Genomic DNA, 96,890 nt, shown 5'->3' with positions numbered 1-96,890 from the left:
CGGCGCGGTTGGGGCATCTGCTGGATGCGTTGCCCGATGGGTTGGACACGGTCGTGGGGGATCGTGGGTACCGGTTGTCGGGTGGGGAGAAGCAGCGTCTGGCGATCGCGCGGTTGTTGCTCAAGGCGCCTTCGGTGGTGGTGTTGGACGAGGCGACCGCGCATTTGGACGCCGAGTCCGAGGCCGCGGTGCAGGAGGCGTTGCGTACCGCGTTGCGGGGGCGGACCTCCCTGGTCATCGCCCACCGGTTGGCCACCGTCCGCGAGGCCGACCGCATCCTCGTCCTCGACGGGGGGAGCATCGTCGAGGAGGGCGACCACGGTGAACTCCTCGCCGCCGGAGGGGTCTACGCGGGGTTGTATCGCACACAGTTCGCGCCGCAGTCCGCCGCCCGGGAGGCCCCTCCCAACGGAGGGCCGGCCGGAGGCGTGGGCGGCACCTGATCGGGAAGTCTCCCGCAGACGGCCGACACACGTCCGTCACAGTGAAGATGAGAAGGAGAGCGGACCAGCCATGTCCATCAGCACACGTGAGATCCACCTGGTCGCCCGGCCCGAGGGCGCGCCCCGGCCCGAGGACTTCGCCCTGGTCGATCGGGAACTGCCGGAGGTCGGGACGGGAGAGATCCTGGTGCGCAACCTCGCGATATCGGTCGACCCCTACATGCGGGGCAAGATGACCGGCGTGCGCACCTACACCGACCCCTACGAGCTGAACTCCCCGATGGAGGGCGGGGCGATCGGCGTCGTCGAGGTCTCCGGGGACGAGTCCTTTCCCGAGGGGGCCGTCGTCGTGCACAACGCCGGCTGGCGCGAGCACGCGGTGCTGCCCGCCGGGCAGGTCCGCCCGGTCAACGTCAAGGGGGACATCCCGGCCACCGCCTACCTCGGGGTGCTCGGCATGCCCGGCCTGACCGCGTATGTGGGCCTGCTGGACAAGGCGTCGATGCGCCGGGGCGACACGGTGTTCGTCTCGGGCGCGGCCGGCGCGGTGGGCAGTGTCGTGGGGCAGCTCGCCAAGCTCAAGGGCGCCGCGAGGGTCATCGGCAGCGCCGGATCGGCCGAGAAGGTCGCCTACCTGATCGACGAGCTCGGCTTCGACGCGGCGTTCAACTACAAGGACGGCCCCGTCATGGAGCAGCTGACCGAGGCCGCGCCCGACGGCATCGACGTCTACTTCGACAACGTCGGCGGCGACCACCTGGAGGCGGCGATCGGGGCGGCCAACGACTTCGCGCGTTTCGCCCTGTGCGGGTGGATCTCCTCCTACAACGCGACCGAGCCGCAGCCGGGGCCGCGCAACATGGGCATGATCGTGGCCAAGCGGCTCAGCCTCAACGGGTTCATCGTCTCCGACAGCGCCGACCGCACCGGCGACTTCCAGCGCGAGATGGTCCCGGCCGTCGCCGACGGCCGGATCAGGTTCACCGAGACGGTCGTCGACGGCCTGGAGAACGCGCCGGAGGCGTTTATATCGATGCTCGGCGGCGGCAACATCGGCAAGATGGTGGTGCGGGTCGGCACATGAGCCGGCCCGGGCCGGGCGGCCCGTCGCCCGGCCCCTACCGTCCGCCGCGTGCGCCCAGCGTCCAACCGGAGTACCCATGCCCGATCCCACGGCTCCCGTCCCTGCGGAGCCCGTCGAACTCGTCGGCCCCAGGGCGACACTGCGCCCGTGGACGGCGGAGGACGGGCCGGAACTCAACCGGATCGTCACGCGGCCCGAGGTGGCCTGCTGGTGGGGCGAGGAGGATTTCGCCCTGCCCACCGAAGGGGGAGAGCAGCGCTACGCCATCGTGGTGGAGGGGCGGGTGCGCGGCATGATCCAGTTCTACGAGGAGCCGGAACCGGACTACCGCCACGCCGGGATCGACGTCTTCCTCGACCCTGACACGCGCGGCCTGGGGCTGGGGGTCGAGGTCATCGTGACGCTGGCCCGGTGGCTGTTCGACGAGCGCGGCCACCACCGGATCGTGATCGATCCGGCCCTGGACAACACCGCCGCGGTCCGCGCCTATGAGAAGGCCGGGTTCCGCCGGGTGGGGGTGATGCGCTCCTACTGGCGCGACCCCGAGGGGCACTGGCGGGACGGCTTGTTGATGGACATGCTCGCCGACGATCTGCCCGCTGCCGCGGCGGGACGGTCGGGAGGAGGGGCGGTCTGACCCGTGTCGGCCGCGATACGCCCGTATCGTCCGGTGTGCGGGTGACCGGTATCCTTCCCGGTCGGGGTGCGTGATCCAAGACGCATTCCCGATGCGGCCCGACCGGTCGCACCCGCCCCACGGCGACCGGGCCGCGCGCCCGGGAGCCCGCCCGTACTCCCAGAAGGAGATCGTTCCCTCGTGGACGCTGTCAGCGACGTCGTCGTCGCCCTCAACGACCGGTTCTGGGCCTACCTGCTCATTCCCCTGCTGGTGCTGCTCAGTCTGTACTTCACCATCCGGCTGGGAGCGGTCCAGCTCCGCCTGCTCCCGGAGATGATCCGGGTCCTCGGCAACAAGCCCGAGATCGCGCCCGATGGTAAGAAGGCCATCTCCTCCTTCCAGGCCTTCGCGGTGTCGGCCGCGGCGCGGGTGGGGACCGGCAACATCGTCGGTGTCGCCACCGCGATCGCGCTGGGCGGCCCTGGCGCGGTCTTCTGGATGTGGACGATGGCGCTCGTGGTGGGTGCCGCGAGCTTCGTCGAGTCCACCCTCGCCCAGCTCTACAAGGTCCGTGACCGCACCGGGTTCCGTGGCGGTCCCGCCTACTACATGCGTTACGGTCTCGGCCGCAACTGGATGGGCGTGCTGTTCGCCGTCGTCATCACGGTGACGTTCGGGATCGTGTTCAACTCGGTCCAGAGCAACAGCATCGCCGACGCGGTGTCCACGTCGCTGGCGGCGGTGGGCGCCCCCACCGGAACGCTGGTCTCGGCGCTCATCGGCCTGGCCCTGGCGGCACTGACCGCGGCGGTGATCTTCGGCGGTATCCGCCGTATCGCCCATGTCGCCCAGGCCCTGGTGCCGTTCATGGCCCTGCTCTACATCGGGCTGGGGCTGGTCGTGGTGGCCCTGAACGTCGAGAAGGTCCCCTCGGTGTTCGCCGACATCGTCACCGGGGCCTTCGGGCTGCGGGAGTTCGTGGGCGGCGGCGTGGGCACCGCGATCGTGCAGGGGATGCGCCGCGGCATGTTCTCCAACGAGGCGGGGCTGGGGTCGGCGCCCAACGCCGGGGCGACCGCGTCGGTCAGCCACCCGGTCAAGCAGGGCCTGGTCCAGACCCTCGGCGTCTACTTCGACACGCTCATCGTGTGCTCCACCACCGCCTTCATCGTGCTGCTCAGCGACCCGGTCTACGGGGAGAACCGCGGCCCCTCCATGACCCAGGAGGCCCTGGAGAGCAACCTCGGCGGCTGGGCGATCCACGCACTGACGATCATCCTGTTCCTGCTCGCCTTCACCTCGGTGCTCGGCAACTACTACTACGGCGAGTCCAACCTCGGCTTCCTGTCGGCGCGCCCCTCGACGCTGACGGCCTACCGCCTGCTGGTCGTGCTCACGGTCTTCCTCGGCGCGATCGGGTCGGTGCAGCTCGTGTGGAACCTCGCGGACGTCTCGATGGGGGTCATGGCGTTGATCAACCTCGCCGCCATCGCGCCGCTCGGCGGGGTCGCGGTCAAGCTGTTGAAGGACTACACCGCCCAGCGCAGGCAGGGGATCGACCCGGTGTTCACCCGGGACCGCCTCCCCGAGCTGGAGGGGGTCCAGTGCTGGGGCGGCGCCCAGGAGACGGAGGTCGCGGGCTCTTCCCGCTCCTGACCGCCGGGGCGGGCCGGGGGACCGGCCCGCCCCGTGGTCGGGCGGCCTGTCCGATCGAATCCCCCGTGGCCGCCCCGAAGAGGCGACACACCGGATATGATCCGCTTCGTGCCGGCCGCCCGTCGGGAACGGGATCGGGCCGGCGGCACGCGACGGCCGGCCCCGACCGCCGGCCCCGTGCGTCGATCGACACGGGCGCACCGGCGACAGCGGATATGAAAACTGTTCTCACCCGTCGGTTAGTATGCGTGCGTTCTCCCTGCAACCGACGACGATCAAGGACACGACCGTGCCGGACAGGTCTTCGGGCTCCGCCTTTCCGCCCCCGGCCCTGGGCGACTCCCTGGCGCGCGGCTGGGACGAACCCGACGAGGGGCTTCCGCCGTCCGACTGGGGACGGCCGCGCGGGCCACGGCGCACCGCGACCGTGTGGCTGTTCGCCCTGTTCATCATCGCCCTGGCCGCGGCCAACGCCTGGTTGACCGACAGGTTGACCAATGAGGCGTTCCTCGCCTGGGCGACGATCTTCACCGCGATCAGTCTTCAGGCGCTGCCCTTCCTGGTGTTCGGTGTCGCCTTGTCGGCGGCGCTCACCGCGTTCGTGCCGGTGTCGTTCTGGCGCCGGGCGATCCCCCGCAACTCCGCTCTGGCGGTGCCCGTCGCCGGCGCCGCGGGCGCGATCCTGCCGGGGTGTGAGTGCGCGTCGGTGCCGGTCGCCGGCGGGCTCATCAAACGCGGTGTCGCCCCGGCCGCGGCTCTCACCTTCCTGCTGGCGGCGCCGGCGATCAACCCGGTGGTGCTGGTCGCCACGGCGGTGGCCTTCCCCGGCAGCCCGGAGATGGTCGTGGCCCGCTTCCTGGCCGCGCTGGGCGCGGCCGTCGTGGTCGGCTGGATATGGGCGCGGTTCGGACGCACCGGCTGGCTGCGCATGCCCCGCGCCGACCACGACCCGGACGCCTCGAAGTGGCGCGTCTTCCGCGAGTCGATGCAGCACGACCTGATGCACGCCGGCGGTTTCCTGGTGGTCGGCGGGCTCGCCGCGGCCACGCTCAACGTCCTGGTCCCGCGCGAGTGGGTGATCGCCGTCGCCGACCTCCCGGTCGTCTCGGTGCTGGTGCTGGCGCTGCTGGCGATCCTGCTGTCGATCTGCTCGGAGGCCGACGCGTTCGTCGCGGCCAGCCTGACCGAGTTCTCCCCGACCGCGAAGCTGGCGTTCCTCGTCGTGGGGCCGATGGTCGACCTCAAGCTGATCGCCTTGCAGGCGGGAACGTTCGGCTGGGGCTTCGTGCGCCGCTTCGTCCCGCTGACCCTGGCCCTGACCCTGATCTTCACCTTCGTGGTGGGAGGAGTCCTGCTGTGAACCGCATCGCCCAGGGGCTGGTGCTGACCCTGCTCGGTGTCGCCGCGCTGAGCTGCACCCTCGCCAGCGACCTGTACCTCAACTACGTGCAGGGCGCCTTCCGGCCCTTCATCGTCGGGGCCGGCGTGGTCCTGGTCGTACTGGGGGTGACCGCGATCGTCATGGACCTGCGGCAGGCGCGCCGGGGTCCCGAGGCGGAGGAGGAGCACGCCCACGGCCATGACCACGGTCACGACCACGGGGGGCACGGCCCGCGCGTGGCGTGGCTGCTCCTGCTCCCCGTTGTCGCGGTCTTCGCGGTCGCCCCGCCGGCGCTGGGCGCCTACACCGCGGCCAACGCCGCCTCCAGCGCCCCCCGTGACGTCTCCGAGGTCTCCTACGACGAGTTGGAGGCCGAGCCGGGGCAGCCGGTGGAGATGGAGTTGCAGGAGTTCGTCATGCGCGCCTGGACCGACGAGGAGCGGGCGATGGCCGGGCGCGAGATCCGTCTCACCGGTTTCGTCGTCGCCAACCCGGAGGGGGAGGGCTGGTATCTGGCCCGGCTCCAGATGGCGTGCTGCGCGGCCGACGCGATCGTCAACCGGGTGCTCATCACCAACGAGCCGGCGCCCCCCGAGGACAGCTGGTGGACGGTCGAGGGGAGCTGGGTGGAGCCCGAGGGCGGCCTCCAGGAGATCCGCGACCACCGTTTCGAGGTGCACCAGATGACCGAGGTGGACAACCCGCCCGACCCCTACGAGTAGGCCGCGCGCGGAGCTTCCCTCACGGTTCTCGCGGTGGTTGCGGCGCGGTGTTCCGCGTACAGACCCCTTCTGTTGCCTCCCGGTGGAGGCGAAGGTCTAGGAGAACGGAGAGAGAGCGCGTAGTATCTCTCTGGGACGTATCAGGTATACGCGGAAGAGGCCCCGTGCGGTTGCGCGGGGCCTCTTCTGTTGTCCGGTTACAGTCGGCCGGTTTTCACGGCGTCGAGGAAGGCGGTCATCTCGGTGGCTGGGAATACCAGGTGGCCGAGGTCCGGGTTCTGGGAGTCGCGTACGGCGGCGGCTCCGGGCAGGTCGGCGACCTCGACGCAGTTCTGCCCCTTCCCGCTGCTGTAGCTGGACTTGCGGAACTTCATGGTGTGGGACTCAGACATCGGGCCTCCGGTTTGCTGGAGCTGGGTCGGACGGTCACGGATGAGCGTGGGGGAGTCGCCTGCGGGCAGTGCCTCGGCCTGTGTGTGGGTGGCCGCGAAGATGACAGTTGTCTGGTTACAGTCGGCCGGTTTTCACGGCGTCGAGGAAGGCGGTCATCTCGGTGGCTGGGAATACCAGGTGGCCGAGGTCCGGGTTCTGGGAGTCGCGTACGGCGGCGGCTCCGGGCAGGTCGGCGACCTCGACGCAGTTCTGCGTGCCACCGCCTGAGTATGAGGACTTGCGGAACCGAAGTTGAGGCGTCTCTGACATAGGGGCCTTCACTTACTGGAGATACGCCCGGGGGTAAGGCCCGGCGGGCGTGCGCTGGACCTCTTCCGCTCTGTGCTTACAGTCGGCCGGTTTTCACGGCGTCGAGGAACGCGGTCATCTCGGTGGCCGGGAATACCAGGTGGCCGGCGTGCGGGTTCTGGGAGTCGCGTACGGCGGCGGCTCCGGGCAGGTCGGCGACCTCGACGCAGTTCTGGCCGTGGGAGCTGCTGTAGCTGGACTTGCGGAACAGGCTGCTAGGGATCAAATAAGTATCCATGGTCCGTCCTATTCGATGAGCTCTCGGAGCCGGTCGATGATCTCCCCCGGACGCAGGGCTACCAGCCGGAGGTGGTCGGCGAGCTGGCGATAGTGTGCCACCTCGTCGGCTTCCTCTAGATCTAGCCCGCCGTGGTCCTGCTCCAGGAATAGCACCAGCGGATCCGCTGGGTCCAGGAAGCCCATGATCACGAAGCTCCCGGTCATCTGGACATCAGGAGTACCTGGATGGATGCCTGAGTCAAGGCGTTGAACGATGATGCCGTCGTCTTGGACGGCCGCTAGGGCATACGCCTGGATGTGAAGGAGGCCCGGCAGGTGTCTGCCGGGCCTCTCCTGCTGTTTGGCTTACAGCCGGTCGGTTTTCACGGCGTCGAGGAACGCGGTCATCTCGGTGGCTGGGAATACCAGGTGGCCGAGATCCGGGTTCTGGGAGTCGCGTACAGCGGCGGCGCCGGGCAGATCGGCGACTTCAACGCAGTTCTGCGTGCCGCCGCCTGAGTATGAGGACTTGCGGAACCGAAGTTGAGACGTCTCTGGCATCGGGGCCTTCACTTACTGGAGATCGGATAGGCGGTCATGGATGAGTGTGCGGGAGTCGCCTACAGGCAGTGCCTCAGCCTGTATGTGGGCGTAGAACTGCTGATACGTCCGGATCTCATCCGGGGTCTCCAGGTAGATCTCTTCCAGCATCGTCTCCAAATACACCACGGGCGAATCCGGGGCTGGGAAGTCGAGGATGACGAAGCTGCCGGTCATCGCTGCGTGCGGTCCTCTGGACACCGGGAGTACCTGGATCCCGATGTTACCCCGCTCGCTCATCTCCAAGAGGTACTTCAGCTGCCCTTTAAGGCGTGGGGTGATGTGGAGCAGCGCGGCCTCGCCGATCACGGCCCAGTAGGTCGGCGGGTCCGTGCGAGCCGAAAGGATGCTTTTGCGAATCATCCGTGCTTCAACGCCACGGTCAACTTCACGAGCGTCGGCCTCACGTCCACTGGCTGTGACGTTGGCCTGGATGATTGCCCTTGCATAGTCCTCGGTCTGGAGCAGGCCCGGAATCGCCATCATCTCGCAAGAGCGGATCGAGCTGGCCTCTGTCTCCAGGTCGACGAACGCCCCGGTGCCGAGAACGTCACGATAACCAACCCACCACCCAGTCTGGCTCGCTTCACGGGCAAGCCGCCGGTACGCCTCGCGCTCGCTGGGGTCGGTCACCCCGTAGACATCAAGGAGCGTCTGGATATCGACGTCACGTAGCCGCAGGATTTTCCGAGTTTCGATCCTGGTGACCTTGGTTTCGGACCATTTGCGTTCTGGGCTGCGCCGCTTGGCTTCGGCGGCTGCCTGCCGTGCGGTGAGGCCGGCCTGCTCCCGCAACATGAGGAGCTGGCGGGCGATCCGCCGTCGTCTGAGTGTGGGGCTGGCAACCAACTCTGCGAGGCTCCTCCGGACGTGAGGGTGAAGTTGGCCAGATCCTACGCTGAGTGACCAACAGTCGGCATTTTACGCATCCTTCGCCATGTTTCGCAGCTGACTCGCCAGATTGTTTCAAGCTCTTCAAAACGCATCTTGCGTTTTTGAGTGCGGTGAGTGACGATGGGACTACCTGATCGTCTCGCCGGGTTACTCGCCTGGCCGACCCATGGGGGTCTCGATGTGCATGCCTGAACCCCGTCCTCCCACCCCCGAGCCCTATGTCGAGTTCGCGGTGCTCGCCGAGACGCTTGCTCCTCTCGGTTGGGAGATGAGCCGTATCCCGGCGCCTCTCGGCGGCCACATCTACACCGTCCGCACCCCTGGCGGCCGGTACCTCACCTGCTGGAGCCTGCGGCACCTGCGCGACGCCATCGACCGCTGCGTGACCGAGCAGGAGAACCCGGAGATCGTCCGGCCCTACGCTCGGCGGGTGATCGCGTGAGCGCCGTTCCCCGGATCTCCGTCACCGTCAAGGTGAACGGTCGTCACCTCCCCATCGCGCAGACGCCCGCGGTGCAGTGGCCGGAGTTGTTGACCCCGATCGAGGTCGCCGACATATGCCGGGTGGCCCCCAGCACGGTCCATGGGTGGCTGCGGGCCGGCTGGCTCCAGGGGCGGCAGACGCTGGGCGGGCGGTGGCGGATTCCCGCCGACCAGATCCGCGCGCTGCTGGAAGGGGAGCGGTGATGAGGCGGCCCTGTCTTCCCGGTCACGCCGTCGCGCGCGATCTGTCCCGCCAGAGCGGCGTGCTGGTGTGGCACGGGGAAACCTCCGGTGGTTACCTCGCCCTGGCCGGCCATGAACTGCTCACCGCCGCCACCGCCGAGGAGATGCGGATGAAACTCGCCGCACGCGGCCTGCTCCACGCGCGGCAGGCGCCTTCGCCACGGCCGGTGGAACGCCGCCTCCCGTTGGGCACTTCCGCGGCCTACCCCACCGCGGTCACCGGGGCGAGCGGGGGCACCTGGGAGCGGGGCGGCATGTCCCGGTGGCTTCCCCGGGCCTAGTCCTGCCCCGCGCGAGCGGCCGGGGCTTCCCTGGTGGACGGCCTTCGGCCGGCCGCCCGCATCCGGCGCGGGGCGGGCGGCCCACAATCCTCCGCGCGCCGTCCGCACGGCACGGCGCGCGGAACCGGGGGATCGTGAGGGGGTTCCCCGGAGACCGGTCCGGGACGGTAGAGGGGCCGTCCCGGACCACCTCTCTCCCTGTTCCCCTGTCCGCCTCCCCGTCCGCCACGGACATCGGCCCCAGAACCCCTTGGGCGTCGGGAGGGACGTTGTTCTCTACGGCAGGCGGCCCGTGGCCCGTTACGGTGCTCACAAGACCCCACTGGAGATGGGAATGGTCAGGCGCGGATCAATGGCGCGCGGCGCCGCGCTCTATGGGCAGCGCGTCCCGCTGCGCGTGGACGACGAGAACGAGAACCACGCCCTCCTCTACTACGCCGCGTGCACCCGCTGCCGGGCGATGATGTCCACCGAGCCTGACATCCTCGCCGCCTGTTGGCGGTGTGGCCACCCGCAGCCCGCCGACCGGCGGCGACAGGCCACAGTGGAACGTCGCGTCCAATGGCGGCTCCTCGAAGAAGTCGAGACCGAGACCGCGCAGGGGCGGCCGGCACCAGAGTGGGCCTGCGTCTCCTGCGGGCGGTTCAACCCGCTGCCGGACGCCACCTGCGCGAACTGCAAGCGGACGAAGCGGCTCGCACACAGTGGGCCAGCGCAGCAGCGTTAGCCCCGCCTCGCCCGGCCAGCGACACAGAACACCCGGCCCCGCCCACGAGGTGAGCGGGGCCGGGTGTCCCGGTCGCAGACGCCCTCGCCTCTCTTGCCCGGGCGTCCCCGGTACCCCGGAGCGCTTCGCAAGAGCGGCGGGCGCCGGCGGCGGGGTCAACGCGACAGAGGCGGGCGGGAGCGGCGGGCGCCCAGATCGGCCGAGATCAGCGCCGCGGTCGCCGCCACGTCAGGCCCCAGCTCCCTGACCCGGGCCGCCGGCAGCATGCTGGCGAGCGAGGACACGCTGATCGCCGCCACCGGATCGTCGTTGTGGTCGAAGACGGGAGCCGCCACACAGCGCACCTCCGGCTCGTTCTCCCGGTCGTCGATGGCGTAACCGCGCTCCCGGATACGGCCCAGCTCCCGCCGGAAGACCTCCGGGTCGGTGATCGTCTTGGCCGTCACCGGCGCCAACCCGGCGGCGAGCACGTGCTCCACCAGGTCGGGAGGGCTGTGGGCGAGGATCGCCTTGCCCACCGCGGTGCGGTGGGCCGGCATGCGCACCCCGATCCGCGAGGCCATGCGAACCGTCGTGGTGTCCTCGACCTTGTCGGCGTAGACCACGTCGGTCCCCTCCAAGACCACCAGGTGACAGGTGTTCCCGGTGCGACGCATCAGCTCCCGAAGGTGCTTGGAGGCCGCCGAGCGCAGATCCAACTGGTCCAGGTAGGCCTGGCCCAGCGCGAGCGCCGCCGCCCCCAGCCGGAAGCGGCCGGTCTCGCGGTCCCGGGCGAGCAGCCGCGCCTCCAACAGCGGCGTCGCCAACCGCAGGACGGTGCTCTTGTTGACGCCGACACGCTCGGCCAGCTGGGTCAGCGTCAACCCGCCGCTACCGGCCGGCTGGGCCCGTACATCCTCCAGGATCGCCAGCGCGCGGCGCAGCGACACCGAGGCGTTGCGAGGATTGCGTCCGGCCGCGGGGGCCTCGCCGGCGCTCATCCCTTGACAGCTCCTCCCAGTCCGGAGATCAGGTGCCGTTGCACGATGACGAAGAAGATCAACACCGGGATCGTCATCAGCACCGACCCCGCCATGATGCCGCCCCAGTCGTTCTCGTCCGGTTTGAAGAAGGTCAGGATCGCGATGGGCAGGGTCTGGTTCTCCTGGGCGGAGATGATGAACGTCTTGGCGAACAGGAAATCATTCCACGTCGTGATGAACGAGAAGATGCTGCACGCCGCCACACCCGGCGCCACCAGCGGGAAGAGGATACGCCGCACAAAGGTGAAACTGCTCGCCCCGTCCAGCTTGGCGGCCTCCTCCACCGACTGGGGGACCGCGGCCACGAAACCGCGCAGCATCCAGATGGCGAACGGTATCGAGAACGCCATGTGCACGATGATCAGCGAACCCAGATGGTTGAGCCCCAGCGCCGGCACCGCGCCGCCGATGTTGCGCAGCAGGAAGAACAGGGGGATGGTCAGCGCCTCGATCGGCACCATCTGCGCGACCAGCACCATGACGAGCAGCGTCGAACGGGTGCGGAACCGGTAGCGGGTCAGCGCGACCGCCGCCAAGAACGCGCACAGCGTCGACAGCACCACCACCGCGCCGGCCACGAGCAGGCTGTTCACCAGGTAGCGGCCGAAACCGTCGACGAGGACGACCCGTTCGAAGGAGTCCAAGCTCGGCGACAGCGTGAACGGGGTCGCGTCGCCCGCCTCCAGTTCGGCGCGGGGCCGCAGGGCCGACAGCACCATCCAATACAGCGGGAAGGCCACCACCACGGCGACCAGCAGGGCGCAGACGTCGGCCAGCCACCGGCGCGGACGCCTGCGGCGAGGGGCCGCAGCGGGCCTGTCCGACGCCCCCGCGGGAGGCCGCGCAGCCGCGCCGGTGGCCGGGGCCACGGCGGGGCCGGACTCGTCGTGACGGACGCTCACAGCACCTCCCCATTACGGCGCAGGGCGCGCAGGTAGACCAGCGTGATGGCGAGCAGCAGCAGCGACGTGATGACACCGATCGCCGAGCCCAGCCCGTACTGGCTGGCGGCGAACGCCTGCTGGTAGCCGTAGACGTTGAGCACCATGTTCTGGCCCGAGATACCGCCGCCCCCGGTCATGATGTAGATCTGGGTGAAGATCTTGAAGTCCCAGATGATCGACTGGATCGTCACGATCGCCAACACCGGGCGCAGCATCGGCAGCATGATGCTGTGGGCGATGCGCAGGGTCGAGGCGCCGTCCAACCGGGCGGCCTCCACCACCTCCTCGGGGATCGAGGTGATACCGGCGTACAGGGTCACCATCACGAACGGGAACGAGCACCAGATCACCTCGGCGCCCACCAGCCCGAACGCCGACCACTTCTCATAGGTCCACGAGTGCCCGGCGAAGCCCTCCAGGCCGACGCCGACGAGCACCTGGTTGACCAGGCCCAGGGTCGGGTCGAACAGGAACAGCCACACCGCGCTGCCGGTCACCGCCGGAGTGGCCCAGGCGCCCAGCGCGGTCAGGAACAAGACGGTGCGCACCCACGGACGCAACCGGGTGGCCAACACCGCCAACGCCCCGCCCACGAGCAGGGTGCCGACCACGCAGGCCGCGGCGAACACCACGGTGTTGCCCAGCACCCCCCAGAAGCGGGGATCGCCCAGCAGCGTCGCGTAATTGTCGAAACCGATGAAGCGCAACGGCTGCGCGCCGCTGACCTGGGCCTGGCGGTAGTCGTACAGCGAGACGAGGACGAGCTGGTACAGGGGGTAGACCAGCAGCGCGGCCAAGACGACGAGCGCCGGCGAGAGGTAGAACCAGTGCTCGAAGCGGCCGCGGCGGCGGCCGGGCCGCGTCGCCGCGGCCGGCCGCCCCACAGCGGGAACCTGAGTCGCCATGCGTTACTGCCCGGAGAAAGCGTCGTTCATCCGGGTGGCGGCCTCCGCGGTGGCCTCCTCCACCGTGGCGTCACCACCGGCGATCTGCTGCATCATCGAGGGCAGCACCGTCTGGGCGTCGATGGTGGACCAGGCGCCGGTGACCGGAACGAACCTGGTCCCCGCCTCCAAGGTGGCGATGAACGGTTCCATCTCCGGAGAGGACTGCGCGACCTCGGCCTGCACGTCGGTGAAGGTGGGCAGGTTGCCCATCGCCTCGTACATCTTGAGCTGGTAGTCCTTGCCGCCGAGCAGCTTCATGAACTCCACCGCCAGGGTGCGGCGCTCGGTACCGGCGAGAACCCCGAGGTTGTTGCCGCCGGCGAAGGCGGGGGCGATGCTGCCGGGCTCGGTCCCCGGCAGCGGGATCACCGCGTAGTCGTCGGCGACCTCGCTCTCCTCGACCGCGTTGAGGTTGAAGTTGCCGCCGATCGTCATGGCCGCCCGGCCCGCGACGAAGTTCTGGACGCTGTCGTTGCCGCCCATCTCTGAGCAGGTCTGCGGCGGGCAGACGTCCTCGGAGAGCACCTCGGAGTACAGTTCCACGCCGGCCCGCGACTGCGCGGAGTCGATCGCGGCGGTGTGGGTGTCGCCCTCGACGGTGGCGATGTCGCCGCCGTGAGCCCACACGAAGGGCAGGAAACCGTAGGTGTAGGCGCCGCCGGAGGACAGGCCGAGCAGGTCGGGTTCCTTCTCGCGCAGCTCGCGCGCCGCCTCGACGACCTCCTCCAAGGTCTCGGGCACCTCGATGTCGTGCTCGGAGAACAGATCGGTCCGGTAGTACAGCGCGCGCATGCCCACGTACCACGGAACGCCGTAGGAGGCGCCGTCCACCTCGGTCGTGGCGGCCAGTTCGGGGGAGAAGTCGGCCGCCTCATCCCAGGCGGAGAGGTCCTCGGTGATGTCGGCGAACCCACCGGCCTCGACGTAGCCGGCCAGGTCGGTGTTGCCGAACTCGGCGACGTCGGGGGCGCTCGACGGGTCGTTGAACGCGGCGCGGAAGCGTTCGGCCCGGGTGTCCACCGGGATGTACTGCACGTCCACGGTGACGCCCTCGTGGGCGGCCTCGAACTCCTCGACCGCCTCGTCGACGACCTTCTCCTTGGGCTCCTGGTTGACCTCGGAGAACAACCACACGCGCAGGGTGCCGGTCATCTCGTCGGCGGTGGAGTCGTTGCCGGTGGACTGCGCGGGCGCACACGAGGCCAGCAGGGCGGTCGCGCACACCAGTCCGAGGGCACGGGGGATCCGCATCGGACCTCCTCGGGATGGGTGGAGTGGGGGAGGAGAGGCGCGGGCCCCGCCCGCGCCGTCTGTGACTCGGAAACGTATAGACCCGCCCTGATCTCCTTGAAGAGGAGGAGGGGAAAGTTGTGCAATGCACAAAAGGGGAACGCCTATGCACCCTCGGCGTCTCCTCACAGCCCGTGGAGCAGCGGTTTCCCTCCGAAACGGCGAGGCGCCGTCCCCGCACAGGGACGGCGCCTCGCCTCGGCTCAGAACCAGAACACGCCGTCGGTCTGGTCGGCGGCGACACACGGGTTGGGGAACTCCTCCTCGTAGTGGACCTTGACGTCCTCCCAGTGTCCGAACGCGCGGACGACCACGGGGTCGTACTGCATGGTGCAGACCAGGCCGGCGGCCGGCAGGGCCTCGAACACGCCGTCGACGGCCTCCAAGGAGGCGCACGCCTCCTCAGGGGAGGGATGGGTGCCCCCGGGCGGATCACACTTGAGGATCACGGTGCGCACACCGTCGTGGTGTTCGTGGCTGATGGACAGTTCCAACCAGCTGCTGGAGCCCGAGCCGGCGTGGGCGGGAGCCGGAACGGTCAGGCAGGCAGCCGCCGCGAGCGCGGTCGCGAGTAGGTGTCGCTGGCGCATGATGTCTCTTTCTCTCGTCGGCCCATGGATCGATCGGCCGATACGGAACGTCATTAAATCGTGACTTAGTGTCGCGGTGTGGGAGATTCGCGAGATTACCCACCGTGTCGATGCGCGCTCTCGGCGGAGTGGAGTGGTAATCGGGCATCGGGCTCGCGCGGAGCCATGGGGAGTGATCCGATTCACAGGCTCTGTCGAGGGGTGGGGGTGAAATGTCGGGGAACGCCGTTGAATTCGATTACTGTGCGTGACGGTCGCGGGCTGGGAGGCGGGGGAGGGGTGTGGTGATGGCGCGCGGGGGTGGACGTGCGCTTCTGTCTGTGTGTGATGGAACTGTTGCCCAGGGTGAAAGTGGTGAAGATGATCTCTTGGGTGTTTTGTCAACTAAAGCGAAGAATGCCGGAATTTTGTGGGTTGACACACCACACCCCGTCGTTCAAGACTTGCGGTCGGTTGCTTAGGTAAGCATTGCCTTAATTAGGTTTGCTTCACCTTGGTCGTATCCGCATGGGTAGACGTCCCATTGCGGTGCGTAACAGACGGCGAGGGGGAGACGTGGGCCTGGAGGGGATCGATGGGACGGTCGCCGTGGTCACCGGTGCGGGAGGCGGAATCGGGCGCGCCGTGGTCGCCGCCCTGGCCGCCGAAGGAGCACGGGTCGCCGCCGTCGACCGCGACCCCCACGGCCTGGCCGGCACCGTCGAGCAGACGCGCGCCTTCGGCGGCGACGTGGCCCCCCACACCGTCGACGTGCGCGACGAGGCCGCCGTGGAGGACCTGTTCGACGCGGTGGAAACCGACCTGGGACCCGTCGCCCACGCGGTCAACGTCGCCGGCATCCTGCGCACCGGCCCGGTCACCGACCTGTCCGGCGCCGACTGGGCCGACCTGTTCGCCGTCAACACCACCGGGGTCTTCCACGTCTGCCGCGCCGCGGCGCGGCGCATGATCGCCCGCGCGGCCGGGTCGATCATCACCGTCGCCTCGAACGCGGCCGGCATCCCGCGCGCGGACATGGCCGCCTACGGCGCCTCCAAGGCCGCCGCGGCGCTGTTCACCAAATCCCTCGGCCTGGAACTGGGCCCGCACGGCATCCGCTGCAACGTCGTCTCGCCCGGCTCCACCGACACCCCCATGCAGCGCGGCATGTGGCAGGGGCCGCACGACGCCGAGAAGGTCATCGCCGGCGACCCCGCCAAGTTCCGCGCGGGCATCCCCCTCGGCCGCATCGCGCACCCCGCCGACGTCGCCGCCGCCGTGCGCTTCCTGTCCTCCGCGCAGGCACGTCAGATCACCATGCACGACCTCTACGTGGACGGCGGCGCCACCCAGCGCGCCTGACCCGTCCGGTGCCCCCGGGAGCACCGAACCCCGATCCCGACTTCACCCACCGGCTTGGTGGACCGAATCCGCTCGTCAGAAAGGCCGACCGGTGCCCCTCCAGCGTGCCGCCTCCACCACGGTGACGGCCGGCGACCTCCTCAGCGCCTACCGTCCCGGCGCCGCCTTCCTCTCCTCCCCTTCGACGACCCTGCTCGGCCAGGGCGGACTCGCCGTCCTGGAACACGCGCAAGACGTCGCCGACGCGCTGGGCGACGTCATCACCGAGGACGGCCGACCGGCCGTCGCGATGGGGGCGATCCCCTTCGACCCGGGCTCCCCGGCCCGACTCGTCGTCCCGCGCGTGCTCCACCGCGCCGAAGGGACGCGCGCCCGGGAGGAGACCCGCCACCGCGCCCTGCCCGGAACCTGGGAGGTCAAGCCGGTCCCCGAACCCCGGGAGCACGCCGAAGCCGTGCGCCGCGCGCTGGACCTGCTCACCGCCCCCGACGGGCCGGACACCGCCCCCCGCAAGATCGTCCTGGCCCGTTCCCTGCGGCTGACCGGCGACCGCCCCGTCGATGTCGCGCGCGTGCTCGCCAACCTGGCCCGCCGCGACCCCGACGCCCACGTCTTCGCCGTCGACCTGCCACCCCGCGGCGGCGGCCGGCGCACCCTCGTCGGCGCCAGCCCGGAACTGCTGGTCGCCAAGCGCGGCACCCACGTGACCTCCAACCCGCTGGCGGGATCGGCCCCCCGCAGCGCCGACCCCACCAAGGACCAGCGCGCCGGCGTCGCCCTGCTGGCCTCGGAGAAGGACCGCTACGAGCACGCCGTCGTCGTCGAAGCGGTCGCCGCGGCCCTGGAACCGTACTGCCGCACCCTCGACGTCCCCGCCGAGCCCAGCCTCGTCCGCACCGCGACCATGTGGCACCTGTCCACCCGGGTCACCGGGGAACTGGACGACCCGCGCACCACGTCACTGGACCTCGTCCACGCCCTGCACCCCACACCTGCGGTGTGCGGGACGCCCACCCACATCGCCCGCGCCGCGATCGGCGACATCGAACCCTTCGACCGGGGCTTCTACACCGGGGTCGTCGGCCACATCGACGCCGCCGGCGACGGCGAATGGGCCGTCACGATCCGCTGCGCCGACGTGGAGGACACCACCCTCGACCTGTTCGCCGGCGGCGGCATCGTGCCCGGCTCCGACCCCGAGGCCGAACTCGCCGAAACCTCGGCGAAGCTGCGCACCCTCCTGCTCGCCCTGGGCGTCGACCGCCCGCTGTGACCCCTCCGGCCGCCGACCACCCTCCCCGACCCCGAAAGGCCCCACCGGACATGCTCGCCGGATGCACCCCCTGGCCCGCCGAGGCCGCGGCCCGCTACCGCGCCGCCGGCTACTGGACGGGTGAGAACTTCGACGCCTTCCTGCGCGACCGGACCCGCCGCTTCGCCACCCGGACCGCCGTCGTCGAAGGAGAACGGCGCTGGACCTACGCCGAACTCGACGAGCGTGTCTCGCGCCTGGCCGCCGGACTACTCCGGCTGGGGATCGCCCCCGGCGACCGCGTCGTCGTCCAGCTCCCCAACATCCCCGAGGTGCTGGAAGTCGCCTTCGCGCTGTTCCGGATCGGCGCGCTGCCCGTCTACGCGCTGCCCGCGCACCGCCACGGCGAGATCGGCCACCTGTGCGCCGCCACCGCCGCGGCAGCGCTGGTCATCCCCGACGTCCACGCCGGATTCGACCACCGCGCGATGGCCGCGCGGGTGCGCGCCCAAGGAGACGGGCCGGCCCACGTCCTCGTCGCGGGCGACAGCGGCGGCGAGGAGGGCTTCACCGCGCTGGCCGACCTGCGAGACGCCCCCCTCACCCACCCGGCCCCCGGGGCCGCCGCCGACCCGGACGACGTCGCCTTCTTCCAACTGTCGGGCGGCACCACCGGCCTGCCCAAGCTCATCCCGCGCACCCACGACGACTACCTGTACTCGGTCCGCGCCAGCGCCGAGATCTGCCGGCTTAGCCCCGAGACGGTCTACCTCGCCGCGCTGCCGATGACCCACAACTTCCCGATGAGCTCACCCGGGTTCCTCGGGGTGCTGCACGCCGGCGGCACGGTCGTGCTCGCCCCCGACCCCAGCCCCGACACCTGCCTGGCGCTGATCGAGACCGAACGTGTCACCATGACCGCGGTCGTGCCCCCGGTCGCGCTGCTGTGGCTGGACGCCGTGGACGGCGGCTCACAGGCCGGGCGCGACCTGACATCGCTGGAAGTGCTCCAGGTCGGCGGCGCCAAGTTCGGCGAACAGGCCGCCCGCCGCGTCCGCCCCACGCTGGGCTGCGCCCTGCAACAGGTCTTCGGCATGGCCGAAGGGCTGGTCAACTACACCCGCCTGGACGACGACGAGGAGACCGTCGTCACCACCCAGGGCCGCCCGATCAGCCCCGACGACGAGATCCGCGTCCTAGACGACGCAGACCGGCCGGTGGCCCCCGGCGAGCCGGGGCACCTGCTCACCCGCGGCCCCTACACGATCCGCGGCTACTACAACGCCCCCGAGCACAACGCGACCGCCTTCACCGCCGACGGCTTCTACCGCACCGGTGACGTGGTGCGCCTACTGCCCGGCGGACACCTGGTCGTCGAGGGCCGCGCCAAGGACCAGATCAACCGGGGCGGGGAGAAGATCGCCGCCGAAGAGGTCGAAAACCACATCCTCGCCCACCCCGACGTGCACGACGCCGCCGTGGTGGCGGTACCCGACGCCTTCCTCGGCGAGCGGACCTGCGCCTACGTCATCCCGCGCGGCACGCCCCCGGGGCGCTCCCAGCTCCTGCGCTTCCTCCGCGAACGCGGCCTGGCCGCCTACAAGATCCCCGACCGCGTCGAGTTCGTCGAACGCTTCCCGGCCACCGGCGTCGGCAAGACCAGCAGACGCGAACTGCGCCAGGCCATCACGGCCGAACTGCGCCGCACCGCCGCCCCCTGAACGCCCACGCCCCGACCACGGACGGAAAGGACGCCCATGACGTCCCGTTCCCTGCCCCGCATCGAGCCCTACGACCTGCCCGGTCCCGAGGAGCTGCCGCCCAACCGGGCGGCCTGGAGCCCCGACCCCGAGCGGGCCGCGCTGCTCGTCCACGACATGCAGGGGTACTTCCTGCGCCCCTTCGCGGCCGGAACCTCCCCGCTCGCCCCGGCGCTGGACAACATCGCCCTCCTGCGCGCGGCCTGCCACGCCGCCGGGGTGCCGGTGTTCTACACCGCCAAACCCGGCGACATGGACCCCGACGAACGGGGACTGGAACGCGACTTCTGGGGGGCGGGGATGCGGGCGATCCCCGAACACACCGAGATCACCGCGCGGGTCGCGCCCGCCGACGGCGACGTGCTGCTCACCAAGTGGCGCTACAGCGCCTTCGCCCGCACCGGCCTGGCCGACCTGCTGCGCGAACAGGGACGCGACCAGCTCCTCATCACCGGCGTCTACGCCCACATCGGCTGCCTGGTCACCGCCACCGACGCCTTCATGCGCGACATCCAGCCGTTCCTCGTCGCCGACGCCGTGGCCGACTTCTCCGCCGCCGACCACCGCTTCGCGCTGGACTACGCGGCGCAGTGCTGCGCCGCCGTCCTGCCCACCCAGGCCGTCACCACGGCCCTGTCATCGACCCCGGCCGCCACCGTCGCCTCCCACGCCTGAACCGCGACCACATCGAAGGGAACACCGTGACCTCCACGCCCTCGCCCCAGCAGGTCCACGACCTGGTGGGAATCGGGTTCGGCCCGTCCAACGTGGCGCTCGCCATCGCGCTGCACGAACGGCGCCCCTCCGCCTCCCAGTCCGCGCCGAGCGGGCTCTTCCTCGAACGCCAGGCCGACTTCGGCTGGCATCGCGGCATGCTCCTGGAGGACGCCACGATGCAGGTGTCCTTCCTCAAGGACCTCGTCACCACCCGCGATCCGGCCAGCGACTTCAGCTTCCTGTCCTACCTGCACCAGGTGGGACGCCTGCACGACTTCATCAACCACAAGACGCTGTTCCCGCTGCGCACCGAGTTCCACGACTACCTGGCCTGGTGCGCCGGGCGGGTCGCCGACCAGGTCGTCTACGGACACGAGGCGTTCGCCGTGGAGGCGGTGCGCGACGACAGTGGACGCATCACCCACCTCGACGTCCTCTCGCGCAACGCCGAGGGCAAGGTCCGGCGCGACCGCGCCCGCAACCTGGTGCTCGCCCCCGGACTCACGCCACGGCTGCCCGCCGGCCTGACGGACTCGGCGCGGATCTGGCACAGCGAGCACCTGCTGCACCGGCTCGCCGAACTGGGACCGCAGGCCGCCCCGCGCCGCTTCGTCGTGGTCGGCGCCGGCCAGAGCGCCGCCGAGGTCGCCGACCACCTCTACCGGGCCTTCCCCGAAGCCGCCGTCGACGCGGTCTTCGCCCGCTACGGCTACAGCCCCTCCGACGACAGCCCGTTCGCCAACCGGATCTTCGACCCCCAGGCCGTCGACGCCTTCTACGACGCGCCCCAGGAGATCAAGGACGAGATCATGGGCTACCACCGCAACACCAACTACTCGGTGGTCGACCCCGACCTCATCGACGCGCTGTACCGCCGGGTCTACCAGGACCGGGTCAACGGCACCGAACGGCTGCGGCTGCTCAACACCTCCCGGGTCGTCTCGGTGGAGGAGCGCCCCGACGGGGTCACCGTCACCGTCGAGCACCTGCCCAGCGGCAAGCAGACGCCGATCGAGGCCGACCACGTCGTCTTCGCCACCGGCTACCGCGCCGCCGACCCGCGCGACCTCCTCGGCGACCTGGCCCGGCACTGCCTCACCGACACCGCGGGCCGCCCGGTCGTCCAGCGCGACTACCGGCTCGCCACCACCGACGAGATGACCTGCGGCGTCTACCTGCAAGGCGGGACCGAGCACACCCACGGCATCTCCTCCTCGCTGCTGTCCAACGTCGCGGTGCGCGTGGGCGAGATCCTCGCCTCCATCACCGCCCGCGCCCCCCACGGCGAGCCGGTCCCGGCCGGCGGCGTCCCCGGCCCCCTCAAGGAGCACGTGTGACCGACAACCCCGCCACCCCCGCCCAGCGACCCGCCGGGCTGACCCCCCGACAACTGCGCGCCGACGTCGCGCGGGTCCTCGGCGAACCAGCCGAGACGATCGGGGACGACGACGACCTCCTCGACTTCGGCATGGACTCCATCCGGCTCATGAGCCTGGTGGAGACCTGGCGCCGCGCCGGCGCCCGGACCGACTTCGCCGAACTCGCCGAGGAACCCACCCTGGCGGCCTGGACCCGCCTCCTCGTCGACTGACCGACGACCCCGGCCACCGGCCCCTCCCTCCCCAGCCAGCCATCTCGTGAACCGGGAGCAACGCACGTCATGACGCACGCACCGACCGGCCTCCTGCCCCTCACCGGAGCGCAGGGCGGCGTCTGGTACGCCCAGCGGGTCGATCCGGACAACCCGATCTACAACGTCGGGCAGTACGCCGACCTGCCCGGCCGGATCGACACCGAGGCCTTCACCGGAGCGCTGCGCCATGTCACCGCCGAAACCGACGCGCTGCGCACCCGCATCGTCGAGGTGGACGGCACGCCCTACCAGCGGGTGGAAGAGGGGCCGGGCACACCCCCGGACCTGATCGACCTGAGCGGACAGGCCGACCCGCGCGCCACGGCCCTGGCCTGGATGCGCGCGGACATGGCCACCCCGGTCGACCCGACGGTCGGACCGCTGCACCGCTTCGCCCTGCTGCGCCTCGGTGAGGACCACCACCTGTGGTACCAGCGCTACCACCACATCGTCGCCGACGCCTACGCCATCACCACGCTGGCCCGCCGCGTCGCCGACGTCTACACCCGGCTGGCGCGGGGACAGCGGCCGGACGACAGGTTCGGCCGGCTGGCCGACGTGGTGGCCGAGGAGACCGCCTACGCGGACTCGCCGCGCCACAGCGCCGACCGGCAGTACTGGCGACACCTGCTCGCCGACCGGCCCGAACCGGTCCTGCTCGGCGACGCGCCCCCCGCCCCTCCGCGCGCCGCCACCCCGGCGCGCGGCGACCTGGACGCCGAGCTCACCCGGCGGCTGGCCGCGTTGGCGCAGCAGACGGGGGCGAGCTGGGCCGAGGCGCTGGTGGCGCTGTTCGCCGGCTACCTGCACCGGCGCACCGGCGCGCGCGAGGTCCTACTCGGCCTGCCGGCGATGGGCCGGCTCGGCTCGGCGGCGCTGCGCACCCCCTCGATGGTGGTCAACGTCTTGCCGCTGCGCCTGGCCGTCGGCCCCGGCGACACCCTCGCCGAGCTGGTGGCCCGCACCGTGGCCGCGATGCGCGGCCTGCGCGCCCACCAGCGCTACCGGGCCGAGGACATCCGCCGCGACCTCAACCTGGTGGGACGCGGCACGCTGCTGCACGGCCCGATGGTCAACATCAAGGCCTTCGACTACGACCTCGACTTCGCCGGGGTGCCCGCCACCACCCACACGCTGTCCGAGGGACCGGTCGACGACGTGTCCCTGTCGGTCAACGGCTCCCCCGACAAGAGGGAGGGGCTGCGCTTCACCCTCAACGGCAACGCCGCGCGCCACAGCCCCGACGAACTGGCGGAGCACCTCACCCGGTGGTGCCACCTGCTCGAACGCGCGCTCACCGCCCCGGCCCCCGCCCGCCACCGCGTCGCCGACCTCGACGTCCTCACCCCCCGGGAACAGAGCCGGATGGCGACGGTGTGCCGGGGGCCGCGCCGCGCGATCCCCGACCACGGCGTCGCCGAACTGGTCGCCGAGGTGGCGCGGCGCTCACCGGAGGCGGTCGCGGTGCGCGCGGGCGGGCGCGAGCTGACTTACGCCGGGCTGGAGGAGGCGGCCGGCCGGCTCGCCGCCCGGCTGCGCGCCCATGGCGCGGGGCCGGAGCGGGTGGTGGCGGTTGCGGTGCCGCGCGGGGTGGACCTGGTGGTGGCGTTGCTGGCGGTGCAGCGGTGCGGGGCGGTCTACCTGCCGGTGGACCCGGAGTTCCCCGCCGCCCGCATCGAACAGGTCCTCACCGACTCGGGGGCCGAGCTGCTGATCACCACCTCCGGGCTCGCCGCCGCCCTGCCCTCGGGCGCCCGCCGTGTCCTGGTCGGCCCGAGCGCCGACGACGAGCCGCAGCCGCAGCCGCTACCGGCGCAGCCGGTCGGTCCGGATTCGGCCGCCTACGTCCTCTACACCTCTGGTTCGACCGGGCGGCCCAAGGGCGTGGTGGTGTCCCACCGCGCGCTGGCCAACTTCCTGGCCGACATGGGGGAGCGGTTCCCACTGGCACCGGGCGACCGGTGGTTGGCGGTGACGACGGTCGGGTTCGACATCTCGGCGTTGGAGATCTACCTGCCGTTGCTGGCCGGGGCCACCGTGGTCCTGGCCGACCCCGACACGGTGCGCGATCCACGGGAACTGTCCCGGACGATCGCCGCCGAGCGCCCCTCCGTCATGCAGGCGACGCCGACGCTGTGGCGGGCGTTGGTCGAGGAGGACCCGGGGGCGGTGCGCGGACTGCGGGTGCTGGTGGGAGGCGAGGCATTGCCACCGGACCTGGCCGAGACGCTGGCCGGCGGTGCGGCGTCGGTGACCAACCTGTACGGGCCGACCGAGACCACCATCTGGTCCACCACGGCACCCGTCCTGGCCGACCTGCCGGTCACGATCGGCACCCCCATCGCCAACACCGACGTCCACGTGCTCGACGCGGCGCTGCGTCCGGTGCCCGAGGGCGTCGCGGGCGACCTGTACATCTCGGGCGCGGGGCTGGCGCGCGGCTACCTGGGGCGGGCGGACCTGACCGCCGAGCGGTTCGTCGCCGACCCCTACGGCCCGCCCGGAACCCGCATGTACCGCACCGGCGACCTCGCCCGGCGCCGCCGTGACGGCGCCCTCGACTTCCTGGGACGCAGCGACCACCAGGTCAAGATCCGGGGCTTTCGCATCGAGCTCGGCGAGGTCGAGGCCGCGCTGGCCGACCAACCCGGCGTGGGCCAGGCCGTCGTCGTCGCGCGCGAGGGCGGCCCCGGCGGCCCCCGCCTCGTCGGCTACCTCGTGCCCGCCCCGGGGAGCACCCCCGACACCGACGCGGTGCGCGCGGCGCTGGCCGACCGGCTGCCCGGCTACATGGTGCCCGCCGCGCTGGTGGTCTTGGAGGCGCTGCCGCTCACCGCCAACGGCAAGATCGACCGCGCCGCCCTGCCCGCCCCCGACCTCGCCGCCACGGCCGGGGCGACCGCGCCACGCGACGCGGCCGAGGAACAGATGTGCGAGCTGTTCGCCGACGTGCTCGGCCTGCCCCGGATCGGCGCGGACGACGACTTCTTCGCCTTCGGCGGCGACTCCCTCGCCGCCACCCGCCTCGCCGCGCGCGCGGGCGAACGGCTGGGCGCGCGCGTCGGCATCCGCGACGTGTTCGACGCGCCCACCCCCGCCGCGCTCGCCCGCCGCGCCGCCGCCCTCGCCACGGCCGGGAAGCCGACGCATCCCGCCCCCGCGCGCCCCCGCCCCGAACGCCTTCCGCTCTCCCACGCCCAGGAGCGGCTGTGGTTCCTGGAACGGCTCGCCGGCCCCTCGCCCACCTACACGGTCCCGGTCGCGCTGCGGCTGACCGGGGCGGTCGACGCCGACGCGCTGGCCACGGCGCTGGGCGACGTCGCCGTCCGCCACGAGCCATTGCGCACCGTCTACGCCGACGACGCCGAAGGCCCCCGCCAGCGCATCCTGCCCCCCGACGAACTGCCCCGCCTCCTGGAGACCGCCGACATCACACCGGCCGAACTGGCCGGGCGGGTCGCCGAGATCCTGCACCGCCCCTTCGACGTCACCACGGACGTGCCCGTCCGCGCCGCCCTGCTGCGGACCGCGCCCCAAGAACAGGTCCTCGTCCTGGCCTTCCACCACATCGCCACCGACGAGTGGTCGGAGGGGCCGTTCCTGCGCGACCTCGACGCCGCCTACACCGCCCGCCGCGCCGGACACGCCCCCGACTGGGCGCCGCTGCCGGTCCACTACGCCGACCACGCGCTGGCGCGGCGCGCGCACCTGGGCGACCCCGACGACCCCGACTCTCCGATGTCCGCCCGGCTCGCCTTCTGGGCGGCGGAGCTGCGGGGCCTGCCCGAGGAGGCCACCCTGCCCCTGGACCGACCCCGTCCGGCCCAGCCCAGCGGCCACGGCGCCACCATCCCGGTGCGCGTCGACGCCGCCCTGCTGGAGGAGATCCGCGGGCTCGCCGCCCGCAGCGGGGTCACCGTCTTCATGGTCGTGCAGGCCGCGGTCGCCGTCCTGCTGCACCGCATGGGCGCCGGCGACGACATCCCCATCGGCACGCCGGTGACCGAACGCGACGACGCCGCCACCCACGACCTCGTCGGCCTGTTCCTCAACCTGCTGGTGCTGCGCACCGACGTCTCCGGCGACCCGTCCTTCGCCGAGCTGCTGGAACGGGTCCGCGCCCGCGACGTCACCGCGTTCGCCCACGCCGACGCCCCGTTCCACCGGGTCGTCGAACACCTCAACCCGTCCCGCTCCCTCGGCCGGCACCCGCTGTTCCAGGTCATGCTCACCTACCAGCGCGACCCCGCCCACAGCCGACTCCTGGGAGCCCGGGCGCGTGTCGAACCGGTCGACATCGCCACGGCAAAGACCGACCTGGAGTTCGTGTTCGCCGAACGCCCGGGAACCCCGGGACTGGCCGCGAGCCTGCGCTACTCCACCGACCTGTTCGACGAGGCCACCGCGCTGACCGCGGCGCGGCGGCTGGAACGCCTCCTCGCCCAGGTCACCGCCGACCCGCGGCGGCGCGTCGGCGACCTGGACGTTCTCACCGCGGCCGAGCGCCGACGCCTGGAGAGCGCCCAAGGGCGCGCCTCCGCCCCGTTCGCACCCGTGCCCCACCGCGTCGCCGAGGTGGCGCGGCGCGCGCCGGAGGCGGTCGCGGTGCGCGCGGGCGGGCGCGAGCTGACCTACGCCGGGCTGACGGAGCGGGTGGAACGCCTGTCCCGCGCTCTGGCCGCGCGCGGCGCGGGGCCGGAGCGGGTGGTGGCGGTTGCGGTGCCGCGCGGGGTGGACCTGGTGGTGGCGTTGCTGGCGGTGCAGCGGTGCGGGGCGGTCTACCTGCCGGTGGACCCGGAGTTCCCCGCCGCCCGCATCGAACACGCGCTCACCAACGCCGGCGCCGTCCTCGCCGTGGCGACGGGCGAGACCGCCGAGATCCTGCCGGACGACGTTGCGCTGCTGCTCCTCGACGACCCGGCCGGCCTCCCCGACCACGACGGCTCCCCCCTCCCCGCCCAGCCGGTCGGTCCGGATTCGGCCGCCTACGTCCTCTACACCTCTGGTTCGACCGGGCGGCCCAAGGGCGTGGTGGTGCCGCACGGCGCCCTGGCGGCCTTCCTGGCCGACATGGGGGAGCGGTTCCCGTTGACGTCGGGCGACCGGTGGTTGGCGGTGACGACGGTCGGGTTCGACATCTCGGCGTTGGAGATCTACCTGCCGTTGCTGGCCGGGGCCACCGTGGTCCTGGCCGACCCCGACACGGTGCGCGACCCGCGCGCGCTCGCCGACCTGGCGCAGACCGAACAGGCGACGATCATGCAGGCGACGCCGACGCTGTGGCGGGCGTTGGCCGAGGAGGACCCGGGGGCGGTGCGCGGGCTGCGGGTGCTGGTGGGAGGCGAGGCGCTGCCGCCGGACCTGGCCGAGACGCTGGCCGGCGGTGCGGCGTCGGTGACCAACCTGTACGGGCCGACCGAGACCACCATCTGGTCCACCGCGGCACCCGTGCGCGCCGGAACCCCCGTCCGCATCGGCACCCCCATCGCGGGCACGGCCGTGCGCGTGCTCGACGCGGCGTTGCGCCCGGTGCCCGACGGCGTGGTCGGCGACCTGTACATCTCGGGCGCGGGGCTGGCCCGGGGATATGCCGGGCGTGCGGGCCTGACCGCCGAGCGGTTCGTCGCCGACCCCTACGGCCCGCCCGGAACCCGCATGTACCGCACCGGCGACCTCGCGCGCTGGAGCCCGCAGGGGACGCTGGACTTCCTCGGCCGCGTCGACCACCAGGTCAAGATCCGGGGCTTTCGCATCGAGCTCGGCGAGGTCGAGGCCGCGCTGGCCGACCAGCCCGGCGTGGGCCAGGCCGTCGTCGTCGCGCGCCCCGGAGCGGATGGCCGGCCCGCGCTGGTGGGCTACCTGGTGGCCCGGGACGCAGAGATCGACGTCGACGCGGTGCGCGCGGCGCTGGCCGACCGGCTGCCCGGCTACATGGTGCCCGCGGCACTGGTGGCTTTGGAGGCGCTGCCGCTCACCGCCAACGGCAAGATCGACCGCGCCGCCCTGCCCGCCCCCGCCACGCGGGGGGAGGCGCCCGCCGGCCCCGCGCCCGCCGGCCCCTTCGAGGCCGCGCTGCGCGACCTGTTCGCCGACGTGCTCGGCCTGCCCCGGGTCGGCGCGGACGACGACTTCTTCGCCCTGGGCGGCCACTCGCTGGCCGCCGCCCGCGTCGCCGGGCGCATCCGCGCCGACCTGGGGGTCGACGCCGGCGTGCGCGACCTGTTCGACGCGCCCACCCCGGCCGCGCTCGCCCACCGCCTGGCCGACGCGCGACGCGGCGGCGCCCGCCCCTCCCGTCGGCAACGCCCCGACCGCCTCCCGCTGTCACCCGAGCAGCGCCGCCTGTGGCTCATCGACCGGCTCGACGGCCCGGGGTCCGCCTACAACGTCCCCTGGGTGCTGCGGCTGCGCGGCGACCTCGACACCACCGCGCTGGCCGCGGCACTGGCCGACGTCGCCGAACGGCACGAAATCCTGCGCACCCGCTTCCCCGAGGTCGACGGCGAACCCGAGCAGCGCGTCGTCGAGCCCGGCGACACCGCCCTCCTGCGCGTCGACCCGGACGGGGCCGACCCCGCCCGGCTCATGGCCGCCGCCACCGAGCCGTTCGACCTGGCGGCGGGGCCGCCCATGCGCGCGGTCCTGTTCCCGGCAGGCCCCGCAGAACACGTCCTGCTGCTGGTGTTCCACCACATCGTGGTGGACGAGTGGTCGCAGGAACCGTTCCTGCGCGACCTCGACGCCGCCTACACCGCCCGCCGCGCCGGACACGCCCCCGACTGGGCGCCGCTCCCGCTCCACTACGCCGACTACGCGCTGTGGCGCCACGACCTGCTCGGCGACCCCGCCGACCCCGGCTCCACGGCGGCCCGGCTGCGCGCCCACTGGCGCTCCGCCCTGGCCGGCCTGCCCGACGAGGCGACCCTGCCCCCCGACCGGCCCCGGCCGGCCGTCCTCGGAACCCACGGCGACCTGGTCCGCTTCACCGTGCCCGCCCGGCTGCGCGCGGCGATGACCGAGTTGGCCACGCGCCTCGGCGCCACCCCGTTCATGGTGCTGCGCGCCGCCGTGGCGGCCCTGCTCCACCGGATGGGCGCCGGCGACGACATCCCCATTGGCACGCCGGTCACCACCCGCTCCGACGCCGCGCTCCACCACGCCGTCGGCTTCTTCCTCAACACCCTGGTGCTGCGCACCGACCTGTCCGGCGACCCGTCCTTCGCCGAACTGCTGGGGCGGGTGCGCGCGAGCGACCCGCGCGCCCACGACCACGCCGACCTGCCCTTCGACGAGGTCGTCGACCTCCACGCCCCGACGCGCTCACGCGGCCGCCACCCCCTCTTCCAGGTGATGGTCTCCCACCAGATCCGCCCCGACGGGGTCGGGTCCCTCCTGGGCACCCGCTCGACCACCGAGGACCTGGTGGTCCCCGGCGCCAAGTTCGACCTGGAGATCGCGTTCATCGAACGCCCCGGCGTGGACGGCCTGGACGGCGTGGTGCGCTACGCCACCGCGCTGTACGACCGGGTGACCATCGAGCGGTTCGCCCAGCGCCTGACCGGCCTGCTCGACGCCGCGGTCGCCGACCCCGCGCGCCCGATCGGCGCGCTCGACGTCCTCCTCCCCGCCGAGCGCGCCCTCCTCGCCGCGGAGAACACCACCCACCGCCCGCTGCCCGAGACCACGCTGACCGCCCTGCTCGCCCACGACACCGACCCCGACGCCACCGCCCTGATCCACGAGGACGCCGCGGGCACCCCGACGCGACTGTCGCGCGGCGGGTTCGAGGCGCGGGTGAACCGGCTGGCTCGGGCGCTGGCCGCACGCGGTGTGGGACCCGAGACGGTCGTCGCCGTGGCCATGGAACGCTCGGCGGAGCTGGTGGTGGCGGTGCACGCGGTGGTGCGCGCGGGCGCGGCCTACCTACCGGTGGACCCCGGCGACCCGGCCGAGCGGCTGGCCGCCGTCCTCGACGACGCCCGCCCGGCCCTGCTGCTGCTCGACGACGCCGGCGCCGCGAGCGTCCCGGAACGGGCCGGCGTCGAACGCCTCGTCGTGACCGACCCCCGGGTGCGCGACCGTCTCGCGCGCCTGCCCGCCACGCCTCCCGCCCCCGGAGAACTCCCCGAACCACGGCCCGACCATCCCGCCTACGTCATCTACACCTCCGGCTCCACCGGCCGGCCCAAGGGGGTGGTGGTCCCCCACTCGGCCATCGTCAACCGGTTGCTGTGGACCCAGGACCACTACCGCCTCACCCCCGCCGACCGGGTGGCGCACAAGACCCCGGCCACCTTCGACGTGTCGGTGTGGGAGCTGTTTTGGCCCTTCCTCGCCGGCGCGACCCTGGTCGTGGCCCCGGCCGGGGTCCACCGCGACCCGGCCCGGCTGGCCGCGCTGTTCCAGCGGCACGGCGTGACCACGGCGCACTTCGTGCCGTCGATGCTGGAGGTGTTCCTGGAGGAGCCGGCCGCCGCCGGATGCGTCGCGCTGCGCCGGGTCCTCGCCTCGGGCGAGGCCCTGCCCACGGCGACCGCCGCGCGTTTCGCGGCGGTGCTGCCGCAGGCGCGGCTGCACAACCTGTACGGGCCCACCGAGGCGGCGGTGGACGTCACCGCCTTCCCCGCCGACCAGGCCGGGCAGGGGCCGAGCGTGCCGATCGGCCATCCGGTGTGGAACACCCGCGCCCACGTGCTGGACGCGACGCTGCGCCCGGTGCCACCGGGCGTTCCAGGGGAGCTCTACCTCGCCGGCGTCCAGCTGGCGCGCGGCTACCTGGGGCGTGCGGACCTGACCGCCGAACGGTTCGTCGCCGACCCCTTCGGCCACCCCGGAGCCCGGCTGTACCGCACCGGTGACCTGGTGCGCCGCCGTGCCGACGGCGCGATCGAGTTCCTCGGCCGCACCGACTTCCAGGTCAAGATCCGCGGGGTGCGGATCGAGCCCGGCGAGGTCGAGGCGGCCCTGACCGCGCTGCCCGGCGTCGGCGCCGCGCTCGTCGTCGCCCGCGCCACGGCGTCAGGAGACCAGGCCCTCATCGGCTACGTCACACCGCGCGCCGGAGCCAGCCTGGACCCCGAGGAGCTGCGCGCCGCCCTGGCGGGCCGGCTGCCCGCCCACCTGGTGCCCGCCGCGGTCGTGGTGCTGGCCGCCTTCCCGCTGACCACCAGCGGCAAGATCGACCGCGCCGCCCTGCCCGCCCCGGCGTCGGGGACCGCGCCCGCCCGACGGCGCGCCCCCGCCGGACCGGTCGAGGCCGCGCTGTGCGAGCTGTTCGCCGACGTGCTCGGCCTGCCCCGCGTCGAGGTGGACGACGACTTCTTCGCGCTGGGCGGCAACTCCCTGGCCGCCGCGCGGACCATGAACCGGGTGCGCGCCCGGCTGGAGACCGACGCCGGAGTCGCCGCCCTGTTCGACGCCCCCACCCCCGCGGCGCTCGCCGCCCTCCTCGCCGCCCGCGCCACCCCCGACACCCCGGCCACGGGCGGACCGGTGCTGCGCCGCCGCGTCACCGGGGAACGCGGCCTGCCGCTGTCGGACGGCCAACGCCGCATGTGGGTCGCCGGGACACTCGACCCGGGAGCCGCCCACAACGTGGTCTGGGCGCTGCGCATCGACGGCGACCTCGACGCCACCGCGCTGGCCGCGGCACTGGCCGACGTCACCGACCGGCACGAGATCCTGCGCAGCGTCTTCCCCGACGAGGGAGGAGAACCCCGCCAGGACGTCCTGGCCGAAGGCACCCCGCTCGCGGTGGCCGACGCGGCGGGCGGCGACCCCGACGCCCTGCTCGCCGAGGCCGCGCGCCGCCCCTTCGACCTGCGCGCCCACCCCCCGTTCCGCCCCACACTGGTGCGCGTCGGGCGGCAGCGGCACGTCCTGCTGCTGGTGTTCCACCACATCGCGGTGGACGAGTGGTCGCAGGAACCGTTCCTGCGCGACCTCGACGCCGCCTACACCGCCCGCCGTGCCGGACACGCCCCCGACTGGACGCCCCTGCCGGTGCGCCCCGCCGACTACGCGCTGTGGCGCCGCGACCTGCTCGGCGACCCCACCGACCCCGACTCCACCCAGACGCGGCTGCGCGCCCACTGGCGCCGCGTCCTGGCCGGCCTGCCCGAGGAGACCGCGCTGCCGGCCGACCGGCCCCGCCCCGATAGGCGCGACGGCGTGGGCGCGGCGGTGGAGACCGAGGTGCCGCCGGCCCTGGCCGCCGCCCTCGCCGAGCTGGGCCGCGCCCACGGCGCGACACCGTTCATGGTGTTCCAGAGCGCGGTCGCGCTGCTGCTGCACAAGCTCGGAGCCGGCACCGACATCCCGCTGGGCACCGCCGTGACCGAACGCGCCGACGAGGCGCTGCACGACCTCGTCGGCTTCTTCCTCAACACGGTCGTCGTGCGCGCCGACCTCTCCGCCGACCCCGCCTTCACCGAACTGGTGGAGCGGATCCGCGCCACCGGCCTCGACGCGCTCGCCCACGCCGCCCTGCCCTTCGACCACGTGGTCGACGAACTCGCCCCCGAGCGCGCGCCCGGCCGCCACCCCCTCTTCCAGGTGATGGTCACCCACCAGATCCGCCCCGAGCGGCCCGAGCGGCTGTTCGGCCTGGACACCCGGATCGACGACGGGATGGGGGCGGCGGCGCGCTTCGACCTGGAATTCGAGTTCGTCCAGACCCCGGGCGAGGACGGGGCGCGCGTGGTGGTCCGCTACGCCACCGACCGGTTCGACCGCACCACCGCGCAGGGCATCGCCGAGCGCCTGCTCGGCCTGCTCCACCGGGTGGCCGAACGTCCCGGCCTGCGCCCCTCCGGCCTGGACCTGCTCACCGACCCCGAACGCGCCGCGATCGGGGCCGGCAACGCCACCGGCCACCCGGTCACCGCGCAGACCCTGCCCGACCTGCTGGACCGGTCGCCCGCCCCCGCCCACGCGGTCGCGTTGGAAACCGCCACCGAGCAGGTGACCCGCGCCGGATTCGAGGCGCGGGTGAACCGGTTGGCGCGGGCGCTGATCGCGCGCGGTGTGGGACCGGAGTCGGTCGTCGCCGTGGCCGTGGAACGCTCGACGGCGTTCCTGGTGGCGGTGCACGCGGTGGTGCGCGCGGGCGCGGCCTACCTGCCGGTGGACCCCGACGACCCGGCCGGACGCCTGGCCGCCGTCCTCGACGACGCCGGGCCCCTCCTCGTCATCGCCTCGACCGAGACGGTCTCCAGGCTCCCCGGGCAGGTCGAGACGCTGGTACCCGAGGCGGTCGCCACCGCGGCCGAACTCGCCGCCCACTCCGACGCCCCGCTGACCGACGCCGACCGCAGGGCTCCGCTGCGCGGCGACCACCCGGCCTACGTCATCTACACCTCCGGTTCCACCGGCCGGCCCAAGGGGGTGGTGGTTCCCCACTCGGCCATCGTCAACCGGTTGGAGTGGATGGCCGCCGCCTACCCGCTCGGCCCCGCCGACCGGGTGGCGCACAAGACCCCGGCCACCTTCGACGTGTCGGTGTGGGAGCTGTTCTGGCCGGTGGCCGCGGGCGTCCCGCTGGTCGTCGCCGACCCGGGCGTCCACCGCGACCCGGCCCGGCTGGCCGCGCTGTTCCAGCGGCACGGCGTGACCACGACACACTTCGTGCCGTCGATGCTGCGCGCCTTCCTGGAGGAGCCGGCCGCCGCCGGGTGCGCCACGCTGCGCCAGGTGTTCGCCTCGGGCGAGGCCCTGCCCACGGCGACCGCCGCGCGTTTCGCGGCGGTGCTGCCGCAGGCGCGGCTGCACAACCTGTACGGGCCTACCGAGGCGGCGGTGGACGTCACCGCGTTCCCGGCCGACCGGGTGACGCAGGGGCCGAGCGTGCCGATCGGCCATCCGGTGTGGAACACCCGCGCCCACGTGCTGGACGCGGCGCTGCGCCCGGTGCCACCGGGGGTGTCGGGAGAGCTCTACCTCGCCGGCGTCCAGCTGGCGCGCGGCTACCTGGGGCGTGCGGACCTGACCGCCGAACGGTTCGTCGCCGACCCCTTCGGCCACCCCGGAGCCCGGCTGTACCGCACCGGTGACCTGGTGCGCCGCCGTGCCGACGGCGCGATCGAGTTCCTCGGCCGCACCGACTTCCAGGTCAAGATCCGCGGGGTGCGGATCGAGCCCGGCGAGGTCGAGGCGGCCCTGACCGCGCTGCCCGGCGTCGGCGCCGCCGTGGTCACCGTCCAGACCACCCCGGCGGGCGGACGCCACCTCGTCGCCCACGTGGAACCCGAACCCGGTGCCACCCCCACGGGAGGGGACCTGGCGGCCGCCCTGGCCGACCGGCTGCCCGCCCACCTGGTGCCCGCCGCGGTCGTGGTGCTGGCCGCCCTCCCGCTGACCACCAGCGGCAAGATCGACCGCGCCGCCCTGCCGGCGGCCGACCTCGCCGCCGGGGCCGGCGGCGGACGCGACCCCCGCGGCGAGGTCGAGGCCGCGCTGTGCGAGCTGTTCGCCGACGTGCTCGGCGTGCCCCGGGTCGGGGTGGACGACGGGTTCTTCGCGCTCGGCGGCGACAGCATCCTCGCCATCCGGCTCGTCGCCCGCGCCCGCGAACGCGGACTCCAGATCGGCGCCGCCGAGGTGTTCGCCCACCAGACACCGGCCCGCCTGGCGCCACTGGCGCGCCAGGCCACGGCCGCCCCCCGCCCCGGCGACGACGACGGGACCGGAGAGGTGGCGCTCACCCCGATCATGCACTGGCTGCGCGAGCGCGGCGGCCCCATCGACCGCTTCAGCCAGGCCATGCTGCTGCGCACCCCGCCCGGCGCCGACACCGAGCGGATCACCGCCGCGCTCCAGGAGGTCTTGGACCGCCACGCCATGCTGCGCGCGCGGCTGGACAGCGACGCCGACGGAACCTGGAGGCTGACCGCGCCCCCCGAGGGGACGGTGCCCGCCGAACGCATCCTGCGCCGCGTCCCCGCCACCGGGCTCGACGACGCCGGGCTGCGCGCCCTGGTACGGGCCGAAGCCGCCGCCGCGCAGGCCGGGCTGGACCCGGCAGCCGGAGACATGGTGCGCGCGGCCTGGCTGGACCGGGGCAACGCGCCCGGACGGCTCCTCCTCGTCGTCCACCACCTCGCCGTGGACGGGGTGTCCTGGCACATCCTGCGCGCCGACCTGGCCCGCGCCTGGACCCGACCCGGCCGTCTGGCCACGCTGCCGCGCGGCACCTCCTTCGCCGCCTGGGCGCGGATGCTGCACGCCGCCGCGACCGACCCCGCACGCGCGAGCGAAGCCGCACTGTGGCACCAGATCACCGCGGACCCGGGGCCACGGCTGGCCCACCGCGAACCGGACCCCGCCCGCGACACGGCGGCCACCACGCGCCGCCACGTCACCGTCCTGCCCACCGAGACCACCACGCCGCTGCTCACCCGGGTCCCCGAGGCGTTCTCCGCCGGCGCCGACGACGCGCTCGTCACCGCGCTGGCCCTGGCCGTCGCCGCGGAACGCGCCCGACGCGGCCGGGGAGGCGCCGGCGCGCCGGTGACCCTGCACCTCGAAGGGCACGGCCGCGAACCCGCCGTGGTGGGCCGGGCCGACGTCGACCTGACGGAGACGGTCGGCTGGTTCACCAGCCTCTTCCCGATCCGCGCCGACCTCGCCGACATCGACGTGGCCGAGGCGCGCCGCGGCGGCCCCGCGGCCGGACGGGCGCTCAAACGGGTCAAGGAGCACCTGCGGTCGCTGCCCGCGCGCGGCGCCGGATACGGGCTGCTGCGCTACCTGACCCCCGCCGCCGACCGGCAGACCGCCGGCGGCGAACCGGAGATCCTGTTCAACTACCTCGGCCGCCTCAGCGTCCCCGACGGGGACGACGGCGCGGACTTCGCGGTCGCCCCCGAGACCACCGAGATCCCGCCCGGCGCCGACCCCGCCATGCCCGTCGCCCACCCGCTGGAGGTCACCGCGCTCACCCGCGACGGCGCCGCCGGCCCGGAACTGGTGGCCACCTGGGCCTGGCCCGAAGGACTGCTCGCCGAAGAGATGGTGCGCTCCCTCGCCGAGGGCTTCCTCGACCACCTGCGCGGCATCGCCGCGCACGCCCAAGACCCCCACGCCGGCGGGCACACCCCGTCCGACCTGTCCCTCGTGACGCTCGACCAGGACGAGATCGACGAATTCGAAGCGGAGTGGAGACTGTCGTGAACACCCCCACCGGCCTGGAGGACATCCTCCCGCTGACCCCCTTGCAGGAGGGGCTGCTCTTCGAGAGCGGACGCGACGACGACCCCGGCGTCTACACCGTCCAGGTCGCGCTGGACCTGCGCGGACCGCTCGACCCGGCCGCGCTGCGCGAGGCCGCCCGCGCCCTGCTGCGCCGCCACCCCCACCTGCGCTCGGCGTTTCGCCGCCGCCGCAACGGCCAGGCCGTCGCCCTCGTCCCACGCCGCGTCGACCTGGCCTGGCGTGACACCGACCTGAGCGGGGCCGACGAGGCGGGCCGCGCCGCCGCGCTGCGCCGACTGCGTGACGAGGAACGCGCCACTCCCTTCGACCCGGCCACCCCGCCCCTCATCCGGTTCGCGCTGGCCCGCACGGCGCCCGACCACCACGTCCTCGTCCTCACCCACCACCACATCCTGCTCGACGGCTGGTCGCTGCCGCCGCTGACGCGCGAACTCCTCGACATCGCCGCGGCCGGCGACGACACCGCCCTGCCCCGGCCCACCCCCTACCGCGCCCACCTCGCCTGGCTGGCCGGCCGCGACCGCGCCGCCGCCGAGGCGGCCTGGCGCGCCGCACTGGCCGACCTGGACGGCCCCACCCTGCTCGCCGGCGCCCACCGGCCCGGCCGGGACACGCCCGACACCGTCCTCGCCGACGTTCCCGAGGACGTCACCGCCGCGCTGGGCGCGCTCGCCCGCGACCACGGCGTCACCCTCAGCACGGTCGTGCAGGCGGCGTGGGCGGCGCTGCTGGGCACCCTGCTGGACCGCGACGACGTCGTCTTCGGCACCACCGTCTCGGGGCGCCCGCCCGAGATCCCCGACGTCGAGTCGATGATCGGCCTGTTCATCACCACCGTCCCGGTCAGGGCGCGGCTGCGCCCCGCCGAACCGGTGGCCGACCTGCTGGCGCGGATGCGCGACGAGCGCGCCGCGCTCATGGACCACGACCACCTCGGCCTGGCCGGAATCCAGCGCCTGGCCGGCCCCACCCCCCTGTTCGACACCCTGGTGGTCGTCGAGAACTACCCGCTGGAACGCGCGACGCCGCCCGAGCGCGGCGCGTGGGTGGCCGCGGTCGAGGGGGACGACTCCACCCACTACCCGCTGTCACTGGGAGTGGTGCCGGGACGGCGCCTGCGGCTGCGCATCGGCCACCGGCCCGACCTGCTGCCCCGGCGGCGCGCCGAGGAGATCGGCGCGTGGCTGGTGACCCTGCTCGGACGCATCGCCGCGGACCCCGGCGCCCCCCTGGGCCGGCTGTGCCTGCTCGACGACGCCCGCCTCCGCCGCGCCGTCACCCCCGACGCCACCGACACGGCCGGCCGGGCCGCCACCCGCCCGGCCACCTTCCCCGACCTGCTCGCCCGCCGCGTCGCCGCCGACCCCGAGGCCCCGATGCTGGTCGGCGCCGACGGGCAGGAGAGCGCCGCCCAGGCCGACGCGCGCGCCACCCGGCTCGCCCGGGAACTCATCGCCCACGGCGCCGGCCCCGAGACCGTGGTCGCCGTCGCCCTGCCCCGCTCACCCGACCTCGCCGTGGCACTGGCCGCCGTCCTCAAAGCCGGCGCGGCCTACCTGGCCATCGACCCCGGGCACCCCGACGAGCGCGTCGCCACCACGCTGGCCGACGCCCGCCCGGTCTGCGCGGTCACCGACACCGGCCTGCACCCCCGGCTCGCCGGCCTCCTCGACGCCTCCTGCCTGGTCCTGGACGACCCGGACACCGCCGCGCGGGTGGCGGCACACCCGGCCACGCCCCTCACCGACGCCGACCGCGCGGCCCCGCTGCGCCCCGACCACGCCGCCTACCTCGTCTACACCTCCGGCTCCACCGGCCGGCCCAAGGGGGTGGTGGTCACCCACGAAGGGGTGGCCAAGCTCGTCGCCACCGCCTCCGACCGGCTCGGCGTGGGGTCCGGCTCCCGCATCGCGCAGTTCGCCTCACCGGCCTTCGACGTGGCGTTCTGGGAGATCGTCATGGGGCTGCTGTGCGGCGCGGCGCTCGTGCCGGTGCCCGAGGAACGGCGGGTGGCCGGCGCCCCGCTCATCGACCACCTGCGCGCCCACGGCGTCACCCACGCGGCCCTGCCCCCGGCGCTGCTGTCGGCGTTGCCCCCCGACATCGAACTCCCCCCGGGGATGACCGTCCTGGCCGGGACCGAGGCGGTCTCCGCGACCCTGGTGCGCCGCTTCGCCGCCGGACGCCCCATGTTCAACTGCTACGGCCCCACCGAGGCCACCGTCAACGCCACCCTGCACGCCTGTGACCCCGACGCCGACGCCGAGCGCGTCCCCATCGGCCGCCCCGACCCCGGCGTGCGCGCCTACGTGCTGGGCCGCGGCCTGCGCCCGCTGCCCGACGGGGTCACCGGGGAGCTCTACCTGGCCGGCCCCGGGCTGGCCCGCGGCTACAGCGGCCCCACCGCCCTGACCGCCGAACGGTTCGTCGCCGACCCCTTCGGCCCGCCCGGATCGCGCATGTACCGCACCGGGGACCTGGTGCGCCGCCGGCCCGACGGCGAACTGGACTTCCTGGGACGCGCCGACCACCAGGTGAAGATCCGCGGGCTGCGCGTCGAGCCCGCCGAGGTCGAATCGGCGCTGGCCGCCTGCCCGGACGTCGCCGCGTGCGTGGTCCTCGCCCGCGCCGACGACACCGGAACCGTCTCGCTGGCCGCCTACGCGGTCCCGGTGGACGGCGCCACCCTCGGCCCGCGCGCGCTACGCGACCGGCTCGCCGCCACGCTCCCCCCGGCGATGGTGCCCGCCGCGATCGCGGCGCTGCCCGAGCTGCCCACCCTGCCCAACGGCAAGGTGGACCGCGCCGCGCTGCCCGACGCCGAGCCCCTGGCCGCGGGCGGCGGGCGCCCGCCCCGCGACCCCGTCGAGGAGCTGCTGTGCGAGCTGTTCGCCGAAGTGCTCGACGTGCCCGCCGTCGGCATCGACGACGACTTCTTCGCGCTGGGCGGACACTCGCTGCTGGTGACCCGGCTGGTCGCGCGGGTACGCGCCGCGCTCGGCAGGGACCTGCCGCTGCGCGCCGTCTTCGACGCGCCCACCGTCGCCCGCCTGGCCGAGCACCTGGAGGCCGGACGCGAACTGCCCGCCCTGCGTCCACGGCCCCGCCCCGAAGTGCTGCCGCTGTCCTTCGCCCAGCAGCGCATGTGGTTCCTGTACCGGATGGACGGCCCCACCCCCACCTACACCATCCCCTTCGCCGCGCGGCTGCGCGGCCCGCTCGACCCCGCCGCGCTGCGCGCGGCACTGGCCGACGTGGTCGCCCGCCACGAGACCCTGCGCACGGTGTTCCCCGAGGTCGACGGCGAACCCCGGCAGGTGATCCGCGCCCCCGAGGCGGCCCGCCCGGACCTGCCGGTCCACCCGGTCGACGAGGCTGACCTGGCGCAGCGCCTGGCCGAGGCGACCGCGACCGGCTTCCGGCTGGAGGAGGAGCCGCCGTTGCGGGCCCACCTGTTCCGGCTCGGCCCCGACGAGCACGTGCTGCTGCTCCTGCTCCACCACATCGCCGGCGACGGGCGTTCGGCCCGGCCGCTGCTGCGCGACATCGGCACCGCCTACACCGCCCGGCTCGCGGGTCGGGCACCGGCCTGGACGCCCCTGCCGGTCCACTACGCCGACTACGGGCTGTGGCAGCGCGACCTGCTCGGCGACGAGAACGACCCCGACAGCCTGGTCGGCGCCCAGGCGGCGTTCTGGCGCACGGCCCTGGCCGGGCTGCCCGCCGAACTGGCGCTGCCCACCGACCGTCCCCGCCCCGCGGTCGCCGGCGGACGCGGCGGAGGTGTGCGCGTCACCGTCCCCGCCGGGCTCGCCGCCCGGCTGCGCGGGCTCGCCCGCGACTGCGACGCCAGCGTGTTCATGGTGCTCCAGGCCGCCGTCGCCGCGCTGCTGACCCGCCTGGGCGCGGGCACCGACATCCCGCTGGGCACCCCCGTGGCCGGACGCGCCGACCCCGCGCTGGACGACCTGGTCGGGTTCTTCGTCAACACGCTGGTGCTGCGCACCGACACCTCCGCCGACCCCTCCTTCCGCGAGCTGGTGGCACGAGTGCGCGAGGCCGACCTGGCCGCCTTCGAACACCAGGACATCCCCTTCGAGCGCCTGGTCGAACTGCTCAACCCGGTGCGCTCCACCGCCCACCACCCCTTGTTCCAGGTGATGGTCGCCTATCAGCGCGCCGGCGACCTGGAGTTCCCGTTGGCCGGGATCGAGGTCCGGCGCGAACCGCAGCCCGGGGCCACCGCGAAATTCGACCTGGCCGTGGAATTCCTGGACGACCCCGGCGGCGGGATCGGCTGCGCCCTGGACTACAGCGCCGACCTGTTCGACCACGCCACCGTCGAGGGCGTCGCCGCGCGGCTGCTGCGCCTGCTGGAGGCCGCCGCCGACGACCCGGCCCGCCCCATCGGCCGCCTCGACCTGCTCACCGCCGCGGAACGGGCCGAGGCCGCCGCCGTGGCGACCGGGCCGGCACTTCCCGCCGCCGACGTCACCCTGGCCGACCTGTTCGAACGCCAGGCGCGCGCCACCCCCGACGCCACCGCCCTGGTCTGCGGCGCGACGCGGCTCACCTTCGCCCGGCTCAACGCGCGCGCCAACCGGCTGGCCCACGAGCTGATCGCGCTCGGGGCCGGCCCCGAGCGCGTCGTCGCGCTGCTGCTGCCCCGCGAGGCCGACACCGTCGCCACGCTGCTGGCGGTCCTCAAGACCGGCGCCGCCTACCTGCCGATCGACCCGCTCTACCCTGATGAGCGCGTCACCCACATGCTCACCGACGCCGCCCCCGTCCTCCTGGTCACCTCGCCCGGCCTGGCCGACCGGCCGGCCGCGACCGCCGCCGGCGTCCCCCGCCTGGTCCTGACACCCGATACCGCCGCCCACCGACCCGCCACCGACCCCACCGACGCCGACCGCGCGGCCCCGCTGCGCCCCGACCACGCCGCCTACGTCATCTACACCTCCGGCTCCACCGGGCGGCCCAAGGGGGTGGTCGTCACCCACCGCAGCGTCGTCAACCTCTTCCACAGCCACCGTGAGACCCTGCACCGGCCCACGGCCCGCCGGGCCGGCGGGCGGGCGCTGCGGGTGGGGCACTCCTGGTCGTTCGCCTTCGACGCCTCCTGGCAGCCGCAACTGTGGCTGCTGGACGGCCACGCCCTGCACGTCGTCTCCGAGGAGGAGATGCGCGACCCCGATCTGCTGGTCGCCCACATCCGCTCCGCGCGCATCGACTTCATCGAGGTGACGCCCTCCCACGCGCTCCAGCTCGTGCGCGCGGGACTGTTCGACGACGGCGCCCACCACCCGTTGACCCTCGGCGTCGGCGGGGAGGCCGTCCCGCCCGCGCTGTGGCAGCGGCTGCGCGAACTGCCCGCCACCCGCGGGGTCAACCTCTACGGCCCCACCGAGACGACCGTCGACGCGCTCGCCGCCTTCACCACCGACCACGAACGGCCCGTCGTCGGCCGTCCCACGGCCAACACCACCGCGCACGTCCTCCACGCGGGCCTGCGTCCGGTGCCGCCCGGCGTCGTCGGCGAGCTCTACCTCGGCGGCGCCGGCCTGGCCCGCGGCTACCTGGGGCGGCCGGACACCACCGCCGAGCGGTTCGTCGCCGACCCCTACGGCCCGCCCGGATCGCGCCTGTACCGCACCGGCGACCTGGTCCGCCGCACCCCTGACGGCGCCATCGACTACGTCGGACGCGCCGACGACCAGGTCAAGGTGCGCGGGTTCCGCATCGAACTCGGCGAGATCGCCGCGGCGCTGGGCGCCCACCCCGACGTCGGCCAGGTCGCCGTCGACACCTGGGAGGCCGCACCCGGCGACCGTCGCGTCGCCGCCTACGTCGTGCCCGCCGGCGACGGCGGCGTCGACCCGGCGCTGCTGCGCGCCCACCTCGCCCGGACGCTGCCACCCTCGATGATCCCCGCGGCCTTCGTCACCTTGGACGCCCTCCCGCTCACCGCGCACGGCAAGATCGACCGGGCCGCGCTGCCCGCGCCCGACACCGCCGCGCACGAGCCGGGCCGCCCGCCGCGCGACGCCGCCGAGGCGCTGCTGTGCGCCCTGTACGCCGAGGTCCTCGGCCTGCCCGCGGTCGGCGCCGACGACGACTTCTTCGACCTCGGCGGCCACTCCATGCTCCTGGTGCGGCTGCGGGCGCTGGTCGCCGAGCACACCGGCGCCCGCCCGCGCATCGCCGACCTGTTCGCCCACCCCACCCCGGCCGCGCTCGCCGCCCACATCGCCCGCGACGGCACGGCCGCCACCGCGGTGGGAGACGGCGCCCCGGCACCGCGCGGCGTGCGGGTCCTGCGCGCCGAGGGGGAGCGGGCGCCGTTGTTCTGCGTCCACCCCGCGAGCGGGTTCGCCTGGCCCTTCGTCGGCCTGCGCCGCCACACCGGCGCGGACCGTCCCCTCTACGGTGTCGAGTCCCCCGACCTGTCGGCCGCGCTGGCCTCCGGCGCGGAACCCGCCAGCCTGGAGGAGCTCGCCGAGGAGTACGTGGCGCGCGTGCGCGCCGTCCGCCCGCACGGCCCCTACCACCTGGTCGGCTGGTCCTTCGGCGGCGCGCTCGCCCACGCCATGGCCGTGCGCCTGCGCAAGCAGGGGGAGCGGGTCGGGCTGCTGGCCCTGCTCGACGCCTTCCCGCCGGGCCACGCCCACCCGCCCCGCGAGGACGGGGCGGACGCGACGCCCCCCGACTTCGGGGAGGCGGGCGCGGCCGTCGCCGGCGACCACGGTGACCCGCGCCTGCTCGCGGCCAACCACCGGCTGGCCGCACGGCTGCTGGCCGCCGGGGTGCCCGGACACCACCCCGGCGACGTCCTCGTCGTCGAGGCCGCGCCGCCCGGCGGGCCGCGCGGGGAGGCGGCGCGGGCCTGGGCGCCCTACGTCGGGGGCGCGGTCGAGCGCGTCGAGGTGCCCTTCGCCCACGACGACCTGCTCGCCCCCGCCGCGCTGGCCGCCGTGGGGCCGCTGCTCGCCGACCGCCTCGCCGCCGCCGAGCAGCGCGAGGAGGACGCCGGAACCGTCCCCGGCGTGTGACCGGTGCCGGCGGGGAGGACCGCCCCGCCGGCACCCCGACGACCACCCGCGCGGCGCGGGCGCCGACACCGCCCGCGCCACACCCGTCCAGGTCAGGAGGACCACGTTGCCCGAGACCCCGGGCGCCCCACAGCGGACGCGCCCCTCACCCCGCGAACTCACCGAGGGACTGGCGCCGGAGGTGGTGCGCGCCGGCCCGCCCCCCACCCCCCGCCTCGTCGGCGCGATCACCGTGCGACCGGTCCGCCCCGAGGGCGCCGACCTGGACCTGGTGCACGCCTGGATGAACCTGCCCCACGTCGCCGAGTTCTTCGGGCAGGCGTGGCCGCGCGAGCGGTGGGCCGACGAGCTCGCCGCGCAGGCCGGGGGCGACTACGCCCGCCCCCACCTGGTCGCCGTGGACGGCGCCGAGGTGGCCTACATCGAGCTGTACCGGGCCGCGCGCGACGTCATCGCCGAGCACTACCCGGCCGACCCCCACGACGTGGGCCTGCACATCGCCATCGGCGTGCCCGAGCGGATCGGGCGCGGGCTGGGGCCGCGCATCATGGCCGCGGTCGCCGGCGGGCTCTTCGCCGCCGACCCGCGCTGCCGCCGCGTGATGCTGGAACCCGACGCGGCCAACACCGCCGCCCGCCGGGCCGCGCGCCGGGCCGGCATGCACCTGCTCGGCGAGGTCGAACTCCCGCACAAACGCGCCGCCCTGTTCGTCCTCCCACGCACCACCGCCGACCTGCCGGGGTGAGCCGGCGTGCCCGGTCCCGGTTCCTCGAAGGAATCGACCTCGAAAGGGGACGGGACCGGGCCGGCAAGCACTCAACCCGGCATGTTCACGGAGCGGTAGCCGAACTGTTCGAGGCGCTTGCGCGCCGTCTCCCGCTCTCTCTCGTCGAACAGCGAGGCGAAACGCGGTTCGAGCACCAGCGCCTCCACGGTCAGGTCGAGTCGGCCACGCTCCCACAACGCGGCGAACCCGTCGGAGACCGCCGGCGCGTTGAGCAGCTTCCGTGCCGCCTCCAAAGGCCCGAGGTCGGCCAGCATGCTCAGGAAGTAGCCGGGCGTGTAACCGGCCTCCTCCCGCGAACGGTCGTAGATCCCGCGCATCGCCTGGCCGAACTCCTGGAGAGGGGCGTCATCGGCCGGCGGTCCGGCGGCGGGAAGCGGCGGAGCACCCGCCTCCTGGAGGGCTTCTCCCGAGGCGTCGGTGTTACGCCGATTGACGTACCCCAGGAGAGCGTCCACCGAGGTGAACACCTCGTAACCCAGCTCCTCCAGTCGTGGCAGGGCGACGGAGTCGGGGTCCAACTCCAGTACCACGGGGGCGCCCTGCCCCGGCTGGAGCCCTTGGGGCCAGTAGGCCTCCGCCACAGCGAGTTCCCGTCCGCTTACGGGATCGGAGATCTCGGCGTCGATGATCGGCTCGGCATAGCCCAGGCGCAGCAGTTCGTTGGTGAGATCCTGGATCTGGGCGGCACGAGGGTCGTCGGACTCGTCGGCCTCCACGCCGATTCGGGCCAGGGGCGTCTCCTCCTGCTCGGTGCCCGCGCGCAGGCCCTCCAAGAAGGACTGTGCGGCCTCGGCCAGCAACTCCCTACGTGCTTCCAGGAAATCGCGGTAACGCTCGATCCGCCACAGGGCGGGATCGGTGGGAATCCACTGGGAGGCGAGAGCCCCCGGGTGGGCCTCCTCCACCTCCGCCAGGTACTCCTCGGGCGGACGCTTGCCGATCGCCAGGTTGGTCTGTTGGGTCAGGAAACAGAAGTTGGCGATCGCGTTGACCTCGGCACTGCTGTACCGTCCCTGCAACCGGGCCTTCGGAAAGACGTGGTGCAGCTCCAGGGACGACAGCCTGCCCAGGGTCTCGGCTTTCAGCTCCAGGCCGGTACCGAAGTCGCGTGCTCCCCTGACCCGGGTGAGCAGGTAGAGCAACGGGTAGAAACGCGATCCCCGGTTCGCCCCTTCGAAGTCGTGGGGAAGAATCTCCAGACTGCCGCCCCGAGAGCGTTCCAGCAGGGAGATCAGCCCGTCGATCCCCTTCTCGGCGAGGACGTCGTAGTCCTGCTGCCATACGGTCTCGGTGGAACCGGTGAACCTACCGCGCAGGGAGGCGTGCACATACCAGTAGAGGACGCGGTCGCGGTGGGCACCGTCGGCGAACTCACCTCCGTTGAGCTCCAACAGCCGCGACACCACGGGAAGGGCGCCACGGCCCATGAGGACCCGGTCATGGTCCAGCCCCAGTCGTCCCGACACCGCGTTGAGGAAGGTGTCGATGTGGCGGATCGAGCGGCCCAACGCGGTCTCGAACTCGTCGGGAAGGACCTTGTCCAACGCCTCGAACTGCGAGCGGCCGGTGGCCACCGCGGTGGCGTTGCGCAGCAGCCAGTCGAGGCTGAACCGGTAACCGGCCTCCGCCCACTCGTCGAGGGCGGCGCGCATCGTTCCGCGTGCGTCGGGCCATTGCGCGCACAGTTTGGCGAGGGCCAGGTCACCCTTCGACAGCTTGGTGCCGCCCGAGTTGACCCGATTGAAGATGTCGACGACCTCGGAGGTCTCCTTGTCGGCTCCGGTGATCTTCTCCTGCCAGAACTCCCGTTCGAGTATCTGATGCAGCCGGTTCAGGCGCTCCAGGTAGACGGTCGCCTTGTCGATCTCCTCGCTGAAGCGCGGCAGGAAGGAGACCGGGCCGTTCTGGAAGAGCTCGGTGACGCTCACCCAGTAGGGATCGCCGGACATCTTGTTCGGCATGTAGAACTTGAAGCTCTCCTCCTCCACGTTGAAGTAGAGGCCGGTGAAGGACTTCTCGTCGCCGTCGAAGAAGGCCGGGGGCTTGCCGCGCACCACACCGTAGAGGGTCGTGATGCGCTGCTGGCCGTCCAGGAGCATCAGATGGGTCCCGTTACCGGCCACACCGCCGCGGGCGGAGAGGTCGGCCGCGCTCGTCTCCCACAGGAGGAGACCGCCGACCGGGTACCCCCGGTACAGCGAGCGCATCAACCCCCGAACCTGGTCCCGGTTCCACACGTAGCCTCGCTGGAACTCCGGGAGGAGGATCGTGCCCGAGTCGATCTGGTCGAGCAGGGTCGAGAGCTTCGTCATGACCAGCCTTTCACGGTGGGGGTGAGGTCAGGAGGCGGTGTCGGCGTCGAGGAGGAAGGGGCTCGGGGCGAGGCTCCAGGTCACGCCGAGCTGTTCACGGGCGCGGGTACAGGCCACGAACAGCAGGCAGCGTTCACGTTGCAGGTCCTGGAGGTGGGCCGTCTCATCCTCTTCCGCCGGGGTCACGGCGCCTGACGCGGGGATCTGTCCCTCACTGACCCCCAACGCCACCAGACAGCGGAACTCCAGCCCCTTCATGCGGTGCATGGTGCCGACGCAGACGGCGTCCTCCGAGGGCTGTCCCGTCGCCAGCGTGTGAACGGGCACCGAGGCCTCGGCCAGGGCCGTGACAGCCGCCTCGACCAGACGCCTGGAACGCGCGGCGACACCGATCTCCTCCGGCCGGATCCCGGAGTCCAGCCAGCTGCGAACCTTCTCAACGAGATGGCGCAGTTCTCCTTCGCGGGTGGAGAAGCCCTTCACCTCCGGGCGCAGACCGCGCACGTCGGACCGGCATCCGGCGATCGAGTCGAGACCGCCGTCCATGTCGTCGACGCGTTCACCGCGCAACAGGCCGAGGCTCCAGGCGAGGATCTCCGCCGTGGTCCGGTAGTTGATCTGCAGACGGGTCGAACGGCCGGTGATCCGGACGCCGACGTCGCGGAGGCTGACCCGGCTGCTGTAGATCCGCTGGTGGGTGTCGCCGGCGATGAACAGGTCGTCGGGCGCTTCAGGCACCGCGGCGCGCAACAGGCGCCACTTCTCGGGGCTGAGATCCTGGGCCTCGTCGACCACGATGTGGCGGTAGGGCCGGTCCTCGCGGGAGCGGAGGATGCGGGTGGCCTCGACACAGATCGTCTCGTGCGTCCACAATCCGCGTTCCCGCAGCTGTGTCTCGAACTCCCAGATGGCCTGCCAGACCTGCGCCTTCTGCCTCGGTCCCAGCCGGCGGCCTCGCCCGGTGCGCTTGGCGGTGAGGTATTCGTCCGCGGAACCCACCTCCTGGGCGAGGACCACCTGGCGCCACTCCTCGCCGAGGAAGACAGGGCTGAAGGACGCGCCGAGACTCTCGGTGACGGCGGTCCACAGTCTCCTCTCCTCCTCGCCGCTCAGAAGCGCAGGGGAGCCGTGTTCCTCTCGGAAGATCCGGTGGGCGATCCGGTCGACGTGGGCGACCTCGATCCGTTCGGCCGCCTCCGGCGAGTCGACCAGGAGGTTCATCCCGGCCTTGAGGGAATCGGCCAGCGTCGAGGTGAAGGTGGTGACCAGCACCGGACCTTCCCCCAGGTCCGCGAGGTGGCGTGCGCGGTGCAGGGCGACCACGGTCTTGCCGGTTCCGGGACCTCCGGTGACCCGGGCGGGTCCCTGGTGGCGCGCCTCGACCACGCTGCGCTGCACCGGGTGCAGGTAGACCCGCCACAGCGCGAAGGGGTGCGCGAAGACCGCCATGAGCTCCTCGGGGCCGTCGACCAGGACGACCCGCTCCCGGCTGCGCCGGACCGCGGCGTCGATGTCGTCGGGATCGATCGGTTCGCCCGTGATCACGTCGCTGAGCTCGGCCCAGACGTCGTCGACGCTCATGCCCGCGGCCAGGCCGTAGAGCACGTCCCACTGTGAGGGCGGCAGGAAGGACCTGGAGGCGTCGAGCTGGATCGGGTCGGTCAGCACCCGGGCGAACCCCAGGGTCTGACCGTCGATCCCCAACCGGCGCAGATCGCTGTCGCTGACATGGTCGAACAGACACTGTGCCTGCCGTTCCGCCATCTGGGCGAGCTGCGGCAGGGTGGTGTCGATCGCCACGGTGTCGCGGATCTCGATACGCCCGGTGGCGGAGTTGACCGAGGCCGTCCGACAACGCGCCCAGGCGTAGGCGTCGTCGTGGGGCAGCACTTTCAGCAGGGTGTAGGTGTCCCCTTCCTCCGGTGCCAGGACGACACCGCGCCAGAACCGGTCGATGCGGATGGTTCGGAAACGGTCGTCGCGGGCGTTCTTCACCTTCTCAAGGTGGACGCCGGCATGGTGGGCGTGTTCGAACTTCGCGAACACCTCGCCGACACGGTCCTGCACCGGTTTCTCGAGTTTCGCGAAGTCACGGAGAAAGTCCCGGTCGATCGCCAGCCGCGCCACTAGTCTTCTCCTCCGTCGTCGGCCCACTCTGTTCTGTGGAACCTGTCCTGTTCCTCCCGCTGCTCTCGCCGCGGGGCATCCGGCGAACGCGCGTCATCGGTCATGACGCCGAGGCTCCTTCCAGCAGTTCGCGCACGCCCACCGCTGTCGGGTGGTCCGGACCGTGCACCCGGACCAGATCGGACAGCAGCGCCTGCAGGGTCTTCGTGGCGAGCTCCCGACGTCCCGCGCCCAACTGGAGCAGTCCGATCTGACGACGCAGCTCCAGCGGTCGTGGATCATCGGGACCGTACACGCGTTCCTCATCGGCAAGCAGCCGCTCCAGGCTCTCCAACGCTCCCGAGGTGTCTCCCGTCAGGGCGTGGCAGGTGGCGCTCTGGAAGCGGTAGCGGAAGACGAGTTCACCGTCGGGGCCGTCGCGTTCGGCCAGATTCGCGACGAGGGACTCGTAGACGGGGGCGGCCCGACGGTAGTCGCCCCCCTCGAACAGGATGCTGGCCCACTCCCGCAGCAGTCCGACCACGTCGGAATCGGCCTCGCCGAATGTCCGGGTGGCCGCATCGACGGCCCTTTCGAGCACCTCGGCGGCCTGCCCGTAACGGGACTCCGCCACGAGCGCCGCGGCCTGGGCCCGGGCCTCCTCCAGGGCGGTGCGGTCGAGCGCCGCGTCCTCGTCGGAAGGAGAAGCGCTGGAGTCCGCTCTGGAGGGCTGCGCCGCTGACACGGGGGCGGAGGCGAGGTCGTCGAACACCCGGCCCACGACCGTGGCATACATTCGGACCGGGCTGGGCAGCGCGGGAGGGGTCAGCACGCCCGGGATCGGGCCGAGGCCGGTCGCGAACGGCAGGAGGCACTGGTAGACCTCGTGCGCGTCCTTCGGTCGGTCCTCCGGCCGTTTCTCCAACAGGGCCATGAGCAGCTCGTCGAGCTCCGGTGGGGTGTCGGGACGGGAGCGGCGTACCGAGGGAGGGTGTTCGGAGACCTGTTTGCTCATCGTGCTGAATGCGGTGGAACCACTGAAGAGATGGCGTCCGGTCAGCATCTGGTGCAGTGTGCACCCCAGCGAGTACAGGTCGCTCAACGGCGTGCTGGTCCCCGTCAGCACCTGCTCAGGGGCCATGTAGGCGGGGGTGCCGAGCACCTGTCCGCTCCGGGTGATCTGGGAGAGTTCCCTGGTCTCCAGGGCCACTGCCAGGCCGAAGTCCAGTACCTTCACGGTGCCGTCGGGTTCGAGCATCAGGTTGCCGGGTTTGAGGTCGCGATGGACCAGCGACGCCTGGTGGGCGATCCCCAGCACGGCGCAGACCTGGGCGGCGATGGCCGCACACCAGCCGACCGGCAGCCTGTCGTGTTCGGCGACCAGGTCCGCCACACTGATCCCGTGGACGCGCTGCATGATGAGGAACGGCCGTCCCTCGTGGGTGCCCACGTCGAACACCGAGGGGACCCCCGGGTGCTGGAGGCGGGCGGTGATCCGTGATTCACGGACGAAGCGCCGGACGAGCTCCTCATCGCGCACTCCATCGGGGAAGCGGATGATCTTGACGGCCACCTCACGGTCGAGCCGGACGTCGTGCCCCTCCCAGACCTCGCCCATACCGCCGCGCCCGATGGGGACCGGCTCCAATTCGTAGCGGTCGTTGAGCAGGATCCGTTCCTGGCGGCTGCTCCTGTTCTCAGGTGACATCGATCGGCTCCTCGGGGGATAGAACGCCGCCGCGCAACCCGGCCCGGCCGAGTCGGGAGAGCCGTTCGCCGAGTTCGGCGATGCGCCGTAGCCGTTCCTCGGCCTCGGCGAGATCGCGTAGGACGGCGCCGTAGGTTCGCTGGAGGTCCACCGACAGTATCGGTATCCGAATGTCACGAAGGTCGCTACGTCCAGATCCGTGCCGCTCTGGCTCCTCCTGTCGGAGAAGAGCCGCGAGGAAGACGGGATCGATCCGCCCGTCCACCGGACGCAGAAGTACCAGTCGCGGTCCCAGGAGGGGACCCGTCTCCTGGACGACCAGAGGAGGATTTCCGAGGCCGGAGTCCGGGACGACGACGTCGCCGGCGCGGGTCACGACCGTGCCGACGACCGTGTCGCTCCACCCGCTGGCGGATCGACCGTTCCGTACGTCGTTGACGGTCAGCACCCGATGACCACCGCCCTCGATCCGCATCGTCAACGGCGCCCGGTGCAGTTCCAGGGTCCCGGAGGAGACCAGGGCGGCGATGGTCGTCACCGGATGGGTGTGTCGAGGCGGCAGCGGCCTGAGACGGGGAAGCGTCGTCCGGACCACGGCCAAAGCGGAGTCCAGCTCCTTACGTGTCTCCTCGTAGCGTGTGACGGGGTCGGAAGGGGCCAGGTGAACGGACCGGTCGGCGGAGAGCAGATCGGTCTCCTCGTCCAGCAGGTCGATGATCGGGATGGCGGTGCCGTGCCCGCCGAGCTCGCGATGCTCCCCCTGCCCGAAGAGCGTCCAGGCGTTGACGATCTGTTCCGGTGTGGTCGCTCCACGGACGTCGAGCAGGTGCGTGGGCCGATCGTCCAGCCCGGGGGCGCACAACAGCCACACATGGACCCCCGCATCGGCGTGCGGAGGGGGTGGTTCGATGACGGCTCGCAGCGCGCCCGAGCGCAGCAGGTTGGCCCGGACCCGGCGGCCGGTGCGCCTGCGAGCGGCGGCGGCGGGCATCAGCATCACCACCCGCCCCCCGGGGCGGACCTTCGCCAGACAGTGCTGGACCCATGCCAATTCGGACTCCCCACGGGGCGGAAGACCGTAGCGCCACCGGGTGTCCTCCGCGAGTTCCTCGTGGCCCCAGTTGCGGTCCCGGAAGGGGGGATCGCACAGCACCACGTCCACCTCCTCGCCGGAGGCGGTGGGGAAACCGTCGTGGCGCATCGCGTCACCGACGGCGAGTCGGGCCCGACCGCCTTCCAGGAGCAGACGGGTGAGAGCGATATAGCCGACCGAGGCGTCGCGCTCCTGGGCGAGGAACGAACGGACGCCCCGTCGAGCCACGGCCAACAGCAGCGCTCCGGTCCCACACGCCGGATCGAGCACCGTGGACCCCGGATCGGCGCCCGCCAGCGCGGCCATCAGATCGGCGAGGTCTTCGGGGACCGCGGCCGTCCGTCGGCCGTAGGCCTCGTCGTAACGGGCGCACAACCGCCGGTACATCTCGTCCCCGCCCGGCGCGGTGACCTCGGCCAGCAGATCGCGCCAACGCGGGTCGGCCTCGGGCAACCTCACGGCCTCTTCCTGAAGACCGGCGAGCAGCAACCCGGCATGGGCGAGGAAATCGGCCATGCGCACACCGTCCACGGCGGCCTGGGCGCGCTGCCACAGCCGGTCGGAGGGACCGGCCGCGAACGGTTTGTCCCTGCGGGCACACCAGGACTCCACCTCGTCGAAGGAGAAAAGGGGATTGGCCGTCGTGCCCGCCACAGGTTGCGGGAAGTCGGGATAGCGCCGTCGCCAGTTGCTCACGGCCGGGCGACGCACACCGGCCAGCCGCGCGATGTCGGCCGCGCTGACCACCGCGGAAGGAGGCGGGTTCACCGATCACCCTCCCGCAGCGGTTCGAGCACGCCTCTGGCCTTCAGCTCCGCGATGTGCTCGGCCGTCCGCTGCGGGGCCGTTCCCCCACGTAGCAGCAGGCCCGCCTCGATGTTGGCCGCCACCCCCGACTGGGTGAGGTTGGCACTGGAGACCAGCAGAACCCGCCGGTCGGCGACGGCCAGCTTGGCGTGGGTCTTGGAGTACTGCTCGGTCCGCAGCCGGGAAGGCCAGTGCCACAGACGTACACCGGGGATCCGGGCGAAGGCGGCGGCGGGTTCCGCGCCGGACAGGGCGCCGCCCGCACCTTGAAGGGTCTCCACGACCACGCTGACCGCGACACCACGGTCGACCGAGGCTTCCAGCGCGGCGCGGATCCCGTCGTGGGGTTTGGCCGAGTAGGTCATGAGCACCAGCTCCTGTGCCGCCTCGGCGATGACCTCCAGCAGCGCCTGGGCGGTGGCGCGGACCGGGACGGCGTTGCTCGCAGGGCCGCTCCAGACGGCCTCGGCGGTGACCGAGGAGGCGGCGCTGCGCAACCCGGCCGCCAGGCCGCGCAGGTAGGCCGCCGCCTCGGTACGCGGCACCCCGTCGGAGTCGAGGGCGGCGAGCAGCCCCGCACCGTCCTCACCCAGGTGCCGCCCCGATTCGCCCAGGATGGCGTGGCCGGGCCAGCCGGCCGCCACCCGTTCGGCGAGCGCGTCGAGACCGGCGGCCCCCAGTGAGGGGGCCGCCGCCATCGCGGCCTGCTCGAAGCCGCTCACGGCAGTTCACGGAAGAGGGCGAGGGACGACCGGTCCACGGGGACCACGAACCGGCGGTCCAGGAATCGGTTGCCACGTTCGCAGGTCGTCTCCGACACGAACAGGCACACGTGGCAGGCGGCCCCGTGCAGGAAGTCGGCGTGCGGCTGGGGCAGCCGTTCCCGACACAGGGGATCGGAGGAGCAGCGCATGGCATCGTGCAGCGCACGCCGGGTCAGGGAGACCAGACGATCGGGTTCGGCCTGGGAGACCAGCCCGCCCAAGGTGCCCTCGGCATCTGGCACCGCGGTGTAGATGAGGATGCCTCCGCGCGGATCCTCCTCGCTGCCGGCGTAGATGCGCTCGGACAGGCTCGCCGAGCTATAACCGCAGTCCAGCGCGATCGTCCGGATGAGCAGGTGGGACAAGGTGTGCAGCGCGATGTAGCGCGCTCCCGGCCAGTGCCGCATCGGATCGAAGGGGCCCGCGATCCGGCCGGAGTAGCGGTTGCTCCGGAACTGCGCGTAGGCGTCGCGGTGACGCTGAAGGGCCTCGGAGGAGGACACCCGTTCCTCCCAATCCCGCAGCAGCTCCTCGGGCACCCGCACGAAGACCCCCTCCCCGCGAACCTCGCCGGCGGGCACCCAGGTCGGCGCCGAACGTGCGAGGGGGGCCCGGGTGACCAGGTCCGGATCGTCGAGGTCGGGGGCGTCCAGGCGGGTGAACCCGATCAGCGCGCGCACCTCGCGCAACCGTTCCACCTGCACGACGTCGGAGAAGACCGCCTTGAGACGGTCGGGGACCCCGGCCGGGTCACGGCGCAGCGCGAAGTCCTCCCCGGGGTCAGGCGCCGGCACGGACGAGAAGACCTCCCACTCGGGGGTGCGCAGGTCCGGGTAGCCTTCCTCCTCCTCGTCCCCCTCCTTCTCCTTGAGCAGCCGGACCCTCTCGACCGCCTCGGCGAGCTCCTCGTCGCTCCACCTGCCGAACTCGCGGAAGGTCGGGGCGTTCTCGCGTGCCCACCGGTACATGGAAGGGGCGAGGGAGCTCACCTGTTCCCAGTGCTGTTCGACCTTCGCCTCCAGTTCACTCGTGCCCGCCGGGGGCACCGCAAGTGCCGACAGCGTCTGGGCGAACCACTGGTTCGAGGCACCGACCACCAGGACCTTGGGAGGCCGGTCGCAGCCCTTCGGGTCGAAGGAGGACAACTGCGGGTGCCTGGCCCGGCACCGTGGCAGGTTCTGCTCGCCGCGCGTCCCCATGGCCTCGCGCATGTTGCGCTCCGCGCCACAGCTCACGCACCGGATCGCGACGTTGGCCCCCATGTTGCCGCCGCGGTCGTCCATCTGCATCCGGGGGTGGCCGACCTTGGGACAGCGCTCCCCGTGGTGGGCGAACAGCACGTAGGGGAAGTCGTCGAGGTGTCCCGCGGTACAGGCGAGCACGAAGCGCGCGGGGACCGCCAGCGGTTTCTTGCCCTTCTTCTTGCGCCCGCACGCCGCGTGGAAGAAGCGCGCGTCGTGCGGGCTGCGCGGCTTGTCGTTCTCGAAGCCGAAGACCTGGGAGTCCAGTGGAGCCAGTTCGTTACAGGCGGTGCACCGGAGCCAGGAGGGGAAGGGCGACGTGGGGACCCCGACCCTGCCGGCCGGTCCGTTGGGGTCGCCTTCGAGTCCGTCCAGCCACGGCGCGGGCCGCAGCTGCTCGACCTGGCGGTTACCCGGCAGCGTCCGGATCGCGGCGAGGAGCCGTGGTTCGACGATCGGTTCCCACTCGGGGACGTTGCGGTAGTCCCAGTCGTCGACACCGCGCACGAGCACCGAGAAGTTCGGCAGATCCACCAGCGCGCCGATGCCGCTGGTGAACATCAGGTGGCTGGGCCGTACCGTGCCGACCCTGCGCCGGTATCGCTCGTTCATCGCTTTCCCTTCCGGGCGGCGGACGTGGAGAAGCCCGAGTCGCCCATCTCGTCGCCATCCGGGATCTCAGGGGTGTCGCCATCGTCGCCCTCTCCGGGGGCGAACGACCAGACGGGCGCGTCGTAGACCGGGTTGAAGATCTCCCCGCCTCCGGGGAGCAGCAGGTTGATCTCGTTCTCCGTCTCGCGCATCGACATGCCGACCGTGGTGTCGCCCCACCGTCCCTCTCCCGCCTTGGAGAGAAGTCCGCGAAGGCGCTGGCCCCGTCCGGCACCGGTCTCGTATCCCAGGCGGGTGGAGGCGTTACGCTCCTGCTTCCACAGGTCTTTCAGGCGTTTGACGCGCTCCTCCAGGTAGCCGCGACCGCGCTCGCCGGCGATTCGTTCGGCCCGTGCCAGCATGCGTTCGGTGGCGCGCCGCACCCGTTCACCGTCCAGGTCGACGTCGTGGGCGTCGCCGTTGCGCGAGTGCTCCTCCGCCAGGTGGCGCACCGCCGCGATGAACGTGCCCGTGGTACCGCGGTCCAGGGCACGCCGGGTGAAGGGGGTGACGCTCAGCGCCTCGACCTGCCGGTAGAAGGTGGCGTGGTAGTGCTCGAAGTCCTCGTAGTGGGCGAGGTCGCGTGGGCGGGTCCAGTTGTAGAGGGTCACCACCAGGCCGGGGCGTGCCGCGTCACGGCCGACCCGGGAGGAGGCCTGGATGTACTCGGCGGTGTTCTTCGGCTGGCCGGTGACCACCATCAGCCCGAACCGGGACACGTCCACGCCGACCTGCAGCATGGAGGTGGCCAGCACCACGTCCACCGGGACCCGGCCGGTGCCCTGGCGGTCCGTCCGCCGTTCGGCGACCGGGTGCAACAGGGGACGGTCACGCGACCCGCTCTTGCGCTGGGCGTCGATCCGCTCGCTGATGTGCTCATTGATGACGCGGCGCCGGAGGCTCGTGTCGAGCTCGGCGTCGAATCCCGATTCCAGCCGTTTGAGGACGTCGCTGATCTCCCCTGAGGAGATGCGCGAGGTCAGCTCCTGTACTTCCAGCATCCCCACGGAGGAGACGATGCGGTCGGACAGGCCCTTGAGGCGGCCGTGCCGCCGGACCCGGGTCACCACGTCGTCGTCGAGGTAGCGGCGCATGCCGGCGAGCTCGCGGGTGGCGTTGAAGTACCCGACGAGCGTCATGTACGGGTCGGCGGCCTCGCCGTGGGTGTCGAACATCGTCTGCCCGGCGATGAGCAGGATCTCCGCGAGCCGGATCTCCGCCGACTTCAGCCGTACCCCGTGCGCGCACACGCCCATGTAGCGGCGCCCGGGGGTGGCCTCGGTGACGGGCACCTGCCGGGAGAAGAACGTGTCGGCCACGTCGGTGACCTGCGGCGGGAAGATCTCCAGATCGCGGGCGAACACCCCGCGCACCTGCTCGGCGGCCCGTTTGGTGGTGGCGGTGGAGGCCACGATCTTGGGACCGGTCTCGGTGCCGTCGGGTGTGCGCCACGTGCACAACTCGTCCACGGCCGCCTCGAACAGACCGACGGTGGTGCCCAACGCCCCGGAGATGAGATGCAGCTCGTCCTGGATGATCAGGTCCGGCGGGCGCAGCAGGGGCACCGGGCGGCTCACCACCGCGGGAAGCTTCCCGTTCCTGCTCCTGTTATGCCGCCCGGCGCAACCGGTGCGCGCGTCCAGGTCCTCATGCCGGTAACCGTGCCGGGGACACCACTGGCGGACCCTGCCGAACAGGATGCCGGCGTAGCCCTTCCATGGAAGCTGTGCGAGCTTGTCCACGGTGGCGATGACCAGACTCGGGGCGTAACGGTAGATCTCCTCGTCCACGGTGAGGATCGGCAGCCCCTCGCGGGAACGGGTCCGGGAGAACGGGCAGGCGCCGGGCCCTTCGGCGTTGCCGCAGAAGAGCAGCACACGTCGGCTGTCGGGGTCGGGAGCCAGGTGGCGATGGGCCTCCAGCTTGGTCCCGCACCACGGGCACGACAGCGTCTGCAGGACGTTGGCGCGCTTGCCGCTGCCGGCCTCACGGGCCTCGGCGATCTGTTCCTGGGCCTGGTCGAACCAGTTGGGGGAGACGCCGCCACCGACCCACAGGCCGATCCGGAAGGGCTCCTCGCCCCAGGTGGCGGGATCCTCGGCCCGCTGCACCTCGGCGGCGCAGACCAGGGCCGCGGCCCGCTGGAACTGCTGCGCGGTCAGCAGCCGCAGGGTGTAACGCATCAGTACCGCCACGCCCGCGGCTCCGCTGCGCGCCTCCTCACCGGTGCCCACGATCCCTTGAAGCCGCCGGATGGCGAAGGTGAACGCGGTCAGCCCGAGGTAGGCCTCGGTCTTGCCGCCGCCGGTGGGGAAGAAGAGCAGGTCCACCACCGCGTCGCTCCCCGAGGCCCGCTCCGGGTGCGCCGGGTCGGCCAGCGAGGGCAGGTTCAGCAGCACGAACGCGAGCTGGAACGGCCGCCACGAGGCGGCCGTGGCACCCCGCTCCCGGACGGCGCGTTCGGCCTCGGCGTAGCTCACCGACGGGTCCGCGCGCAGCCGCGCGATCTCGCTGTGCCGCCGTTGCGCGGCCATGGCGCGGTTGGCGAAGCGGAACGCGCGCAGGGCGTCGGCGTGCCCGGGGTGCGATGGGTCGGTCAGCAGGGTGATGCCCGCGCGGATGCGCTCGGCGGTACGCCGGGCCCGGAACACGGCGGTCTCGGCGGTCGGGCGCAGCCCGTCGGGCAGGGCGGGGATCTCGGCCGCCCGCTCGTCCAGCCAGGCGGCGTAGCCGTCGGCGAGGGGGGACAGCCCGGCGCGCAGCGTGTCGAGCCCGGTCTCCGGCGAGGCGAGGGCGTCCATCGACAGGAGGGCGCCGGCGAGCGGGGTGCCCTCTCCGACCGGGGCGATGGTGGCGGGGACGTCATAGGAGGGAAGCCAGGTCGTCTCCAGCCGGTGGGCGCGACGCAGATCCGGGTCCGCCTCGGCGTGCACGGCGACGTTGTGCCCCGCCGCGTACTTGAGCCGGTTGCGGTAGAGCAGGCGCAGGTGCAGCTCCTCGGGGTCCTCCAGGCCCGGTTCGACGTCGGTCAGCGGGTCGTCGATCGGGAGGAAGACCGGCGCTGCGCCGTCGAGCGCGGTCACGACCAGCCGGGTCTGGAACAACCAGGCCGCGTCGGCTCCCCCGCTGCGTTCCCGTTGGTTGTTGATCAGGGTCAGTTCCACGGTGCGCCGGTCGCCGTCGGCGCGCACCGCCACCGCGAGGTTCACGCCGGCCTCGTCGGGGGTGGCGCCGGTCAGCGAGAGACGTTGGTCGGCAGGGCCGTCCAGTCGGACCTCCACCGTCGGGAGCATGCGCGGGGTGCGGGTCCACGCGGTGCGCTTGCGCCCCTCCTCGTCCTCGGTGTCCCTCTTGGCGTACTCGCCCCAGGAGGCGGTGACCGCCACGGCGGGGGTGTCGGCGGAGACGCAGAAGGACAGGCCCATCGACGACGCCCAGAGCCGGCCGAGCGCCTGGGGGGTCACCACCTCGGGGAGTTCGCCGCCCTCCTCGCCGCGCGCGGCCCCCTGCACGCCGGTGTCGGTGAGGACGTCGGCGTCGTCCGCTGCCGAGGTGGCGGCCTGGTGCCGGGGACCGAGCATGCCCACGAGGTAGCGTTCGCGCGGCCCCATGGCACGTGGGTGGAACTGTTCCTCCTCGCCGTCCCAGGGGCCGAGCAGGTCGCGTTCCACGATCTTCTGGAGCCGGTCGCGGACCTCGAAGGAGGTCACCTCGTCGAACTCCTGTGGCCGGTCCAGCGTGGAGGACTCCGGCTCGGTTGCGGAGGTTCCGCCGCCGGAGGGGACGAGCATCGTCTGCTCACCACGAGGGTGGGGAAAGAGGGCGTCGGGCATACGGAGGGAATCCCTTCAGGGCGTGCGGGCCGTTGTGGGCGACGCGGGACAAACCTACGGCCACCTGATGTCGCGCCTCGACTCCCGAGACTGGATTGTTAACTGGATTCACAGCGGTTTTGCTGTTCCGGTCGAGAACAACTCCCGTGTGACCAGTGGTGTTCTCTCGGAGTGGCCGGAAACGGCCAGTTTCGAGTTTCGACCTCTCGTGGTTCGTGAAGTCCGCGATCGAGCAGACGGCCGGACACCAGGCCCGGGACCTGGCCTCTCCTGCGGCAAGGGTTGAAAGATCGGCCGTGTCCCTTCCCGGTCGCCCGGAGGAACGTGGGAGCCCTCCAGGAGGCCGGACGGCCGATCGCTGTCTCGGGACAGCCGTCGGAACCCGTTCCCGTCTCCCTGGGGGCCGAGCGGGAAGGTCGGTGCGTGACGCGAAACCTCATGGGGGCGCGGCGGGAAAGGGGAAGGGGGCGTGCGCGCCGAAACGGAGAGCTCATCCTGAGTGTTGGGACGGTTTATCCGTTTTGTGGCGTATCGCCAAGAGAAAGGGGTTGTGGGAGAAACCGTGAAAGGGGTGCTGGAACGGGACCTTGTGACGGCAGAACCAGGGTGCGGAAAGCTTTGCCGGAGTCGCCTGGGCTCGTCTCCGTCAGGCGGCCCGAAAGAGAGGAAAAGGGCCGGGAGGGACGGTCTCTCCACAGCCGGGGGTAGAGCGACTGGAAGGCCAGGTGCTGTCGAGGTGGTCCTCCGTCTGGAGGCGGGACGGAGGGACTCGATGGCGAGGGCCGAGAGAAGAGAAGCCTGCCTCTCCGGGCGAGGTGAGCCGGGCCCCGCGCGCTCCCCTCGGGCGCGACGGGGCCCGGCCGTTCGGGGCCGCCCGGCCGGTTCAGCAGCCGCGACGCTCCACGGCACCGCGCCGGGGGAGCGGGGCCGGTCGGGGCGGCGGGGCGGGCGGGGGAAGCCAGCGCAGGACGAAGAACACGCCGTCCTCCGCCGGGGCGAGCGTTCCCCAACGGGCGGCCAGCCGGTCCACCAGGAACATGCCCCGGCCGCGCTCCGAGTCGGGATCGGGCTCCAGCACGCGGGGGAGGTCGCAGGGCCGGCGCGGGCGCAGCGTGCGGACTTCGGTGCGCGTGCCCCGGGCGTCCACCTGTACCCGGACCCGGAAGGTCCCGTCCGGACCGCCGCTGAGAGTGTGCAGCACGGCGTTGGCGCACAGCTCCGAGGTGATCAGCTCGGCGCGCTCCACCATCTCCTCGGACACGTCGGCCTCGGGGGCGATACGCAGCGCGCCGCCGACAAAGCGCCGCGCCAGGGCGACGCCCTCAGGCCGGCCGGGGAAGGCCGAGAAACACACGCTCACCGGACCACCGCCGAAACGCCCGGCGCGACGAGGGGCCGCGTCGGGGGCACGTGTGACCGGCGCCGGCGACAAAGGGCGGCGCGCGGCTCCCGGAGGATCCACCTGTGGGCGAGGACAGCCTCGTGCATCGGATTCCCACCTGTTCATGCCAGTCAAGACCGTTTTCTCTCCAAAGAGACCAGGAGACGGGCTCCAGGTTTCTCTAGCGTCGAGGACGTTCTCGAAGCGTCGCTACACGTTGAACTCAACTGTCGATTTTCGTTCTCCAAAGCCCAGTGCTGTTGAGCACGCTGGGTTTAATGTTGAACTATGGGCGACTCCGTCAAACCGCACTGGTCTCGTTTTGGCCGAGAACTGAGGCGTCTCCGCATGAAAAGCGGGCTGACGCAACAGCAGTTGGGGAAATCGATCGCTGTGTCCTACGCCATGGTCAGTGCAATAGAACGTGGAGTCCGTGGTGCAAGGCGTGAACATGTGGAACAAATCGACCGCCTTCTCTCAACAGAAGGCGCTCTTCTGCGGATGTGGGAGACCCTGGGACATGGAGGGGGAGGGTTTCCCGAATGGTTCCAGGGCACGGTCGAGCTGGAAGGGCGTGCTCGTGAGATCAAGACCTCCCAGCCGCTCCTCATCCACGGCCTGTTGCAGACGGAGAAGTACGCGCGGACGATCCTGCGCGACGGGCGGCCGATGGACACGGACGAGGAGATCGATGAACTCGTCGTAGGGCGGATGGAACGGCAGAACGTCCTGAAACGAGAGCGCCCTCCCTCGTTCCTGATGGTGCTGGACGAGGCCGCCATCCGCAGGCCGGTAGGGGGACGTGAGATTATGGCTGCGCAGCTCGCTCACCTGTTGGAAGCGATGGAAAAGCCGCAAATCGTGATACAGATCATCCCCCAGGCGACGGAGAACAATCCGGCCTTGAATGGCTCCTTCACGCTTCTGACCACAGAGGAGTCCGAAGTTCTGTATATGGAGACGCCCTTGTCCGGTACCGCCGTCGACTCCCCCGAGGTGATCGGACGCTACGAGAGGATCTTCGGTGACATCCGAGCGGTAGCCCTGCCTCCACAGGAGTCCCGAAAACTGATCGAGACGGTGAGAAGGGAGTTGTCATGAGAGAGAGCGAACTGACATGGCGTACAGCCAGCCACAGCAACGCCAGCGGCGGTGAATGTGTCGAGGTCGCCGAGTGTGGTGACGCGGTGCTGGTGCGGGACACGCGGCACCGGGAGCTGGGCCACCTGGGCTTCACGCCGGCGGAGTGGACGGCCTTCCTGGCCGAGCTGAAGGTCGGCAGCCTGCCGTAAGGGCCTGTTCTGTCACCACCCTGGACTCCTCGCCGGGGTTCGATGAGTCCGTCGGCGTGTGTCACCGCGGTCCGGCGCGAGAAGCCCGTCACCGCCCGGCCCGGTTCGAGTTCCGCCGTCCGGTGGCGTTCCTCCCGGCCACCGCTGGGAGTGCACCCCGCCCGAGGCGCCGTTCCTCTGGGATGCCGCGCCGGCCGTGGACGCGGAGCGACCCCGGGCGGGGCATGCGGGAGGGGTGGTGAGGCGCGTCACATCCATCCGTGTCACAGGGGGAAGCGCCATCCCGTCTCAAGGGGTGTATCCACTGACGAACACGGAGGAGCACACCATGGACGCGCGACTGGACTACTTCGCCGCCCCGGCCGCGGGCGCGCCCCTGAAGCACTTCATGTCGGCGGGCAGGGCGCTCACGGACATGCCGCTGCCGGCGGCGACCCGAGAACTGGTGGCGCTGCGCGTCAGCCAGATCAATGGCTGTGCCGTCTGCATCGACATGCACACCAAGGAGGCCGTCGCCGCCGGCGAATCCCCCGCGCGGTTGAACCTGGTCGCGGCCTGGCGGGAGGCCACGGTCTTCACCGAGGCCGAGCGCGCCGCGCTGGAGCTGGCCGAGGAGGGGACCCGGGTCGCGGACGCGGCCGGCGGGGTCAGTGACGGGGTGTGGGCCCGGGCCGCCCAGCACTACGACGAGGGACAGCTCACGGCCCTGGTGCTCCTGGTCTCCTTCATGAACGCGGTGAACCGGTTGAACGTCATCGCCCGGCGGCCGGCCGGCGGCTAGAAACCCAGGTGGTTCCACTGAACGGCGTCGCCGCCCGGTCCCGGCCCGGGCACGCGCCCCCGGGCCGCCCACAGCCCGGACGGGAGAGGGCGGCGGCGCCGACGAGTACGGCCGGGGAGCGCTTCGAAGGGAGAGAGGCCGCTGTGAGCAAGGTCGAGGAGTTCGAGGAGCTGCGGCCGCTGCTCTTCTCCATCGCCTACCGGATCCTGGGCAGCGTGAGCGAGGCCGAGGACGCGGTGCAGGAGACCTGGTTGCGCTTTGACGGCTCGACGGCCCGGCCCACGTCGACCAAGGCGTTCCTGTCGACCACGGTGACCCGCATCTCGATCGACGTGCTGCGTTGCGCGCGAGTACGGCGGGAGGAGTACGCCGGGCCGTGGTTCCCCGAGCCGTTGCTGAGTGACCCCTACCAGGATCCGGAGCGGTCCGTGGAACTGGCCGACTCGGTGTCGATGGCGACACTGCTCCTGCTGGAACGGCTCAGCCCACTGGAACGGGCGGTCTTCCTGCTGCGGGAGGTGTTCGCCTTCGGGTTCGACGAGATCGCCGCGGCGGTGGGGCGTTCGGAGGCGGCGTGCCGGCAGCTGCTGGTCCGGGCGCGGCGGCACATGCGGGCCGGGCGGCCACGGTTCACGGCGGACCGCCGCGAGAGCCAGGAGCTGGCGTCAAGGTTCTTCGACGCCCTGCGGGACGGCGACGTGGGCGGACTCCAGGAACTGCTGGCCGCCGACGTGCGGCTGACCGGGGACGGCGGCGGCAAGGCCCCGCAACTGGCCAGGGACGTCATGGGCGCGAGGAACGTGGCCAGGATGCTGGACATCTTCCTCGCCCGACTGGTCCGGGTCGGCGTGACGTTCGAGCCGCACGAGATCAACGGCCAGCCCGGCGCGATCTTCCACGACCGGGACGGCAGGGTCCTGTACACCTTGGTCTTGGAGGTGCTCGACGGGCGGGTCCAGACCATCCGCACGGTGATCAACCCCGACAAGCTCGCTCACCTCGGACCGGTCGCCGACGCCTGGGCCGTCGACCGCGAGGTGAGGCGGGTGCGCGGGCGGCCGATCTGACATCGGGGGACGGGCCGGGCGGGCCTCCACCGGCGGCCGGTCCGTCCCTTCGGCGAGGCTGGGGGATGCGCCACGGCCCTCACCCGCTCGGGTTCCGGTGCGCCGTCGATGGTCCGATCCGCGGGGGAAGAGAAGCGGGAAGGGGCTCTTCGGCGGCGCCTTCCCCGGGGCGGGAAAAAGGCGTGGCTTCGCGGGGCGGAACGTGTAGGGTCCGGAGCCGCGTCCCGACATCCGCGGGCAACGCGCCCGCGCCCCGAGCGACCTTCGAGGAGAACCCGACCGTGCCCTCCGCGTCACCCGCCCTGGACGTCCGTATCGACCGGCTGCGGGAGCTCGCCCACGCCGAACCCCTCCTGGAGGGGGTGCTGCTGTACGGCTCGTGGACCATGGGCGAGGCCGACGCGCACTCCGACATCGAGGCCTACCTCTACGTCGCCGACGATCGCGTCGACGACTTCGACGCCCGCGCCTTCCTGGAACGGCTGGCCCCGCTGGAGCTGGCCTACACCAACATGTACGGCATCCTCGCCGTGGTCTTCGAGGACCTGATGCGCGGCGAGTTCCACGTCGGCCCCGCGGGGGAGGGGATCGCCGAGGTCCCCACCTGGAAGGGGATGGTCCACCTTCCCCGGCCGGAGAAGGCCGTCCTGCTGGACCGGACCGGACGGCTGACCGAGGCCGCCCGGCGACTGGCCGACGAGATCCCCCCGGAACCGGTGGAGACCGCCCAGCGGCTCACCGACGAGCTGGCCAACTGGACCCTCATGCTCGCCCACGTCCTGCGACGCGGCGAGATCGCCCGGGCGCACGCCCTCCTGCACACCATCGTCGCGCCGCAGCAGCTCCAGCTCTGCCGTCTCCTGCGCGGCAGCACCGCCCACTGGCTGACGCCCAGCCGCGCCCTCGAACAGGACCTTCCCGCCGCCGACGCGCGGCGCTACGTCGCCACCACCGCCCCCGCCCGGGAGCCGGAGGTGCGCGCCGCGGCGCGTTCCAGCTGGCGCTGGAGCCGCGACCTGGCGGCGGAGGCGGCCGGTCGGTGGCCCCTCACCCTCCCCGAGGACCTGCACGAGCGGATCGCCGGCCTCCTCGACGGTTCCTGAGCCGGCGGGCGCGCCGGGAGGGGCGGCGGCCGTCACCCCTCCCGAGCAGAGACGAACCCCTGACGCGCCCGCGCCACGATCCGTAGCGCGGCCTCCCCGCGTAGGGCCACTCGCGACAGCTCGGCGAACGCCTTCCGGTAGGGGGCGATCGCGTCGTCGTCGGTCAGGCTCAACTCCGCCCCCGTGGTCTCGATCAGGACGAGGTCCTCGTCGAACATCCAGAATCCGTGGGCCGGGACGACGCTCACCCGCGCGGCGATCGGCAGGACGGAGACGCCGACGGCACCGCGTTGGATCACATCGGCGATGTGGTCCATCTGTTCGGCCATCACCGCCGGTGGCGCCAGAACGGTCCTCAGCGCGGGCTCCCAGACCAGGATGTCGAACACCCGCCCTGGTTCGTCGATGATCCGGCGCCGCTCCATCCGGACCCGGACTCCCGCTTCGAGGTCGTCGGGGCTGCGGTGGAAGTCGATGACGTGCCGGAGTACGTGCCGGGCGTAGTCGGGGGTCTGGAGCAGCCCTGGAACGCACGAGGTCTCGAAGATGCGGAAGCGCCGTGTCCGGTCCTCCAGGCTCTTGGACGCCGCCTGACGAGCCCGGGTGCCCCTGGCGAGCTGCCGCCGCCAGCTCGTGTAGTGCGTTTCCAGCGCTCTACGCTGGGCCGACAGCTCGGCCGCGGCCCCGGGCACCCCGCAGGCCATCGCCCATGCTTCGAGGTCCTGGGCGCTGGCCGTCTGTCGGCCGAGTTCCAGCCGGGAGACCTTGGAGGGAGGCCAGCCCAGTGCTTCGGCCAGTGCCCGCCCGGACAGCCGGGCCTCGACCCGTAGCTCGCGCAGGCGGGCGCCGAGGGAGGCCCTGGCCATCTGGTAGTCGGTCATCCCACCCTTGTCGCCATGTACTCCGTGTAGGTGAGGGCATGGTGCCACGCCGCGTCACGTGCGGCCAAGGCGGTGACGACGGCTCGGGGATCGTCGTCGAGGTGGACTCCGATGACGTCCGGTCCGTCGAATTCGAAGCGGGCCAGCAAGCGGCTGTCGAAAATCCAGAAATCCTCGTCGGGGAGTTCCGCCACCACGGGATGTTCTCGGGGGAGGTAACGGATGTCCTCCCCCACGCCGAGGTTATAAGGGGTCGCCCACAGTTCCCAACGCAGGTAATCGGAGGGGGATCGTCGATGATCCGCACCCGCTCCATCCGTTTCCCCTTGGCCATTCCTCCCGCATCATCCGTAGCCATGGTTCAAACCATCCGATCCCCGGGTCCTTGCCGGAAAGCCACTGCTGGTAAGGCTCGTCCTCGTCGACCTTGCCGTAGGCGGTCCGGGTCTCCAGCCGCCATGCCGTGTAGCGGTAATCGCGGAACAGGGCGTCAAAGGCGTCATCGTCCAGGGGGATGCCCATGGTGCTACTCCTTCGGGGCGAAGCGGGTCATCAGTTCCCGAGGAACCACGACGAACGTCTCGTTGGGGAGAACGTCCTCCAACTGGGCCAGAGCCTCGGGATCGGTGAGCCGGTAGCCCTGGACGATGATGTCACCTCGCTCCGTTTCATACAACGTGGGGCATTTTCCGGCGTTGGACGTGGTTCCCAATTTGTGTAGTTTCATCTCTCTCCTCGACTCTCGGGGCCTCCAGTATTCCGTCGCCTCTGTCGCTCGGCCAGAGCCGTGTCGAGGGCCCGCGAGCAATTCCGCGCAATCCCTCTCCGACGCCGCCGCCTCCGTTTCTACGCTCCCTCTTAAACCCGGGTATTCCGTATACGGAGAGGATCGAGATGGCGATGTGCGGGGTCTGTAGGGGCGAGGGAGGCTCGTGAGTGGCGGCCGACGGAGACGCTACCTGGGCGAACAATCGGGTCTGGGTCCCCTGCAGTGCCTGTGATGGGATCGGTGAGAAGTGACCTCCGAGCGGGATTCCACCCCCCGCCCGCTGGGAGACGCTCCCCTGATCCGGCGGATGCGTTCGTCGGGTGTTCCGGAGGAGATCCTCCGGGCCTTCGCCCGCGTCCGCCGGGAGGAGTTCCTCCCCGATCGGGTGTGGGATGAGAGAGGGGGAGAGGTGGTGCGCTCCGACAGCGGCGAGGAGTGGTCCCGGCTCGTCCACTCCGACGCTGCGGTGGTCGTCCAGCGCGACGACGGCGTAGCAGGCGGGCGCGGCGTCGTGACGTCCTCGTCCTCCGCTCCGTCGGTCATGGCCGCCATGCTCCAGGCCGCGGACGTCCGGAGGGGAACCCACGTGCTGGAGATCGGGACGGCCACCGGTTACAACGCCGCACTCCTGGGGGAACTGACCGGAGCTCCAGAGACGGTGACGACCGTCGAGATCGACGCGGCTCTCGCGGAGCGGGCGCGTTCGGTTCTACGCGACATCGGACACCACCCCCGCGTGGTCGTCGGAGACGGGGCGTTGGGTCACCCCGCCACCGCGCCCTTCGACAGGGTGCTCGCGACCTGCGCGGTGGCCCGGGTCCCCGCTCCCTGGATCGACCAGACCCGTGAGGGCGGGCTGATCGTGTGCCCCTGGGCCCCTTCCTCGGCTCTGCCCGGTGGGTTGCTGGCCCGGCTCACCGTCCGGGATGGTACTGCCGAAGGGCCTTTCGTCCGCTTGGTGTCCTTCATGTGGCTGAGCGGGCAGCGGGAGGAACCCGGTGTTCCCCACGATCTGGGGGCATCCCCCGACCGGGTGTGTGCGGTCGACCGTGATCCACGCAGCCTCCTCCTCGACGGAACGCGGGCACTGCCCCTCGCCCTCATGGTTCCGGCCTGGCGGTTCGGCGTCCGGATGGGGACGCAAGGGGAACCACAAGGGGAACCACTGGTGTGGCTGTCCGCGCTGGACGGAGCCTCATGGGCCAGGCTGTATCCGGACCGAGTCGAACAGGGCGGGCCGCGCCTCCTGTGGGACGAGATCGAGGCCGCCCACCGTCGGTGGCGGGCACTGGGCGGCCCACCGGCCACCGCGTTCGGGCTCACCATCGCCGGTGGGACACACCGCGTCTGGCTCGGCGATCCGTCCGGGCCTTCCTGGTCCCTGCCATGACACCCGGCTTCCCAGGTCCGATCTCTCACGTGGATCGAGGAGGAAGGGAGGGATGCTGAGCAGACCGGTTCCGGTGCCGTCTCGTGGGGCGCCCGAACAACGTGGGCGGTAACAGTCCGAAAGAACGAGGAGACCGTACTCCGCGACGGCGCGGTCCGGCGCCGCGCGGAGCGGTCGAGGAGGGCGACGGTGCGGAGTGAGAATGACTGAGAAGACCGAGGGAGCCGACTGCGTGTTCTGTCGGATCGTTTCGGGGATGCTCCGTGCCATCCGATCTGGGAGGACGGACGTCACCTGGCCTTCCTGTCGATCTTCCCCAACACCGAGGGATTCTCGGTCGTGGTGACCAAGGAACATCTGTCCAGCTATGTCGTTGACCTGGGCGACGACTCCTACCTGGCTCTGCACCTGGCCGCGCGTGAGGCCGCCCGCCGGCTGGACGCGGCCTTCCCCGATGTGGCCCGCACCGGGATCATCTACGAGGGGTACGGGGTCGACCACGCCCACGCGAAGCTGTTTCCGATGCATGGGACATCGGGTAACTCGGGCGCGGACTGGCGCGCGGTCGAATCCGACGTCGACCTGTACTTCGAGCGGTACCAGGGATACCTCTCGTCGCATGACCACGGTCGCGCCGATGACGATGAGCTCACCCGTCTCGCCCGGCGGATCAGGACATCGCTGTAAGAGCCCGCATGTGTGAACGCGAAAGCCGTGGCGTGCGGACGGTTCCTGCGAGATAGCGGAGAACGCGGGGCCGGGCATCCCGGCCCCGCGCGAGGTGTGCTCGCTGTACCTAGTTGTCTCCGTCGCCGTTCATCTGTACCTCCGAGGACGTTGGATCTTCGGCGAGACCGGAGTGAGGATGCTCGTTTCTCCGGAACTCCGCCTTACCGGGAACCTTAACGATTTCTCCTCTTCGACGGCACGTCATTGCTCGGGATTGCTCGTTTCCCGCCGAGATCACGCGGAACCGGGGAGACGCGGGAGACGGCCATGAGAGGAAGGGGAGAAGGTCACTTCGGCATCGTCCCACCCGGTGGCCGGAAGACGCGAGCGGAAACGTCCGAGAAAAACCCCGGGACCTGTTTATCACAGCTGTGATAACGTCCGTGACATGATCGATGGAGGGGGCGGAGGTGACGCGGTCCGCCACCGTGTCCTGGAGGCGGTCCTTCGCCTCGTGGAGCGCGGCGGCGTCGCCGAGGCATCCCTGCGCAGGGTGGCCGAGGAGTCCGGTGTCAACATCGGTTCGGTACGGCACCGCTTCGGCAGTCATGAGGCGTTGCTGACGGCTGCGGCCGAGGAGGTCGGCGCGCGCATGGAGCGCCGGCTGGACGCCGCGCTGCTGGATCCGCCGGGCCCCTCCGACGTCGCCGGCCGCCGCGCGCTGCTGGAGCACGTGGTGGCCGCGCTGCTGCCCGAGGCGCCGGAGGAACGCGCCGAACTGGTGGCCCTGCACGAGTTCGTCGCCGCCGCGCGCATCCACCCCGCGTTTCGGCCCCTGGCCGTGCGGATGGGACGTGACATGCGCGCCCTCCTCCGCCGCGCGCTCGACCTCGCCGGCGTGGCCGACCTCGATGTCGAGACCGAACGCCTCGTCGCGCTCGTCAGCGGGCTGACCTTCGACCTCGTCCACCCGCACGGCGCCGGCGCGGACACCCCCGCGCCCCACGAGGTCCTGCGCCACCACGTGGCGGCGCTCATCCCGGGCTGACGCCCCCGACACCTTTCCGACGTCCGAGATTCCGAGATCCGGAGGGCAGTACCGTGCCGGCCTGGCTCGCCGCGCTCGCAACGGGAGCGCTCGTCTTCTACACCGACGACTACGTGATCGCCGGGGTCACCCCCGAGATCGCCGTGGACCTCGGTGTCAGCACGGCCCTGGCGGGGCAGCTCGTCACGGTCTTCTCGCTGACGGTCGCGGTGGCCGCCCCGATCGCCGCCGTCCTCACCGCGCGGCTGCGCCGCCGCACCGTGCTGACCGCCGCTGCGGCCGTGTTCACGGCCGCCAACGCGCTGGCGGCGCTCGCCCCCGGCTACGAGGTCCTGCTGGGATTGCGGGTGGTGGCGGCGCTGGCCGCCGCGGCGGCCACCCCGTCGCTGTTCAGCGCCGCCGCGCAGCTCGCCCCGCCCGACCGGATCGGCCGCCACGTCGCGGTCGTCTCCTTCGGGGTGACCGGGGCGATCGCCCTGGGCGTCCCGGTGGGCACCTGGGTGGGCGGCGCGTGGGGGTGGCGGGCCACGTTCGCGCTGATGGCGGTGGCCGGCGCGGGCGTCACGGTGGCGTTCGCGGCGCTGGTCCCGCGGCGGGCGGGGGCGCGCGAGGCGCTGCCCGTGCGGGCCCAGCTCGGCGTCCTGGCGCGGCCGGCCATCTCGGTGGGGCTGGTCGCCAACCTGGTGCTGATGCTGGGGTCGATGATGCTGCTGACCTACCTGGCCCCCTTCGCCGCCGGGATCACCGGGACCGGGACGACCGGCCGGGGCGTGCTCTTCGCGCTGTCGGGGATCGCCGGCATGGTCGGCATCTGGGCCGGCGGCCGCGCCACCGACAAGTGGGGTCCGGACCGCACCCTGCTCCTCGGCGTGGCCGCGTTCGTCGTCACCATGGCGGCCCTGGCGCTGCTGTGGCCGCTGCGGCCCATCCCCATGGCGGTGCTGGTCCCGTTGGCGGTGGTGTGGGGCGGCGCGGCGTTTTGGAACTCCCCGGCCGTCCAGGCGCGCCTGCACCTGCTCGCCGGCCCGGTCTCGCCCCAGGCCCTGGCCCTGAACACCTCGGGCACCTACCTCGGGGTCGCGGCGGGCGGGGCCGTGGGCGGTCTGGTGATCGACGCGGCCGGCCCGGGGCCGCTGCCCGTCGTCTCGGGTGTCTGCGGGCTGGTGGCGGTGGCGCTGTTCGCCTTCGCGGCGTCGAGGTCGGGTGCCGAAGGAGCACGCGCGAACGCCTCGCTTCCGTGACCGCGCAGGCCCGATTCCGCCGACATCGAACGACGTCCCCGGGCCGCTCCGACGGATCTTCGTGCCGGCCGCCATGGTCCTCCCCCGTGGAAGGCCCCACAGGGGAGGACGGACGTCTCCTTCCGTCCTCCCCACCTCGGCCCGCGGCGGCTTGCCGGTGGTGACCCCTGCCGGGAACCAGCAGGTTCACCTCGAACCGTCGTACACCACCGGAATCCCCGGCAGCCTTCTCCTCGGGCCGTCAGTCGAACAAGGCTTCGGGGGTGACGCGCTTGCCCTTCTTGTCGTGCAGCCCCTGCGCCACCTCTTCGGCGTAACGCTCATGGTTCAGTTCGAGAAGACTGTCCAGGACCTCACGCTGCGCGGCAGGACCGATCGTGTAACGGGTCTCCCGCCCCACCTTGTGGAAACCGTGGTCCAGCCCGCCGACGGCCTCGATGCGCTCCTCCCAACCGTAGGCGCGGATGGTGGCCTCGTCGATGGCACGGTGGATGTTCCGGAGCTCCTGGATGTCGCTGTCGGTGCACTCGGGATCGAACACCAGGTTGTAAGTCTTAGTGAGACCGGAGTCGCGGGAGAGCATCACATTACGCCGATAGGTGTCGAGCCGGTTCCCGAGCTCCCGCATCTCTTCAGTGAGCTCAGGGAGAGGGAAGGTCTCAAACACGTCTGAAGGCGTGTATCGAATTCGAGTCTCCAGAGTTGATCCTTGTTTAACCACCCACCAAAAATGTTGAGAACTTGACAGTAGTGCCAGCATGGCCGTGTCGTCAGTGGCGAATATCCCCAGTGCGTGAGAGAAAATTTGGCTGGTGGGAATTTTTGCCGGGATGACAGTTTTACTTACTAGGGTGATGGCGATTATTCTCTCCATCTTGGAGATGGTTGAGTACATCTCTGTTCGTCTGCGTTCAAAAACCCACCATTTGTCGCGCAGCTTTTGATCTTTGCTTTTTGAGCGTTCCGGCTTAACCCTCTCCTTCACTATTTGATAACATTCGGGATATTTGCTTATTTCCTCTTCGGGCCATTCTCTGAAATCTATTATCCACCTACTCGGAGATAGAGTGGGGCTGTTATTGAGGTCTTCTCCGTTTATGTATGGGCGTATGACGTTTTTATTTATTTCATTTAAAGTAACTAGTTTGCGGGCTTCTTGTGGGGAGAGGAGAAATCCTGCCCCTGTCACCTTAGTTGCGTTAAAGGAAATCTTTTGATTTCTGTGTAGCCTGTAGGTGGCTCCCTTGGAGCGTGGGGCTGGATCGAGGGTTGATGCGATTTCTCTGACGAGGATGTCATCGGCGAAGCGGTTGGCATTAGGTTGGATTTTCTGGCGACTGGTCCAGATGATGCAGTATTCTAGTGCAGCGCTCTTGGATGGCCAGGGTTTACTCTTAATGGATCTCCGGATTTCGGTTCCTTCTGCCAGTATTTGCTCTAGGCCAACCTCTCGGGTGTCTCCTTGCGGAAGAGTGTTTGTGGCAATTAAGCCTACTTGACCTTTCTTGTTTATTAGTGAATGTGCTTGGAGTGTGAAATATGCGGCCAGGTCGGCATTCCCTTTAGTGCCCTTCGCGATGGAGAAAACCAAAAATTCGCGGTAGCTGCCGCCAGTGGAACCGCTAATTTTCGATCCCCCTAGGAACGGCGGGTTCCCGATCACCGCGTCGAACCCGCCCTTTTCGAAGACCTCCGGGAACTTCAGCGGCCAGTGCAGCGGAGTCCGCCATGCGCCGTCGGGGCGGTCCGTGTTCAGCCATTCCCGGGCCTGCTCACGGACCTTCGCCTCGGAGGTGTCGAAGCGGCGGGCGTTATCGGCGGCGAGGATGGAGGCTTTGCGCAGGCCGGCCTCGCCGCGTTTCGCGTGGGCGAGAGCCGCGCCCACGCACAGGTCGGCGAAGAGGCGGGCGTGCCCGGTCGCGATCTCCACTCCGGCGAGCAGGGAGCGCTTGCGGTCCACGCCGGCGACCGTGGAGCCGTTGATCTCGACGAGCCTGCGCCGGTCGGCGGCGATGTTCTCGACGACCGAGCGCACGTTCTTCAGAAGCCGCGGGTCGAGCCGGTCGTGGATCTCCCGCCCCTTCTTCGGATCCATGTGCATGTACTCCAACTGCTCCAGCGAGGTGATGCCGAGCAGCGAGTCGCCGGCCGCGAGACGGTCGTCGAGGAAGGTGAAGGGGCGCCGGGGGTCCATGGACACCAGCCACAGGGACAGCTTCGCCATCTCCACGGCCATCGGGTTGATGTCGACCCCGTACAGGCAGTGTTCGATGACCTGGCGGCGGGCCTCGATGACGAGCGGGTCCTCGTCGGTGCCCGGACCACTCGTTCCGCTTCGCGCGTTCCCCGAGGTGGTGGCACCGACGCGTTCGTCGCCCTCCTCGGCCCAGGCCTCGACGAGGCGGTCGCCCAGGTAGCGGGCGGCGGCGACGAGGAACGCGGCGGAGCCCATCGCGATGTCGGCGACCTTGAGGTCGAGGATCTCCCTGCTGCTGCGGAGCCGCCACTCGGAGCGGTCGGCGGTCTGGAGCGGTCCGGGGGAGTAGACCAGGGGCTCCAGCGCGCCCTCCACGACCTGTTCGGCGAGGAACCGCGGCGTGTAGTGGGTGCCGGTGTTCTTGCGCAGCGAGGACTCGGTGACGTACAGCTCGCCCGGCAGGACGACCACGGGCAGGCCGCGCAGGTCGGAGCGGAGCAGACCGTGGAAGGGCATGAGCCGTTCCGACAACGGGTAGTCGCCCTCGACCACGGCGAGCAGCCGCTTGCGCGCCTCCTCCTTCTCGACGCCGGTCGGCGGGGTGAGGCGTTTCTCGACGGCCCGGGCCGACCCGATCCCGGAGTCCTTGTAGGTGTCGGCGATGGCCTTGGCCAGCTCGGGCAGGGTGGTGTGGCCGGCCGCCAGCTGCTCCAGGTCGCGGAGCCGGACCTCGGCCTCCCGGCCGGGCCTGCCGACGAGGCCGACGACGACGTCGTCGGCGCGGTAACCGTCGAAGGAGAGCAGACCCTCGTAGACGTAGCCGATCTGCTCGACGTCGAGGGCGCGGAAGGACAGCCTGCGCCGTTCCCGGGACCGGCCGGTGCCGATCTCGACGTACTGCACGGCGCGCAGCATGTGCAGCACCGTCCGGTCGTCGATGTGCAGGGGCATCCATGGGAAGACGCCGGAGTCGAACAGCGACCCGTCGTGCGCGGTCATGGTCAGCCGCGGGTGCCGCACACCCTGGTGGACGGCCCGGAACAGGGCGAGGAGCCGGTGCCAGCCGGTGTAGGTGTTCTCCAGCTCGTCCTCGCTGCCCTCCAGCGCCCGCTGCTCCAGCTCCGCGCAGAGCCGGCCCGCCGAGTAGGCGCGGACGTACAGGTCGTTGTCGGAGGGCAGCAGGCCGCGTTCCTCGGCGAACAGCAGGAAGACGACCCGCATCATGACCGTCACCGCGCCGCGGTACACGTCGTGCGCGGCGACCTGCTCCAGGCCCTGCTCGCCGTGTCCGCGCTGCCGGGTGCCGGCCCGGCCGATGGCCGTCACGAGGAGTTCCACGGCCTGGCGGACCTGCACGCCCAGGGCCTCGGTGATCTCCTCCTGGGAGTCCAGGCTCCTGCGCAGCAGGGCGACGAGGCGTTCCTCGTCGGGCACGCCGAAGAACCGGGTGCGTCCCAGCAGGGACACGAACGCGCGGACCACGTTGCGTTCGGCGGAGTCGGGCCAGGCCGCCGCGTCGAACACGGCGGTCGTGGTGACCCCGCCGCGCGGCGCCCACACCAGCGTCCACCAGCGGCCGTCGGTGGCCAGGCCGAGTTCGACACCGTGGTGCCGGCACAGTTGCGCCAGCCGGTCCGCCGGGGTGGCGGACCACGCCTCGCCCTTGACGCGGACGGTCGGCCGGGTCCCGGCCGGGCACACCAGGCCCAGCAGCCGGACCGAGTCGGGCTTGACCTCCTCGCCGGGCTCGGCCAGCACGAACGACGGGGCCACGCTCCTCGCGTGTTCGGGGACCTCCATGGCCAGCGCGTCGAGCGGGCCGTGGGAGTCCGCCTCCCCGGCCCCTTCGGGGGCGAAGTGGAGGGCGTCGCCCCAGCCCAGCAGCTCGTCGAGCACGTAATCGATCCACGCGCGTTGTCCCGCGGCGGTGTCGGCCTGCCAGGAGGCGTGCTTCTGGCGCAGCCGGGCGCGGGTGTCCCCGTCGACCGGGTCGAGGGTGGGCCAGGTGGAACGCAGGACCGGCAGCGACAGGAACGGCCCGCTCACCTCGACCAGGCCGAGCCAGTCGCGGTGCTGCTCGGCGCTGTCGGGGGCGGAGGGGCGGCGGGGCCGCCGGGAACGGGTGGGGGAACTCATCGGGTGGCCTCCCGGCTCGGAACGACGAACACGACTGCGACGGGGAAGAGGTGCGGCTCCTGCCGCCGGTACCGGGCCGCGATCGCCTCCAGCTCGCGTTCGCGTTCGGCCGCCAGCCCGGCCAGGCGCGCCTCCCAGTTGCGGCGGTCCCTGCGGTACTGCTCGCGCTCCTCCCGGGTCTTCTCCACTTCGAAGCGGCTGAACAGCGCGTCCTCCTCGTCCTTCTCGTCCTGGGCGAGCGCGGCGCGCAGCGTCGCCGAGAACTGGTCGATCACCGCGGTGATCCGGACGCGCTCCTCCTCCGCGCGCTGGGCGAGTTTGCGTTGCAGGGACTCCAGACGGGTCCGCGCCCGCCATCTGATGGCGGACTCCAGGCCGGTGGACACCTCCGGCCAGCGGTCGCAGATCCGCCGCCAGACCGGTTCGGAGACCGGCCTGCCCTCGGTGAGGGCGCGGTCGAGGATGCCGCCCAGCATGGTCAGGTTCTCCAGCCTGCGGAACCGCCCCTGGGCGGGGGCCCAGCCGCCCGCGTACAGGACCTCCTCGTGCAGCCGCATGCCGTCCGCGCCGACGAGCACGTAACGCGAGTAGGCGCCGACCAGCACATCCTCCAGCGCGGGGTCGTCGCTGACGACGGCGGTGACCCGGCGCAGCCCGATCCGGTCGTTGGACACGGCCGCGCGCAGCAGCCGGGTGGACATCGCGACCAGAGGGTGGTTGAGGTGGGCCAGGACCACGTCGTCGCGCCCCCGGGCCGTCTCGGGGTCGAAGGTGACCGGCAGCTGGCGGGGGGCCTGCCCGCGCGCGAGGTCGGCGCCCGACGGCACCCGCTCGGTCAGTCCGGCCGAGGCCCGCGCCCACGAGCCGGTGAGCGTGGGGACGTCGAACAGGTCCTCGGTGAGGTGCCGTTCGTCCACGTGCGGGCTGAGCGGCTGCTGGTTGGCCAGGTTCAGGGCGGTGTCCACGACCCGTCGCACCCGCTGCGGGGTCAGCCCCAGCTCCCGGACGGTCGCCTCCAGGTCGGCGCGCAGCCGGCGGACCTGGTCACCGACCTCGGTCTCGGCGGGCAGCCGTTCCGTCCCCGTTCCCGCGGCCTCCACCTCGATGCCGACGCTCTCCCCGAGCATCCGGCGCTGCACCGCCTCGGAGAGGACCGCGTTGACCTGTCCCAGGTCCTCCTCCATCCGGGCGACCTTGCCGGCGACCCGGGAGAGGAACTCCAGGTCGGCCTCGTAGGAGTCGACCGCCCCCTCCCAGCCGGTGCCGACGAAGTGGCGGATCTGGGGAGGGTCGGTCTGGCCGTAGCGGTCGATGCGGCCGATCCGCTGCTCCAGCTTGTTGGGGTTGAAGGGGATGTCGTAGTTGACCAGTCGGTGACAGTGCCGCTGGAGGTCGATGCCCTCGCCGGCGGCGTCGGTGGCCAGCAGGATGCGCACCGGATGCTCGCCGGGAGCCTTCTGGAAGGCCAGCCGGACCTGTTCGCGTTCGTCGGTGCTCATACCGCCGTGCAGTTCGGCGACGTGGACGCCGCCCAGTCCCTCCTGGCGCAGCAGCCCGGCCAGCCACGTCTGGGTGTCGCGGTACTCGGTGAACACCACGACGCGCTCATCCGTCCAGTGCCGGTCGGGCCGGCACACGGCCGTGAGATAGGTGATGAGCTCGCGCGCCTTCGCGTCGGGTTGCGCCTCGTGAGCCAGGGCCCAGTCCAGCATCCGCCGCAGCAGTGCGACCTCGTCGTCGTCGGCGTCGGGCTGGCGGGGCCGGGCCCGGCCCAGGGCGTCGTTCTCGGCCTCGGCCATCTGCTCGTCGTCGAGGGTGGCGATCTCGTCGAAGAAGTCGTCCATCCACTCGGGATCCTCGTCGTCGGTGAGGTGGGCCCCGGTCTCGGACCGTTTCTCCAGGGTCTCCAGGTAGACCTGGACGGTGTGGGCGAAGGCCGCGGGGCTGGAGAACAGGCGTTTCTTCAGCAGCAGCGTGACCAGGTCGGTGGCCTTGCGGCCCCGTCTGGTGGCGAGTTTGGCGCGGCGCAGCTCGGCGAACCGGGTGAGCAGGCCGTGCACCTCCCGCTCGCTGTCCGGATAGTCCACCGGGATCGCGTGGGCCTCACGTTCGGCGAAGCGCGGCGTTCCGTCCGCGCCGACGATGTGCCGTTTGAGGCGGCGGACGACCGTGTCCTTCACGGCCGTCCGGTCCGGCGCGACACCGCGCGCGAACCGCTGGTCGTCGAGGATCTCCAGCAGCGCGGTGAAGGAGGCCTGGTAGCCGTTGTGAGGGGTGGCGGAGAGGAAGAGCCGGTGGGTGAAGTGGGGGGCGAGCCTGCGGATCAGCTTGGTCTGCTGGGAGTCGACGGCGTAGACCTGCTTGGGGGCGGAGGGGGCGACGTGGTGCGCCTCGTCGAGGATGAGCAGGTCGAAGGCGCGCGGGTAACCGGGGCCGTCGGCGGGCAGCACCTCGTCGAGCAGGCGCTGGGCCTTCGCGCCGCGCAACCACGGCAGGCTGACGATGCTCAGCGGGTGCACGTTGAACGGGTTGGCGGCGCTGCCGTAGTCGCGGCGCACGCGCGCGCAGCACTCGGAGTCGATGATGGTGAAGTCGAGGCCGAACTTCTCGGCCATCTCGTCCTTCCACTTCAGGGTGAGGCCGGCCGGGCAGACGATCATGACGCGCTGGGCGCGGTGGCGCAGCAGCAGTTCCTGGGCGACCAGGCCGGCCTCGATCGTCTTGCCCAGGCCGACGTCGTCGGCCAGCAGCAGGTTCACGCGGGGGGCCGACACCGCGCGGGCCACGGGTTCGAGCTGGTAGTCCTCGACCGCGACGCCGGAACGGAAGGGGGCCTGAAGGGTCTTGACGTCGGCGGAGGTCACCGCGGACCAGCGCACGGCGTCGAGGAAGGCGGCGAGCCGTTCGGGCGGGTCGAATCCGGCCGCGCCGACCTCGGGCAGGGAACCGCTCGGCAACAGGCGGCGGCCCGGCTCGATCTCCCAGACCACGTCGAGGGTCTCCCCGAAACGGCCGTCCTCGACGCTCTGCAACGACACCACGGTGGTGCCGTCCGCCTCCTCGACTCCACTCACCACCCATTTCTGGCCGCGTACCGCCACCAGTGAGTTGGGCTGGACCTTCTCCTCGGCTGAGCTCGCCATGGGGGATCTCCTCGTTTCGGGTGCTCAGGGGGTGGCGCCGTGGGGGTCGTCGTCCGCTGCCGGGGCTCCGATCCCCGGCGGGGCGGCGCCGGTCCAAACCTATGGCGCCGTGCTGTTACCCGTCGAACCAGGAGATCGGATTGTTAATCGAATTAACAGGATAAGGGGTGTGATCTTGTGGCAGGTACGAAAAACGCTTTTCGGCCGATGGTGGACATTCTTATCGTGTGAATCATGCGGAGATATGCCTCTCCTGTGTCTTTTCGGGAGTAATGCCGTATTCATCGGTGTCTTCGCTCGTCCTGGCGGGAAAGCGGGACCCGCGTCTGGTACGAAGGACCGGGCGCGGGCCGCCTTCCGGCGGATCGCCGAGTCGCGCCCGCCGGGCCGCGCCCGGCCCGACCGCGAGGAGCTGCGCCGTGCCCCTGGCCCGCCTGGTCATCGACCTGAGTCCGTTGCGTTCCAGCGGCCCGTTCCGCGTCCTGTTCGCGGTGCGGGTGGTGTCGCTGTTCGCTGGCGGGTTCCGGCTGGTCGCGCTGCCGATCCAGGTCTACGCCATGACGGGCTCGTCGTTCCTGGTGGCCAGCGTCGGCATCGTCAACGGCGTGGCGAGCTTCGGGGGCACCCTCGTCGGCGGGCTGCTCGCCGACCGGTGGGACCGGCGCCGCCTGATCGTGGCCGCGGCCGTCATCGAGGTGGGGGTCCTGGCGTTGTTCGCGGTCAACGCCTACCTGCCCGCACCCTCCCTCGGCCCGATCTACCTGGGCGCGGCGGTCAACGGCGTGGCGGGGACGGCGGGCCTCATCGCCCAGCAGGCGGCCGTCCCCGCGCTGGTGGGGGCGTCGCGGGTGGCCGCGGCCGGCGCGCTGTTCGCGGTGACCGCGCAGTTCGGCGCGATGGCGGCGCCCGCGCTGGGCGGGGTGGCGATCTCGGCGTGGGGCGTGGGGCCGGGCTACGCGGGCACGGCGGTCATCGCCGCCGGGTGCGCCGTGGCGGTGGCGTTCCTGCCGCCGTTGCGTCCGGCGCGCGGGACGCAACGGACCTCGGCGCCGGCCGACGTCGTGGAGGGGCTCGCCTTCGTGCGGCGGGATCCGCTGGTGCGCCCGCTGCTGGTGCTGGGGTTCGCCCAGGTGCTGTTCACGACGCCGCTCGCGCTGGTCCCGGAGTTCACCGACCGGGTGCTCGGCGGCGGTGCCGCGCTGGCCGGGCTGCTCTACACCGCTCCGGCGATCGGCGCGCTGCCGGCGTCGCTGACCAGCGGGTGGACCTCGCACGTGCGCGGGGGCGGCCCGGTCGTGCTGGGCGCGGTGGCGCTGTGCGGTGTGGCGGTGACCGCCCTGGGGGCGAGCGGCGGCGCGGTGGCGGCGTTCGCGGCGCTGCTCCTGCTGGGCTGCGGGCAGGCGATCGAGGAGATCCTGCGCTACGCGCTGATCCAGCGGCACACCCCCGACGCCCTGCGGGGACGGGTGACCGCGGCGTGGACCGCCCAGGCGACGGTGGGCGGGTCGCTGGGGGCGACCGGGCTGGGCGTGGCGGCGGCACTGGCCGGGCCCGCCGTGGCGCTGGTGGTCAGCGGGCTGTTGTGCGTGGCGGCGACCGTCGCGGTCGCCGTGACCGAGCCCGGGTTGCGCGCCCGCGGGGCCGGGTGAGGCGTCCGGCCCGAGACGGCCGGACGCGGACGGTGTGCGCTCCCTCACCGTGGGGAACGAGGCAAGGGGTGGTGCGCGAGCCCCCGGACCTCTAAAGTGCTCAGGTAAGCCTTTCCTTGCAAAGGTTAGCCTTTCCTCACTCACCCTCCGGGAAGGGGATCCCATGAGCAACCCGTTCGACGACGCCGACGGCACGTTCCTGGTGCTGGTCAACCACGAGGAACAGCACTCCCTGTGGCCGGAGTTCGCCGAGGTGCCGGAGGGCTGGACCGTCGTCCACGGCCCCGCGTCCCGCGACGAGGCGCTCGCCTACGTCAACACGCACTGGACCGACCTGCGCCCCAAGAGCCTGCGGGTGGCCATGGGAGAGGTGTGAGCCCCCCGTGCCCGGGCGAACGGCGTCCACGCCCGGGCACGGGGCACCCCGGTGCGCGCGCACCCCGCCGCGAGCCCGATCATGGAATGCCGCGGGACGAGAACGTGGTCCCGCGGCGTTCCCTCCGGGAACGCCCTCCGATCCCGAAAGAGGACGCGACGTGCAGCGCACACTGCTCAACGGAAAGATCCACCGGGCCACGGTGACCCAGGCCGACCTGCACTACGTCGGCTCCATCACGATCGACGCCGACCTGATGGAGGCCGCCGACCTCGTCGACGGCGAGCAGGTCCACGTCGTCGACATCGACAACGGCAACCGGCTGGTCACCTACGCCATCACCGGCGAGCGGGGCAGCGGCGTGATCGGCATCAACGGCGCCGCCGCCCACCTGGTCCACCCCGGCGACCTGGTGATCATCATCTCCTACGCCGTCGTGGACGAGGCCGAGCGCGCCGCCCACCGGCCCAAGGTGGTCCACGTGGACGGCGCCAACCGCATCGTCGCGCTCGGCGCCGACCCCGCCGAGCCGGTGCCCGGATCCGACCAGGTGTCCGGCGCCGCGCGCTGAGTCACGGCCGGCGGGGCGGCGCCGGCGCGGCCCCGGGCCCCGCCCGGGTTGCCCTCCGCCCTTCCCCGGCCCGTCCGGGCCGACGTCTGGAGACCCGTGAGACCGGCCAACCTCGTCATCGACCTCAGTCCGCTGCGCGCCAGCCGGGACTTTCGCATCCTGTTCACCGCCCGCCTGGTGTCACTGTTCGGGATCGGGTTCACCACGGTGGCCCTGCCGTTGCAGGTCTACGGATTGACGGGGTCGTCGCTGCTGGTGGCCTCGGTGAGCACGGCCACGGGCGTCTCGGCGATGTGCGGCACCCTCGTCGGCGGGCTGCTCGCCGACCGCTGCGACCGGCGGCTGCTGATCATCACGGGCCGCGCCGCCGGGACGCTCGCCTTCACCCTGCTGGCGGTGAACAGCCTGGTCCCCGACCGCCCCTCGCTCGCCGTCATCTACGCCTGCGCCGTGCTCAACGGCCTGCTGGGGACGCTCAGCGCCGTGGCGTTGCAGGCCGCGGCGCCGGGGTTGGTGGGGCGGGAACGGCTCGCGGCGGCGGGCGCCCTGCTCGCGCTGACCAGCGAACTCGGCGCGGTCGCCGCGCCGGCCCTGGGCGGCGTGGTCATCGCCGCGTGGGGGTTCGGCGTCAACTACGCCGTCACCGCGGCCGCCTCCGCGGTGACGACGGCCCTGGTGTGCCTGCTTCCCCGCCTGCATCCGGGGGCGCAGGCGGGGCGGGGCTCGATCGCCTCGGCCGTGGCCGAGGGGGTGCGCTTCGCGGTCCGGCATCGCGTCGTCGGGCCGTTGCTGCTGCTCGGTTTCGTGCAGCTGCTGTTCGCGGCGCCGCTCGTGCTCGTCCCGGAGTTCACCGACCGGGTGCTGGGGGGTGACGAGACCCTGGCCGGGCTGCTCTACACCGCTCCGGCGGTCGGCGCCCTGGCCGGCTCGCTGACCAGCGGCTGGACCGGACGGGTGCGCCGCGCCGGGCTGTTCCTGCTCGTGGCGTCGGCGGTCTCGGGCCTGGCCGTGCTGGGGTTCGGGTTGAGCGCGGCCCCGCTGGCCGCGCTGGCGGCGCTCGCCCTGCTCGGCCTGGGCCAGGTGGTCGAGGAGATCCTGCGCTACGCGCTGCTCCAGTCGCACACCCCCGACGCGCTTCGGGGGCGGGTCAACAGCGTCTGGTCGGCGCAGGCGACCGTGGGGGGATCGCTGGGGGCGATGACGTTGGGCGCGCTCGCCCCGCTGGTGGGGCCGGGCGCGGCGATCGCCCTGGGCGGGGCGGTCACCATGGTGGCGGTCGGGGCGGTGGCGGCCCTGTTCCCGGCCCTGCGCCGGGCCGGGACGGCCGGCGACGCCGAGGACGACGGTCCCGCCGGAGGGGCGGTCGCGCGGGACGGAGGGGGAAGCAGCGGGCGCGGCACGTCCACCGTGCATGAGAGTTAGCTGAGGCTAAGCTAAGATCGCGTCAACGGTCCGGCCCGGGCCGTGCCGACGATCGGAGGAGCGTGCTCGATGGCCCTCGCCCAGCGTGAGATCCGTGTGGAGATGTACCCCTTGGCGCCCCGCGTGCTGGAAGTACGCTCGGCGCGGCGGATCACCCCCCGGATGATCCGCGTCGTGCTGGGGGGAGCCGACCTGGCGGACTTCCGCAGCGACAACTTCGCCGACCACGTCAAGCTGTGGTTCCCCGACGAGCGCACCGGCGAGCACGTCATGCCGGTCGTCGAGAACGACCGCGCGCTCAACTTCCGCGCCCCCGGAGCGCTCTACCGCGACTACACGGTCCGCCGCCACGACCCCGCCGCCCGCGAGCTGACCGTCGACTTCGTCGCCCACGACCACGGCCCGGCGGGGCGCTGGGCGCTGCGGGCCGAGCCGGGGCTGCGTCTGGGCGTGCTGGGACCACGGGGCACCGAGCACGTGCCGGCCGACTACGACTACCACGTGCTCGTCGCGGACGAGACCGCGCTGCCGGCCGCCGCCCGCCGTCTGGAGGAGCTGCCCGAGGGCGCGCGCGTCCACGCCTTCTTCGAGGTCGCCGACGCCGCCGAGGAGTCCTACATCGAGGCCCGCGAGGGGGTCTCGATCACCTGGCTGCACCGCGGTGACGCCGCGCCGGGGGACAGCGGCCTGCTCGAACGCGCGGTCCGCGGCTTCGACTTTCCCGAGGGCGAGGGCTTCGTCTGGGTCGCGGGCGAGGCCACGGCGCTGCGTCCGATCCGCCGCCACCTCAAGGAGCTCGGCTTCGTCAAGGACCGCACCATGGCGGTCGACGGCTACTGGCGGCGCGGTACCGCCAACCTCGACCACCACGCCGCCGACGACGAGTAGGCGTCGCGCCGGCGGCCCCTCCGCGGCCCGGGAGCCCTATCGGCCGCCCGGGTCCGCGAACCGGGCCGGCACCGGCCCCGACACCGGCCGCTGACCGGTTCCGGCCTGATCGGGCAGGAGATGGCCACCCGCGTCTTCCCCCGCGCGCTCCTCCGTGTGAGGCTGAGTGCGGTGCGGACCTCCCGAGAGCGGAAGGGAACGCGGGTGAGCGTGGTCGTGACGAACCGGGAAACGGGGCCGTGGCCGGCGCGACGGTCACCGCGATGACGGCGGGCGGGCCGCAGGAACGCCCGTCCCACGACGGGCCCGAACGCTTCGACCCCGACCGCTGGCGGGTCGCCGCCCACATCGAATGGCAGAAACAGGGGACCTGGCTGGTCATGTGGGGCGCCTACACCCGGCGCTACTGGGCCTTCGCCCGTTGGCCCGTCCCCGAGGGCGGCGCCGTGGTCTCCGCGGCCGACCCCGACACCCTCTACGGCGAGATGCGCGACGTCGAGCGCCGTCACGGCTTCCTGCGGTGGCGGTACGGCCGCGGCAGAGGGAGCGGCACCCGTCGCTAACCGGCGTTTCGCTACGATCATCCCGCTATCGGACATGGCGGGAGGAACATGGACACCTGGTACGGGCCTCGATGAGCGCGCCGACGGCGATGGACCTCGCCCGTCTGCAACGACGCACGCTCGTCACGCTGGCGCTGGCCCAGACCATCGGCGGAGTGGGCGTCGGTTCGGCGTTGAGCGTGGGCGGGCTGATCGCCGAGGAGCTGACCGGCTCGTCGTCGTGGGCCGGTACCGCCACGACGACGATCACGCTCGGCGCCGCCCTCTTCGCCCTGCCGCTCGCGGGACTGGCGGCGCGCAGGGGACGCCGCGCCGGCCTGGGAACGGGCTGGTTCGCCGCCGCGCTGGGCGGGGCGGTCGCGGTCGCGGGCGCCTCCTTCGCCTCCTTCCCCCTCTTCCTGGTCGGCATGGCGCTGTTCGGCTCGGGCAGCGCCACCGGCCTGCAGTCGCGCTACGCCGCCGCGGACCTGGCCGGTGAACGGACCAGGGGACGCGACCTGTCCATCGTGGTGTGGGCGACGACGGTGGGCTCGGTCGCCGGCCCCAACCTGACCGGCCCCGGCGGGGTCCTGGCCGCCCGGGTCGGCCTTCCCGAGCTGGTGGGACCGCTGCTCTTCGCCACGGCCGGCTTCCTCGCCGCCGGCCTGCTCACCCTCGTCCTGCTGCGTCCGGATCCGCTGTTGACCGCGCGCCGTCTCGCCGGCGCGCCGGCGCGGTCCCCGCGCCGTGGCTCCCCGCGCGCGGCCTGGCGGCTCGTCGCGCGCACGCCCCGGGCGGCGCTGGCCATGGCGGGCATGGCGCTCTCCCACGCCGTCATGGTCATGGTCATGACCATGACCCCGGTGCACATGGCGCACGGCGGCGCGGAGCTCAACGTCATCGGCCTGACCATCAGCCTGCACATCGCGGGCATGTACGCGCTGTCGCCGGTGGTGGGCCGGCTCGCCGACCGCCTGGGCCGCGTCCCCGTGCTGGTGGCGGGGCAGGCGATCCTGCTCTGCTCCACCGTGGTGTCCGGCCTGGCCGGTCACTCCCACGCCGTGACGACTGTGGGACTGGTGCTGCTGGGGCTGGGGTGGTCCTTCGCCCTGGTGTCGGCCTCGACGCTGCTCGCCGAGTCCCTGGAGGCCGACCGGCGGGCGGACGCGCAGGGCCTGTCCGACCTGGTCATGAACCTGTGCGGGGCGGGCGGCGGAGCCCTGTCGGGCGTGCTGGTCGGCGCGTACGGGTTCGGGACCCTCAACGCGGTCGCGGCGACCCTGACCGTTGTGGTGGTCGTGTTCGCGGCGCGCACGTGGAGGCTGTCGCGCGCTGAGGCGGGGGAGCCGGCCGGTCGGGACTGAGGTGGTCGCCCCGTCCCGGTCTCAGGGGGCCAGGGCGGGGTTGCGGATCCACTCGCGCAGTTCGGCGCGCCGATCGCTGTCGCACTTGAGCGGGCAGGTGGTGCAGTACCCGTGCTCGGGGTCGCCCTTGTAGTCGAAGCAGCAGGTGCCGCGCACGGCCCAGGTGCCGCGCGGGTGGTTCTCGTAGAAGGGGAAGAGCCGTGGGCGGGCGCGGGTGACGGCGCCCGCCGAGATGAGGGCGTCGCCGAGCCGGTCGGCGCGCCTCCACGCCGCCTCGGCGTCGCGGCCCAGGAAACGGGCCGGGTTGAGCATGTAGAAGTGCATCGTGTCGAGCACCCAGCCCCACAATGTGCGCAGGCCGGCGCGGGTGTGGGCGTGCAGGGCGTCGAGGATGGGCGCGAAGGCGCGGAACAGGTGTTCGGCGGCGATCCGGTCGAGCTCCCCGGCGTCGGCGACGACCACCGCGTCGGGGTGGTCGGCGAAGGGATCGCCGGCCGGCACCGCGACCTTCGCCCCGGTCAACGTCGGCACGCCGAAGGTGGCGTCGGCGTGCCAGGGGAACCACAGCCGCGTGCCGTCCAGGAGCGGGGCGCGCCCGGTGAGGTAGATCCCGGCCGAGACCAGGAAGATGGGCTCGCGCAGCAGCGCGCGCATGAAGTGGGTGGTGGCCGGCAGCCGGTGGTGGGGGCCGTGGTGGGCGGTGAGCTGGTCGAACAGCGTGCCCACGGCGCCCTGGGCCGCCATGAGGTCGGCGCGGTACCAGTGTTCGGCGCCGGGGCGGCGGCAGCCCTGGGTGACGCCGGGAACGCGCAGGTCGGGCAGTGGCGCGAACTTGAGGGGGGCACAGGCATCCACCACCGTCTGGAGCGGATGATGCGGGTGTGCCATGCGCGGATCGCCTTTCCTGCCGCCGGTGCCGGGCGCGCGGTGGCGCGGTGTCGGTTCCAGGGAGACGGCGCCGTCCGGGTGGACGGCGTTGGCCCCCGTTGTTAACTGAGGCTACCCTAACCGATCATCGCGTGGCAATCACGTCACGCCCGCCCGACCGCCGCGACCTGCGGCGCCGCCCGGGGCGGCGAGCCCCCTTCAACGGCCGCCCACCACCACCAGATGGTGCCGCGCCAATACCCTGACCAGGTCGGCCACCGTCGCCGAGGGAAGCGCGCAGCGTTCGGCCAGCTCGGCGACTGTCGCCGAACGCGTCCGCCCCAGTTCGGCCAGCACCGGCGCGGCGGCGGCCGGCAGACGGTAACGGCGTCCCGCGACGGTCAGCGCGACCTTGTCCCCCTCCTCCTCCAGCCGGGGCGGCAGGATGGGCGCGTACTCCACGCGGTTGTCGGGGCCGGGGGGCGTGTCCTCCACCGCCCAGGGCAGCGAGAACGAGCGCCTGCGCGGAAAACGCGCGTCCCGTTCGGCGAGGAAGGCGTCGAGGTCGTGCCGTTCGGCGAGGTCGACCAGCCGGCTCACCAGCTCGTGGTGGTGCTTGCGCCGCTCCTCGGGGGTGGCGAAGCGGGGCAGGTCCCGGCGCATCGCCTCGACGTCGTGCAGCCGGTCCAGCAGCGAGCGCACCCAGTCCACCCCCGTGGCCCGGGTGAACCCGAAGGTCAGGTGCATGCTGACGGTCCCCGCGCCGGTGACGGTGTGCCACCAGCCCCGCGGCACGTGCAGCACCTGTCCCGGACGTAGCGTCCCCTCCCAGACCACCCCGTCGGGAGGCGTGTGGGAGTGGTCGGTGTCGACCTTCATCGGATAGGGGCGCGATCCCTGGCCGTGGACCTGCCAGGACTTGGCGCCGGCGACCTGCACGATGAAGGTGTCGTGGTCGTCCCAGTGGGTGTCGAAGCCGTGCGAGTCGCCCCAGATCAAATAGAGGTTGACCTGGACCTGTTCTCGGACCAGCCGCATCAGGTCGTCGGCGGCGGCGCGGATGGGCGGGTGCAGGCGGTCGATCCCGTCGAGCACCAGGCTCGCCCCCTCGCGCAGCTCCCGGTACAGGTCCTCCGGCCTGACCCGCGTCTCGCCGGCTCCCGACGTCGCGTAGCGCGCGGCGGGGACCGGCCGGCCCTCCCGGTGCAGGCGCAGCCGCGGCGGCCCCAGGGGCCGGGTGGACAGCAGCTCGCCCAGGGCCTCGAAGTCCAGCAGCGGCGCGACCGCCCCGGCCCCGATGTCGGCGAAGACGAACTCCTCCGACAGCCGGGAGGACAGCAGGTCCGCGCCGACGGCGGCGCGCAGCGTCTCGGTGAACAGGCGGTCGGTCACGGGCACTCCTCCACGGTCACCGGGGTGGAACGGGCGGGGCCCGGCCGCGGACGGGTGTACGCGGCCGGGCGTCAGGGGATCTAGATGAAGTCGGAGCTGGAGTCCGTGCCGTCGCTGTCGCCGCCCGCGGTGATGTCCCGCGAGGTGACCTCGGCGAGGTCCTCGACCTCGACCTCGAACTGGTTCGGGTCCATGGTGTTCACCTCTCTTCCTGTGGGGAGTGGGCGGTCCCGGTCCCGAGCGGTGCTCAGCGTGTCGGGGACAGCCCCGTATAGGCGGCGGCGAAGGCGTGCGCGTCCGCCGCCAGGTCGATGGCGCGCGTCACCGCGCGAGGGCCGTGGCCGACACCGCGCTCGTAGCGCAGCAGCACCGGACGGGTGCCGTCGGAGGAGGCGAGCAGCGCCGCGCACATCTTGCGCGGGTGGGCGGCGTCGGTACGGGTGTCCCCGTGGAACCCGGTGAGCAGCACGGCCGGATAGGCGCGGTCGCGGCCGGCCAGCGCGCGGTGGTAGGGCGAGTAGGACAGCAGCGCGGCGAAGTCGCCGGGATCGGCGACGGTGCCGAACTCCGCCGTCCACATCGCCCCCAGCCCCAGCCGTTCGAACCGCACCATGTCGGCCAGCGGGGCCGAGGCGATCACGGCGGCGCACACGTCGGGCCGTGACGTCGCGGCGGCCAGCACCAGCAGACCACCGGCCGAACCGCCCGACAGGCACAGCCCCTCGCGCCGGCACATCCCGGCCGCGACCAGCGCGTCCGCCGCGGCGAGCAGGTCCTCCACGGCGCGCGGCTTGCCGCGGCGGCTGCCGAGCAGGTGCCACTCGCGCCCGGCGTCCCCGCCGCCGCGCACGTGCGCCACCGCGTAGCGGCCCCCGGCGCGCAGCCAGGCCAGCACGGTCGCGGAGAAACCGAACTGGCGGGGACGGCCGAACCCGCCGTAGGCGTGCAGGATCGTGGGAGCGGGCGCGGTGAACCCGTTCAGCGAGAACACGGTCACGGGCAGGCGGGTGCCGTCGGCGGAACGACACCACTGGGTGCGTCGGCGCACCGGGGAGGCGGCGGCAGGCGGTCCGCCCCCCGGCCAGCGTCGAGGCCGCTCCCCGGGGCGATAGGTCAACACGATCTGCTGGGTGGCGACGTCGGCGTAACCGAAGTGGGCCGTGCCGTCGTCACCGGCGTCGAGGTGAGCGACCATGCCGTCGCCGGGGAGGGGGATCGGCCGGGGCGGCCGGGCGCCCGAGGGGTCGTGGGCCGACAGCTCGCTGACGCCCAGGCGGGTACGCGCCACCAGCAGCTCGACGGCGGCGCCGTCGGCGTGGACGACCGCGAAGCCGTCCAAGGTGGCGTCGGACTCCTCGGCGACCACCTCGCGCCAGTGCTCGGGGCCGGGACGGGCCGGGTCGGCGGCGCACACCCGTCGACGGGGCGCGCCCAGGGTGGTGCGCAGGTAGAGGGTCCCGTCAGGGCCGACGTCGGCCGCCGACTCCACGTCGGCGCCCACGTGGACGGGGCGTAGCCGCGGGGAGGACACCTCAGATTCGGCCAGGTCCGCGATCCACAGGTCGTTGCGGTGTCCGGTGCCGTGGCTCTCCGAGACCAGCAGCCAGCGGCCGTGGCGCAGCCGTATCCCCGGCACGGTGCGCGGCGCCTGGCAGGGGTGCACCAGCAGGTCGGGGCGCGCTTCGCGGGCGGCGACCTGGTGCAGCCACACGCCGCGCCGGCCGTCACCGTCGTCGCGGCGCACGTAGTAGAAGGCCGGGGCCGACGTCGAGGGCAGCCAGGCGACGTGGCTGTAGCGCACCCCTGATATGGGCTCCTCCACCGGCCGGCCGGTGCGCGCCGACAGCACCTGGAGTTCGCCGCGCTCGGTGCCGCCGCGTGAGGTCTGCACCGCGACCAGGGCGCCGTCGGGACTGGGCTCCCAGGAGTCCAGGGTCGTCGCCCCGCTGGGGTCGACGGCGGCGGGGTCGAACACGACGTGCTCGCGACCGTCCTCGACGCGGACCAGCCGGGGGTGTTCCGCGCCGGCCGCGCGCCGGGTGGCGAACACCGCGCCGCCGCGCCGGACCGGCGGCGTCCACAGATCGGTGGCGACCAGCTCGCGGATCTCCCGGGCCAGGTGGGGGCGCAGGGGCCAGTCCGCCACCGCCGCGTCGAACTCGCTCGCGCGTTCGGCGAGCCAGTCCCGCGTCGCCGGTGTGTCCGCCTCCTCCAGCCAACGGTAGGGGTCGGGGACCGTCACACCGTGCAGGATGTCGGCGGGGATCCGCCCGGGGCCGCCGTCACGGACGAGCCCGGGGCGGGCCGGCCGCGCGCTCACCCGAACGGCCCGACGCGGCGGGGCCGGGGAACGGTATGTGAGGGACGCGGAGGGGCAAAACGGCGGTCTCGCACGCTCCACATCCTTCAAGCGCCTTCTCGGAGCGGTCAAGTAACGGATGCCTCGCCCGAAAGGACACGACTGTCGCCCTCAGGCCATGTTTGACCCGCGAAACCGCAGAGAGGAGCGGACGTGCCGTTGCCCGCGCCGGGGTCAGCCCGCCGACAGCAGGGCCGCCGCGTCGTGGACGCGCACCCGCACCGGCCCCGGGGCCAGCAGCGCGAGCGCGGCCCGGTAGTCCTCTCCCGCCTCCAGGTCCTCCAGGGCGACGTCGGCCGGCGCGGCCGGGGAGTTCCACGACAGCACGGCCGCCGTCGTGTCCGGACCGCTGACCTCGACCGAGGTCAGCCCGCCGGCCAGCCCCTCGCCGGTGGCCTTCAGCAGGGCCTCCTTGCGGGCCCAGTAGGTGAAGAACCCCGAGACGCGCTCCCGGCCGGACAACGCCTTCAACGCCGCCTGCTCGGTCGGCGTCAGCACGTAGTCGCCAAGGCCGTCGATGTCGCGGGAGGCGCGGACCTCCTCGACGTCGACGCCCACGGGGACCTGCCGGGTCAGCGCGACCACGACGCGGCCGCCCGAGTGGCTGATGGAGATCTCCAGCCCGGCCGCGGGGCCGACGGGGTGGGGCTTGCCGTGCGGTTCGGGGCGGTCGCAGTGGCCGCAGCGCAGTTCGAACCCGACCTCCTCGGGGGCGCACCCGGCCTCCTCGGCGCACAGCAGGCGGGCGAGGGCGTGGGCGACGACGTAGCGGTCGCGGTCGGCGGCCTGCTGGTAGCGGGCGTGTCGACGGCGCTCCTCCTCGTCCAGGAGGGCGAGCAGGGCGGGGGAGGCCGCGGAGGGGGCGGCCCACCACACGTCGCAGGCCGGCGCGGTCACTGGGATGGTCACGGTCCCCATTGTGGCGGGTCGCCGGGACGGCTCCTCTCGCCGGTCCCCAGATGACCGAAGGCGGTCGAAGGGTGTCTGGAAGGTGGCGACATGTCAGGAAGGTGAGCTGGATATCGCCGATAACAGGGGTGTAACGCGGTGCCGCGCGGGGCATTCGTTCAGTGACCCCGCCAAAGGCCGGACCCGGTCGGCCGCATCGGTGAGGACACGGCATCCGGCCGCCGACGAGAAGAGGAGCTTCCGTGTCGATCATGGTCGTGTTCGGCTCCGCCGCCCTCGTAGCGTTGGCCCTGCTCGTCGCGCTCCTGTTCGCGGTCCTGCTGCTCGACTCCGAACCCCCCGTCCCCGACGACCCCTCCGACGAGGAGGCGGTCGACGAGACCCTCGCCTTCCACGGCGCCCGCTTTTGCTGAGCGGCGATCCGGCGCGCCCCGCGGCGCCCCTGCGCGTCACCGTCTGGAACGAGAACCTGCACGAGACCGCCGACGACACGGTCGCCCGCCGCTACCCCGACGGCATCCACGGCGCGGTGGCGGCGGCCCTGCGCGACCACCTGGGGCAGCGGGTCCGGCTGCGCACCGCGACGCTGCGCGAGCCCGACCACGGTCTGGGCGGGGAGGTCATCGACACGACCGACGTGCTGGTGTGGTGGGGGCACCTGGCCCACGACGAGGTCACCGACGAGGTCGTCGAGCGGGTGCGCCGGCGGGTGCTGGCCGGGATGGGGCTGGTCGTGCTCCACTCGGGCCACTACTCCCGGATCTTTCGCGCCCTGATGGGCACCACCTGTTCGCTGCGCTGGCGCAACGCGGCCGAGCGCGAGCTGGTCTGGACGGTGGCGCCCGGGCACCCGATCGCCCAGGGGGTGCCCGACCCCCTCGTCATCCCCGCCCAGGAGACCTACTCCGAGCCCTTCGACGTGCCGGCGCCCGAGGAGCTCGTGTTCATCAGCTCCTTCGCCGGCGGCGAGGTGTTCCGCTCGGGGTGCGCCTACCGGCGTGGCGCGGGTCGGATCTTCTACTTCGGCCCGGGCGACCAGGACTACCCCGTCTACCACCACCCCGACGTGCGGCGCGTTGTGGCCAACGCGGTGCTGTGGGCCGCGCCCGGCCCGCAGGGGGCGCGCGAGCCCGTCTCGGGCGAGGTCCCCGCCGGCTGGTTCGAACGGGGGCAGGGCGACTGAACAGGCCGCCGGGGCCGCCGCGTCCGCGTCATCCACCTCCGGGACCGGGCCGCCATCCCAGGGTCGGGCGGGGCAGGTGTCTGCTCCACGGATCGTTCCGTGCCGGTCTGACCGCTTATGATCGATGGGAACGGATGATCGCCCGGCGTCCTGCGGTCTGGAGAGGAAACGATGATCGGCGAGGGGAAGCCGGCGTTCGCCGCCGAACGCCGCGAGCGCATCCTGGAACTGGTCCGCGTGAACGGGGCCATGGCGTTGCGTGACATCGCCACCCAGGTCCGCGCTTCAGAGGTCACGGTCCGCCGGGACGTGCGCGCGCTGGAGGCCGAAGGGCTGATCGACCGGCGCAGGGGCGGTGCCGCGCTGCCCGGCCGGCTCGGCCAGGAGCAGAGCTACGCCCAGAAGACCCGCCAGGCCGCGCCGGAGAAGCTGGCCATCGCCAGGGCGGCGGCCCGGCTGGTCGAGGACGACGACGCCATTGTGCTCGGCCCGGGCAGCACCACCGAGGCGCTCGCGCGCGAACTGGTCGGCCGCCACGGGCTCACCGTCGTCACCAACTCGCTGCTCGTCGCGCAGGTGCTGGCGGCCGCGCCCGACGTGGACGTGGTGATGACCGGTGGGTCGTTGCGAGGGCCGACCCTGGCCCTGGTGGGGGCCGCCACCGAGCAGGCGCTGGCCGGGCTGCGGGTCCACCGCGCGTTCCTCTCGGGCAACGGGCTGTCCGCGGACCGGGGGCTGAGCACCCCCAATCCGGCCATGGCCAGCGTCGACCGCGCCCTGGTGGCCTGCGCCGAGGAGGCCGTCGTGCTCGCCGACCACACCAAGATCGGTGCCGACACCATGGTCCAGACCGTGCCGCCGGAGCACATCGCCCACCTGGTGACCGACAACCACGCCGACCCCGAGGTGCTGATGACCCTGGAGGAGATGGGGACCACGGTCCACGTCGCGGTGCTGGAGGTGGACCGCGGCGAGTGAGCGCCGTAGACCCGCCGCGTGCCTCCACGTCGCTTGGGGCGAGAAAGTTGCGATAATTGCGATGTCTGCCTGATTTGCGCGATCGGGGGCGCGACGACCGGTCTGTAACCGGGCGAGGGCATACGCTACCCGCTGACACCCCCGGGCCGGGGGGAGAGCGGAGGTGCTCCCGACGGGCGACCGGACGCCCGCGTCGCGCCGCACCCCGGCCGATCCACCAGCAACGGAGGCGCCCCCATGCCCACCCCGGTCACCCTGCCCGACCCCTGGTCCCGTGCCAGGATCAGCGTTGTCGTGCCCACCTACAACGAGGCCGACAACCTGCCCGAGCTGGCCGACCAGGTCCTGGCGCTGGGGCTGCCCAACCTGCGGTTGGTCATCGTCGACGACAACTCCCCTGACGGCACCGGTGACATCGCCGACGAGCTCGCCGCGTCCCACCCGGGCCGTGTCAGCGTGGTGCACCGCACGGCCAAGGACGGGCTGGGCCGCGCCTACGTCGCCGGCATGACCGCCGCGCTGGCCGACGGGGCCGACTACGTCGCCCAGATGGACGCCGACCTGTCCCACCCGCCGGGCTACCTGCCCCAGCTCCTGGGCACCCTGCTGTCCACCAACGCCGGCGTCGTCATCGGCAGCCGCTACGTCCCCGGCGGGAGCCTGTCACAGCAGTGGGGGGTGCGGCGCAGGCTGCTCAGCCAGTGGGCCAACGCCTACGTCAAGGCGATCCTGACGATGCCCATCCGCGACGTGACGGCGGGTTTCAAGGTCTGGCGCCGCGAGGCGCTGGAGAGCATCGACCTCCCCAGCATCCACAGCAGCGGCTACAGCTTCCAGGTCGAGATGCACTTCCGCGCCTACCGGCGCGGGCAGAAGATGGTCGAGATCCCGATCCACTTCGAGGACCGTCAGGAGGGGGCCAGCAAGATGGACCTGGCCGTCCAGGTGGAGTCGGCGGTCCGGCCGTTCCTGCTGCGCAGGCACGAGCGCGAGGTGCGCCGGACCCGCTGACCCGGAGGTCAGGGGACCACGGTGGGCTCGCCGCGCCGTCCGCGCAGCACCGTGTCGGCGATCCGCTGGGCCAATCGCTCGGCCTGGGCCCGGATCTCGGGCACCGCGGTCGTCTCGTAGAGCTGACCCCGGCGCAGCGGGCCCAGGGCGAACAGGTGACGGCTCACCCGGCCCGAGGGGGCGACCAGAGCCCCCCGCGGGCAGGTGTCCACTCCCAGGCCCAGGTGGTTGCGGCGGGCCAGGCCGTCGCCGAGCAGCGCCTGGACGAAGGGGTCGGAGCCGGGGGCCGAACCGGTGCAGTTGACGATCGTGTCGGCCTGGATCGAGGTCCCGTCCGACAGCACGGCGCGCAGCCCGGCCCCCGTGGGCTCGACCGAGGCGACGCGGCCGGTGTGCAGCCGCAGCCGTCCCCGCGCACGCAGCTCCTCCAGCCGGCGGGCCACCTCGGGGGCCATACGGTGTCGCGCGGGCTCCCAGTAACGGGAGAAGCGCCGCAGGAAGACCCGCTGCTCGGCGGGGGAGAGCCCCTGCCACAGCAGGGGGACGCTGGGGCGCAGCGAGTCGACCACGTGCCGCCAGTCGCCGGGGTGGACGTCGATCGCCGCGCGCACCCGCCGAACCAGCTCGCGCAACGGGAGCGGCCCCGACAGGTCGACCAGCCCGGGCGGCGCGATCAGCGGGAGCCGGTGGGGGTGAGGGAGCCGGCCACGCGCCGAGGTCGCGTGCACGACGGTCCCGGGGTGGGCGGCGGTCACCGACAGGGCCACGTCCACCGTGCTCAGCCCCGTGCCGATGGCCAGCACGGTCCGCCCCTCCGTCAGGCGCGCGGGGTCGCCGTGCGGGTGCCAGGGGTCGTCGACCACCCCGGCGGTTCCGGCGCACCCGGGTGGCGGCGAGGCCGGGGCGTTGCCGGTGGCGACGACCGCGGCCGCCACGGGCAGCCGCGTTCCGTCGGACAGGATCAGCACGACGCCCTGGTCACCGTCCTCGGCGCGTTCCACCCGGGCGGTGCGCAGGTGCACCTCGGCGTGGGGGGCGGCCCAGGCCGCCGTCTCGGCGAGGGTCTGGGCCAGGTAGTCGCCGTAGACGCGGCGGGGCAGGAAGGAGTCGTGAGCGCAGGCGTGACCGGCCGCGCGGGCCCAGGCGACCAGGTGGCCGGGCTGGTCGGGGAGGGCGGACATCGCCGCCGCGGGGGAGTTGAGCAGGTGCTGGTCGTCGCGGGTGGAGTAGGCCACCCCACGGGCGTGCCGACCGTGCTCGTCGAGTAGGACGATCCGGTAGCCCAGGCGCAGCCAGGTCGTCGTGCGCAGCAGTGCGATCGCGGTGAGCGTGGCGCTCGCGCCACCGCCGACGAAGGCGATGACCGGTCGGCGCTCGGGGTTCCTCGGCTCGCGGACCATGAAACCTACTCTATCGATCGGAATTAGGGGATTGCTGTCGCCGTCATGGAGACGGTCCCCTTCCGAATCTAGCCGTCCGCCCGGCACGGCGCACGCCGAAACCGCCTCCACGCGGGCGGAGGCGGTCGCGGCGGGGGACGGCGGCCCCGGGGCCGGGGGAAGGCCGGCCCCGGGACCCGGCGTCACTCCGCGGCGAGGCTCGCGGTGATCGATGCGCGCGCCGCCCGCCGCGCCGGCAGGATCGCCGACACCAGGCCGGCCAGCGCCGCGATCCCCACGAACAGGGCGATCCGCCCGACCGGCAGGGCGAACACCAGCCCCATGAGCGTGGCCTTGCCCGCGGCCCAGCCGAACAGCACGCCCAGCCCGATGCCCACGAGCGCGCCGGTCACGCAGACCAGGACCGCCTCGACGCCGATCATCCGGCGCAGCTGCCCCCGGGACAGGCCCAGGGCGCGCAGCAGCGCGGACTCGCGGGTGCGCTCCAGCACCGACAGGGCCATGGTGTTGGCGACGCCGAACACCGCGATGAGGATCGCCAGCCCCAGCAGCGCCGAGATGGCCAGGAAGGCGGTGTCCAGGGTGGTGGTGAACTGCTCCTTCACCTCGGCCGCGCCCTCCACGAGGACCGTCGGATGGTCGGCGATCGCGGCGTCCACGGCCGCGCGGATCTCGGCGGCCGAACTGGCGTCGGTGCCCTTGACGAACACCGTGCTGTCGGTCGTGGCCTCCGGGAAGGCGGCGGCGAAGTCCCGCTCGTCCATCGTCAGCCCCGGCAGCATCCCCATGTCGTCGGCGATCACGGCGACCCGGTAGTCCCGCTCGCCCTGCTCGGTCGTCAGGGACAGGGTGTCGTCCAGGCCGACCCCCAGACGCTCCGACGTGGCACGCGCCAGCGCGACCGAACCGGGACCCACATCGGCGAAGTCGCCCTCGGCCTCCTCACCGCCGATGTCCTCGCCCAGCTTCGCGCCGGGGTAGGCCAGCACGTCCACCGCCTCGTCCCCGTGCTCGGCCTGCGCCCTCCTCTCGGAGAAGATCGTGGCCACCTCCGGCGCGTCCGCGAGCTCCCGCCGCACCGAGGCGGGCACCCCCTGCTCCTCCTCGGTGTACTGCGTGCGCAGCAGGTAGTCCACCGGGAACTGCTCCTCCAGCTGCCGGGTGAGCGTGCGCTCCATCGACTCGGCGATGACCGAGTAGCCGGTGATGAGGGTCGCGCCGACGGTCAGGGCGATCATGGCGGTGGCGGCGCGGCGAGGGCTGCGCCGGGCGTTGCCGGCCGCCAGCATCCCGGCCACCCCGGTGCGGCGCAGCGGCACCTCCGCCAGGCGGACGAAGCCCCGCACCAGCAGGGGACCCAGGAGCACCACGGCGACGAAGGCGACCAGCCCGGAGGCGACCACCAGGATCATCCCCAGCTGGCTCGGCTCGTTGCGCAGAGCGTGGACCAGCATCGCCGCCGAGGCCAGCACCAGCAGCGTCGCCACCGCGATGCCCACCTTGCCGACCCCCTTGCCGGCGTCGGCGACCGCGCTGTCGCGCAGCGCCGCCAACGGGGGCACCCGGGTGGCGCGCAGCGCCGGAACCGTCGCCGACACCAGGGTCACCACCGTGCCCACGACCATGCCCACCACGATCGTGGTGGGGGTGATCAGCACGTCGGTGCGCAGCGCCGTCTCGGCCGCGGCCTGGCTGTCCATCTGGCCGGCACCCAGCCGGTAGCCGACGATGCCCAGTCCGACGCCGGCGGCGACGCCGAGCGCGGAGGAGAGCAGGCCGGTGACGAGGGCTTCGGTGAGGACGCCGCGGAAGACCTGGGCGCGGGTGGCGCCGGCGCAGCGGAGCAGGGCCGTCTCGCGGCGCCGTTGGGCGATGAGGATGGCGAAGGTGTTGTAGATGACGAGGGCGCCGACGAACACCGCGACCGCCGCGAACAGCAACAGCGCCATGGCCATGATGTCGGCCTGGGTCCCGGCGTTGGCGGCGTTCTCCTCGGCCAGCTCCTCACCGGTCATCGTCGTGTAGGCGTCCCCGACGGCGGCGGCCACCGCAGCCTCGACCTCGGTGGCGGGGGTCCCCTCGGTGCCGATCACGTCGATCTCACCGAAGTCGGCGACACCGGTCATGGCCTGGGCCGTCTCCGGATCGAAGGCGATCACGCCCCGGTAGCTCGCCTCCGGGTCCAGGCCGAAGTCGATCAGACCGACGACGGTGAACGCGCGGGGCTCCCCCTCGGGGTCGAGCACCTCGACCTCGTCGCCCACCGCGAAACCGCTCTGACGCGCGGTGGAGGTGGCCAGGGCGACCTCCTCCCCGTTCTCCGGCAACCGCCCCTCGGCGGCCTCGTAGCGGGCGACGTCGCCGCCCACGGAACGACCGGAGGTGGGCACGTAGCCGATCGCCCGGCCGTCGGCGTCCAGCAGCGGGGCGTCGCCCATGGTGACGCCCTGGGCCGCGGCCACCTCGGGCAGGTCGCGGACCTCACCGAGGAGGTCCTCGGTGATGGCGGCGGGCTCCTCTCCTTGCTCAAGACCCTCATGGGAGGGCAGGACGATCGTGTCCAGCCGGTCGGCCGACCCCATCACCTGGGTGCTGAAACTGTGGCGGAGGGTGTCGGTGAAGACGAGGGTGCCGGTGACGAACATGACGCCCAGCACGATGGCCAGGGCGGTGGTGAACAGGCGGCCCTTGTGCAGGCGCAGGCCGGCCAGGGTGGTGCGTAGCACG

The 96,890-nt window shown here is 72.4% G+C and carries 67 protein-coding genes and 2 pseudogenes; 39 read left to right on the top strand and 30 right to left on the bottom strand.

Going from position 1 to position 96,890, the window contains the following annotated elements; genetic code table 11:
- The 6 genes from ACYVHU_RS25200 to ACYVHU_RS25175 form a co-directional block, all read left to right on the top strand.
- Positions 1-443, top strand: a 443-nt coding sequence (locus ACYVHU_RS25200; protein WP_498949675.1) for an ATP-binding cassette domain-containing protein, incomplete at its 5' end; no start/stop codon positions are given.
- Between the two features lie 70 nt (positions 444-513).
- Positions 514-1,527: an NADP-dependent oxidoreductase gene (locus ACYVHU_RS25195; RefSeq protein WP_498949673.1), complete on the top strand. Its 1,014-nt coding sequence runs from the start codon at positions 514-516 to the stop codon at positions 1,525-1,527.
- Positions 1,528-1,603: 76 nt separating this feature from the next.
- On the top strand, positions 1,604-2,164 hold the full coding sequence (locus ACYVHU_RS25190; RefSeq protein WP_078764206.1) for a GNAT family N-acetyltransferase: 561 nt from the start codon (positions 1,604-1,606) through the stop codon (positions 2,162-2,164).
- A gap of 180 nt (positions 2,165-2,344) precedes the next feature.
- Positions 2,345-3,802: an alanine/glycine:cation symporter family protein gene (locus ACYVHU_RS25185; RefSeq protein ID WP_078764205.1), complete on the top strand. Its 1,458-nt coding sequence runs from the start codon at positions 2,345-2,347 to the stop codon at positions 3,800-3,802.
- A 289-nt stretch (positions 3,803-4,091) separates the two neighbouring features.
- Positions 4,092-5,162, top strand: a complete 1,071-nt coding sequence (locus ACYVHU_RS25180; RefSeq protein ID WP_235001214.1) for a permease — start codon at positions 4,092-4,094, stop codon at positions 5,160-5,162.
- Positions 5,159-5,905 carry a TIGR03943 family putative permease subunit gene (locus ACYVHU_RS25175; protein ID WP_078764204.1) on the top strand — a complete coding sequence of 249 codons (747 nt, stop codon included), beginning with the start codon at positions 5,159-5,161 and terminating at the stop codon, positions 5,903-5,905. The genes ACYVHU_RS25180 and ACYVHU_RS25175 overlap by 4 nt, the downstream gene beginning before the upstream one ends.
- 197 nt (positions 5,906-6,102) lie before the next feature.
- Here the strand turns inward: ACYVHU_RS25175 and ACYVHU_RS25170 are convergent, their stop codons facing one another.
- The 6 genes from ACYVHU_RS25170 to ACYVHU_RS25145 all read right to left on the bottom strand — a co-directional run bounded on the left by ACYVHU_RS25170 (position 6,103) and on the right by ACYVHU_RS25145 (position 8,314).
- Positions 6,103-6,297 (bottom strand): DUF397 domain-containing protein, encoded by a 195-nt coding sequence (locus ACYVHU_RS25170; protein WP_498949671.1) that lies wholly within the window; start codon positions 6,295-6,297, stop codon positions 6,103-6,105.
- Positions 6,298-6,412: 115 nt separating this feature from the next.
- Positions 6,413-6,607, bottom strand: coding sequence for a DUF397 domain-containing protein (locus ACYVHU_RS25165; protein ID WP_498949670.1), 195 nt, complete (start codon positions 6,605-6,607; stop codon positions 6,413-6,415).
- A 76-nt stretch (positions 6,608-6,683) separates the two neighbouring features.
- The gene (locus ACYVHU_RS25160; protein ID WP_078764202.1) at positions 6,684-6,884 is read right to left on the bottom strand and encodes a DUF397 domain-containing protein; all 201 of its coding nucleotides are present in this window, start codon (positions 6,882-6,884) and stop codon (positions 6,684-6,686) included.
- 8 nt (positions 6,885-6,892) lie between these two features.
- Entirely contained in the window at positions 6,893-7,090 is a 198-nt protein-coding gene (locus ACYVHU_RS25155; protein WP_078764201.1) for a Scr1 family TA system antitoxin-like transcriptional regulator, read from the bottom strand.
- A gap of 141 nt (positions 7,091-7,231) precedes the next feature.
- Entirely contained in the window at positions 7,232-7,426 is a 195-nt protein-coding gene (locus ACYVHU_RS25150) for a DUF397 domain-containing protein (protein WP_498949669.1), read from the bottom strand.
- Between the two features lie 12 nt (positions 7,427-7,438).
- Positions 7,439-8,314 carry a helix-turn-helix domain-containing protein gene (locus tag ACYVHU_RS25145; protein WP_498949668.1) on the bottom strand — a complete coding sequence of 292 codons (876 nt, stop codon included), beginning with the start codon at positions 8,312-8,314 and terminating at the stop codon, positions 7,439-7,441.
- A 229-nt stretch (positions 8,315-8,543) separates the two neighbouring features.
- Here ACYVHU_RS25145 and ACYVHU_RS25140 point away from each other — a divergent pair, with 229 nt between their 5' ends.
- The 4 genes from ACYVHU_RS25140 to ACYVHU_RS25125 all read left to right on the top strand — a co-directional run bounded on the left by ACYVHU_RS25140 (position 8,544) and on the right by ACYVHU_RS25125 (position 10,093).
- Positions 8,544-8,801 carry a hypothetical protein gene (locus ACYVHU_RS25140; RefSeq protein ID WP_498949666.1) on the top strand — a complete coding sequence of 86 codons (258 nt, stop codon included), beginning with the start codon at positions 8,544-8,546 and terminating at the stop codon, positions 8,799-8,801.
- Positions 8,798-9,046, top strand: a complete 249-nt coding sequence (locus ACYVHU_RS25135) for a MerR family transcriptional regulator (RefSeq protein WP_498949665.1) — start codon at positions 8,798-8,800, stop codon at positions 9,044-9,046. The genes ACYVHU_RS25140 and ACYVHU_RS25135 overlap by 4 nt, the downstream gene beginning before the upstream one ends.
- Positions 9,046-9,366, top strand: a complete 321-nt coding sequence (locus tag ACYVHU_RS25130) for a hypothetical protein (protein WP_078764197.1) — start codon at positions 9,046-9,048, stop codon at positions 9,364-9,366. Before ACYVHU_RS25135 ends, ACYVHU_RS25130 begins: the two co-directional genes overlap by 1 nt.
- A gap of 334 nt (positions 9,367-9,700) precedes the next feature.
- Positions 9,701-10,093, top strand: a complete 393-nt coding sequence (locus tag ACYVHU_RS25125) for a hypothetical protein (protein ID WP_144390328.1) — start codon at positions 9,701-9,703, stop codon at positions 10,091-10,093.
- 155 nt (positions 10,094-10,248) lie between these two features.
- Here the strand turns inward: ACYVHU_RS25125 and ACYVHU_RS25120 are convergent, their stop codons facing one another.
- From ACYVHU_RS25120 to ACYVHU_RS25100, 5 genes are all read right to left on the bottom strand, one after another.
- Positions 10,249-11,073, bottom strand: a complete 825-nt coding sequence (locus ACYVHU_RS25120) for an IclR family transcriptional regulator (protein WP_078764195.1) — start codon at positions 11,071-11,073, stop codon at positions 10,249-10,251.
- Positions 11,070-11,891 carry a carbohydrate ABC transporter permease gene (locus ACYVHU_RS25115; RefSeq protein ID WP_235001213.1) on the bottom strand — a complete coding sequence of 274 codons (822 nt, stop codon included), beginning with the start codon at positions 11,889-11,891 and terminating at the stop codon, positions 11,070-11,072. Before ACYVHU_RS25115 ends, ACYVHU_RS25120 begins: the two co-directional genes overlap by 4 nt.
- Positions 11,892-12,013: 122 nt before the next feature.
- Positions 12,014-12,964: a carbohydrate ABC transporter permease gene (locus ACYVHU_RS25110; RefSeq protein ID WP_078764194.1), complete on the bottom strand. Its 951-nt coding sequence runs from the start codon at positions 12,962-12,964 to the stop codon at positions 12,014-12,016.
- Between the two features lie 3 nt (positions 12,965-12,967).
- Positions 12,968-14,257, bottom strand: a complete 1,290-nt coding sequence (locus ACYVHU_RS25105; RefSeq protein ID WP_078764193.1) for an extracellular solute-binding protein — start codon at positions 14,255-14,257, stop codon at positions 12,968-12,970.
- 242 nt (positions 14,258-14,499) lie between these two features.
- Positions 14,500-14,886, bottom strand: coding sequence for an SSI family serine proteinase inhibitor (locus ACYVHU_RS25100; protein ID WP_159457317.1), 387 nt, complete (start codon positions 14,884-14,886; stop codon positions 14,500-14,502).
- A 561-nt stretch (positions 14,887-15,447) separates the two neighbouring features.
- Between ACYVHU_RS25100 and ACYVHU_RS25095 the strand changes: the two genes are divergently transcribed.
- From ACYVHU_RS25095 to ACYVHU_RS25055, 9 genes are all read left to right on the top strand, one after another.
- Positions 15,448-16,227: a 2,3-dihydro-2,3-dihydroxybenzoate dehydrogenase gene (locus ACYVHU_RS25095; protein ID WP_394330088.1), complete on the top strand. Its 780-nt coding sequence runs from the start codon at positions 15,448-15,450 to the stop codon at positions 16,225-16,227.
- Between the two features lie 91 nt (positions 16,228-16,318).
- Positions 16,319-17,500, top strand: coding sequence for an isochorismate synthase (locus tag ACYVHU_RS25090; RefSeq protein ID WP_498949663.1), 1,182 nt, complete (start codon positions 16,319-16,321; stop codon positions 17,498-17,500).
- A 50-nt stretch (positions 17,501-17,550) separates the two neighbouring features.
- Positions 17,551-19,200 carry a (2,3-dihydroxybenzoyl)adenylate synthase gene (locus tag ACYVHU_RS25085; protein ID WP_078764189.1) on the top strand — a complete coding sequence of 550 codons (1,650 nt, stop codon included), beginning with the start codon at positions 17,551-17,553 and terminating at the stop codon, positions 19,198-19,200.
- A 36-nt stretch (positions 19,201-19,236) separates the two neighbouring features.
- Positions 19,237-19,914: an isochorismatase family protein gene (locus tag ACYVHU_RS25080; protein ID WP_078764188.1), complete on the top strand. Its 678-nt coding sequence runs from the start codon at positions 19,237-19,239 to the stop codon at positions 19,912-19,914.
- A 26-nt stretch (positions 19,915-19,940) separates the two neighbouring features.
- On the top strand, positions 19,941-21,293 hold the full coding sequence (locus tag ACYVHU_RS25075) for a lysine N(6)-hydroxylase/L-ornithine N(5)-oxygenase family protein (RefSeq protein ID WP_498949661.1): 1,353 nt from the start codon (positions 19,941-19,943) through the stop codon (positions 21,291-21,293).
- Positions 21,290-21,547 (top strand): phosphopantetheine-binding protein, encoded by a 258-nt coding sequence (locus ACYVHU_RS25070; protein ID WP_432939897.1) that lies wholly within the window; start codon positions 21,290-21,292, stop codon positions 21,545-21,547. Before ACYVHU_RS25075 ends, ACYVHU_RS25070 begins: the two co-directional genes overlap by 4 nt.
- A gap of 69 nt (positions 21,548-21,616) precedes the next feature.
- Positions 21,617-35,758: a non-ribosomal peptide synthetase gene (locus tag ACYVHU_RS25065; RefSeq protein ID WP_498949658.1), complete on the top strand. Its 14,142-nt coding sequence runs from the start codon at positions 21,617-21,619 to the stop codon at positions 35,756-35,758.
- Entirely contained in the window at positions 35,755-42,852 is a 7,098-nt protein-coding gene (locus ACYVHU_RS25060) for a non-ribosomal peptide synthetase (RefSeq protein WP_498949657.1), read from the top strand. The genes ACYVHU_RS25065 and ACYVHU_RS25060 overlap by 4 nt, the downstream gene beginning before the upstream one ends.
- Before the next feature lie 106 nt (positions 42,853-42,958).
- Complete coding sequence (locus ACYVHU_RS25055) at positions 42,959-43,597, top strand: GNAT family N-acetyltransferase (protein WP_078764051.1); 639 nt, start codon at positions 42,959-42,961, stop codon at positions 43,595-43,597.
- 71 nt (positions 43,598-43,668) lie between these two features.
- On the opposite strand, the gene ACYVHU_RS25050 is transcribed toward ACYVHU_RS25055, so the two are convergent.
- The 8 genes from ACYVHU_RS25050 to ACYVHU_RS25015 all read right to left on the bottom strand — a co-directional run bounded on the left by ACYVHU_RS25050 (position 43,669) and on the right by ACYVHU_RS25015 (position 59,514).
- Complete coding sequence (locus ACYVHU_RS25050; RefSeq protein ID WP_498949655.1) at positions 43,669-45,951, bottom strand: GmrSD restriction endonuclease domain-containing protein; 2,283 nt, start codon at positions 45,949-45,951, stop codon at positions 43,669-43,671.
- Between the two features lie 27 nt (positions 45,952-45,978).
- Positions 45,979-48,078 (bottom strand): DEAD/DEAH box helicase, encoded by a 2,100-nt coding sequence (locus ACYVHU_RS25045; RefSeq protein WP_498949654.1) that lies wholly within the window; start codon positions 48,076-48,078, stop codon positions 45,979-45,981.
- A 100-nt stretch (positions 48,079-48,178) separates the two neighbouring features.
- Positions 48,179-49,765 (bottom strand): serine/threonine-protein kinase, encoded by a 1,587-nt coding sequence (locus tag ACYVHU_RS25040; RefSeq protein ID WP_498949653.1) that lies wholly within the window; start codon positions 49,763-49,765, stop codon positions 48,179-48,181.
- On the bottom strand, positions 49,755-51,626 hold the full coding sequence (locus tag ACYVHU_RS25035) for an N-6 DNA methylase (RefSeq protein WP_498949651.1): 1,872 nt from the start codon (positions 51,624-51,626) through the stop codon (positions 49,755-49,757). Before ACYVHU_RS25035 ends, ACYVHU_RS25040 begins: the two co-directional genes overlap by 11 nt.
- The gene (gene drmC / locus ACYVHU_RS25030) at positions 51,623-52,387 is read right to left on the bottom strand and encodes a DISARM system phospholipase D-like protein DrmC (RefSeq protein ID WP_498949649.1); all 765 of its coding nucleotides are present in this window, start codon (positions 52,385-52,387) and stop codon (positions 51,623-51,625) included. The genes ACYVHU_RS25035 and drmC overlap by 4 nt, the downstream gene beginning before the upstream one ends.
- A complete protein-coding gene (gene drmB / locus ACYVHU_RS25025; protein WP_498949647.1) occupies positions 52,384-54,282 on the bottom strand; it encodes a DrmB family protein in 1,899 nt (632 codons plus the stop codon). Before drmB ends, drmC begins: the two co-directional genes overlap by 4 nt.
- The gene (gene drmA / locus ACYVHU_RS25020; protein ID WP_498949645.1) at positions 54,279-58,154 is read right to left on the bottom strand and encodes a DISARM system helicase DrmA; all 3,876 of its coding nucleotides are present in this window, start codon (positions 58,152-58,154) and stop codon (positions 54,279-54,281) included. The genes drmB and drmA overlap by 4 nt, the downstream gene beginning before the upstream one ends.
- Before the next feature lie 883 nt (positions 58,155-59,037).
- Positions 59,038-59,514, bottom strand: a complete 477-nt coding sequence (locus tag ACYVHU_RS25015) for an ATP-binding protein (RefSeq protein ID WP_498949644.1) — start codon at positions 59,512-59,514, stop codon at positions 59,038-59,040.
- A gap of 309 nt (positions 59,515-59,823) precedes the next feature.
- Between ACYVHU_RS25015 and ACYVHU_RS25010 the strand changes: the two genes are divergently transcribed.
- From ACYVHU_RS25010 to ACYVHU_RS24990, 5 genes are all read left to right on the top strand, one after another.
- Positions 59,824-60,636, top strand: coding sequence for a helix-turn-helix domain-containing protein (locus ACYVHU_RS25010; protein WP_498949642.1), 813 nt, complete (start codon positions 59,824-59,826; stop codon positions 60,634-60,636).
- Complete coding sequence (locus ACYVHU_RS25005) at positions 60,633-60,827, top strand: DUF397 domain-containing protein (protein ID WP_498949641.1); 195 nt, start codon at positions 60,633-60,635, stop codon at positions 60,825-60,827. Before ACYVHU_RS25010 ends, ACYVHU_RS25005 begins: the two co-directional genes overlap by 4 nt.
- 328 nt (positions 60,828-61,155) lie before the next feature.
- On the top strand, positions 61,156-61,608 hold the full coding sequence (locus ACYVHU_RS25000; RefSeq protein ID WP_498949639.1) for a carboxymuconolactone decarboxylase family protein: 453 nt from the start codon (positions 61,156-61,158) through the stop codon (positions 61,606-61,608).
- 143 nt (positions 61,609-61,751) lie between these two features.
- A complete protein-coding gene (locus tag ACYVHU_RS24995) occupies positions 61,752-62,675 on the top strand; it encodes a sigma-70 family RNA polymerase sigma factor family protein (protein WP_498949637.1) in 924 nt (307 codons plus the stop codon).
- A gap of 281 nt (positions 62,676-62,956) precedes the next feature.
- On the top strand, positions 62,957-63,778 hold the full coding sequence (locus ACYVHU_RS24990; RefSeq protein ID WP_498949636.1) for a nucleotidyltransferase family protein: 822 nt from the start codon (positions 62,957-62,959) through the stop codon (positions 63,776-63,778).
- A gap of 32 nt (positions 63,779-63,810) precedes the next feature.
- Here the strand turns inward: ACYVHU_RS24990 and ACYVHU_RS24985 are convergent, their stop codons facing one another.
- From ACYVHU_RS24985 to ACYVHU_RS24975, 3 genes and pseudogenes are all read right to left on the bottom strand, one after another.
- Positions 63,811-64,659: a helix-turn-helix domain-containing protein gene (locus ACYVHU_RS24985; protein ID WP_498949635.1), complete on the bottom strand. Its 849-nt coding sequence runs from the start codon at positions 64,657-64,659 to the stop codon at positions 63,811-63,813.
- Positions 64,656-65,181, bottom strand: a pseudogene (locus tag ACYVHU_RS24980) (DUF6879 family protein). Before ACYVHU_RS24980 ends, ACYVHU_RS24985 begins: the two are co-directional and overlap by 4 nt.
- Positions 65,182-65,185: 4 nt before the next feature.
- Positions 65,186-65,386 (bottom strand): hypothetical protein, encoded by a 201-nt coding sequence (locus ACYVHU_RS24975; protein ID WP_498949634.1) that lies wholly within the window; start codon positions 65,384-65,386, stop codon positions 65,186-65,188.
- A gap of 349 nt (positions 65,387-65,735) precedes the next feature.
- On the opposite strand from ACYVHU_RS24975, the gene ACYVHU_RS24970 reads away from it, so the two are divergent.
- From ACYVHU_RS24970 to ACYVHU_RS24955, 4 genes and pseudogenes are all read left to right on the top strand, one after another.
- Entirely contained in the window at positions 65,736-66,818 is a 1,083-nt protein-coding gene (locus tag ACYVHU_RS24970) for a methyltransferase domain-containing protein (RefSeq protein ID WP_498949633.1), read from the top strand.
- A gap of 202 nt (positions 66,819-67,020) precedes the next feature.
- Positions 67,021-67,505 (top strand): annotated as a pseudogene (locus ACYVHU_RS24965) (HIT family protein).
- Positions 67,506-67,935: 430 nt separating this feature from the next.
- Positions 67,936-68,535 (top strand): TetR/AcrR family transcriptional regulator, encoded by a 600-nt coding sequence (locus tag ACYVHU_RS24960; RefSeq protein ID WP_498949632.1) that lies wholly within the window; start codon positions 67,936-67,938, stop codon positions 68,533-68,535.
- 53 nt (positions 68,536-68,588) lie between these two features.
- Positions 68,589-69,776 (top strand): MFS transporter, encoded by a 1,188-nt coding sequence (locus ACYVHU_RS24955; protein WP_498949631.1) that lies wholly within the window; start codon positions 68,589-68,591, stop codon positions 69,774-69,776.
- Between the two features lie 241 nt (positions 69,777-70,017).
- Here the strand turns inward: ACYVHU_RS24955 and ACYVHU_RS24950 are convergent, their stop codons facing one another.
- Both ACYVHU_RS24950 and drmD read right to left on the bottom strand, forming a co-directional pair.
- On the bottom strand, positions 70,018-74,109 hold the full coding sequence (locus ACYVHU_RS24950) for an Eco57I restriction-modification methylase domain-containing protein (RefSeq protein WP_498949630.1): 4,092 nt from the start codon (positions 74,107-74,109) through the stop codon (positions 70,018-70,020).
- Positions 74,106-77,252, bottom strand: a complete 3,147-nt coding sequence (gene drmD, locus ACYVHU_RS24945) for a DISARM system SNF2-like helicase DrmD (RefSeq protein WP_498949628.1) — start codon at positions 77,250-77,252, stop codon at positions 74,106-74,108. Before drmD ends, ACYVHU_RS24950 begins: the two co-directional genes overlap by 4 nt.
- 419 nt (positions 77,253-77,671) lie before the next feature.
- Between drmD and entS (ACYVHU_RS24940) the strand changes: the two genes are divergently transcribed.
- From entS (ACYVHU_RS24940) to ACYVHU_RS24910, 7 genes are all read left to right on the top strand, one after another.
- Positions 77,672-78,901, top strand: a complete 1,230-nt coding sequence (gene entS / locus ACYVHU_RS24940; RefSeq protein WP_078764040.1) for an enterobactin transporter EntS — start codon at positions 77,672-77,674, stop codon at positions 78,899-78,901.
- A gap of 163 nt (positions 78,902-79,064) precedes the next feature.
- Positions 79,065-79,277: an MbtH family protein gene (locus ACYVHU_RS24935; RefSeq protein ID WP_498949627.1), complete on the top strand. Its 213-nt coding sequence runs from the start codon at positions 79,065-79,067 to the stop codon at positions 79,275-79,277.
- Between the two features lie 160 nt (positions 79,278-79,437).
- Entirely contained in the window at positions 79,438-79,848 is a 411-nt protein-coding gene (gene panD, locus ACYVHU_RS24930; protein ID WP_078764038.1) for an aspartate 1-decarboxylase, read from the top strand.
- 96 nt (positions 79,849-79,944) lie between these two features.
- The gene (entS, locus tag ACYVHU_RS24925; protein ID WP_498949625.1) at positions 79,945-81,270 is read left to right on the top strand and encodes an MFS transporter; all 1,326 of its coding nucleotides are present in this window, start codon (positions 79,945-79,947) and stop codon (positions 81,268-81,270) included.
- 69 nt (positions 81,271-81,339) lie between these two features.
- Positions 81,340-82,158, top strand: a complete 819-nt coding sequence (locus tag ACYVHU_RS24920; RefSeq protein WP_432939935.1) for a siderophore-interacting protein — start codon at positions 81,340-81,342, stop codon at positions 82,156-82,158.
- A gap of 263 nt (positions 82,159-82,421) precedes the next feature.
- Complete coding sequence (locus tag ACYVHU_RS24915) at positions 82,422-82,721, top strand: hypothetical protein (RefSeq protein ID WP_432941715.1); 300 nt, start codon at positions 82,422-82,424, stop codon at positions 82,719-82,721.
- 71 nt (positions 82,722-82,792) lie between these two features.
- A complete protein-coding gene (locus ACYVHU_RS24910; protein ID WP_498949623.1) occupies positions 82,793-84,064 on the top strand; it encodes an MFS transporter in 1,272 nt (423 codons plus the stop codon).
- A gap of 21 nt (positions 84,065-84,085) precedes the next feature.
- On the opposite strand, the gene ACYVHU_RS24905 is transcribed toward ACYVHU_RS24910, so the two are convergent.
- The 4 genes from ACYVHU_RS24905 to ACYVHU_RS24890 all read right to left on the bottom strand — a co-directional run bounded on the left by ACYVHU_RS24905 (position 84,086) and on the right by ACYVHU_RS24890 (position 89,600).
- A complete protein-coding gene (locus tag ACYVHU_RS24905) occupies positions 84,086-84,952 on the bottom strand; it encodes a (2Fe-2S)-binding protein (protein ID WP_078764034.1) in 867 nt (288 codons plus the stop codon).
- Positions 84,953-85,150: 198 nt separating this feature from the next.
- Positions 85,151-86,323 (bottom strand): JmjC domain-containing protein, encoded by a 1,173-nt coding sequence (locus ACYVHU_RS24900; protein ID WP_078764033.1) that lies wholly within the window; start codon positions 86,321-86,323, stop codon positions 85,151-85,153.
- 247 nt (positions 86,324-86,570) lie between these two features.
- Entirely contained in the window at positions 86,571-88,643 is a 2,073-nt protein-coding gene (locus tag ACYVHU_RS24895) for a prolyl oligopeptidase family serine peptidase (protein WP_078764032.1), read from the bottom strand.
- A 213-nt stretch (positions 88,644-88,856) separates the two neighbouring features.
- The gene (locus ACYVHU_RS24890) at positions 88,857-89,600 is read right to left on the bottom strand and encodes a 4'-phosphopantetheinyl transferase family protein (protein ID WP_078764031.1); all 744 of its coding nucleotides are present in this window, start codon (positions 89,598-89,600) and stop codon (positions 88,857-88,859) included.
- A gap of 233 nt (positions 89,601-89,833) precedes the next feature.
- On the opposite strand from ACYVHU_RS24890, the gene ACYVHU_RS24885 reads away from it, so the two are divergent.
- The 4 genes from ACYVHU_RS24885 to ACYVHU_RS24870 all read left to right on the top strand — a co-directional run bounded on the left by ACYVHU_RS24885 (position 89,834) and on the right by ACYVHU_RS24870 (position 92,763).
- Complete coding sequence (locus tag ACYVHU_RS24885; protein ID WP_159457313.1) at positions 89,834-90,004, top strand: hypothetical protein; 171 nt, start codon at positions 89,834-89,836, stop codon at positions 90,002-90,004.
- Positions 89,998-90,774 (top strand): ThuA domain-containing protein, encoded by a 777-nt coding sequence (locus tag ACYVHU_RS24880; protein ID WP_235001195.1) that lies wholly within the window; start codon positions 89,998-90,000, stop codon positions 90,772-90,774. Before ACYVHU_RS24885 ends, ACYVHU_RS24880 begins: the two co-directional genes overlap by 7 nt.
- 171 nt (positions 90,775-90,945) lie before the next feature.
- Positions 90,946-91,752, top strand: a complete 807-nt coding sequence (locus ACYVHU_RS24875) for a DeoR/GlpR family DNA-binding transcription regulator (protein WP_078764030.1) — start codon at positions 90,946-90,948, stop codon at positions 91,750-91,752.
- 237 nt (positions 91,753-91,989) lie between these two features.
- Positions 91,990-92,763: a polyprenol monophosphomannose synthase gene (locus ACYVHU_RS24870; protein ID WP_078764029.1), complete on the top strand. Its 774-nt coding sequence runs from the start codon at positions 91,990-91,992 to the stop codon at positions 92,761-92,763.
- A gap of 8 nt (positions 92,764-92,771) precedes the next feature.
- Here ACYVHU_RS24870 and ACYVHU_RS24865 read toward each other — a convergent pair whose 3' ends face one another.
- Together ACYVHU_RS24865 and ACYVHU_RS24860 are read right to left on the bottom strand one after the other, a co-directional pair.
- Positions 92,772-94,163: an FAD/NAD(P)-binding protein gene (locus tag ACYVHU_RS24865; protein ID WP_078764028.1), complete on the bottom strand. Its 1,392-nt coding sequence runs from the start codon at positions 94,161-94,163 to the stop codon at positions 92,772-92,774.
- Positions 94,164-94,345: 182 nt separating this feature from the next.
- The coding region (locus ACYVHU_RS24860; protein ID WP_498949620.1) for an ABC transporter permease at positions 94,346-96,890 on the bottom strand (2,545 nt) is incomplete at its 5' end.

The organism is Marinactinospora endophytica (genome assembly GCF_054780875.1).
Note: the sequence above shows the minus strand (reverse complement) of the source record. Positions and strands in the feature narration are given on the sequence as shown.

Excerpts from the sequence above, each read along its gene's own strand:
- ACYVHU_RS25195 (WP_498949673.1), top strand. The coding sequence starts at position 514 with ATGTCCATCAGCACACGTGAGATCCACCTGGTCGCCCGGCCCGAGGGC.
- ACYVHU_RS25190 (WP_078764206.1), top strand. The coding sequence starts at position 1,604 with ATGCCCGATCCCACGGCTCCCGTCCCTGCGGAGCCCGTCGAACTCGTC.
- ACYVHU_RS25170 (WP_498949671.1), bottom strand. The coding sequence starts at position 6,297 with ATGTCTGAGTCCCACACCATGAAGTTCCGCAAGTCCAGCTACAGCAGC.
- ACYVHU_RS25165 (WP_498949670.1), bottom strand. The coding sequence starts at position 6,607 with ATGTCAGAGACGCCTCAACTTCGGTTCCGCAAGTCCTCATACTCAGGC.
- ACYVHU_RS25160 (WP_078764202.1), bottom strand. The coding sequence starts at position 6,884 with ATGGATACTTATTTGATCCCTAGCAGCCTGTTCCGCAAGTCCAGCTAC.
- ACYVHU_RS25155 (WP_078764201.1), bottom strand. The coding sequence starts at position 7,090 with ATGACCGGGAGCTTCGTGATCATGGGCTTCCTGGACCCAGCGGATCCG.
- ACYVHU_RS25150 (WP_498949669.1), bottom strand. The coding sequence starts at position 7,426 with ATGCCAGAGACGTCTCAACTTCGGTTCCGCAAGTCCTCATACTCAGGC.
- ACYVHU_RS25140 (WP_498949666.1), top strand. The coding sequence starts at position 8,544 with ATGCCTGAACCCCGTCCTCCCACCCCCGAGCCCTATGTCGAGTTCGCG.
- ACYVHU_RS25130 (WP_078764197.1), top strand. The coding sequence starts at position 9,046 with ATGAGGCGGCCCTGTCTTCCCGGTCACGCCGTCGCGCGCGATCTGTCC.
- ACYVHU_RS25125 (WP_144390328.1), top strand. The coding sequence starts at position 9,701 with ATGGTCAGGCGCGGATCAATGGCGCGCGGCGCCGCGCTCTATGGGCAG.
- ACYVHU_RS25120 (WP_078764195.1), bottom strand. The coding sequence starts at position 11,073 with ATGAGCGCCGGCGAGGCCCCCGCGGCCGGACGCAATCCTCGCAACGCC.
- ACYVHU_RS25110 (WP_078764194.1), bottom strand. The coding sequence starts at position 12,964 with ATGGCGACTCAGGTTCCCGCTGTGGGGCGGCCGGCCGCGGCGACGCGG.
- ACYVHU_RS25105 (WP_078764193.1), bottom strand. The coding sequence starts at position 14,257 with ATGCGGATCCCCCGTGCCCTCGGACTGGTGTGCGCGACCGCCCTGCTG.
- ACYVHU_RS25100 (WP_159457317.1), bottom strand. The coding sequence starts at position 14,886 with ATGCGCCAGCGACACCTACTCGCGACCGCGCTCGCGGCGGCTGCCTGC.
- ACYVHU_RS25085 (WP_078764189.1), top strand. The coding sequence starts at position 17,551 with ATGCTCGCCGGATGCACCCCCTGGCCCGCCGAGGCCGCGGCCCGCTAC.
- ACYVHU_RS25080 (WP_078764188.1), top strand. The coding sequence starts at position 19,237 with ATGACGTCCCGTTCCCTGCCCCGCATCGAGCCCTACGACCTGCCCGGT.
- ACYVHU_RS25065 (WP_498949658.1), top strand. The coding sequence starts at position 21,617 with ATGACGCACGCACCGACCGGCCTCCTGCCCCTCACCGGAGCGCAGGGC.
- ACYVHU_RS25050 (WP_498949655.1), bottom strand. The coding sequence starts at position 45,951 with ATGACGAAGCTCTCGACCCTGCTCGACCAGATCGACTCGGGCACGATC.
- ACYVHU_RS25040 (WP_498949653.1), bottom strand. The coding sequence starts at position 49,765 with ATGTCACCTGAGAACAGGAGCAGCCGCCAGGAACGGATCCTGCTCAAC.
- drmB (WP_498949647.1), bottom strand. The coding sequence starts at position 54,282 with ATGAACGAGCGATACCGGCGCAGGGTCGGCACGGTACGGCCCAGCCAC.
- drmA (WP_498949645.1), bottom strand. The coding sequence starts at position 58,154 with ATGCCCGACGCCCTCTTTCCCCACCCTCGTGGTGAGCAGACGATGCTC.
- ACYVHU_RS25010 (WP_498949642.1), top strand. The coding sequence starts at position 59,824 with ATGGGCGACTCCGTCAAACCGCACTGGTCTCGTTTTGGCCGAGAACTG.
- ACYVHU_RS25005 (WP_498949641.1), top strand. The coding sequence starts at position 60,633 with ATGAGAGAGAGCGAACTGACATGGCGTACAGCCAGCCACAGCAACGCC.
- ACYVHU_RS25000 (WP_498949639.1), top strand. The coding sequence starts at position 61,156 with ATGGACGCGCGACTGGACTACTTCGCCGCCCCGGCCGCGGGCGCGCCC.
- ACYVHU_RS24985 (WP_498949635.1), bottom strand. The coding sequence starts at position 64,659 with ATGACCGACTACCAGATGGCCAGGGCCTCCCTCGGCGCCCGCCTGCGC.
- ACYVHU_RS24975 (WP_498949634.1), bottom strand. The coding sequence starts at position 65,386 with ATGAAACTACACAAATTGGGAACCACGTCCAACGCCGGAAAATGCCCC.
- ACYVHU_RS24970 (WP_498949633.1), top strand. The coding sequence starts at position 65,736 with ATGCGTTCGTCGGGTGTTCCGGAGGAGATCCTCCGGGCCTTCGCCCGC.
- ACYVHU_RS24960 (WP_498949632.1), top strand. The coding sequence starts at position 67,936 with ATGATCGATGGAGGGGGCGGAGGTGACGCGGTCCGCCACCGTGTCCTG.
- ACYVHU_RS24950 (WP_498949630.1), bottom strand. The coding sequence starts at position 74,109 with ATGAGTTCCCCCACCCGTTCCCGGCGGCCCCGCCGCCCCTCCGCCCCC.
- drmD (WP_498949628.1), bottom strand. The coding sequence starts at position 77,252 with ATGGCGAGCTCAGCCGAGGAGAAGGTCCAGCCCAACTCACTGGTGGCG.
- ACYVHU_RS24935 (WP_498949627.1), top strand. The coding sequence starts at position 79,065 with ATGAGCAACCCGTTCGACGACGCCGACGGCACGTTCCTGGTGCTGGTC.
- ACYVHU_RS24920 (WP_432939935.1), top strand. The coding sequence starts at position 81,340 with ATGGCCCTCGCCCAGCGTGAGATCCGTGTGGAGATGTACCCCTTGGCG.
- ACYVHU_RS24915 (WP_432941715.1), top strand. The coding sequence starts at position 82,422 with ATGACGGCGGGCGGGCCGCAGGAACGCCCGTCCCACGACGGGCCCGAA.
- ACYVHU_RS24910 (WP_498949623.1), top strand. The coding sequence starts at position 82,793 with ATGAGCGCGCCGACGGCGATGGACCTCGCCCGTCTGCAACGACGCACG.
- ACYVHU_RS24905 (WP_078764034.1), bottom strand. The coding sequence starts at position 84,952 with ATGGCACACCCGCATCATCCGCTCCAGACGGTGGTGGATGCCTGTGCC.
- ACYVHU_RS24890 (WP_078764031.1), bottom strand. The coding sequence starts at position 89,600 with ATGGGGACCGTGACCATCCCAGTGACCGCGCCGGCCTGCGACGTGTGG.
- ACYVHU_RS24875 (WP_078764030.1), top strand. The coding sequence starts at position 90,946 with ATGATCGGCGAGGGGAAGCCGGCGTTCGCCGCCGAACGCCGCGAGCGC.
- ACYVHU_RS24870 (WP_078764029.1), top strand. The coding sequence starts at position 91,990 with ATGCCCACCCCGGTCACCCTGCCCGACCCCTGGTCCCGTGCCAGGATC.
- ACYVHU_RS24865 (WP_078764028.1), bottom strand. The coding sequence starts at position 94,163 with ATGGTCCGCGAGCCGAGGAACCCCGAGCGCCGACCGGTCATCGCCTTC.